Here is a 112,728-nt window from a genome sequence, read left to right as displayed (position 1 = left end):
GGAGCTGATGACGCTGTCCAGTTACGCCCTGGTCGCCTTGCGCCGTGACAATGCCACCGCCACGGAAGCTGCCATGAAGTACTTTGTGCTGGGTGCGCTGGCGTCCGGCTTTCTGTTGTACGGCCTGTCGATGCTGTATGGCGCGACCGGCTCGCTGGACCTCAATGAGGTCTTCAATGCCATCGCCAGCCGGCAGGTGAAGCACCAGGTGCTGGTGTTTGGCCTGGTATTCATCGTGGCTGGCCTGGCGTTCAAACTCGGCGCCGTGCCTTTCCATATGTGGTTGCCCGACGTCTACCACGGCGCGCCGACTGCTATCACCCTGCTGATTGGCGGTGCGCCGCAGCTGGCGGCCTTTGCAATCTGCATTCGCCTTCTGGTGGAAGGTCTGTTGCCCCTGGCGATTGACTGGCAGCAGATGCTGGCGTTGCTGGCCATCGGCTCGCTGCTCATTGGAAACCTGGCTGCCGTGGCGCAATCCAACCTCAAGCGCATGCTGGCGTTCTCAACGATTTCGCAGATGGGGTTCCTTCTGCTCGGCCTGCTGTCCGGCGTGGTCAACGGCAACCAGATGAATACCGAAACGGCCTACAGTGCGGCAATGTTCTATGCGGTGACCTATGTGCTCACCACGCTGGGCGCTTTCGGCATCATCCTGTTGCTGGCCCGTGCCGGGCATGAGTCTGAAGAAATCACCGACCTCGCCGGCCTCAACCAGCGCAGCCCGCTGTATGCCGGGGTCATGGCAATTGCCATGTTCTCGCTGGCCGGGCTGCCGCCGCTGGTCGGGTTTTATGCCAAGCTGGCGGTGCTGCAAGCGCTGATTTCATCGCAGCTGACCAGCTATCTGTTGCTGGCCATTTTTGCGGTGATGATGTCGCTGATCGGCGCGTTCTACTACCTGCGTGTGGTCAAGGTGATGTACTTTGATGCGCCCGAGAGCCACAATGCGCAGCCGATCTCGGCGCCGGCAGACGCCAAGGCCGTGCTGGCTGTCAATGGCGCGCTCATTCTGATCCTGGGCATTGTCCCCGGTGGCCTGATGACCTTGTGCGCACAGTCCGTCAGCAGCATCGTCAAGTCGCTGGGAAGCTAGGCCTTCCCTCATGAGCCAGACCGTTTCAGTCTGGGTGGTTGTGTTGCTGGCTTTGCTGTTGGCCAATCTGCCCTTCGTCAGCAACCGCCTTTTCGGGGTGTTTGCGCTCAAGACACCCAAAAATCTGGCGGTGCGATTGCTGGAACTGCTGGTCTGGTACCTGATCACGGGCGGTGTGGGTCTTTTTCTGGAGCAACGCGCCGGTCAAATCGCGCCGCAGGGCTGGGAGTTTTATGCCATCACGGGCACACTCTTCATTACCTTTGCATTTCCCGGTTTCACCTGGCGTTACCTGTTCAGGCATCGCTCATGAATCGCTCATGAGCCTGCTGTCGCAGGCAAGGAAAGCAGCATGGACTCCAGCAAATTGAGCGAAGTGAGTAAATTGAGCGAATTCAGCCATCTGACCGAGACGCCAGTCGGCTCCGAAGACATCCTCAAGGGGAATTTTCTTCATGTCCGCCGCGATACCGTCCGACTGCCTGATGGCACCCACACTGAGCGCGAGTACGTTATCCACCCTGGCGCTGTGATGATCGTGGCGCAACTCGATGATGGCCGGCTGGTGCTGGAGCGCCAATACCGTTATCCGATGGGCTCCGTCATGATTGAGTTTCCTGCCGGCAAGCTGGATGCCGGCGAGGCATCGCTGGCGTGTGCGCAGCGTGAGCTGCTGGAGGAGACCGGCTATACCGCGCGGCAGTGGGCGCGAGCCGGTGTGCTGCACCCGGTGATTTCCTACTCTACCGAATTCATTGACATCTGGTTTGCCCGCGACCTCACGCTGGGAAGCCGGCAACTGGACAGCGGCGAATTCCTCGAAGTGTTCACCGCGACGCCGGCCGAACTGTTGGCCTGGTGCGGCAATGGGCGGGTGACCGATGCAAAGACCCTCACCGGCGCCTTGTGGTTGCAAAACGTGCTGTCGGGGCTATGGGCATTGGACTGGCAAACCACCGCGCCGTAGCGACCTTGCGATAATCCGCTCATGAAAGTCCTGAATCTCCAGTGTGCGCACCAGCATTCCTTTGAAGGCTGGTTTGCGTCTGAGGACGATTTTCAGACGCAACTGGCGCGTGGATTGGTTGAATGCCCGATGTGTGCCGACAAGGGCATTCACAAGCTGCCCAGCGCACCACGGCTCAATCTCGGCGGGCACCCGGCCCCGGCCGCAGTGGGCCAGGGGCCGCAGGAGGCACAATCCACCGCGCCTGCTCCGCGCGTCCGGGAAGGCGCTGCAGCATCTCGCGGGGACGCCCTGACCAGTGTGGTGGCCGGTGCAAGCCCTGCCGAACAGGCCGCCTTCCTCAAAGCGTTGCGCCATGTAGTGGCTCATACCGAGGACGTTGGTGAACGCTTTGCCGACGAAGCAAGGCGCATGCACTACGGCGAGGCCGAGGCACGCAGCATTCGCGGCCAGGCCAGCGCGCGCGAAGCCGTGGAGCTGGTGGAAGAGGGCATTGATGTCATGCCCTTGCCACTGCCCCTGGCCGTCAAGGAAACCCTGCAGTGAAATTGGCCCCCACGGTCGCTCACTTCGTGTAGCTCCCTGCCCCCCGAGGGGGCCGCTGCGCCTGCGGTCTGGCAAAGCCAGTCCCGCGGCCCCTGCTGGTGAAGAGGGAGTCGCCCACGGTCGCTCACTTTGTGTAGCTCCAGCCCCTCGGGGGCCGCTGCGCCTGCGGCCCGGCTGAGCCGGTTCCGCGGCCCTTGCTTAAAGTGTCGAGCCGCCAAAGTCGTTCATTGCACTCAGCTCTTTGGCGCGATGGGCTCCTCTTGACTCAGCGACTCAGGGGTACAGACCGCGCAGCTGGCGGGTATGCAGGATGCGTTTGCAGGCCACGATAAACGTCGCGGTACGCAGCGTTACCTTGTGGTCCTGCGCGACTTGCCAGACACCTGCGAAAGCCTCTTTCATGATGCGGACCAGGCGTGCGTTGATCTCGCCCTCGTCCCAGAAAAAGCTGGAAAAGTCCTGCACCCATTCAAAATAACTGACGGTCACGCCACCGGCGTTGGCAATCACGTCGGGCAGCACCAGTACATTGCGTTCCTGAAGGATGTCGTCGGCTTCGGGCGTGGTCGGGCCGTTGGCGCCTTCGATGATCATGCGTGCCTTGATGCGGCCGGCGTTGGCGGCCGTGATCTGCTCTTCCAGCGCAGCCGGAATCATGATGTCGCAGTCGACTTCCCAGAACAGATCATTGGCAATCACTTCCGCGTTCGGGAAGCCTCCCACGCTGCCGGTTTCGGCCACATGCCTGATCAGGGCTGGCACGTCCAGACCGGCTTCGCGGTAAATCGTGCCGCCATGATCCTGGACGGCCACGACACGCGCCCCCATTTCATGGAACAGCCTGCCGGCGACGCCGCCCACGTTGCCGAAGCCCTGCACCGCGACCCGCGATTTGCTGACGTCCAGGTCGATGTGCTTGGCCGCTTCCATACCCACCGTGAACACGCCGCGGCCGGTGGCATCGCGGCGCCCCAGTGAGCCCCCCAGATCGACCGGCTTGCCGGTGACCACCCCGGTTGACGTGGAGCCCGTGTTCATCGAGTAGGTGTCCATCATCCACGCCATGACCTGCTCGTTGGTATTCACATCGGGCGCCGGAATGTCCTTGGTGGGGCCGATGATGATGCCGATCTCGCTGGTGTAGCGCCGTGTGATACGCTCCAGCTCGCCCAGCGAGACGGTTTTGGGATCGACGCGTATGCCGCCCTTGGCGCCGCCGAAAGGCACGTTCACCGCCGCGTTCTTGATGGACATCCAGGCCGACAGCGCCATCACTTCCGACAGTGTCACATCCTGGTGGAAGCGCACGCCGCCCTTGCCGGGACCACGCGACACGTTGTGCTGCACCCGGTAGCCCTCAAAGTGCGCAATGGTGCCGTCGTCCATGTTGATGGGCACATCGACAACCAGGATGCGCTTGGGCCGCTTGAGCGTTTCTGCCCACCGACCCAGGCTGCCCAGGTGCGGTATCACGCGATCCACCTGCTGTAGGTAGTTGCCCCAGGGCCCGAGCTTGTCGGCCTGCAGGTAAGAAGGAAGCGAATGGGTGCCTGGTGCGGCGCTTGCGCTGGGGGTGGATGCTCGTGACATGCAAAATCTCCTTGTGGAACAGTCAGGTCGCCAAGCTTAGAAGCCGCGAGTCAAACTGTCCAAGGCATTGTTCGGTCATCGTCATGCAAAAAATGCATAGATGCGATTTTGCGATTCCCGGGCCTGGACAGGCTGCCCAGCCCAGCTCAGACGTTGAACTGCAGCGCCGCCAGCCGTGCATACACGCCGCCACGGTTCACCAGTTCGGCATGCGTTCCTTGCTCGACCAGCCGGCCGTGGTCGAGCACGACGATGCGGTCGGCCTGCTGCACCGTGGCCAGGCGGTGGGCAATCACCAGCGTCGTCCGCCCCTTCATGGCCGACTCCAGTGCGGCCTGCACCATGCGCTCGCTTTCCGCATCCAGTGCGCTGGTGGCTTCATCCAGCAGCAGCAGCGGCGAATTCTTCAGCATGGCCCGCGCAATCGCAATGCGCTGGCGCTGCCCGCCCGACAGCCGCACGCCGCGCTCGCCCAAAAAGGTGTCGTAGCCTTCCGGCAGCGCGCTGATGAATTCATGCGCAAAGGCCGCGCGCGCCGCCGCCCTGGTTTCCTCATCGCTGGCGCCGGGCTTGCCATAGCGGATGTTCTCCAGCGCGCTGGTGGAGAAAATCACCGCGTCCTGCGGCACGATGCCGATGCGCTGGCGCAGGTCCTGCAGTGCCATGTCAGACGTTGCAACACCGTCCAGTTCAATGCGGCCCGAGGCCGGGTCATAAAAGCGCAGCAGCAGCTGGAACACGGTACTTTTGCCGGCGCCGCTGGGCCCCACAATGGCCACGGTCTGGCCGGGCGCCACGCTCAGAGTGAGCTCACTCAAGGCCGCCTGCGCCGGGCGCGACGGGTAATGAAACGTCACGGCTTCAAATTTAATGGCGCTGCCTGAGCGTATCTCGGGGGGCGCGGCTGGTTTCGACGGTGAAACAACCGGCGAGCGGGATGCCAGCAGCTCCATCAGGCGCTCGGTCGCACCGGCCGCGCGCAGCAGGTCCCCATAGACCTCGCCCAGCACCGCCGAGGCGCTGGCCAGGATGATCACATAGACCACGGTCTGGCCCAGGTGGCCGGCGCTGATGTCGCCGCGCATCACCGCCTGGGTGCCCTGGTACAGGCCCCAGAGCAGGGCCGCCGACGTGGCAATGATGATGAACGCCACCAGCACCGAGCGTGCCCTGGTGCGCCGTATGGCGGTGTTGAAGGCGTTGGTGGTGGACAGGTCGAAACGCGCGGCCTCCCGTGACTCGGCGGTATAGCTCTGCACCACGGGAATGGCATTCAGCACCTCCGCTGCGATCGCGCTGGAGTCGGCTACCCGGTCCTGGCTGGCACGCGAGAGTTTGCGCACGCGCCGCCCGAACCACACCGAGGGCGCCACGATCAGCAGCAGGACGCCAAGCACCTGAACCATCAGGTAGGGGTTGGTGTAGACCAGCATGCCCAGCGCGCCGACACCCATCACGGCGTTGCGCAAACCCATGCTCAGCGACGAGCCCACCACGGTCTGCACCAGTGTCGTGTCGCCGGTCAGGCGCGACAGCACCTCGCCGGTTTGCGTGGTTTCAAAGAATTCGGGGCTTTGCCGCACCACATGCGAGTACACCGCATTGCGCAGGTCGGCCGTGACCCGTTCGCCGAGCCAGCTGACCATGTAAAAGCGGCCTGCAGAAAAAAGCCCCAGCGCGGCGGCAACGGCAAACAACTCGAAAAAGTGGGTGCGCAGCGCCATCAGTTGGGAGCCCTTGTCCGTCACGTTCAGGCCGCCATCGATGAGGCTGCGCAGCGCCAGCGGAAAGACCAGCGTGGCCACGGCCGCCATGACGAGAAAAAACAGCGCCAGCGCAATCCGGCCGCGGTAAGGGCGCAGAAAGGGCACGAGGCCCGACAGGGAGCGGGGCGAGCCCTTGGTTGCAGCGGAACGGGTCATCGATGAGGAGGAGGTAGCCATCCTGCAAGTCTAGCCGTTAAAGATGCCATCGCAAACACAGCCTTGACAATATTTGCTTAGGCATGTATTATTTGCCCATGGCTTCAAAAAGCAAATCAACCGACAACTCAAACCCATTCGTCGACGCGCTTTCGTGCCCGCTGGTGGAGTTTTACCGTGCCGAAGGCTACAAGCCGGACGACAGCGTCGGCTACCTGATGCGCCGCATCATTGCCTTGATTGCCCAGGGCGTGGAGCGCGAACTTGAGCCCAAGGGCCTGACCAACGCGCAGTGGGTGCCGCTGCTCAAGCTCTACATGGGCCGGGCTTCGACGGTGGCCGAACTGGCGCGCACGTGCGAGCTGGATGCCGGCTCCATGACGCGCCTGCTGGACCGGCTGGAGGCCAAGCAGCTATGCCGCCGGGTTCGCTCCTCGGACGACCGGCGGGTGGTCAATCTGGAGTTGACAGACGCGGGCCGCACCGCTGCCCAGGAAATCCCCGCCATCCTCAGCCGCGTCCAGAACGCTCATCTTGCCGGCTTCTCGGTCGAGGAATGGCAAACCCTCAAAAGCTATTTGCGCCGCATTCTTGACAACGCGCAAACCATTCAAGCCTCGGTGGAAAAAAATGAGAAGTGAAACAAACGCCCCTTCACCTTCAATAACCGGCCCGGTGACTGCGCCCGAGGGCAGGTCAAAGCGTTTGCCGCTCTGGCATGCGTCCGTGCGCATGGCCCTGGTGACGGCGGCCGGCCTGGTGGCCGCGAGCCTGATGGCCACGGGCCTCACCGGCTGCGCCGACATGTCCGGCATCGCGCCGCAGTCCAGCCTGCGCGATGCGCCTTCGCTGGGCCTGAACGCCGATGCGGCAGCAGGGCAGACAGGCGTCGCCGCCGAGTGGTGGCGCGACTTTGGCGACGAGCAACTCAATGGCCTGATTGCCCAGGCGCTGCAAAGCAGCCCCAGCCTGAAGCTTGCACAGGCCCGCCTGGCACGGGCCCAGGCCGTGATGGAAGTGGCGGATGCCGCCACCTTGCCGCAGCTCAATGGCCAGATCGACCTGACACGCCAGCGCTACACCGCCAACGGCGCGGTGCCCCCACCGCTGGCGGGCGCCATCCGCGACAGCGGCACGGTTCAGCTCAACGCCAGCTGGGAACTTGATTTCTTTGGAAAAAACCGCGCCGCACTGGATGCCGCCCTGGGCAGCGCCCATGCGGCCGAGGCCGACGCACAGGCCGCGCGCGTGCTGCTTGCCAGCAATGTAGCCCGCAGCTACTTTCAGCTGGCTCGCCTCCACGAGCAGGCCTTTGTTGCGCGCCGCACGCTGGCGCAGCGGGAAGAAACCCTCAAGCTGGTGCAGGACCGCGTCGCTGCCGGGCTCGACACCCGGCTCGAGCTGCGCCAGAGCGAGGGCGGCCTGCCGGAGGCGCGCCTGCAACTGGAGACGGTGAAGGAGCAGATCGCCCTGACGCGCAACGCGCTGGCGGCCCTGGTTGGGCAAACCGGCAGCGCCCTGGCCCAGAATCCAACCGCACTGGCAGCTATTAAAACTGTAGCATTGGCGCCGACCATTCCGGCAGACCTGCTAGGCCGCCGGGCCGACATTGCCGCCGCGCGCTGGCGTGTCGAAGCCGCGTCCAAAGACGTGGTGAATGCGAAGACACAGTTCTATCCCAATATCAACCTCGTTGCCTTTGCCGGTTTTTCCAGCATTGGCCTGGGCCGTCTGCTTGACGCCGGCAGCCAGCAGTGGGGCGTAGGCCCGGCGCTGCGCCTGCCGATTTTTGATGCGGGCCGGTTGCGCGCCAACCTGCGCGGCAAGACCGCCGACCTTGATGCCGCCGTCGAAAGCTACAACGCCGCCGTGATTGATGCGGTGCGTGACGTGGCCGACCAGGTGGCCTCATCGCAGGCCATTGGCCGTCAGCAGGCCGAGCAGCGTTCCGCGCAGGAGGCCGCAGAGGGCGCTTATGAAATTGCCGTGCAGCGTTACCAGGCTGGCCTGGGCAACTACCTCAATGTGCTGACGGCCGAAACCAGCGTGCTGACCCAGCGCCGCCTGGCGGTTGACCTGGCCGCCCGCGCGCTGGACACGCAGGTGGCGCTGATGCGCGCACTGGGTGGCGGTTACACGCCAACGTCAGTAATCGCTACCCGAGCGCTATAAAACCCGTAGCTTCTTTCGTCCGTGTTTGTTGGGCCAGAGGCCTGGTTGACCTAGTTGACCTAATAGACCTAATTGACTTAATTGATCAGGAACATCATGACAACTCCAGAATCCTCGCCATCCGCAGCTTCTTCTGACGCACCCTTGCAACCGGCCGCCGGCAACCCCCGGCGCAAGAAAGCGCTGACCGCGCTGGCCAGCGTGGTGCTGGTCGCCGGCCTGGGCTGGGCCGCCTACGAGTACCTCGTGGCCAGCCATTACGAGTCGACCGACAACGCCTACGTGCAAGGCAACGTGATCCAGATCACGCCGCAGATCGGCGGCACCGTCATGGCCATCATGGCCGACGACACCGACTTCGTGAAGGCCGGCCAGACGCTGGTGCAGCTCGATCCGGCCGACGCCAAAGTGGCACTCGACCAGGCCGAAGCCGCGCTGGCCCAGGCGGTGCGCCAGGTGCGCACGCTCTACGCCAACAACGGCACGCTGGCCGCCCAGATTGCGCTGCGTGACGCCGACGTGGCCCGGGCCCGCAGCGATATTGCCCGCGCCACCGATGACCTCAACCGCCGCCAGTCGCTCACCGGCAACGGCGCCGTGTCGAAAGAAGAACTCAACCACGCGCAGACGCAGCTGGCCAACGCCAAAAGCGCGCTGGCAGCAGCGCAAGCCGGCGTGGTGGCCGCGCGCGAGCAGCTCACCAGCAACCAGGCCTTGACCGAGGGGACCAGCATCGAGCAGCACCCCAGCGTGCAGGTGGCCGCCGCCAAGGTGCGCGAGGCCTACCTCGCCACACAGCGCGCCGGCCTGCTCGCTCCGGTGGACGGCTACGTGGCCAAGCGCACAGTGCAGCTCGGCCAGCGCGTGGCGGCCGGCACGCCCATGATGTCCATCATTCCGCTCAACCAGGTCTGGGTGGATGCCAACTTCAAGGAAGTGCAATTGCGGAATATCCGCATCGGCCAGCCGGTGACGCTGGTGGCCGACCTGTATGGCAAAAAAATCCAATACAAAGGCACGGTAGCGGGGCTGGGTGTCGGCACGGGCGCGGCCTTTTCGCTGCTGCCGGCGCAAAACGCCACCGGCAACTGGATCAAGGTGGTGCAGCGCGTGCCGGTGCGCATTGCGCTCGACGCCAGGCAACTGGCCGACAACCCGCTGCGGGTGGGTTTGTCGATGGACGCGGAAGTCGACGTCAGCCACAAGGATGGCAAAACGCTGGCCGACGCGCCGCGCGATGCGGCCCAGGCGCACACGCAGACCTATGGCAGGCAGGACGACGCCGCCAATGCGGATGTGCGGCGCGTGATTGCGGCCAACAGCGGCAAGGCGCTCAAACCGGCCAAGGCCGCCGCCGTCGGCACGTCGGCCCAACCACCGGGCGATGCCCCCACGGCGGATCAGATCGGCAGCGAAGCGCAGGGCCTGCCATTCACGCAGGCGCTGTCGGTTGCCAGCAGCCGCGCGGCGCAGCGGCAGGCGCACTAAGCCCCGTTCGAGCCCCGTTCCCCTGTTATTTCCCGCAGCTCCGCACGGCGCGCAACCTCCACGGCCTGCCTTGTCCTGCTCCTGCTGCTTACTCATTGGGTTTTCATGGCTTCAGCACCTGCCCCTGCCTACATCCAGCCGCCGCCGCTGACGGGCTCTGCCCGCCTGTGGGGCACGCTGGCGCTGTCGGCCGCCACCTTCATGAACGTGCTCGACACGTCGATTGCCAACGTCTCCCTGCCGGCCATTGCCGGCGACCTGGGCGTGAGTCCCAACCAGGGCACCTGGGTCATCACCAGCTTTGGCGTGGCCAACGCGATCGCCGTGCCGCTCACCGGCTGGCTGTCGCAGCGGTTCGGCCAGGTGCGCCTGTTCACGGCCAGCGTCATGCTGTTTGTGCTCACGTCATGGCTGTGCGGCCTGGCCCCCAACATGACCACGCTGATCTTCTTTCGTGTCCTGCAGGGGCTGGTGGCGGGCCCGATGATTCCGTTGTCGCAGTCACTGCTGCTGTCGAGCTACCCCAAGGCGCTGGCGGGGCTGGCCATGGCGCTCTGGTCCATGACCACGCTGGTCGCGCCTGTCATGGGGCCGCTGCTGGGCGGCTGGATCACCGACAACATTTCCTGGCCCTGGATTTTTTACATCAACATTCCCGTGGGCTTTGGCGCGGCCTTCATCACCTGGAGCATCTTCAGGAAGCGCGAAAGCGTGACCCGCAAGCTGCCGATCGACTCGGTCGGCCTGGCGCTGCTGGTGATCTGGGTGGGTGCGCTGCAGATCATGCTCGACAAGGGCAAGGAGCTCGACTGGTTTCACTCCGGTGAAGTGGTGGCCCTGGGCATTGTTTCGCTGGTGGGCCTGATTGCCTTCGTCATCTGGGAACTCACCGAAGAGCATCCGGTGGTTGACCTGACGCTGTTCAAGCGGCGCAACTTCTGGGCAGGCGCGGTGGCGCTGTCGGTGGGGTACGGCCTCTTTTTTGGCAACGTGGTGCTGCTCCCGCTGTGGCTGCAGCAGTACATGGGCTACACCGCCACACAGGCTGGCATGGTGATGGCGCCGGTGGGGGCCATGGCTCTGCTGCTGTCACCGCTGGTCGGCAAAAACATCGCCAGGGTGGACCCGCGCCGCTTCGCGGCTTTTGCCTTCGTGGTCTTCGCGCTGGTGCTGTGGATGCGTTCCAACTTCAACACCCAGGCTGATTTCAACACCATCCTGATACCCACCATCATCCAGGGTGTGGCCATGGCTTTCTTCTTCATCCCGCTGGTCACCATCACGCTGTCGGGCATCTCGCCCGAGAAGATTCCGGCGGCTTCGGGCCTGTCGAACTTCGTGCGCATCACGGCGGGCTCCTTCGGCACCTCAATCGCCACCACGATCTGGCAAGACCGCGCGGCCATGCACCATGCCCAGATCAGCGAATACGTCAACCAGGGCAGCACCGCTACCAACAGTGCACTGACGGGCCTGGCCGGGGCCGGGCTGACGCCCGACCAGGCGCTGGGCACCATCAATCGCCTGGTGGACCAGCAGGCCTACATGCTGGCGGCGAATGATGTGTTCTATGTGTCCGCGCTGATTTTCCTGTTGCTGATTCCGCTGGTGTATTTGACGCGGCACGCCAAGGCCGGGGCAGGGAGTTCGGATGCTGCGGCGGGGGCGCATTGAGGAACGACATGGGCCAACGGCCACTTTTTTCAGGCTTCCCCGGCCTTCCCGACATTTCCCGTTTTTGAAGGCCGGGCCGCCTGCTGGTTGCCCACGGCGCCTTTGGCGGCCTGCCGCAGGCCGGCCAGGGCGGGTTCCAGCACTGCCATGTCTGCGTCTGCCGCATAAACGGCGTAAGCCGGGTACAGGAATTCGGGCGCCCCGGGCACCCGGTGCAGTCGTCCTTCCTTCAGGTGGCTACGCACGACGTTTTGCCGGAAATAGCCCGCCCCGCCGACGGTAAGCAGGTAGCCCAGTCCCAGCGGCCCCAGGCTGGACGACACGCCGACGCTCGAAAGCCCGGGAAAGGCCAGGCTGTGCTGCGCGGCAAACTCGCTGCCCCAGTCCACGTACACATAGTCGGCCGCCTGCGGCGCCTGGGCGCCGGGGGTCGTCGTGACCAGCACCAGCTTTTCCTCGATCAGCAGCTCGATCCGCAGGCCGGGCCGCTGCCGCGGTGCATAGGCGATGACGATGTCCAGCGTACCGTTGGCTACGCGCTCCAGCAAATCCTCCGCGACGCCGACCTCTGCGCGCAGCGCGAGATCCGGCGCGCTGTCGCGCATCCCGAGCAGCCAGTCGAGCATCAGCGGATCCCATAGGCTGATTTCACAGCCCACCGTGACCAGCGCGCGGCGCCCCGGCGGCACCGCCATCTGCTGGCGGGCCCGCTCCCAGACCTGCACCATCGTCATGGCATGGCGAACGAACTGCTCACCGGCCGACGTCAGCGATGCCCCGGCGCGGTTTCTCACGAAGAGCGTGCGCCCCAGCAGCTCCTCCAGCGTTTTCACCCGCGCGCTGATCGCGGTCTGGGTGACATGCAGGCGTTCGGCGGCCTGGGCAAAGCTGTGGCAGGAGACGATCTCGAGGAAAGTGCGGGCGAGGTTGATATCCACAGAGGGGCTCCAGCGCCGGGAAATGGCTATATAAAGCAAATTTTATGCATTGAAAAGCAATATAAGTCATCTTATTTTTTAATGGTAAACCCTATAATTGCGATGTGGCCCCTGTCCGGCAACGCCCCGTTGCCCTCATGCCCACCAGAAAGGAACTTCCATGAACCGTACCGTACTTTTCGCCAGCAATGCCTCGGTCGACCATGCGCCTCTGGGCCAGCCGTCGGCTTCCTTGCTCGTCCACAAGGTCGTGCAACTGATCAATAAGGGCCTGCTTGTTGCATTGGCGCCACGCCAGCGCGATGCCAGCCAGGCCCATCCCTGGCTGTCTGACCGTATCCAGCGCAACATGGGCGCCCGCGCTCGCCGCCTGATGCGCGCAGATTACTGAACGTTTTCCGCCGTTTCTGACCGCGCATGGTGCCGCTGGCCGGCCTTTGCGCACCTTCCTGCCTTCCTTCCCGTTGTAGCTCAAGTGCCGGTGACGGTGTTCGGGCCGGACTCAGGCCGCCTGCGAACGCATCTTGGCGATGCGCGCCGGAATGGGAATAATGCTCGTGATGACCCTCCCCGAGGCGTCATGAACGCGGCTCTTTGAGCCGTTTGTCTTCCCCGACCAGTTTGTGCGGAGGTAGCCATGAGCAAGACAATTGTGCGGACCGACGAGGCGCCAGCCCCTGTAGGCCCTTATTCGCAGGGGTTAGTTCTTGATGGCTGGATCTGGACATCCGGCCAGGTCGCACTGGATCCTTCAACCGGGAAAATCGTTGGGCAGGATGCGGCGACGCAGGCAGACCGCGCTTTAAGCAACATCGAGGCCATTCTGAAGGCCGGCGGGTCCAGTCTCGGGCAAGTCGTCCGTGCCACGGTGTATTTGACGAACATGGACGACTTTGCCGCAGTGAATGCGGTCTATGCCCGGTACTTTCCGAGTGCATTTCCTGCCCGGTCATGTGTTGAAGTGTCCCGTTTGCCGCTGGGCGCGCTGGTGGAGATCGACGTCATAGCCAGAGTCACCGCCTGACCCGTTTTCTGTTTTCTGGCATGCTCCACGCAGTCGGGCGCGGCATTCGATTCTTTTTTCCGGCGACGGTGCTTCCTGCGCTGGTGCGACATGAAGCTGCTGCGACATGAAGCAAGCGCAAAACGTGGCACAGATGTGGCGCAGGTTTCACCTATACGGTCAAATTCCGCAGGTTTTGCGGCAGGCATTGCGGCAGGCCGCAGAAAATCACTCCGTGTTGAAGTATCGAATCCTGCAACTGCCCACTCTCGCCCTCACCCTCGGCCTCGCCGTTGTCCTGCAAGGCTGTGTGTATGTACCCCGAACGACGCAGGTCTTCGACCCCGAGTGCCAGAGGGTGTCCAACCACATGGTCCTGCAGGAGGTCCAGGTGGCGGCCATCCATAGCTGCGCCAACGAAGCTTGCATCGCCCTCGTTGTTGGCGCCGGCATCTTCACTGCAGCCTCGGTGGTGGTTTCCGGGCCCATCGTTGTCGCAGGTAATGTTGCCTACTGGTTCGAAAACAAGGCCCAATGCCAAAGGGCTCAACCCTGATTCGGTGCAACAGCTCGAATCGTCCCCGACTGAGCGGGCATGCCGCGGGAGGGACGTGCCCGATTGTCGATGAGCGCTGAGTAGCACTGAGCCAGTATCAGGTACAGCATTCAACGCAACGGTGTATCAACCCGTGGGCAGCCACGCTGGACAGCCAACCCGGTTTGCCGCACGATGTATGGCCTTCTTTCGGGAGAAAAATCATGTCTGCCTACCTCATTGCCGACACCCACATCACCAACCCTCAGATCTACGACGAATACAAGCGACAAGTGGCGCCTTTGGTTGCAAAGTTTGGCGGGAGGTTTCTGGTGCGCGGCGGTCACCACGAACTTCTCGAGGGGAATCTTCCGGTGCAGCGCCTCGTGGTGATCGAGTTCCCGAGCATGCAGGTATTGAAGGCCTGGTATCACTCGCCGGAGTACGCGCCCCTGCTCGCCATGCGTCAACCGGCAGCAACCGATCATCTCATTGCCGTTGAAGGCTGCTAGCCCGAACCCTCCGTACCGGCCTTGAACGACGTGTAAGCATGTTTAGCGACGTTCAACAAAGCGTGCAGGCTGTGGCCCAAGTGAGCTCCCCAATATCAACGACCAACGACCAACGACCAACGCAAGGTGGAGGTGCCCCGTGACGGCGTACCACCTTGATGTGTGCCTTTCCCGCTTCAGCGAAAGGAGCCCGGAATGCGTGATATCAACGACTTTGACATTCTGATACTGCCTGGCGGGCACAACTCGGGGCCCGATCACTGGCAGACGCACTGGGAAGCGGCGTTCCCCAACATGCACCGTGTCGAGCAGGACGACTGGGAGGCGCCCGTCTACGCGGATTGGTCCCGCCGGCTCACCGAGGCCGTCAGCCGCTGCGAGCGGCCCGTTTTGCTGGTCGCCCACAGTCTTGGGACGGCGCTGGCCACCCGCTGGTCGCAGGAGGCGGACACCGAGGCGGTAGCCGGGGCCTTTCTGGTCGCTACGTCCGACATCGACCGACTCGCCGGAACGCCCGGGCAGTTTATGCGCGGCTTTGACCCCATCATCATGAATCGGCTTCCGTTTCCGTCTGTCGTGCTTGCCAGTCGCAACGATGACCGCGTCACTTTCGAGCGGGCCCAAGCCTTCGCGACCGCCTGGGGTTCGCGCCTCATCGACGTCGGATCCCTGGGCCATATCGGATCGGCGGAAAAGCTCGGTCTCTGGCCGCAAGGGCTGGTCTGGTTCGGCCAGTTCATGGCCTGCGTCGGATGACCTCACCGCCGGCCCGCTACAGCCGAAGCCGCTGTGCGTAACCCGTCATCTCCAGGTAGCCGCGGCCCACGCGTTTGCCGTTGCTGTCGATCAGCTCGCTCAGGCCTTCCCAATACACCGCGCCGGTTGACAGCCGGCTGTCGAGTTCCTGGTTGTCTATCACGGCCCTGACGGTGTAAAAGTCGGCGGGTGTGCGGACTATCCATTCGACCGGGTAGGTCGTTTGCGTCAGCGGGCTCTTCCAGCTGCGCACGGGTTTGAAAATCACTTCACCCCGGCTGAAGGTGTGCAGCCCGGCTTTCGGCGACCTGAACGAGCCGCCGTCCCATAGCGCACTGCCGTCCTTGTGCCGCAGCTGGAAGGCGGTGAGGGCGCTGCCATCGTCCAGGTTCATGCCTATCCAGTCCCAGCCGGTCGCGCCGGGATGCAGCAGTTCCTCGCTCCACTCATGGTCCAGCCAGGCCTTGCCCGTGACGTCAAACACCTGGCCCTTGAGTTCCAATTTCCCGCGGGTGGCCAGCTGCGGCTGGCTGTAGTAGTAACTTGCCTGCTGTTCCTGCGGCCCTTTGCGCGAAAGCCCCTGCCTGCCTTGCAGCAGCACGGCCTGGGTTTCTTCAAATTGCAGCTTCAGGGCAAAGTCTGAAGCCGGCAACTCCGCGCTGTAGCGGCTGGCCTGGCCCTGCAGCGACCAGTCGCGCAGCTTGATGTGCATGTCCGCTTCGCTGGCAAAAGCCACGCCAAAGCCGTCACGCGCAATGCGCTGGTCATGCCAGAGCTTTTTGCCCTGCACGTCGGTGATGGCCGCATGCGCGAAGAGCAGTTGCCTGGCCGCAAACCTTGACGCCATGCCCTGGGTGCCCTCAACCCGTGAGCGGAAAAATGTGAGCTGAAAACCGAACTCCCGCCCGCCGCCTGCGGTCGCGTGCCCGGTGATGTACCACCACTCGGTGCGAAAGTCCGGGTGCGAGCCGAAGTCGCGCGGAAACTGCATTGCTCTCAGCGGTAAGGCGCACGCCGGCCCGGTCCAGGCCAGGCCCGCCAGGCCGGTCGCCAGCAGGAAGCGGCGCCGCGGCATGCCGTGCGTGATGCAGGCGGGCGTCGTGGGAGGGCTCATGTCTTGATTCTCGCAGCAGTGCGCCTGGCGTGGCAGCGGCCGGGCGGCGTAGTTGCATGGAGCCACTGGAAGGTCTATGCTTGAAACTGCACGAGTCACTCTAGTCAGGAGGTGCACCATGTACAAGCGGATTTTGCTGGCGTACGACGGCTCCAAGTCAGGGCAAAAGGCCTTGCTGGACTGTCGGGAAATTGCGCAGTGGAGCCAGGCATCAGTAAACCTGATTGCCGTCACACCGCTCTACATGCAGGTGATGGGCGTCGAAGGCGGCATTTATGACAGCGGCCTTGCCGAGCAGGAGAAAGAAAAGTACCAGGCCATTCTGGACGAAGGCTTGAACCAGCTGGTCAGCGCCGGCTACCAGGCTCGTGGGGAAGTGCTACTCGGTGAAACCGTGGATGAAATCACCAAATATGCCAAAAAGATAGAGGCCGACCTGATCGTGGTGGGCCACAAGCATCTGGACGGGTGGGCTGCCCGCTGGTGGCGCGGCTCGGTTTCAAAATCGCTGATCGAGCACGCACCCTGCAGTGTGCTCGTGGTCATCATTCATTGAGCCGCTGGGTCTGCGGCTCCGCGCCGCCTTATCCCGTTTCCAAATCAAGCGTGAACGCGAAGGCTCGCCGCAGACAGTGCTATAGCACGGCAAGGCGGGCCGACAAAGTGCACGTTTGATTTGGAAATGGAATTAGCGGCCCCGCGCCTGGTGGGGCACCACAGTGTGGCGCTGGCCGGTTTGCGGCCTTGCCGGCTGGTCGTCATGGAGGTGTTTGCGCGATCGCGGTGGCGGCGCCGGCTGGATTCTGGCCACGGCGGCCCGGGTCTGGGGAGGGCCTGAAAAATAGGCATTCAGTTGCGCACTCAGCGCGTCCCAGTTCGGCACCAGCCAGATGACCAGCAGGCACAGCAGGGCCAGAACAATTGCCGCAAACAGGATGTTCATTGCACACCTCCTAAAAGCCAACAGCTTGATCTGCATGCGCTAGCAGATGCCCGCATGCTACCCCTGTTGGCGGTGTTGTGCACCCGAATTTTGCGGTCCGGTCTTTTGGGTTTTACGCGCTCTGGCCCGGCGGCGCAGTCTGGAAAACAATTTCGCCGCTGGGCACATGAATGACCCGGACTTGCTGGCGCGTCGGATCGGCCACGCTTTTGACTGCCACGGCGACCGCCAGCGAGCAGTTCCCGTACAGCGGCTTGAACGACGAACACGGCAGCAGGCTGCCGCTGAGCGGGTCTCTGCTTTCAATGCGGAATTGGGCGGACGACATGACGAAGACCTCCTCAATTAAAACCATCTCAAAACCAGACAAGACTCAAAGGTATGAAAACCTGCGCATCACCGCCATTGTGAAGGCATCAGGCGATGCCATGATGACAATTCAGCGTCAGAACTGTGACGAGCGTAAATAAAAGAAAACGGGCATGCACCTGCAAAGGTGAATTAGCCGTCGCCAGACGGCGAGGGCGCGGCCGGCGCGGCGGCCGCAGGGCTGCCAGGGACGGACTACCCGGCGGGCTACCAGTCTTCCTTGACGGCCAGCACGGCATCCTTGCCAGCCGCCGCCCGCCCCGCCAGCCAGGCGGTCAGCGTGCCCGCCACCACGACCGCCGCGCACAGGGCCAGCAGCCGCAGCCATGGCAGCATCAGGTCCATGGTCCAGTGAAAGCTTTGCGGATTGACCACGTGAACCAGTATGGTGGACACCGCCAGGCCCAGCGCCAGGCCAGCCAGCGCGCCGACCACCGTCCAGGCCGCTCCTTCGCCCGCCACCACCGTCAGGATTTGCCGCCGGGTCAAACCCAGATGCGCCAGCAGGCCAAATTCCTTTCGGCGTGCCAGAACCTGTGCACTGAAGCTCGCGGCCACGCCAAAAAGCCCGATGGCAATCGCCACGGCCTGCAGCCAGTAGGTCACTGCAAAACTGCGGTCAAAGATCCTGAGCGAGATGGCGCGAAGCTGGCTGACGGACGCCAGCTCCAGCAGGGTGCCCGCTCCCGGCTGCTGCTCGGCCAGCCGGCGTACTGCCTGCTGCACCTGGGCCTCGCCCACATCACCGTTCAGCCACAGCGCCACGTCGTTGACGCGCCGGTCGCCGGTCAGGCGCTCAAAGTCCTGCTGCGCCATCACGATCGTGCCAAACTGGCGCGCGTAATCACGCCAGACGCCGGCCACAAAAAATGGCGTGGCAAATGACGTGGCCAATGGCGCGGTAAATGGCGCGGCACCCGGAGCTGCCGGGCGGGTTGAGTTTGCAGGCGAATCGGGAGCTGGTGGTGCCCGGTTTTCCGGGGTGTAAGCGCCAAAAGCCTGTGAAAGTGGAAGAAACACGCTGCCCGGCCGGGCGCCATACAGATCCACCATCGCTTCACTGACATAGATGCCCGCATGCCCGGGTGGCACCGGCAGCGGGCTGCCCACCAGCGGCAGCGTGGTGGCCGCATCGCCGATAGCGCGCGCAATCAGGGTGACGGCTGGTTTTCCCGGGTCCAGCAGCAACTGCCTGGTGCGCAGGGCGCTCACGCGCGCCACGCCGGGCAGGCGGGCCAGCGCCTCGACAAAGCCGGGCGGGAAATAGGCGGTGTCGCTGGCCGGGCCGCCTAGACCCGTGCGCACATACAGGTCGGCGGGCAGCACCACGTCCAGCCAGTGCGTGACCGAGTCGCGGAAACTCGCCACCATCACGGTCAGCGCCACGGCCAGGCTTAGCGACGCCACCACGCCGCTGACGGCCACGGCCGCGCTTTCGCGCACACGGCGCGCGCGCTCGACGGCCAGCAGCGGCAGCAGGCGGTGGGCCACCCAGGGGCTGAGCCTGCCATACAGCAGCGCAATCAGCCAGGGCAGGGCGGTGATGCCGCCCACCAGCAAGGCGCCGACAGACAGGTAAGCCGCCAGCGGAATGCCAAATACCGGCGGCGCCATTGCCAGAAGGGCGCTGGCAGCTATCAACATGACACTCAACCAGCGCGCAGAGCCGGCGCCGGTGGCCAGTCCCAGCCCCTTGAGGGTTTGTGCCGGCGGCAACCGCTGGGCGGTGCGCGCCGGCCACCAGCCGCCCACGCCGGCCGCCGCCACGCCGAGCGCGCCATAGACCAGGGCTGCCCAGCCGTTCCACTGCAGGGTGGGGGCGACACCGGCGAAATAACCGCCACCCAGGTCCCCGCCCAGAAGACGCAGCGCCAGATCGGCCAGCGCGCTGCCCAGCGCAATGCCCGCGGCGCTGCCCACCAAGCCCAGCAGCAGCGATTCAGCCAGCACCAGCCGCAGGCGTTCGCGGCCCGTCAGGCCCAGCACGCCGAGCAGTGCGAAGTGCTGGGCGCGCTTGGCCACGCTGAGCGACAGCACCGAGAACACCAGAAACGCACCGGTGAACAGGGCCACCAGCGCCAGCACGGTCAGGTTGACCCGGTAGGCGCGCGACAGGTTGCTCACGCGTTGCGCGGCGTCCCCGGGGGCGGTCGCGGTGATGTGGGGCGGCAGCTGCAGCGAGGCGGCGAAGCTTGCCGCATCACTGCCGGCTTTCAGGCGCACGTCAATTCGCGACAGCTGGCCGCCCTTGCCAAACAGGTCCTGTGCGGCGGCGATGTCCATCACGCCCAGCGGGCCGCCGCCCGTGCTCACGCTGCCGGTGACCGTGACGCTTTTCCATTGCAGGCCGCTTTGCAGTTGCAACTGGGCGCCTTTGAACACCTGGCGGGCGGCGGGATTGAGAAAAATCGTGTCCGGCGCAAACAGCGCAAAACGGTCCGTCGCCGCGACCGCGGCATCCGAAGCCGGAACCGGCATCAGCGCCGGGGCAATGCCGGCCACCACCAGTGCATCGACGCCGACGATGCGCAGGGCCTGCCGCTCTCCCTTGCCGCCCAGTGCGTAGGTGGCCAGTTCCAGCACCGGGCTGGCGAGTGCCACCTGGGGATGGTTGGCCACCTGCCGGTAAAGCGCTTCATCAAAGCCGCCCTGCACAGCCCGCAGTTCCAGGTCAGGCTGGCCGTTGACGGCGCGCACGGCCTGGGAAAACTCGCTGAGCGCCGAAGCATTGATCAGGTGCACCGAAAACGCCAGGGCCACGCCCAGCATGACGGCGACCACGGCGGCGCCGTTGCGCCATGGGTGGTAGCGCAGTTCCTTCCAGGAGAATGTTTGCAAAAGGGCGAACACAGTTCCTGCATTGTGAGGGATGCCCTTCGATCAAAGCGCCAGGTTGTTAGTTGGCGTCAAAGCGTGTGGCGTTCAACAGGGTGTCCAGGCGTGCTGCGCGTTTGGTCAGTTGGTCCATCACACTGCTGAAATTGCCCGAAGCGCCGGAGCCGCCCACCATGGCCTTGGTCAAGGCATCAAACAGTTCCAGTTCCACAATCGGGCGCAACTGGTGGTTGGAGGAGGCGATAAAGCCCGACAAGCCATTGATGCTCTTGAGCGTGGCCTTTTCCGCCCCGGTTTTCCCGTAGGCGATAAAAAACTTCCTGACGCGCTGTTGTGTGGCGGCGGGCAGGTCCTTGCGGTACATGAGCGGGTCGTTGGGGATCAGGGGCGACTCCCAGATGACCTTGACCTGCTCGAACTTCTCCGGCAGCTCGGCCTGGAACCGGGGCAAATCCTCGGTGTTGTTGGTGCCCAGGTCAGCCCGGCCTTCGGCCACCGCGAGAAAGTTTTCGCGGTGCGTGCCGTAGGTGACGGTTTTGAAATGTTTCGCCGGGTCAATCTTTGCCTTCTGGAACACGTAGTAGTAGGGCACCAGGTAGCCCGACGTGGAATTTTTTGCGCCCAGGCCCAGCGTATACGTGCCGGGTTGGGCGAGCGCATCGCCCATGTTACGCACAGGGCTGTTTTTCGGCACGATCAGTACCGACTTGTAGCCCCGGGTCTTGTCGAGCCTGACCATCTGGGCAAAGATTTGCGCCTGCTCTGTCTCCACCAGCTCGACCGCCAGCTTGTTGTTGATCCACGCCACCTGGATCCGGCCCTCCTTGATGCCGGTGGAAATGTCCGCATAGTTCTTCGAGGCGACTGCGCGCACGGGCGTCTGGAGTTCTTTGGAGAGCGCGTCTGTCAGGGGCTTCCATATCTCCAGTGTCTGCTCCTCGGTGGCGCCTGCTGCGATGATGCCCAAGGTGAGCGGGGCTGGCGCGTCTGCGGCGTAGGCGGTCGGGAGCGAGCCCAGCAGCATGAGGCTCAGCATGACGAGGGCAGGGAGATGGTTTTTCATCCGGGGAAACTCCTGTCGTGAGTGGTGAGTGGTGAGTGGTGAGTGGTGAGTGGGGGGTGAGTGCCGGGATGGGCAAAAGCAAGCGGCCAGCGTTGGCAAACGACCGGGTGTGCGGCTTCAACTGAGCGGCTTCGACTGGAACTGAAACTCCAGCGCTGCCGGAATCAACGGAGCAGCGCCGGGGCGGTGGCTCAGGCTTTGTCCGCCTTGCCGGCTGCCGCGGCGAAGCGCGACAGCATCACGTCGGGCAGAAAGGGACGTCGTCCGCTGTCTTCGGCGGCTTCCTTGCGCCGGATGGCATTGCGCACCATCAGCGAGCCGACGTAGCGGATCGGCTCCGGCGGAAAACGGCCGAGCGGTCCGCGAATGAGCGGGCTGCGCGTCCATTCGTTGTCCAGTCCCAGCGCCAGCGAGGACAGCAGCTCGCCGCCCATGCGGCTGGGGCCGACGCCGTTGCCCGAGTAGCCGAAGCCGTAGAACACGTCGGGGCGGCCGCGCAGGCAGCCGAAGAAGGGCAGGCCGGTGACCGAGCGGTCGGAGGCACCGTTCCAGCTGGCGGCAACCGGCGTGCCGGCCAGTTCCGGGATGAAGCCCCGCAGGCGTCCGGTCAGCTCCTCGCGGTAGGGCGAGGGCTGGTTGAAGACGGGCAGCATGCGCCCGCCGTAGGCAAAGGTGTTGCCGCCCTTGCCGAACATCAGCCGGCCGTCCGGCGTGCTGCGGTAGTAGTGCACAAAGATGCGCGAGTCGAGCACCGAGATGCCGCCGTCCAGGCCCGAGGCGGCCAGCGCGGCCGCGGCCGGCTCGGTGATCACCATGTCGCTGGACACGATGGCAATGCTGCGCTCGAACTCGCGGAAGCTGCTGGCCATCCAGGCGTTGATCGCAATCACCACGCGGTCGGCCGTGACCTTGCCGTGCGGCGTGCGAACCACCGGGGGCGAGCCCTCTTCCAGGCCCTGCATCGGCGTTCCTTCATGCAGCCGCACGCCCAGGCCGAGCGCCACCCTGCGCAGCCCGCGCACCAGCTTGCCGGGCTGCACGCTGGCGGCCACCGGCGAGTACCAGCCCTCGAGGTGGGCGCGGGATCCGGCGCGGCGCTGCAACTCGTGCGGGGGCATCTTCTGCCAGGAATTGATGCCGTGCGCTTCAAGCGCGGCCACCACCGCATCGGAGGCCCCGAGCTGCGCAGCCGATGTGGCGGTGAACAGCGTGCCGTGGCGCCGCCATTCGCAGTCGATGCTGTGCTCGGCGCAAAACGCCTCGATATCCAGCAGCGCCTGCTCGGAAGCGCGCACCAGGCGCACGGCTTCGGCGTCACCGAACAGCCGCTGCAGGGTGAAGAACTTCGTCGACCAGGTCAGTGCGCAGCCGCCATTGCGTCCGCTGGCGCCGCCGCCGCAGACATCGGCCTCCAGCACAACCACATCAAGTTCGGGCCTGGCCTGCTTGGCGAGGATGGCGGTCCACAGGCCGGTGAAGCCGCCGCCGATGATGCACAGCTGGGCGCGTGTGTCGCTCGCCAGCGCCGGGGCCGGGCCGCCATCGTCGGTAGCGAGCGCCTGCGATAGCCAGTAAGGGCGTTGCTCCATCGCTCAGGCCGCCAGCAGGGCCAGCAGGGTTTGCGGGGCATGGTAGGTGTAGCGCAGGTCATTTGCCACCTCCAGGCAGGTGACCTTGCCGTCAGCGACGTTGAGGCCGTTGCGCAGGTGCGCGTCATCGTTCAGCGCTTGCCGCCACCCTTTGTTCGCGAGGGCCAGCACAAAGGGCAGGGTGGCGTTGTTCAGGGCGTAGGTGGAGGTGCGCGGCACGCCGCCCGGCATGTTGGCCACGCAGTAATGCACGACGCCGTCCACCACGTAGGTGGGGTCGGCGTGGGTGGTGGCGTGCGAGGTTTCAAAGCAGCCGCCCTGGTCAATGGCCACATCAACCACCACCGAGCCCGGCTTCATGCGCGACAGCAGCTCGCGCGACACGAGCTTGGGTGCGGCCGCGCCGGGAATCAGCACACCGCCGATCACGGCGTCTGCCGACAGCACCTGCTCCTCGATGTTGTCCCGATTCGAGAACAGCGTGATCACACGCGCGCCCAGCAGGCGGTCCATGCGGCGCAGCGCATCGAGGCTGCGGTCTATCACCACCACCTGGGCACCGGTGCCCACGGCGATCTGTGCAGCATTGGAGCCGACAACGCCCGCGCCGAGGATCACGATTTTGGCCGGCGCCACACCGGGCACGCCTCCCAGCAATATGCCGCGGCCGCCATGGGCCCGCTCCAGGCTGTGCGCGGCCGCCTGCACCGACATGCGGCCGGCGACTTCGGACATCGGCGCCAGCAAAGGCAAGCCGCCCCCGGCCTGGGTCACGGTTTCGTAGGCGATGCAGACCGCGCCGCTGTCAACCAGTTCCTTGCATTGCTGCGGGTCGGGCGCCAGATGCAGGTAAGTGAAGAGCAACTGGCCCGGCCGCAGCTGCGCGCGCTCCGAGGCTTGCGGCTCCTTGACCTTCACCACCATGTCGGCGCGCGCAAACACTTCATCAGCACCCTGGACAATACCGGCACCCGCCTTTTCGTACTCGGCGTCGCTGGCACCGATGCCGGAGCCTGCGTTGCGCTCCACGATCACGCGGTGGCCGGCCGCCGCCAGCTCACGCACGGACGACGGTGTCAGGCCCACGCGGTATTCATGGTTCTTGATTTCCTTGGGAATTCCGATGAGCATGGTGTTTGTCTCCTGGATCGATGAAGTCAATGAAGTAATAAGGCAATAAAAGCAATAAAGCAAGAAGGGGCTAAAAGAAGGGGTAAAGGCAGAGGCACAGATAAGGGCACGGGTAAGGGCAGGGATAAGCGGCGGCTGCGGCTTACCAGGGTAGCGAGTAGGTCTTGGTGTTGCAAAAACTCTTCATCGCTTCAAGCACACCTTCCTTGTAGCCCAGCCCCGAGTCCTTGATGCCGCCGAAGGGCGTCATTTCCAGGCGGTAGCCGGGCACCTCGCGCACGTTGATGCTGCCTACATGCAGCTCCTGCACCACGCGGGTGATGGTGTCGAGCCGGTTGGTGCAGAGCGACGACGACAGGCCATAGGCCGTGCCGTTGACGATGGCAATCGCTTCATCCAGTGTCTTGAAGCGGATCACCGGCGACACCGGGCCGAAGGTTTCCTCCCTGACCACGGTCATGCCGGGTTGCACATGGTCCAGCACGGTGGGGGAATACAGCGCGCCGCGCCGCACATTGCCCACCAGCAGCTTCGCGCCCTGGGCGATGGCCTCGTTGACCACCTTTTCAAAATGGATCGCGGCGGGCTCGTCGATCACGGTGCCCATGTCCATGGCCGGGTCAAAGGGGTCACCGTACTTCAGCGCCCGGGTTTTTTCCACCAGCAGCTCGACAAAGCGGTCGGCCACGCTCTCCTGCACCAGGATGCGCTTGATGGCGGTGCAGCGCTGGCCCGAATTCTTGTACGACCCGCTGGCCGCCAGGGTGGCCGCTTCCTCGATGTCGGCATCGTCCATCACGATGATGGGATCGTTGCCGCCGAGCTCGAGAATCTGGCGCTTGTAGACGGCCTTGCCGGCGATGTACTTGCCAATGGCCACGCCGCCGGTGAATGTCACCAGGTCCACGTCGGGGCTGGTCAGCAGCTCGTCGGCGATCTCGGCCGGATCGCCGGTCACGACCGACAGCATCTGCGGCGGCAGGCCCGCCTCGTACAGGATGTCGGCAATCAGGTAGGCCGCCAGCGGCGTTTTCTCGCTGGGCTTGAGCACCACGCGGTTGTTGGTGGCTACCGCCGGCGCGATCTTGTGGATCACCTGGTTGAGCGGGTGGTTGAACGGGGTGATGGCGGTGATGGCGCCGAGCAGCGGCTCTTTCAGCGTGTAGACCTTGCGACTCTTGCCGTGCGCCGTCAGGTCGCACGAGAACACCTGGCCGTCGTCCACCAGCGCCTGGTTGGCCGCGAACAGCATCACATCGGAAGCGCGGCCGACTTCATACTGCGTGTCCTTCAGGCACAGGCCCGATTCCAGCGTGATCAGGCGCGCAATCTCGTCGCGGCGTTGGGCGACCAGCTCGCCGGCTTTCATCAGGATGCGGTAGCGGTCGTGGCGGGTCAGCGTGGAACGGTAGTCGCGCGCAATGCGCAGCGCACGCCGGACATCGTCCAGCGTGGCCTTGGGCACGGTCGCGACGATCTTGCCGTTGTAAGGGTGTTTCACCTCGATGACGCGGTCGCGCGAAACTTTTTCACCGGCAATGCGCAGCGATTCATACAGCACCCGGGAAGGAAGTGCCTGGGAGGGGGCATCGGCAAGTACGGCAGACATGTTGGTTCCTTGTTTCTGTTTCTGTGGCGGTTCGATGATTTTTTTGGCGGGTTAGCGGGCCAGGTTGAGGCCGAGTTCGAAGGCGTCAAAATTGCGCCAGCGCCGGTCGGGGAAGGCCTGTGGCACCTGGCGGTTGACGACCAGCGGCACCTTTTGTTCAGACAGGCCGCCGTGGGAACGCAGCGGCACGTCCAGCCCGGAGAGGTCATGGCGCGCGGCGTTGGTGCCGATCACCGTGTCCTGGCTGGCCACCACCACGATGTCTCCCACCCGGTCGAACGGCAGCTCGAAATGGTCGCAGGCCTCCAGGCGCGACAGCACCGTCTCAATGCCCGGCAGCGCGGCAATGCGGTCACGCAGTGCGCTGGCGTCCACATCTTCCGGCACATAGACCAGCGCGAACGAGCCGAGCGCGCCGTGGTGCACCACATACGGGTCGGTGATGGGCAGGATTACGCGCGCATGGTCCTGGCCAATCCATTCGTCCAGCGTGTCCTGCAGGTAAATCACATTGGGCTGCCCGTCCGAACCGTGCTTGTCGTTCATGCCATGGTCGGCGGTGAGCACAATGGTGGCGCCCAGCATGTCCAGCCGGGCGAGGTTGCGGTCCATCATGGCGTAGAAGTCGTTCGCCATCGTGGTGCCGGGGGCTGCCTTGTGCTGGATGTAGTCGGTGGTGGACAAATACATCAGGTCAGGCCGCTCGCGCTCCATCAGCTTGACGCCCGCGACAAACACAAACTCCGACAACTCGGCGCTGTAGACCGAAGGCACCGGCATGCCGACCATGCCGAGCACGTCGTCAATGCCGTTTTCCTCGACGCTCACCTGGTCGGCCTTTTCCGAGGAAAAGCAGATGCCGTCCATTTTGTGGCCCAGCAGCTTGCGCAGTTTGTCCTTCGCCGTGATCACGGCTACCTTGGCGCCCGCATCGGCGAAGGCTGCAAGGATGGTGCCCGCGCGCAGGTAGCGGGGGTCGTTCATCATCACCTCTTCACCCCGTTCGCGGTCGAAGAAATAGTTGCCGCAGATGCCGTGCACCGAGGGCGGCGCACCCGTCACGATGGACAAATTGTTCGGATTGGTAAAACTCGGAATGACGCAGTCCGCCATGTAGCAGGTGCCGCGCCCGGCCAGCAGCCTGCCCAGGAAGGGTGCCACGCCGGCCGCCACGGCGGCGGTGATGTATTCGTACTGGCAGCCATCCACGCAGACCACCACCACCGGGTGGTCCATCCATTGGTAGCGCCTGTCGTTCACGGTAATGTCTTTGTTCATGATGTCCTCAGGGGTTGATGGCCATGATGGGCCGTGGTTTTTTCAGGGAAATTGCGGGAAATTGCAGGGGAGGTCGGCTCGCTGGGGCCTCTTCCAAAAGCCTTGTGCATGCGGGCCCGGCTGTCGGCCGCATGGGCGCGCAGCGTCCGGCCGGCGCGCTCAGGGTCGCGTGAGGCAATGGCCAGCACGGCGGCCTTGTGTTCGGCGTTAGAGACCGCAAAGCCGCCCCCGTCCTGCAGGCCGCGCAGGCGGAACAGCAGCAGCTCCTTGGTCAGGCGCCGGTAGGTGTCGCTCAGCCGGGAGTTGCCGACAAAGCCGACCAGCGCATCATGGAACTCCAGGTTCAGTGCGTGGTAACGCTTGATGTCCTGGCGGCTCATGGCGTCGTCCATTTCGGAGAGCAGACTCTTGAGCACCTTCAGCTGCGGCGTCGTGATGTGCACGGCGAGGCGGCGTCCGATCATGTCATCCAGTACCTCGCGCAGGTCGTAGATTTCGTCGGCTTCGGCCAGCGTTATTTCCCGCACGAAGACCCCGCGGTTCTTTTCCGAGCGGACCAGGCCGCATTCTTCCAGCGCGCGCAGTGCCTCGCGCACCGGGCCGCGGCTGGTGCCGAAGCGGGCGGCGAGGTCGCTTTCATTGATGCGCGCGCCTCCGGGCAGCTCGCTGCGCAGGATCATTTGCTCGATTTCGGCCTGCACCAGTGACGGCAGGGTGTTGGCCTGCAGCATTTGCAGGGGGGACAGGGGATAGAGGGGAGAGAAGGCGGAGAGGTCGGGTGAGGTGCTCATGAAGAAGTCCGGTTTCTTTTCTGGTCGATACGGCAATTAAATCCTGCAAATTGAAGATTGTCAACAATTGACATATTACGATCTGCAATTTACTATTCGCCGAAGGTGCTGCAGAAATTCCCGGAAGACCACCGAAACGAACGCAATCACCGGCATGGCCGGCCCATGCTCCACGCCACCGACAACGACACAAGGAGATAGCAGATGGATATGAGACTGCCAGCGGAAATGGCGAGCTTCGCCTCACCGCATCACACGACCGGCATTGCGCTGGGTATCGAGGGCGTGCACAAGCGCTTTGACAAGGTCACGGTGCTCCAGCACATAGACCTGGAAGTCCGGCAGGGCGAGATGCTGTGCCTGCTCGGGCCCTCGGGCTGCGGGAAAACCACGCTGCTGCGCATCATTGCCGGACTGGAAACGCAGACCAGCGGCCGCATCGTGCAGAACGGCCGCGACATCTCCTGGCTGCCGCCGGTCAAGCGTGACTACGGCATCGTGTTCCAGTCCTACGCCCTGTTCCCGAACCTCACCATCGCCGAGAACGTCGCCTATGGCCTGGTGAGCCGGAAAAAACCGCGGGCCGAAATCAGCGCCCGCGTGGTGGAACTGCTCAAACTGGTGGGCCTGCCGACGTCGGGCGAGAAATACCCGGCCCAGCTGTCGGGCGGGCAGCAGCAGCGCGTGGCACTGGCGCGAGCGCTGGCGACCGCCCCGCGCCTGTTGCTGCTGGATGAACCCCTGTCGGCGCTCGATGCGCTGGAGCGCATCCGCCTGCGCGGCGAGATCCGCCGGCTGCAGCAACAGCTGGGCGTGACCGCCATCATGGTCACGCACGACCAGGAGGAGGCGCTGTCCATGGCCGACCGCATTGTGGTGATGAACCATGGGGTGATTGAGCAGATCGGCACGCCGAACGATATTTATGAGCGCCCCGCCACCCCTTTCGTGGCGGACTTTGTCGGCAAGGTCAATGTGTTGCCGGCCATCGCGCTCGGGCAGGGGCGTTTTCGCGCCGGCCGCCTGGAACTGCATTGCAGCGGCGAGCATGGCGACTACACGGCCGGCCAGGCGGTCAGGCTCTACCTGCGCCCGGAAGACCGGGCCGTTGGCCATGAACGCGAAGGGCAGCCGAACCGCGTCCGGGGTGAGGTCCTGAAGGTTGAATTTCTGGGCAGCTCGTGCCTGGCGGAAATGCAGATCGACGAGCTCGAAGGGCAATCGCTGCACCTGTGTTTTTCGCTGAACCAGCTGCACGACCTGGGCGTGCAGGCCGGTGCGCGGATCGACCTGGCGCTGCGCAGCGAACGCATCCGGGTGTTTCCGGCGGTGGCCGGCGGGGCTCAGTTATGAACGCCCGCGCCGCTACGCTGGCCGGGCCGCCGCCTGCAGCGCGCCGCCAAGGCCTGTCGCGAGAGGACATCATTGCGCGCGGCGTGCTGCTCACGGTGATGCTGTTCCTGGTGCTGTTCCTGCTCGCGCCGATGGCGTCAATCTTTGCGCGGGCCGTGCAGGACAACGATGGCAACTTCATCGGCTTCACCCATTTTGTCGAGTACCTGCAGACCCCGGCACTGCTGGGCGCAGCCTGGAACTCAATCTGGGTGGCCGCCACCGTGGTCATGATTTCGGTACCCCTGGCCTTCACCTTCGCCTATGCGCTGGCCCGCAGCTGCGCGCCCTTCAAGGGCACGTTCCGGCTGATCGCGCTGATCCCGCTGCTGGCGCCTTCGCTGCTGTCGGCTATCGCCTTCATCCAGTGGTTTGGCAACCAGGGCGTGCTCAAGCCGGTGCTCGAGCTGATCGGGCTGGGCTCGATCTACGGCGCGCCGGGCATCATCCTGTCGGAGGTCTACAACACCTTTCCGCATGCGCTCATGATCCTGCTGACGGCGCTGTCGCTGGCCGACGGACGGCTGTACGAGGCTGCCGATTCGTTCGGCACCTCGACCGTGCGCAAGTTCTTCACCATAACGCTGCCGTCCTGCAAATACGGGCTGATCAGTGCGTCCACCGTGGTCTTCACTTATGTGATCAGCGACTTCGGCGCACCCAAGGTGATAGGCGGCAACTTCAGCGTGCTGTCGCTGGACGTGTTCAAGCAGGTCGTCGGCCAGCAGAACTTCGGCCGCGGTGCAGTAGTGGGCCTGCTGTTGCTGCTGCCTTCGATCGCCTCCTTTCTGATCGACAGCCGCGTGCGGCGCAAGCTGCGGGCCCAGCTGTCGGCGCGCTCCGTGCCCTACGCGGCCAAGCCGCAGCGGGGCTTCGATACCTTGATGACGGCCTACTGCACGCTGGTGTGCGCGCTGCTGCTGGCCGTGGTGGGCATGGCGATCTGGACGTCCTTCATCAAGCTCTGGCCGTATGACCTCTCCTTGAGCCTGCGCCATTACGAGTTCGCGCTGGTCGATGGCGACCTGGCCTCGGCCTACACCAACAGCCTGAAGATGGCGGTGTGCGTGGCTTTCTTCGGTTCGCTCACGGTGTTCATTGGCGCTTACCTGACCGAGAAGACCCGCGGGCTGGAACTGATACGCCCGCTGATGCACCTGCTGGCCATGCTCTCCATGGCCGTGCCGGGACTGGTGCTAGGCCTGGGCTACATCATGTTCTTCAACCATCCCAACAATCCGCTGGGCTTCCTGTACTCGACCATGACCTTACTCGTGCTGTCGGTCATCGTGCACTACTACACCTCCAGCCATCTGACCGCGGTGACGGCGCTCAAGCAGATCGACAATGAATTCGAGGCCGTGTCGGCTTCGCTGAAGGTGCCGTTCTACAAGACCTTCTTTCGCGTGACCTTGCCGGTGTGCCTGCCAGCGGTGCTGGACATCGCGCGCTACTACTTCGTCGTGTCCATGGCCACGCTGTCGGGTGTCGTCTTCCTGTACTCGCCCGACACCATCCTCGGGGCCGTGGCCATCATGAACCTTGACGAGGCCGGCGACATCGGCCCGGCGGCGGCGCTGGCCAGCCTGACCGTGCTGACTTCTGTCGCGGTGTGCCTGGTGTATGCGGTGGCGACGCGCGTGCTGCTGCGAAAAACCCAGGCGTGGCGAAACGTCGCCCGCCACTGAGGCCTGATCCCTTCCTGCCGTCCACTTTTTTTGTTTTCCATTTTTTCCAAAACACCCAAGGAGCTTTCATGACCACCGACGCCATTCTTCTGACCCCCGGACCGCTGACTACGTCCAGCCGCACCAAGCAAAGCATGCTGCGCGACTGGGGCTCCTGGGACACGGATTTCAATGCCATCACCGTGCGCCTGCGCCAGGGCCTGCTGCGCATCGTGCACGGCGAAGGCACGCATGAGTGCGTTCCCCTGCAGGGCAGCGGTACCTTTTCCGTCGAGGCGGCCATTGGCACGCTGGTGCCGCCGGCCGAAAAAGGGGGCCATGTGCTGGTGCCGGTCAACGGCGCCTATTGCCAGCGCATCGCCAAAATCTGCAAGGTGCTGGGCCGCAAGCTCACCACCTTCGAGTATGCGGAAGATGCGCAAATCCGCCCCGAAGACATTGACCGGCTGCTCAGCAAGGACCCCTCCATCACCCACGTGGCGCTGGTGCACTGCGAAACCAGCACCGGCATTCTGAACCCGTTGCACGAAATTGCACTGGTCGTTCAGCGCCACGGCAAGGGCCTGATCGTCGATGCGATGAGCTCGTTTGGTGCGCTGGAAATCGATGCACGCAAGACGCCGTTCGACGCCGTGGTTGCCGCGTCGGGCAAGTGCCTGGAAGGCGTTCCCGGCATGGGCTTTGTGCTGGCGCGCCGCGCCGCGCTGGAGCGCTGCGAGGGTAACTGCCATTCGCTGGCGATGGACCTGTACGACCAGTGGGCCTACATGAACAAGACCACGCAGTGGCGCTTCACGCCGCCGACCCATGTGGTCGCCGCGCTGGACGCCGCGCTCACGCAGTATTTCGAGCAGGGCGGGCTGGCCGCGCGCGGCGGCGCCTATGTCACAAATTGCCGCGAGCTCATCAGCGGCCTGGCCGGGCTGGGCCTGCGCAGCTTCCTGCGCGCGGCGATCCAGGCGCCCATCATCGTGACCTTTCACGCGCCGGCCAGCCCGGCCTACGAGTTCAAGGCTTTCTACAACGCGGTCAAGCAGCGCGGCTACATTCTTTACCCCGGCAAGCCGACGTCGATGGAGACCTTCCGCGTCGGTTGCATGGGCCAACTCGGCCCGCGCGGCATGGCGGGTGCTGTGGAAGCGGTGCGCGATGCGCTGCAGGAAATGGGGCTGGAGGTCGCGAGCGCCGAGTGATGGGGCGCGGCATCCCGGGGGCGCGTTCAAGTATTTGACGGAACTGGTACGCTGTTGTTTTTTCTTGTGGCCCTTGTGGCTTTTCCCGCCTTATTCGAACGAAAGCGCTTCCTGTCATGCTGCAACTTCCTGTTTACGACGATGTCCTCGCCGCCGCTGCGCGGCTTGAGGGCCACGCACATCGCACCCCGGTACTGAGGTCTGCCACGGCCGATGCCCGCTGGGGTGCGCAGTTTTTCTTCAAGTGCGAGAACTTCCAGCGCATGGGCGCGTTCAAGTTTCGCGGTGCATTCAATGCGCTGTCAAAGTTTGACGCGAGCCAGCGCCGGGCCGGGGCGATCGCGTTTTCATCGGGCAACCATGCGCAGGCGGTGGCGCTGTCGGCGCGGCTGCTCGGCATGCCCGCGCTGATCGTGATGCCGCAGGACGCGCCGGCCGCCAAGCTGGCCGCGACGCGCGGTTACGGCGCCGAGGTGGTGCTGTACGACCGCTTCAGCGAAGACCGCGAGGCGCTCACGCAGCGGCTTGCGGCCGAGCGGGGCATGACCCTGATTCCGCCCTATGACCATCCCGACGTGATTGCCGGCCAGGGCACGGCCGCCAAGGAGTTGCTTGAAGAGACCGGCCCGCTCGACCACCTGTACGTGTGCCTGGGCGGTGGCGGACTGACCAGCGGCTCAGCGCTTTCGGCGCGGGCACTGGCGCCGCAATGCAAGGTGTATGGCGTGGAGCCCGAAGCCGGCAACGATGGCCAGCAGTCGCTGCGTGCGGGCCGGATTGTGCATATCGAGACGCCCAAAACCATTGCCGATGGCGCGCAGACCCAGCACCTGGGCCAGTACACCTTCGGCATCATCCGGCGGGATGTCGATGACATCCTCACGGTGAGCGATGCGCAGCTGGTCGAGGCCATGCGTTTTTTTGCCGAGCGCATGAAGATGGTGGTGGAGCCTACGGGTTGCCTGGCGTTTGCCGGGGCCTGCGCGGCGCTTCAAGCTGATCCGGCCCTCAAAGGCAGGCGTGTCGGCGTCATTGTGAGCGGCGGCAACGTCGACCTGGCGCGCTACGCGGAGCTGCTGACTGCACGCTGATGGATTCCCGGGCCGCCACGCACTGAAAATGTGTTTTTGGTTTTTGATCAGCGCGGCGTCAACATCAACGCAAACCTGTTCAACGTCCTCCCCGGCGGCAATCAGGCCTTGATGCCGCCGGCGCTCAGGTGCAGCCGGCGGTCCGCCCGTGCGGCGGCCGCCTCCGAATGGGTGACAAGGACCAGCGAGGCGCCATGCTGGCGGGTTTGCGCAATCAGCGCGTCCATTACTTTCGCAGCAGTTGTGGGGTCGAGGTTGCCGGTGGGCTCATCGGCCAGCAGCAGGGTGGGGCGGTGCACCAGCGCGCGGGCAATTGCCACGCGCTGAAGTTGCCCGCCGCTCAATTGCTGCGGCAGTCGCTTGCCCAGGCCGGCGAGGCCCACGGCATCCAGCATGGCCTGCACCCGAGCATCATCGGGCTGACCCAGCAGCAGCAGCGGCAGTGCGACGTTTTGCGCCACGTCCAGGTGCGGCAGCACATGAAAGGCCTGGAACACAAAACCCACGTGCTTGCGGCGCAGCAGCGCGCGCTGGTCATCGGTCAGCGTGCCCAGATCCGTGCCATTGAGCCACACCGAGCCCTCATCCCAGGTGTCCAGCCCGGCCATGCAGTTCAGCAGCGTGGACTTGCCCACGCCCGACTCGCCGATGACGGCGACAAACTCACCGGGCGCGACATCGAACGAAACGCCGGTGAACACCGGGGTTTCAACATACCGTTTGGCGAGATTGCGGACCTGCAGCATCGCCCTATGCTACCCGCAGTGAACCGGGGTGAGAGCTCTTCCACCAGCCGGGGCCGCGGAACCGGCTTCGCCGGGCCGCAGGCGCAGCGCCCCCTCGGGGGACAGAGAGCTACACGAAGTGAGCGAACGTGGGGGCTAAGCGCAGTGAACCGGGGTGAGAGCGCTTCCACCAACAGGGGCCGCGGAACCGGCTTCGCCGGGCCGCAGGCGCAGCGCCCCCTCGGGGGACAGAGAGCTACACGAAGTGAGCGAACGTGGGGGCTAAGCGCAGTGAACCGGGGTGAGAGCGCTTCCACCAACAGGGGCCGCGGAACCGGCTTCGCCGGGCCGCAGGCGCAGCGCCCCCTTGGGGGGCAGAGAGCTACACGAAGTGAGCGAACGTGGGGGCTAATCCTTGTGCCAGCGCTCCAGCCAGCGCATTGCCAGCTTGCCTGCGGCCTCGCGGCCGCCCAGCCCGAACGACAGCGCCACGGCAACGGCCACCGCGCCCAGCGTCAGGCCGAAGGCCAGTTGCACGATTTCGTTGGCAAGGCCCATGGCGCGCAGCCCCATGGCGAGCACCAGGCCCAGGATGCCAATGCGGGCAATCTCTGCGAGGCCGGCCGCGTGTTTGCCGCCGGCCTTGTGGATGGCGTCATAGGCCAGGTTGGAAATCCAGAAACCGACGGCCAGGATGGCGCCGCCCAGCAGCACATCCGCAGCAAACCCGATGAAGGAGGACACCATGTTCCGCATCTGGCCGAAACCGAGCTGGCTGGCGGCCTCGGTGGCGGCGAACAGCATGGCAAAGAACATCAGGAGCGCTGACGCCAGGCGCGAGGGCCGGGCGGCACCCGACAGCACATGCTGTATGCCCATTTTTTGCGGCAGGTTGTCGACCCCGGCGCTTTCCATCAGGCTGGCCAGCAGGCGCGAAGCGAAGCGCGCGATGTACCAGGTCAGCAGCAGGATCACGGCCGCCGCCACGATGTGCGGCACTGCGGCAAACATCAGGTCGAGCATTTGCGAGGCCGGACGCGACACGGCATCGATCTTGAGCGCGTCGAGCGCAGCGATCAGCGAGGGCACGAACACGAAGATAAAGACCAGTGTGCCCGCCAGGGCCGACAGGCGAATGGAGCTGTCGAGCCCGACCCGCTGGTTCAGGCTGTCGGCGCCGGCCGCTGCCAGCAGGTTGGTCACCAGGCCGCGCAGCACGCGGGCCACGATGTAGCCCACGCCGCCGATCAGCAAGGCTGCGAACGCGTTGGGCACCATGGCCAGCAGCTTGTTGAGCATGCCGATCACTGGTTCGAGCAGGGCATTGAGCTGGAAGGCGTTCAGGATGGCCGGCAACAGCATGAGAATCACCAGCCAGAACAGCACATTGCCCACGTTCCGGCTCATAGGCGCCATGCCGGCCTCGGTGGAGAGCTTTTCATCGAGTGTCGTGGCGGCAAGCGCCCGGGCAGCCAGCGCGCGCAGCACGGTGGCGAGCAGCCAGGTGACCAATGACAGCACGGCCCCGGCGAGCAGCTTGGGCAGGTAGCCGATGATGTCGCCCATCATGGCGGCGAAGGGGTTGGTCAGGAGCGAGAGGTCCAGCACATTGAGCACGGCGACCAGGGTGGCCAGCAGGATCAGCCAGAACACGCCCACTGCCACCGGCGATTCAGCATCGAGTTGCACGCCCGTGCTTTCCTCGACGCGGGTATTGACCTTGAGCAGCCGCAGCAGCCTGCGCATGCCCGCGCGCGCCGCAACAGCCAGCAGCCAGCCCAGGGCCAGGATGGCGACAGCGCCGAGGACTTTGGGGAGATTCGCGCCCAGGCTGGCTTGCAGCGAGGTGACGAAGGTTGACAGGTCCATGATGCGCTCTCCTTGTTTGTTATTACTTGAGGCAGGCAAGACTCGCGCGCCGGACGCGCGCCCCATTCTGGCACCGGCGGTCACCACAAGCAAGCCGGCTATCGGCTGGACTTTTCGATGTGTTGAGCCACTGCCTGCAGAACCAGCGGCAGCGCCTGGTCGGTATCGCAGGCGATGATGTGGCGCTGCGGCATGGAGCGCAGCCAGGTGATCTGGCGCTTGGCCAGCTGGCGCGTGGCAAAGATGCCCTTGTCGCGCAGCTCGTTCATCGGGAAGCTGCCGCCGGGGCTGCGCGCCTCCTGCGCGTCCAGCAATTCCCAGGCCTGGCGGTAGCCGACGCAGCGCATGGACGGCAAATCCGGCGTCAGGTCGCCGCGCGCGCGCAGGGCTTTGACTTCCTCGAGAAAACCGGCCGCCAGCATGACGTCAAAGCGCTCGGCAATGCGGTGGTGCAGCCAGCTGCGCTCTTGTGGTTCAAGGGAAACAAGGAGTGCAGTCTTCTCGTCCCGGCCGCCATCAACTATGGTTTTTGCGGCGTTTTGCCGATGAAAGAATGACAGCGGCTGCCCGGACACCCGGAACACTTCCAGCGCGCGCGAGATACGCTGTGAGTCATGGGGGGCCAGCCGGGCGGCGGTGACCGGGTCAACGGTTGCGAGCTCGGCATGCAGCGCAGGCCAGCCTTTGGCGGCGGCTTCGCTGGCCAGTTCGGCGCGCACCGCCGGGTCGGCCTTGGGCATGTCGTCCAGGCCGTCAAAGAGTGCCTTGAAATACAGCATGGTGCCGCCCACCAGCAGCGGCAGCTTGCCGCGCGCGGCGATGTCGTTGATCAGGTGCCGGGCATCGGCCACAAACTCGGCGGCGCTGTAGGCCTGCAGGGGGTCGCGGATATTGATCAGGTGATGCGGCACGGCCGCGAGTTCATCGACCGTGGGTTTGGCTGTGCCGATGTCCATGCCGCGGTAGACCAGCGCCGAATCGACGCTGATGATCTCGACGTCATGCTGCCGCGCAATGGCCATGGCGGCGGCCGTTTTGCCGGAGGCTGTTGGCCCGGCGAGAGCAATGTATGTGGCCCCCACGCTTTTCACTTCGTTCATGCGGCGGCCTCATGGGCAGGCTCTCCGTATTTCTGCACCACGGTCCAGGCGCTGGCGGCAATCAGGATGCTCCAGAACCACACGCCGTTGGTCAGCGGCAGGACGGTGCCATCCATGTGTGTGCCCAGCCAGCCGCCCATGCCAAAAGCCACCACCATCATCAGGAAGCCGTTCATGGCCGAGGCTGCGCCTGCCGCATGCGGGAAGGGCCCCACCGCGCCGCTCTGGCCGCAGGGCTGGTGCACGCCGTGGGCCAGCATGAAGAGGTAGTAGGGCAGCATGATGGCCCAGACGTTGTGCAGGCCGGCCCAGGCAAAGACGCCCATCAGCGTGCCGCCCGCCAGGCTCAGGCCTGCCGCAATCGCCACCGACTTGCGCACGCCAAAACGCGGCAGCAGACGGCGGCAGATAAAGGTGCCCGTCAGGTAGCAAAAGCACATGGAAAACATCACCAGGCCGTACTGCGTTTTGCTCAGCCCCAGCACCTTGATGAAAACAAATGAGGACGTGGCGAGAAAGGTGAACAGCCCGCCATACGAGGCGGCGGACAGCGCCGAAAACACCATAAAGGTGGGGTTGCCGAGGATATGCATCCACGTGTGGCGCAGCGCGGCGGGATGCAGCGCCCGTGGGTTTTTCTGCCGCAGGGTTTCTTCAAAGCGCAGGGCGACCAGCGTCAGGGTGCAGGCGCCAAATACGGCCACGGCCATCAGCGCGACGCGCCAGCCCCCAAACTCCGACAGCAGGCCGCCCAGCGGCGCGCTGACGCAGGCCAGCACACCCAGGCCGCTCAGGCCCTTGGACATGATGCGGGCGCCTTCCTGCGGCTGGTACAGGTCCCGGATGATGGCGCGCGCGCACATCACGACAGCGCCCATGGCCGCGCCCTGCACAACACGCCAGACGATCAGCAGCGCCATGGAAGGCGCCAGCGTGCTGCCGATCGAGGCCAGCGTGTAAGTGGCCAGGCCCCACAACAGGATGGGGCGCCGGCCGAAGCGGTCGGACAGCGGGCCCCAGATCAGCTGCGAGACGCCGAAAGCCAGCAGCAGCGCACTCAGCGTGAGCTGCGCCTGCGACATCGGGGCGCCAAAGCCTTCGGTCAGCGCCGGCAGGGCGGGCAGGTACAGGTCGGTGGTGACCGGCTGAATGCCCAGCAGCATCGACAAAATCAGCACGATCAGGCCGGCCGACATGGACGGCGACGCTACAGGGCTGGCGGCAGTGGGCGACGCAGCATCTGAAGACATTTTTCGGGAGGGGGCGGACATCCGTCTGAGGGTATCAGATTGCCCGCCGTACGCTCCACCGTGCACGCGGCCCTACGCTCGGCCCCTATGTGCCGCAGCCATACCGGGGCGGGGGGCACTTTGCGGCCGGCCAGCTTATTGCAGATGGAAAAGCTGTGCCAGCGCCTGCCGGTATTGCGGCTGGCCGACCAGGTTGGTGTTGTGGTGCGAGCCGCCCTCGACCAGCATGAACAGCTTGGGCTCGGCCGCTGCGTCAAACAGCTTGCGCCCCAGGTCGGGCAGGATCAGGCGGTCTTCCCCACCGTGGACCACCAGCAGGGGCGAACCGATCTGCCCCACTTTGCGCACGGCTTCAAAGCGCTGGGTGATCAGCAGGGACAGCGGCATCCAGCCCCATTTGGAACTGCTCACCACGTCGGCAATCGAGGTGAAGGTGCCTTCAACGATCGTGCCGCTTTCATCGGTGACTTCGTTGGCCAGGTTGATGGCAATGGGCCCGCCCAGCGAGTGGCCGAAGATATAGCGGGGCCGGTTCGGGTACTTTTGCGCCAGCCAGTCCCAGGCGGCGCGGGCGTCTTCGTAGGCCGATGCCTCGGAAGGCAGCTCGTGGGTGCTTTTGCCAAAGCCGCGGTAGTCGATGGCCAACACCGAAAAGCCCAGTTCCTGCATGCGCCGCACGCGCGGGGCGGAGCCGGTGACGTTGTAACGCGCGCCGTGCAGGTAAAGCATGACCGGTGCTTCGCCGGCTGCCGGCCTGTCCCTGTCCGTGTCGGCGGGCAGCCACAGCCCATGAAGGCGGATGTTCTGGTCGTTGATCCTGGAGTTGAATTTGATCCAGACGTCCTCCATGCCTTCGGCGGCTGCGGCGCCTCCGCTCCAGGTACGGTCGCTGGGCTGGAAAATCCAGTCGCGCTGCTTTTCGTCGAGCGTGGCGCAGCCGACCATCAACGCCAGCGCCGTGCAGAAGGTAGCGAAGAGGTGCCAGCGTTTCATGAAGGTAACTGATACGTTGGCGGTCGGAAAGTTCAGCGCCCGCGCAGAAACAGGGCGTCCAGCTCCCGGATGCTCACCTGCCGCCAGGTGGGTCGACCGTGGTTGCACTGGTCGGAGCGCTCGGTGGCTTCCATCTGGCGCAGCAGGGCATTCATTTCGTCCGTCGTGAGCTTGCGGTTGGCCCGCACGGCGCCGTGGCAGGCCATGGTGGAGAGCAGCTCATTTTGGGCCCGCTGGATCACGGTGCTGGCGTCGTGCTGGGCCAGCTCGGCCAGCACGCTGCGGGCCAGCTCCACAGCGTCCCCCTGCGCCAGGCTGGTCGGCACCGCACGCACAGCCAGGGTCCTGGGGGAAAACGGCGTGATTTCCAGGCCCAGGGTGGCCAGCGTTTCGATGCAGGCTTCGGCGGTGGCCACTTCCTGTGGGCTGGCGGCAAAGGTGGCCGGAATCAGCAGCGGCTGGCTGGCGATGCGGGCGCCTTCGCTGCTGTCCATCTGGTTTTTCAGCCGCTCGTAGACGATGCGCTCGTGGGCCGCGTGCATGTCCACAATGACCAGGCCCTGCGCGTTCTCGGCCAGCACGTAAATGCCCTGCAGCTGGGCGATGGCGCGGCCCAGCGGCCAGTCGCCGGGCGGCAGGGTATCTACCGGGCCAGCAGAATAGGCGGCAGGGGGGCTGGCCGGCGAGGGTGAAAAGCTGTTGCTTGCCGCTGGGCCGCCCGGCTGCATTGGCGCGGGCCACATGGCTTCGAAGTCCGACGCACGGCTGCCGCCGTTCGCTGCGAAATTGATAGCTGGTTGTGCCCACGATTTCTGGGCAAAACCGGGACTACCGAAGCCTGATGCTGAAGATTCGCCGGAAACCGGCGGGAAGGCCGCTTCGGCCGCAGCGCCGTCGGGGCCGGCCGCAGCAGCCGAGCGTGGCGCGGCCAGCGCGTTTTCGGTCGCGTGGCGCACCGCCTGATGCACCTCGCGGCTGTCGCGAAAGCGCACTTCGATTTTGGTGGGATGCACGTTCACGTCGACGCGGGCCGGGTCCATCTCGACATACAGCGCATACACCGGCTGGCGATGGCCGTGCAGCACGTCTTCATAGGCGCTGCGCGCCGCATGGGTCAGCACCTTGTCGCGTACATAGCGGCCATTGACATAGGCAAACTGCTGGTCGGCCCGCGAGCGCGCGGCATCCGGAATGCCGGCGCGGCCCCACACGCGCACCGCGGGCAGCCCGTCGGCCCGCCGCGCCGCGCTTTCGTAATGGACTGCGACGGATTGCTCGACAAAGTCGCTGCCCAGCACATCGGCCAGACGCTGCGCGTGGGCCGCGGCCGGCTCGCCGTGGCAGGCGCGCCATTGTTCGACCAGCTTGCCCTCGTGCCAGATGGCAAAGCCAACGTCGGGCCGCACCAGCGCATGGCGGCGCACGGCTTCAATGCAATGGGCCAGTTCGGTGGCGTCGGTTTTCAGAAACTTGCGGCGCGCCGGGGTGGCGTAAAAGAGCTCGCGCACCTCCACGCTGGTGCCCCGGGAGCGCGCGGCCGGCTTCAACTCGCCGGTGCGGCCATCGAGCTGCCAGGCATGGGCGGCCTCGCCAGCATTCCCGGTGGCGCCATCGGGCGTTCTCGACAGCAGGCTCATGTCGGCAATCGAATTGATGGCCGCCAGCGCCTCGCCGCGAAAGCCCATGGTGCCGACGGCTTCCAGGTCTTGCAGCGAGGCGATCTTGCTGGTGGCGTGGCGCCTGAGGGCGACCGGCAATTCCTCGCGCGGAATGCCCTGGCCGTCGTCTTCCACCAGAATCAGCCGCACGCCGCCCGCCAGCAGCCGCACCGTCACCTGCGTGGCTCCGGCATCCAGCGCGTTGTCTACCAGCTCGCGCACCACAGAGGCAGGCCGTTCGACCACTTCGCCCGCCGCAATTTGGCTGATCAGCTCGTCGGGGAGTTCGCGAATGGGGCGGCGGGGGGTCGGAGTGCTCATTGCCTGGGATTTTAGAGGGTCACCTTTTTTTCGATGGGAAAGGCTGCAGAGCCTGGTAATAACCAAGGACCGAGGAACCAAGGAACCAAGGAACCAAGGAACCAAGGAACCAAGGGCTGGGCATCAAGGGCTTGTTTGCGCAAGTTGTAATATTCTGTTGCCTGCACCCTAACGCAGTTTGCAGTCCTGCCAAACCTGCCTGCTAACTCCAAGAATCCAAAGGAAGCCATGTTGTCAAAATTACTTGTTCCCACCGCCTTGATCCCCCTGCTCCTGCTTGCCGGCACGGCGGCCCTGGCGCAAAGCGCCCAGGCGCCCGTGTGCGTGCACGACGAAAGTGTTAAGGAGCGTTTTTTGCCCGTGGAGCTGCTCACCGGCAACCCGATGACAGAAACCCGCGAACTGGTTTTTGCGCCGGTCGACCGGGCGTATCCTTTTGTGGACGAGCTGCCGGACGGCTCGCTGGGCAAGGGTGAAGCCGCGCTCAAAGGGCCAATGTCATGGGAGGGCCAGGGCGGCACGGTATATGAAATCTACGAGCGCAAGGTGCCGCGTGCGCACGAGCGCTTTGCGCTGACGCCCGACCGCACGGCCATTGGCCGCGTGTACGACCAGCGTTTTGGCAACGCCGTCAACGAAGGCAAGTTTCCGGTCGGGGTGTGGGCGCAAGGCCAGACGCGCCGCTACAACACCAGCTATTTTTCGCCGCGAGGCGTGCGCAACGAGACCTCGACGGTCGAAATTGAAAAACTCTCATGCACGTATGAGGGCGTGCCTGGCGCCGTGCAGTACGGCTGGAAAACCAGCAGCGGCCTGAGCTATGGCTATATCTATGTACCCGGCAAGGGCCTGACGCATGTCATGACGCGAGCGGGCGGCCGCTGAAGCACGGGTTCCGGCACCAGCCGGCTGCGCCGACCCCCCCCCGTGGGGACGGTTTCATACCTGTCAAAATCCCCGGCATGGAACTAGTTACCTTTCTCATCGATTTCATCCTTCACGTCGACAAGCATCTGGAAGTCTTTGTCACCAGCTACGGTGCATGGGTCTACGCCCTGTTATTCCTGATTATTTTTGTGGAAACCGGCGTAGTGGTCATGCCGTTTTTGCCCGGCGACTCGCTGCTGTTTGTGGTGGGCGCGATGTGCGGCGTGGGCCTGATGAGCTATCCGCTGACGCTGGGGCTGCTGTTTGCGGCAGCGGTGTTGGGCAACCAGTCCAACTACACCATCGGCCATTACTTCGGGCCCAAGGTGTTCCAGTGGGAAGATTCAAAATTCTTCAACAAAAAAGCCTTCAACCAGGCGCACGCCTTCTACGAGCGCTATGGCGGCATCACCATCATTGCAGCGCGCTTCATGCCTTTTCTGCGGACTTTTGCCCCTTTCGTGGCCGGTGTGTCGCAGATGACGCGCAGCAAATTCACGCTGTACGACATCACGGGAGGGGCGCTCTGGGTGGGGGGCATTGTCACAGCGGGTTATTTTTTCGGTAATGTGCCGTTTGTGAAGACGCACCTGGACAAGATCATCTGGGCCATGATTCTGATTCCGGGCTTGTTTGTGTTGTATGGCGCGTGGAAGGCCCGCCGCCAGGCGTCGCAGGCCTGAGGCACCCCGGCTCGGCCCGGCTCAGCCGCCGACCTTGAGAAACAGGTCCGGATCGGGTGCAAAGTTGGCGTGCAATGGCAGCAGGGCGCCGCCCAGCGCGCGGGCGTCCGGGCCCATGTCGCCGGCGATCACCGTGGCTGGCCACAGGCCTTCCCAGTTGTAGCGGCCCAAGGCTTCACGGGTGCGCTCGATCAGCTGCAGCAACAGGGGCCGGCAGAACGAGCCGTCCATCACCACGGCATCAATGTCCAGGAAGGCCGTGGCGCTGACCACGCAGTGGGCCAGCGCATTCGCGGCACTGGCCACCCAGGCGCTGGTCTCCTGGTCAAACGGGGGCAGCAGGGCCCGCTCGTCGTAGGCCGCGGCCGGGTCCAGCCCGTGTGCCACCAGGCGCTGCTCCAGCTCCCACAGCGAGGCCTGGCTGATCAGTTGGGGCGGCGCGTCGGGCCCCTGCGCCACCTGCAGGGGTAGCGAGGCCACGGCACCGGCGTTGCCATGGATACCGGCATGGGGGTGGGAGTTGATGACCAAGCCCCCGCCAACAAAGGTGTCCACAAACAGGTACAGAAAACTCTTCAGGTCGCGTCCGCGGCCGGCCACCAGTTCGGCCACGCAGGCGGCCGATGTGTCCTTGGCAAAGTTCACCGGCAGGTCGGCCATGGCCTGGACTTCAGTGCCCAGGTCGATGCGGTTCCAGGCGTCCGACTGGTCGTCCGACAGCCCCAGCATCCGGTGCCAGCCGCCGAACTGGAACGGTGCGGCGACGCCGACCCCGACCAGGCGCGGGGTCAGCGGACCGAGCTGCTCGCGCAGGGTGCGCAGGTGCTGGCCTATGGTGGGAATCAGCGTACCGGCCTCGGGAAAAGGGTAGGTCACCGACAGCCGCTGCCGGACTTTGCCGGTGAAGTCCACCAGCAGGGAGTCGGTGCTGCGCCGGCCTATCTTGATACCGACAGAAAAGGCGCCGTCCGGATTCAGCGCCAGGGGCACCGACGGCTGGCCGATCCGTCCACGCACGCGGTCCTGACGGATCAACAGGCCGTCTTCCTCGAGCCGGGCCGTGATCAGCCCTATGGTCTGGGCGGTCAGGCCGGTCAGGCGGGCCAGGTCGGCTTTGGGCAGGCTCCCGTGCAGGCGCAGGGCCTGCAGCACCACGCGCTCGTTGAACTGGCGCATGCCCACCTGATTGGAGCCGCGCGGACGCAGCAAGCGCGGCGGCGCAGGGGAAATGGCTCCGGGGGCGGGTGAAGCGCTGGCTCGTGTCATGGCCGCAGATTCTCGCCGATCACGCCCTTGCGCAGGATGAAGTTGCCAAAGGGCTGCAGCTCACCTGTCACCACGATGGCATAGGCCCGGCGCACCCGGTCATAGAAGGCATGGCGTTCGATGGCTTCGGCCTGCTGATGCGCCAGCAGGTTCGGCGCCAGCTGCGCCAGCACCTCGCGCTGCAATCCCGAGCAGTAAGGTGCCTCGGTACCACTGACCTGCATGTAGGCCACCGGGTGGTCCACATCTTCGGCCAGGGGCAGCAGGGAGATCACGGCCTGCGCCGTCCGCGCCATGCCGTGGCCGGGCAGGCGTAGCACGGGCTTGCCTTCTCCCAGGCTCATCGCGGTGAAGTTGGCGTCGGCCAGCACGAGCGCATCGTCGTGGCCCATTTCGGCCAGCAGCTTGAGCAACTCGGGGGTGAGGAGGGGGTCGATGCCTTTAAGCATGGGGCAATCTCATGGTCACGTTGAGTGCGAACAGGCGTTCAGGCCAGCGCGGCCTGCGGTAGTTCTTCGGCCGTCTTGGCGCCGGTCATCACGGCGACGGTATCGCTCATGCTGATGGTTTTGGGGTTGACGACGGCCGCACGCCGGCCCAGGCGCTGGATATGGATGCGGTCCGCCACCTCGAATACATGCGGCATGTTGTGGCTGATCAGGATCACGGGCAGGCCCTTGTCGCGCACGCGGCGAATCAGCTGCAGCACCATGTTGCCTTCCTTCACGCCCAGCGCGGCCGTGGGCTCGTCCATGATCACCACATGCTGCGCGAAGGCAGCGGCGCGCGCCACGGCCACGCACTGGCGCTGGCCGCCGGAGAGTGTCTCGACCGCTTGCGTCATCGAGCGAATTCCGACCTTGAGCTCCTGCATGCGGGCAATGGCCTGCTCCAGCATCTGCTTCTTGTCGAGCAGGTGCAGCAGCTTGCCAAGGCCTTTGGTCTTGATGAGCTCGCGGCCGAGGAACAGGTTTTCGGCAATGCTCATGGCCGGGGCAACGGCCAGGTCCTGGTAGACGGTCTCTATGCCGGCCCGGCGTGCATCGATGGGGGACTTGAAGCGCACCGGTTTGCCGTCCAGCAGCAACTCGCCTTCATCGGGCACGGTCGCCCCCGACAAGGCCTTGATCAGGGAGGACTTGCCGGCGCCGTTGTCGCCGATCACCGCCAGGATTTCACCGGCGCGCAGCTCAAAGTCGGTGCCGTCCAGTGCAGTCACCTGGCCGTAGCGCTTGACCAGTCCCTTGGCCTGCATCACCAGGGGCGCGGAGGCGTCGGGTGAATGGCTGGTGAATTGGTTGGGTGATGTGGTGGTATTCATCAGCGGGGCCCCTTGCGCGACATTTGGTCAGCAGCAACTGCAAGGATCACCAGGATGCCGGTGATCAGCGTTTGATAAACGGAGGCGACGCCCATCAGCGTCAGGCCATTGCGGAACACGCCCACAATCACCGCACCCACCAGCGAGCCCAGGATGATGCCGCGCCCGCCAAACAGGCTGGTGCCGCCCAGCACCACGGCGGTGATGGCATCCAGGTTTTCGGTCTGCCCGGCGTTGGGGTCGCCCACGCCGGTGCGCGCGACCGACAACAGGGCGGCGATGCCGTAAAAAAACCCCGCCAGCGCATACACGGTCACCAGCACGCGGTCGACCCGGATGCCGGTCAGGCGCGCGGCTTCAGCGTTGTTGCCCACGGCGTACAGGTGGCGGCCCGGTGCGGTGTCCCGCAGCACGAACCATGCGAGGGCGTACAGGGCAATCATCGTGACCGTCCCGAGACTGACTTCGGTGCTGCCCAGGCTGAAGGTGTTGCCCAGGGCGGTCATTTCATCCGGGAGATTGGAAATGATTTGCGCGTTGGAGTAAATCTGGGTGATGGCAAACGCGATGTTCAGGGTGCCCAGCGTCACGATGAAAGGGGGCAGCTTGACGCGGGTGACCAGCAGGCCGTTGATGAGTCCAAAGCCGGTGGTGACCGCCAGCCCGCAGACAATGGCCAGATAGGGGTTGATGCCGTAGTTCACCGCGAACTTGGTCATGATCATGCTGCCCAGTGCCATGACCATGCCGCAGGACAAGTCGATGCCGGCAGTCAGGATGATCAGGGTCTGGCCGATGGCCAGGATGCCCACAACCATCACCTGCTGCAGCACCAGGGACAGGTTTTCACCGGTCAGGAAGCGGTCTGACTGGGTGGTAAAAAAGATGCAGGTGGCCAGCAGGGCCAGCCAGGGGCCGAGAGCCCCCCACGGGATGTGGCGTGAAGTTGAATTCATCGGTGAGCCCCTCGAAGTGATGGAAGGAACGGGGGTGCGCTCAGGCGGTCCCGCCAACCCAAGATCTGCTTCGGGCAATTGCCGGGTCATTTGGCGCCCCAGCAAAGGTCCATGCCCGTCTTGATGTCCTTGCTGTCCACGCCGCTGACCGGCCTGGCCGCGATCAGGGTGACGCCGGTGTCGGTGTAGCCCGAGGACTTCTGGCCGCCCTTGGCGTATTTCACGCCCGCCTCCACGCCCAGTGCCGCCATCTTCAGCGGGTATTGCTGCGAGGTGGCGGTGATCATGCCGGCCGCCAGGTCCTTGATGCCCTGGCAGCCGCCGTCAACGGACAGGATCAGCACGCCTTTTTCCTTGCCGGCCTTCTTCAGTGCGTTGAACGCGCCAGCAGCGGCGGGCTCGTTGATGGTGTAGACCACGTTGATGTCGGGATTTTTCTGCAGGCAGTTTTCCATCGCGGTCTGGCTCTTGGCCCGGTCGCCAAAGCTGTCGGCCATGCACACCACGGCAGGGTCCCGCGACAGTTCGTTGGACTTGGCGTCTGCCGCGGGCAGGCCAAAACCCTTCATGAAGCCGTTGTGCCGCTGCGCGCCCACCGGATGGCCGGGCAGCAGGTCGAGCGTGACAATCCGGGCGGGTTTTCCGGCCAGTGCCGCCCTGGCGTACTGACCCACCAGGACGCCGGCCTGGTAGTTGTCGGTGGCAAACAGCGCGTCGGCGCCGGCAAAGGGGCTGTCCAGCGCGATCACCTGCACGCCCTTGGCCTGCAGTTTCTTGACGGTGGGGGCGATGGCATCGCCACTGGCGGTGATCAAAATGGTCTTGGCACCGGCAGCTGCCATGTTTTCAAGGGCGGTGATCTGGCCTGCGGTGTCGCCGTCGGATTTTCCGGCCGCGGTCAGCAGCTTGGCACCGAGTTTTTTGGCCTCGGCCTCGGCCCCTTCTTTCATTTTGACAAAGAAGGGATTGGTTTCGGTTTTGGTGATCAGTCCGATCACCGGCTCGCCCGCAGCGAATGCGGAGGCTGCGACCAGCGCGAGGCTGGACAGCGCGAGACGGGTGGCGGTACGGGCGATGGCTGGTTTCATGCGAGTTGTCTCCGGCTTGATTTGATGTCTATGGTCGGGGTCAGGGCTTGCGACCGGGGGAAAGTACCCATTACCAATGGGCTTGAGGGAACTATAGTGGCGCTGTAGTTACTAAATCAAGTTGTTTTAGTTATGGAAAACCCTCTAATTATGGAAAACCCTGATAAAACTCCGCAGGTGGCCACGGCCGGCGAAGCGCTCATCGATTTGATCCTGCAGCCCGACGGGCGCTACGAGCCCTGCATTGGCGGCGCGGTCTTCAACCTGACGCGGGCGCTGGCCAGACAGGACATTGGCACGCTTTACCTCAACCCCCTGTCGGGAGACCGCTTCGGCCGCCAACTGGCGGCGGCCCTCGTCAGCGACGGCGTGCAGCTGGCCCATCCGCAGCCGGTGATGCAAAGCACCTCGCTGGCGCTGGTGGGGGTGGACGACAAGGGTCACCCCGACTATGCCTTTTACCGTGAGGGTGTGGCGGACCGTGCGATCTCGGCGGAACGGCTGATCCAGTCGTGCCGGCAAGCGCCGGCGCTGCAGATGGTCTGCACCGGGGCGCTGGCGCTGGCGCCGGAGGATGCCCAGCACTACCTGCCTTGGCTGCGCACGCAGCGTGAAGCGGGCACGCTGGTGGTGGTGGATGCCAACCTGCGCCCCTCGGTGATGCCGGACCTGGAGGCGTACCGGCGCCATGTCCAGGCCGTGATGCAGCAGGCCGACGTGCTCAAGGTCAGCGACGAAGACCTTGAGCACCTCGCAACGCCAGGAGGAGATGCGCTGGCGCGCGCCCAGCACCTGCTGGACGCGACGTCGGCCCGCCTGCTGGTGCTGACGCTCGGTGCGCAGGGCGCCTGCCTGCTCACGCGCGACGGCCAGCAGTGGCGGGCGCGCGAATCCCGACCGCTGGAGGTGGTCGATACCGTGGGTGCCGGCGACTGCTTTCTAGCCGGCATGCTGGCCGCATTGCTAACGCCAGATGAGATGGGGCGAGGCTTGGCTGCGGCTGCCGCTGTGCGGGCGCCGCTGGACGACGCGGCGGGCCGCAGGCTGCTCGCGCATGCCCTTGCCAGCGCCAGCCTTTGCGTCATGCGCCGCGGCTGTGTACCGCCGACACGGGTACAAGTGCAGGCCAGGGTCAAGCAGGCGCCCTGCGCGTTTGGCTTACCCGGCGCCTGGTCCTGATGTGCCGCGCCGCGAATTCACGCTGTACGACATCGCGGGAGGGGCGCTCTGCGTGGGCGCCATTGTCACGGCGGGTTATTTTTTCGGTAATGTGCCGTTTGTGAAGACGCACCTGGCAAGATCATCTGGGCCATGATTTTGATTCCGGGCTTGTTTGTGTTGTATGGCGCGTGGAAAGCCAGACGCAACGCCAGTGCGGCAAGCTGAAGTTTCCGGCAATCCTGTGTGAATCCGGCCTTGCCTGCGGGTGAGAAATAACCCGGGCGCGTCAACCCGGGCAATGTCCCTATGACGGGATTTTCATCAATGGGGTGGTTCGCGGGCAGCGCTACGGTCAGATGCCGCGATCCCGTCGTCCGTCGGTGGTCCGTTTAGCGATTGTGACTGTCAATTGCGCCAGGGTGCTTCCGTTGATCTTGCGTTGATCTTTCATTGACAAGAGGTGCCAGCGAGGTGCCAATGCTGTCACAGCAACTTCATCTGCCTGTGTTTTTATCGAATCGGGAATTGTCCCAAAAACACCCCGGAGAGAAACGTATGGAAGACACCATCAATGCGTCGCGTCGCAGTCTTTTGAAGGGCGGCACGGCCGCTGTCGCTATCCCGTTCGTCGCAACGCTGCAGGCCTTTGCAGCACAACGCGCCGACGCCGCGCAGCCAGCGCCATCATCGATCGTCGGCCCTTATGGTCCGATTCGTCCAAGCAGGGACCTGAGTACCGGGTTGGAACTGCTCCAGCTTCCCGCCGGATTCAGCTATCGCAGCCTGTCATGGACGGGTGATCTGATGGCCAACGGGCAGCCGACGCCACGCGGCCATGACGGTATGGCTGTCGTCGCAGAACGTAACGGGCCAAAGGGCCCCGAAATCGTGCTGATCCGTAATCACGAGCTGGGTGAGGGCGCAGAAGTCATCGGTGCGGGCGCGCAGTATGACCGCAGCCAGGTTCAAGGCGGAACCACCAACATCACTTTCCGGCACGGCACCTCGGAACCGGCCCTCACCGTGCCGAGCCTTGGCGGTACGCTGGTCAACTGTGCCGGTGGCGTCACGCCATGGGGCACCTGGCTGACCTGCGAGGAAACCATCGCGGACCGTACTTCAGTGGGCGGAAGAAAGCACGGCTATGTTTTCGAAGTCACAGCCGACCCGTCACAGACAACAGGCCAGCCGATTGTTGAAATGGGCCGTTTCAGCCATGAAGCGGTCGCAGTCGATCCCGCCACCAGCATTGTTTACCTGACGCAGGATGACCGCAACAAGTCGGGCCTGTATCGTTTTATCCCGCGCAATACCAGCATGCAGCCGGGGGCTCTGGCGCAGGGCGGCACTTTGCAGGCGGCGCGCGTCAAAGGCCAACCAAAAACGAGCCTGATTGTTGCAACGCTGGGTGACACGTACGAGCTGGAATGGGTCAACATCCAGTATCCGGACGCCGACCCGCAGGTGTACCTTGTGCCGGATGCGTCCGGCCTCGCTGCCGGCCCCTTTGTGCAGGCCTGGGACCAGGGCGCGCTGCGTATGAGCCGCGGCGAAGGTGCGTGGTACTTCAACCGCAAGATGTATTTCGTCGATACCTCGACGGGCAGGGATGCCGGCGGCCGGCCAGGACGCGGTGAGGGTGCAGTGTGGGAGCTCGATCTGGCGACGATGCGTTTGAAGGCGGTTTTCGTGTCCGGCAGTGCTATTGCGGGCAACAACCCCGACAACATCACCGTCAGCCCTCGCGGCGGCGTGCTGTTGTGCGAAGACGGTGGTGGCGTGGCGGACGAGTTCGGATTCGGCGATCGTCTGATGGGCCTGATGTCAAACGGCGCAAGCTACATTTTTGCGAAAAACAATGTCATCCTGACGCCGCAGGACATCACCAGCTCCGGCAAGAAAGTTGTGCCGGAAGACTACCGCGATCGCGAATTCGCAGGCGCCTGTTTCGATGCCAAGGGACAGACGCTGTTCGTCAACATCCAGACACCGGGTATTACCTTTGCGATCTGGGGACCATGGGCGCGCGGCACGCTGTAAAGCTGGTCGATTGGCAAACAAGAAGAAGGCGACTCGCTGAAATTCAGGAGCCGCCTTTGTGTCTTTGTGTCTTTGGGTCTTGTCTTTGTGTCTTTTGTGTATATGGCAGCGAGAGGATCCTCAACCCGCTGATCCATCCGCTCTGAACTGGCCCGCCCATCTGCCCCGTTCATCAGGTGCTTGCAGGCGGGCCGGCTTACCCCGCAACAGCGCGTCAACAGGGCAACGGCTTGTTATTTAGCGGTTTTTGCCGATCTCGTTACCGATCAACGCACCTGCGGCAGCGCCGCCCACTGTTCCGATCGTGCTTCCGCCGGTCACGGCACTGCCGGCTACGCCGCCAATGACTGCACCCGTGGCGGTACCGATTTGGGCATTGGTGGGATTGGTTCCGCAACCGGTCAGGGCAATCAGGCAAGCCGCTACCGCCGACATCAAGAGTTTCGCATTCATAGAGATACCTTTGTTAAGAGTTTCAGGCTCTTTCACGACCGACATCCATGTCTCTTCACGTTGCTTTGCTTTGCCTTGGCGTTTGCCTGTACCTTCAATGTAGGGCGGCGAAGGGTCTGGAGCTGTAGGAGAGGGGCGTCGCTGGCTGTCGGTTGGGACTGCACAAACCCCCGGCCAGGTCGTCTGTGGGGACGGATTACAGCGCGCGACTCCGCGCCAGTGGCGGGTTCCTGGCAAAGTAGCGGCTGATGCCGCGCATCAGCGCATCCGCGAGCTGGATCTGGTAGTCATCGCTGCGCAGCCGGGCTTCTTCCTCCGGATTGCTGATGAAGGCGGTTTCTACCAGCACGCTGGGAATGTCGGGCGCCTTGAGCACCGCGAAACCGGCTTGCTCGACCCGCGGCTTGTGCAGCCTGCCGACATGGCCGATCTCGCCCAGCATGGCGCTGCCCAGCTTGAGGCTGTCATTGATCTGCGCGGTGGTGCTCATGTCCAGCAGGGCCTTCTGGACCTGCACGTCCCGGGCCTTCACATTGACGCCGCCCACGAGGTCGGCGGAATTTTCCTTCTCGGCCAGCCAGCGCGCGGCGCTGCTGGAGGCGCCCTTGTCACTCAAGGCAAACACGCTGGCGCCTTGCGGGCGGGCGGTAAAGAAGGCGTCCGCATGGATGCTGATGAAAAGATCGGCCTGCACGCGGCGCGCTTTTTGCACGCGGATGTGCAGCGGCACAAAAAAATCGGCATCGCGCGTGAGGTAGGCGCGCATGTTCGGTTGCTGGTTGATGCGGTCGCGCAGGCGATGCGCGATTTGCAGCACCACATCTTTCTCGCGCGTGCCGCCGGGCCCGACCGCGCCGGGGTCCTCGCCGCCATGTCCCGGGTCCAGCGCCACGATGACGAGCCGGTCTGTCTTGCCTTCGGTCCGCCCCTTGCCAGCGGCCGCCATGTCGCCAGGCGGCCGGGCGGCGGGCAAGGGCAAGCGGTCGTCTGCAGAGCCAGCCAGCGGTGGGCTGCCCGATGGCTTGTCGCCACCGGCCACTGCGCCCGATGGGGCTCGTCCGGTCTGACGGGCGATCAACTCGCCCAGCGGGTCGGGGGCTGCGCTCGTGGATGAGCCGGCGCCGGCCTGTTTGTCGGCCAGTCGCTCGGCGATCAGGGCCTCCAGTGGGTCGATGGCCTGCGCCGGGTACAGGTCCAGCACCAGCCGGTGCTGGTAAGCCGCCACGGGCGGCAGCGTGAAGACCTGCGGCAGCATGGCCTGCTTCAGGTCAATCACCAGCCGCACCACGCCTGGTGCGTTTTGTCCGACACGAATTCCTGAAATATTGGGGTCGTCCGATTTCACCTTGGCCACCAGCTCGCGCAGGGCCGGAATCAGGTCTATGCCTTCAATGTCAACGGCCAGGCGCGGCGGCTCGGCCACAAAGAACTGCCGGGCCTTGATTTCACCGTCGGACTCGATGGTGACCCGGGTGTAGTCTTTGGCCGGCCAGACGCGCACGGCGACGATGGTGGCGCCGCGGGCGATGTGCTGCGCGCCCAGCAACAAAACCACGCCGCCCAGCTGCAAGGCGCTGCGCCGGTTGAAGTGGCGACCGCTTTTATTCATCATGCCAGCAGTTTTGCGCCGATGGCGCTGTGAGCTGTCGCTGTGACTGAACGGGACGTGTCACTCAGCACCTCCATCTTGAGCAGCAGGTCGGGCGGCGGCAAATGGACGCCCGCTTTCTCGGGCCACTCGACCAGCTTGAGCCCGGGGCTGGCAAAGATGTCGCGGAAACCGGCTTCTTCCCATTCCCGCGGATCATTGAAGCGGTAAAAGTCAAAGTGCCAGATCGACAGGCCCGAGGGATTCATGCCGGAAGAGGGCAAGGTGTAGGGCTCCACCACGGCATAGGTGGGGCTTTTGATGCGGCCCTTGACACCGAGGGCCCCCAGCAGGTGGCGCACAAACGTGGTTTTGCCTGCCCCGAGGTCGCCTTGCAGCTCAATCAGCGCCTGCCCGATCGCCGGTTGCCGCGCCAATGCCTGCGCAAAGACAAGGGTTGCGGCCTCGTCCTGCCAGACAATGTTTTTTACAATCAGCGGGTGGACCTGAACAGTCATCAATTCAATCATCAATTTGTAAATCAAATTCAGACTTGGGCGCGCGAGCTTGGATTTTCGCAAATTGGCGTGGCCGGTGTCGATTTGTCATCAGCGGAACCTGGATTATCAGCCTGGCTGGCCGCAGGCTTTCATGGTGACATGCATTACATGCAAGCGCACGGGCTGAAACGGGCGCGGCCGGCTGAACTGATTCCCGGTACCGTGAGCGTCATCACGGCACGCATGGATTATTTACCGGCCGCCACGTCGGCGGTGCCGGGTGAATGGCAGGCCATCGAGTTCAGCCGGCTCGGGCGGCCCACCGAAGGTATCGTCTCGGTGTATGCCCGGGGCCGCGACTACCACAAGATCATGCGTGCCCGCCTGCAAAAACTCGGCGAGCGGATTGCCGCGCACGTCGAAAAACTCGGCCACCGCGCCTTCACTGACTCGGCGCCGGTACTGGAGGCTGAGCTGGCTGCCCGCAGCGGCCAGGGCTGGCGCGGCAAGCACACACTGCTGCTCAACCGCGAGGCGGGCTCGATGTTTTTTCTTGGCGAAATCTATGTGGACCTGGCACTGCCGCCCAGCGCACCGGTCGCACCGCATTGCGGCACCTGCAGCGCCTGCATCGACATCTGCCCCACGCGGGCCATCATTGCGCCGTACAAGCTCGACGCCCGGCGCTGCATTTCCTACCTGACCATAGAACACGCCGGATCCATTCCGCTGGAACTGCGCCCCTTGATGGGTAACCGCATCTACGGCTGCGACGATTGCCAGCTGATTTGCCCCTGGAACAAGTTCGCGCAACGCAGCGCCCTGCCTGATTTTGACGAGCGCCAGGGTTTGACGGGGCAGCAGCTTGTGACCCTGTTTTCCTGGACCGAGGAAGAATTCTTGCGCTTTACCGAAGGCAGCGTCATCCGGCGGATCGGGCACGAGCGCTGGCTGCGCAATGTGGCGGTGGCCATGGGCAATGCGCTGCATGCGAATGCGGGCGCCACAGCCATTCGGAGCGGTCTCCAAAGCCGTGTAGACCATCCCAGCGCGTTGGTGCGTGAACATGTGGCCTGGGCGCTCGCCCCGCTATGACGCCAGCGTGATGTGCAACTGGATGGGCTCTGCAAGAGGTGTTAGCCCGTAGCGGGGACGTATGAACAAGGTGGCTTGATACGAGCCGGGATGGCCCGGCATGTCGGTCAGCACAATGCGCGCCTCTTGCAAGGGTATGCTGGCCCAGACCTGCTGTGGCGCGTCGTCGTCCAGCAGCACGTATTGCGAAAGCCAGGTTTGCAAAAACGCTTCGACGTTGCTGCGGGTCAGAAAGCTGCCGATTTTGTGCCGCAGGATGGCCTGAACATGCCGGGCAAAACATGTTGCAGCCAGCAGGTGCGGCAGCGAGGCTCCCGGCGGCAGCTGCGTGGGTTGTGTCTCCAGAAGGTTGAGCTGGGAGGTTTCCTGGAGTGCCACAGGCCAGCCATGCACCGAAAAGGCATTGGCAACAAGCGCGGTCAGCCAGCAAGCTGCGTGGCCGTCCGCCGGTCTTGGCCTCACCAGGGCAATGAAGCGCGTTTCTTCGCAGCCCAGCCGAACGGGTTCTTTGGCCAGCGCGGACGGTGACTGCGCAATCAGCGGTGTGTGGGTTTGTGCCGCCAGCCGGGCCAGGCGCGACAGCAGCACAAGGTCGTCCGCACCGTTGCCGAATTCATGCAGGCTGACCAACAGGCTGGCGGGTTGGCCCCCGTACGTGCCCGACTGGGTTTGGTGAATCCGCTTGAATAAAAGGCTGTCACCGATGAATCCCGTGCGGCCCAGATCCTGCAAAAGTTCCGGTTTGCTGGTGTCCAGCAGCAGAAGCGACAACGCGGGGCTGGTCTTTACGTTGAGCACCAGATTGGCCAGCGCCTTCCATGTGATGCCCGAACGCGCAAGCCGTGGTGCCTTGTCGCGCATGAACTCGCAAAAGCTGTCCCGGTCGATGCCTGCCATGGACCGTGATGCGTAGTCGACGGTTGCCGTCGTGTCCGAGTGGCCCTCTGACAGGTCGGCAAGGAGCACCACCACGAAAGGCAGCTCCAGTGGCCGTAGCGTACCGGCCGTTTCCATGTCCGGCGTGATTTTGACGCGCGGTGGTGGCAGGGGGGCATTCATGGACTGCATTGTCTGAAGGGGTGTTACGCCTAGCGCAGCACGCCCAGCGCAAACGGCAAACTCACGACGCCCAGCATGGTCGACAAGGTCACCAGGCCGGCCACATAACCGCCGTTGTAGCCCATGCGCGCCGCCAGCACGTAGGCGCTGGAGGCCGTCGGCAGCGCGGAAAACGCGAGCAGGACGGTGCTCTGCGCGGCCGACAGCCCCCAGGCTTTCGTCAGGCCCAGGGCTACCAGCGGCAGCAGCAGATGGCGTATCGACAGCACCGCGACCGCCAGTGTCTTGGCTTGCGACAGGTGGGCAAACTGCATGCCCGCGCCGGCCGCCAGCAGGCCCAGGGCCAGTGATGCGGCGCCAATGCGCGTGACCGTGGGCTCCAGCCAGATGGGCAGGGTGAAGCCCAGCAGGTTGGCCACGAGGGCGGTGGCAGTGGCCACGATCAGGGGATTGCGCACCAGCTCGCGCAGGAAGCCGCGCCGGGCGTGCCTCACCATGGGCCAGACCGCGGCCACGTTGAATAGCGGCACGCAAACGCCAATCAGCACGGCGATGAGCTGCTGGCCCTCACTACCGGCCAGCCGGTCTGCCAGGGCCAGGCCAATAAAGGAATTGAAGCGAAAGGCAACCTGGGCGCTGCCCGCGTGCTCGCGCGGGTCTATACGCCGGCCCAGCCAGGGGAGGTAAGGCAGGCTGTAGGCCATTGCAATGCCGGACAGCCCCAGCAGCAGGCCCGCGCCGATCAGGCTGGAGGCGGCTCCCAGATCCAGCGGGCTTTTGACGATCGACTGGAACAGCAACACCGGAAACAGAAAGTAATAGACCAGGCTCTCCACCTGCTCCCACACCTTGCGGTTGAGCGCGGTGTAGCGGCAGACCAGGTAACCACAAACAATCAGGGAAAAGTCGGGAAAAAGAAGTTGCGCGTAGTTCACCCGCCGAGAATAACCGCAAAGCCTGCGGTGTTCGGGTTTGCCCTTATGCGTAATCCACAGCAGGCAGGCACGTGGCTTGCGTATACCATTCCAGCTGTTTTGATTTTGAAGGACTTCACCATGCAACGTCGTTATCTGTTTGCCTTGTCTGCTGTTTATGCGCTTACCCTGGCCGTCACGGCAGGCCCCGCATGGTCGCAGGCGTATCCCAACAAGGTCATCAAGCTGCAGGTGCCGTTTGCACCGGGCGGCACCACCGACATCGTGGGGCGTGTGATTGCCGAGCCACTGGGCAAGGCGCTGGGCCAGACCGTCATCGTCGAGAACAAGGCGGGCGGCGGCGGCGTGATCGGCGCCACTGAAACAGCCCGCGCCGTGCCCGATGGCTATTCGCTCGGCGTGGCCACGGTGTCCACCACCGCAGCCAACCCGGCCATCAACCCCAAAGTCCCCTACAACCCGCTGACGGACTTCACGCCCATCATCAACATCGCCGCCACCCCCAACATCATTGCGGTGCACCCCAGCTTTCCCGCGAAGAACTACAAGGAATTTATAGCGGAACTCAAGAAGAACCCCGGAAAATACTCGTTTGCATCATCCGGTACGGGCGGCATTGGCCACCTGCAGATGGAGCTGTACAAAAGCCTGAGCGGCACGTTTGTGACGCACATTCCGTACCGCGGCGCGGGGCCGGCTTTGAACGATACGGTGGCGGGCCAGGTGCCCATCATTTTTGACAACATTCCTTCGGCCTTGCCATTCATCCAGCAAAAGCGCCTGATTCCGATCGTGGTGGCCGCACCGCAGCGCCTGGCCGTGTTGCCCGATGTGCCGACCTTCAAGGAGGTGGGGCTGGAGCCGGTGAACCGCATGGCCTACTACGGCATTGTGGGACCCAAGGGCCTGCCGAAAGAAGTGATTGACAAGGTCAGCGCCGGCGTGAAGAAGGCGCTGGAAGATCCGGCCGTTCGCAAGCGCATTGAAGACACCGGCTCGCTGGTCATTGCCAACACACCCGAGCAGTTTGCGGCGCAAATCAAGGCCGAGTACGAGGTGTATAAAAAAGTGGTCGATACGGCCAAGCTCAAGCTGGACTGAGCCGGCCCTTGAGCCATCAACCGCAAGCCGCCTCCGGGCGGCTTTTTCATTTTGGCATTTTGGCGCCCCCCAGCCCGCAGGAAATCCATTTCCAGCCTGTGCGCCCAGCCGCAGCGGCGGCTTCATAAACCGGGAAATCCGGGCCTGGTTGATGGGGCTGATCAAGCTGGCGGAATCGACGCTCGCGGCAATCGCAAAGAGAGGCGTACTATGGCGATCCGTGGTATTTACACCATTTACACCTCATGATCCCCGATCACCGCATTCTCCAGGGAATCGGTCGATTGAACTCGTTGAGCGCGATGCCGTATTGCAGGCGCTTGAAGACCGTATGCATTCCGTCGCGCGCGGCACCGGCCACACCGCCCTGATCGCCGGCGAGGCTGGCATAGGCAAGACCAGCCTGCTCAATGCGCTGGCCGAAAGACGCGGAGAAGCCAATTTGTGGTGGGGCGCCTGCGACGCGCTGCAGACCCCGCATCCGCTTGCCCCGCTGCAGGATATTGCGCGCTCCTCGGAGGTCAGGTTTCGCCCGCTGCTGGGTGGCGACGGCAGCCGCGCAGCGCTGTTCGAAGCCGTGCTCACGGAGCTCCAGCAGAGCCGTCGCCCGACATTGGTCGTGATCGAGGACGCGCATTGGGCGGACGACGCCACGCTGGATCTCCTCAAGTTCCTCGGCCGGCGGGTCGATCGTGCCGCCTGCCTGCTGGTCATCTCCTATCGAGACGACGAGTTGACCCCAGCGCACCCGCTGCGGCGCTTGCTGGGCGAGTTGCCGGGCAGCCTCGTGACCCGGGTGGATTTGCCCAGGCTTTCGCCAGCGGCGGTCGAACTCCTCGCCCGCTGCGCCTTGCGGTCGCCGGACGGCATCTACTCAGCGACGCACGGCAACCCGTTTTTCGTGACCGAGCTGCTCAGGCATGGCATCGACGGCGTGCCGCGCAGCGTGCAGGATCTGGTTCTGGCAAGGTTCGCGCGACTCAGTCCGGGCGCACAGGCTGTCGTCAAGCTCGCGTCCGTCGTTCCTGCGAAGATCGAGCAATGGCTGGTCGAGGCACTGCTCGGAACGAACGTCGCCCTGATCGAAGAGTGCTTGAATTCCGGATTGCTGACGACCGCTGCCTCGGCACTGTGCTTTCGTCATGAACTGGCGCGGGTTGCGATCGAAACATCGCTGTCCGAGCCCGTTGCACATGCACTGCATGCGGACGTCCTGGATGCGCTGGTGCGAGAGGACAAGCAGCTTGTCTCGCTGGCGCGCCTGGTACACCACGCCACGCAGTGCAGCGACAGCGCCGCCGTGCTGCGCTATGCGCCTGAAGCGGCACGTCAGGCGCAGCAGCGCGGGGCGCACCGAGAGGCGGCCGCCCACTACCGCACGGCGCTGCAGTACGCGAAAGGCGCAGGGGAAGCCGGCGAGGCCCAACGCGCCGCCTGGCTCGATGCTTACGCGCATGAATGCCAGCTGACCGACCAGTTGAACGAAGCCATAGCCGCGCGTTTGCGCCTGGGCGAGTTGCACCGACGCGCAGCCAACACCCTGGGCGAGGCGGAAAATCTGAGCCAGCTTGCCCTGGTCTATGTGCTGGCCTTGAGGAACACCGACGCCGACACCGCAAGCCGCAAGGCGATTGAGCTGCTCGAGCCGCTGCCGCCCGGTGTACAGCTGGCCGGCGCCTACCGCGTGGAAGCCCAATTGCGCATGCTCAATCGGGACTGCGAGGTTTCGGTTGCCTGGGGCCGTAAAGCTCTCCGTCTTGCCGAGCAGTTCGGGCATCGCGAAATTCTTGGCGCTGCCGTCGGCACGCTCGGGACTGCCACGATGTTCATCGATTACGACGCCGGCTGCGCGCACCTGCAACGCGCGCTGGACCTGGCGCTTGCCGACGGACTGCACTACATCGCGGCCAACACCTACAGCAATCTCGGCTCGGGATCCGGTGAAGTCTTCCGGCTGCGTGAGGCGCAGCGCTACCTCACCCAGGCCATCTCCTTTGCGCAACAGCACGAGATCGACTTCTACCGCAACTACTCGACGGCCTGGCTGGCGTTGTGCGAGATGTATCTGGGCCGCTGGGACGACGCGGCTGAACATGCGCAGGACATCGTCCAACAGACGACCCACCGCACCACCAGCCGCATCATGGCCCTCGTCGCGCTGGGGCGTTTGCGAGCGCGACGCGGTGACCCCGGTGTGGCTGAGACCCTTGATGAGGCATTGGAACTGGCCCTTGCCAGCGACACGCTCCAGCGCATCGCCCCGGTACGCGCGGCCCGCGCCGAAGCGGCCTGTCTGCGCGGCGACTTGCGCGCAGTGGCTGAGGAGGCGCAGCCAGCGTTGACTCTCGCCACCCACCATCGGCATCCATGGTTCACCGGCGAATTGGCCTATTGGATGAAACGAGCGGGCGCACTCGACGTCACGCCGGTGCCCTGTGCTGAGCCCTTTTCCCTTCAGATCGCTGGCCACTGGCGTGAGGCAGCGACTGCCTGGGCGGACTTGGGCTGTCCCTATGAGCAAGCGCGCGCCCTGAGCGAAGGTGACGCCGCTGCCCAACTCGAGGCGTTGACCCTGTTCGAGCAACTGGGTGCACGCCCGGCAGCGGACGGGTTGCGCCGGCAGTTGCGCGCTGCGGGGCTGCGGGGCCTTCCAAGAGGAATGCGACCCTCAACACAGACGAATCCGCACCAACTCACCGCACGCGAAATCGAGGTCCTGCGGCTGTTGTGCGAAGGGTTGAAGAACTCGGAAATCGCCGAGCGGCTGTGCCGCTCGGTACGGACCGTCGATCACCATCTGGCGGCTGTCTTCACAAAGCTCGGCGTTGCGTCGCGCACCGAAGCCGTGGCTGCGGCGCTGCGTGCGGGGATCGCGTCCCAATATGGGCAAGGCAAGACGGCAATCTAGGCAAGTCCGCCGTGGGCGCTGACGATGCGGACACCTAAGCTGAATTCGACGGTGAATTTCCGCCGTTTCAATTCAAGGAGCAGCTATGCCACGCTACATGGTCGAACGAACTTTTCCCGACGGCTTGCGGATCCCGGTCAATGATCAGGGCGCACAAGCCTGCGGTACCGTGGTCGAGAACAACGCCAAGAGTGGCGTGACCTGGATCCACTCCTACGTGAGCCAGGACTTGCGCAAGTCGTTTTGCGTCTACGATGGGCCGACGCCCGAAGCAATCCGCGAAACGGCGGGTAAAAACAACCTGCCAGTCGGCAGCATCACAGCGGTCAGCGTGCTCGATCCGTATTTCTACCGGAGCTGAAGGCCGTGCATGCTGACAATCCAGCCGCTCACACCTGCCCGTACTGCATCATCGGATCGCCGACGCCGGCCGGAATTGTCACGACAAGCCGCCTTCGGGCGGCTTTTTCGTTTTTCCTTTTTGTTATCGTCGGAGCATGCAATCTCAGAGCCAGTCCAGCATTGATGGGTTTATCGACGCCTTGTGGCTGGAAGACGGCTTGTCGAAAAATACGCTGGCGGCCTACCGGCGTGACCTGTCGCTGTATGCGGCCTGGCTGGCCGCCCCTGCGCAAAAGGGGCGCAAGCTCGACGACACGGTTGAGACTGACCTGAACCGCTACTTTTCCACCAGGCACGCCACCACCAAGGCCACATCGGCCAACCGGCGCCTGACGGTGTTCAAGCGCTACTTTCGCTGGGCGCTGCGTGAGCGCCTGATCACGGTGGACCCCACGCTGAAACTGCAATCCGCCAAACAGGCCTTGCGGGTACCCAAAGTCATGAGCGAAGCCCAGGTGGAGGCCCTGCTGGCCGCGCCCAGTGACAGCACGCCACTCGGGCAGCGCGACCGGGCCATGCTGGAGCTGATGTACGCCAGCGGACTGCGCGTCAGCGAACTGGTCGGGCTCAAGACCTTTCACGTGGGCTTGAATGAAGGCGTGTTGCGCGTCATGGGCAAGGGCAGCAAGGAGCGACTGGTACCTTTCGGGCAGGTGGCGCGCGAATGGATCGTGCTGTACCTGGCCGAGGCGCGACCGGCCATTCTGGGCGGTCAGCAGACCGATGACCTGTTTGTCACCAACCGTGGCTCTGGCATGAGCCGGGTGATGTTCTGGATGCTGGTCAAGAAGTACGCGCAGTTGGCGGGCATCCATTCGCCCTTGTCGCCGCACACCTTGCGCCACGCATTTGCAACGCACTTGCTGAACCACGGCGCTGACCTGCGCGCCGTGCAGATGCTGTTGGGCCACGCAGACATTTCCACCACCACGATTTATACCCATGTGGCCCGGGAACGCCTGAAGACGCTGCATGCGCAGCACCATCCACGGGGTTGAAAGAAAAGAAGGGTGACGGTGGGTTGGGAGTCAGCGCCACATCAGCGGTACATGTAGTCGCGGCTGAAGGGGTAAACCGACTGGGCGCCCTTGACCCCCGCTTCACGCATGTCGCCCGTGGGGCGCGTGGCCAGCATCTGGTGCAGCGATATCCAGCCCTGCTCGAAACTCATGGCGCTGCCGGCCAGGTACAGGCGGTAGGCGCGCAGGGTTTTTTCGGCACGTTCGGCGCCGCCGTCTTCGGCGAGCACCTGGCGCGCTTCGTCCAGCCGGGACTCCAGGGCGTCTGACCAGTCCCACAATGTTCGGCCATAGTGCGGGCGCAGGTTTTCAGTGTCCACCATTTCCAGTCCGGCGCGGGACATGTGCTCCAGCACGGCGCTGACGTGCAGCAACTCGCCGCCGGGAAAGATGTATTTTTCAATGAAGTCGCCCATGCCGGCGCCGAGCTGATGGTTTTCCAGCCCGCCGGCCGTGATACCGTGGTTCATGACCAGCCCGCCAGGTGCCAGCAGACGCATGATTTTCCTGAAGTAGGCGTGCATGTTGGCCTGCCCCACATGCTCAAACATGCCCACCGATGAAATTTTGTCGAAGGGCTGGTCTTCGGGCATTTCACGGTAGTCGCGCAGTTCCATGCGAACGCGCCCGCCCAGGCCTTTTTGCTCAATCAGGTGCTGCACGTAGGCGTGCTGGTTTTTCGATAGCGTGATGCCGGTGGCATCCACGCCGTAATGCTCGGCTGCCCACAGCAGCAGCGCTCCCCAGCCCGCACCTATATCCAGGAAACGCTCGCCGGGCCGGAGCATCAGCTTGCGGCAGATATGGTCGAGCTTGGCCTCCTGGGCTTGCGCCAGCGTCATGGCGGTATCGCGGTAGTAGGCGCACGAATACACCCGGCGCGGGTCCAGCCAGAGCGCGTAGAAGGCATCCGAAACGTCGTAATGAAACTGGATTTGCGCTGCATCCCTGGCCGGCGTGTGGGCCGCCAGGGACTTGGCCCGCCGCAGCAGGCCGGACCACCAGCCCATGTCGCTTTCCACCGGGTTGCCCGGCAGGAGTTTGGTTACCGCGCGCATGACATCGCGCATGGCGCCTTCAAGCTGCAGTTTGCCCTCGACATACTCTTCTGCCAGGGCGCCGATCTGGCCGGCTTTCAGGCGGGCGATGCTGGACCAGTTGGAAAACGACAGCTTGACAGGCGCGTTGGCTGAACCCAGGCGCTGGCCCTGAGGCAATTCGAGGGCGACGTCCGCGGGCAGGCTCGTCATTTGCGATTGGATGTCTGGAACCAGGTGCCGGATCATGCGCAAACTCCTTTCGGTGCGTTTACAGTCTAGCGTGCTTTAGCTCTTTTTGCACATATAAACCTGTTAACTTCATGCATTTGCGCTCAGTAGGGCCAATTCAGCAGCGTCAAATCCGGCGTCGCGACGAGCTTCCAGATTGAGTGGGCCCTTCAGCCGGGGGGCGCCGTATTGTTTTGCGAGGACCGCATAGGTGGCGACCGGGTCCAGACCGCGCTCGGCGCAGAGGAACCGGTACCAGTGGTTGCCGATGGCCACATGTCCGATTTCATCGCGCAGGATGATGTCCAGGATGTCGACGGCTCGCAAGGCATCGGGCGTGCCGACCCGGCGCAGCTTGGCCTGCATGGGCGGCGTGGCGTCCAGCCCGCGTGCCTCCAGCGTGCGCGGCACCAGCGCCATGCGCGCCAGTACGTCGCCTTCGGTTTTTTCGGTCATGTCCCACAAGCCGGTGTGGGCGGGGAAGTCGCCGTAGCGGTAGCCCATGGCTTGCAGGTGGTCGCTCAGCAGGCTGAAGTGCTGCGCTTCCTCCCCGGCCACTTTTAGCCAGTCCAGGTAATAGGCAGGCGGCAGCCCGCCGAAGCGCCAGGCCGCGTCCAGGGCCAGATTGATGGCGTTGAATTCGATGTGGGTCACCGCATGGAGTAGCGCAGCCAAGCCTTCATGGGTGAAGGGGGAGCGCTTCGGCACATCCAGGTGGGAGCGCAATTCCGGCCGTGCCGGGCGCCCGGGCAGGCCGGCGGGGGCCTGTAAATCTGCCTCATTTGCTACCAAAAGTGAAGCTGAAAACGCTTGTATGGCAAGGGTAAGCTTCACTTTTTCCTGTGGATCAGGCTCCAGCAGCGCCTGCAGGGCTTGCTGGCGCAGGTCTGCGGAGGGTGGCGGCTTGGCAATCATGGCTGGATTGTCGGCGATAGCGCCGTTTGCGGCCGCAGACGGCGCAGACAGTAGGGCGAGTGGTTACTTACAATCGGGGCAATCCCTTTCCGACGATCACCTGTTCAAGGACTTTCATGGCCATTTACCAGCTGGGCGATTCAGCCCCTACCATTCACGAGTCAGCCTGGGTGGCCGAGAACGCGCAGGTCATCGGCCGGGTGACGCTGGGTGAGGGTAGCAGCGCCTGGTTTGGCGTGGTGATCCGTGGCGACACGGAAAACATCACGATTGGCCGGGGCACCAACATCCAGGACAACAGCGTCCTGCACGCTGACGAGGGTGTGCCCTTGACGATTGGCGACCACGTCTCGGTCGGTCATCAGGTCATGCTGCATGGCTGCACCGTCGGCGATGGTACGCTGATCGGCATCCAGGCGGTGGTACTGAATGGCGCGAAAATCGGCAAAAACTGCCTGGTCGGCGCGGGTTCGCTGGTGACCGAGGGCAAGGAGTTCCCCGATGGCTCCCTGATCCTGGGCAGCCCGGCCAAAGCGGTGAGGCAACTCTCGCCGGAGCAGATCGAGGGTTTAAAAAGGATCGCGCAGCACTATGTAGACAATGCCCGGCGTTACAAGGCCGGACTCAAGAAACTGGCCTGAACGGTACCTAAAGCATGACTACCCCAAATACCCGACCCTCCCAAACCACGCGTGGGGGCTCTTCAGCCCAGCAGGGGCCGCGGGACTGGCTTTGCCAGACCGCAGGCGCAGCGGCCCCCTCGGGGGGCAGCGCATTACACGAAGTGAAAAGCGTGGGGGCCTAATGTCCGAACTTCATAAATTCCTCTTTGACGGCCTGCCGGTTCGCGGCATGCTGGTACGCCTGACCGACTCCTGGCAGGAAATCCTCACGCGCCGGAAGGCCGCCGGGGGCTATCCGGTCGAGGTGATGCACCTGCTGGGCGAAATGACGGCGGCAGGCGCCCTGATGCAGAGCAATATCAAGTTCAATGGTGCGCTGATTTTGCAGATTTTTGGCGATGGCCCCGTCAAGCTGGCGGTGGCGGAAGTGCAGCCCGACCTGAGCCTGCGCGCTACCGCAACAGTGACGGGCAGCGTGGATGCCGGGAGTTCCTTGAGCCAACTGGTCAATGTGAACAACCAGGGGCGTTGCGCCATCACGCTGGACCCCAAGGACAAGTTGCCGGGGCAGCAGCCTTACCAGGGCGTGGTGCCGCTGTTTGGCGACCGGCGTGAAAAGATTGAAAGCCTGGGCGAGGTGCTGGAGCATTACATGCTGCAGAGCGAGCAGCTGGACACCAAGCTCATTCTGGCAGCTGACGGCAAGGTTGCTGCCGGCTTGCTGATCCAGCGTTTGCCGGTGAAAGGGCAGGGCAACCTGGAGGGCCGGGGCCGGACTGACAGGGACGCTAATGAAGACCAGATCGGTCTCAATGAAGATTACAACCGGATCGCCATGCTGGCCGGAACGTTGAAACGCGAAGAACTGCTTGGCCTGGATGCCGACACCATCTTGCGCCGCCTGTTCTGGGAGGAGCAGGTGACCCGCTTTGAGCCGGCAACGCCCAGCTTTTCCTGCAGTTGCTCGCGCGATCGTGTGGGGAACATGCTGCGCAGCCTGGGTACGGAAGAGATCGAGAGCATTATTGAAGAGCGCGGCAAGGTAGCCGTCGGCTGCGAGTTTTGTGGTGCCCAGTACGACTTTGACCCCGTGGATGCGGCGCAAATCTTCCTGAGCCAGAGCAAGCAGCAACCACCCACCCAGACAGTGCAGTAACGCAACCCCGGGATGCGCTCCTGGCGTTGAGCAGCCCCTAAACCGGGCGTGCGCGCCCGGCCAGCAGATCGCTCAGCAGCCGGTGCTCGCACTGCGGGTCGCTGCATTTGTCGCACACCCATACCCAGGGCCTGGTTTTGCCGGCGTTGTCCGGTCCGCCCGCTGCACCGTGGCTTTGTCGCAGGCGCTGGCCGGCCGTTTTCAGCAGGGGCTCCAGAGCGGCGAGTGCATGGGCGAGGCGTTCCTCCGCTGAGCCGTAGATCACCCGGTAAGGCACGCCGGCCTGGAGCAGTGCGGTGCGAATCGACTGGTCTGCAGCTTCCCTCATTTCATTCATCTGGGCGTTGAGGGCTGGCAAATCACCCATGTCGGGCCCGCGTACCGGGGGCTCCAGCCCCATCAGCAGAACCAGGGCGTAGCCGGCCAGGCTGGCGGCAGGCAGGGGCGCGGGGACGATCACAACACAGGCAGAGGCGGCGCAGGCCGAGGTCTTCAGCGCCTCGTCCAGGGCGGTCGCGAGGGCGGATTTACCGGTGTGTGGTGCCCCGACCAGCGCAAGTTTCAGCACGGTGACGCCTGATGATGGGGGAAATGGGATAAGCGGGGCAGCAAGTGGGACAGAGGGACAAGTGGGGCAATCGGGGCAACCTCAACCCGGCCCGGGCTACCGAAGGGCGTTGCGCCCGCGCTCGCAGAAGGCGTTGACGGGTGATTATTTTGTGATCTGCACAAAGATCTCATTGGGCTTGACCATGCCCAGTTCCACGCGTGCTTTTTCCTCGACCATTTCCAGGCCTTCCCGCAGATCCCTGACTTCGGCCGCCAGTTGATCGTTGCTGACCTGCGCTTGCGCATTTTTGGCGAGTTGCTCGTCCAGCCGCTGCTGCATCTCGCGCACACTTGGAACGCTACCCCGACCAATCCAGAGTTGCGCATGGAGCAACACCAGCAGCGCAATCAGGATGGCAGGGATGAAGCGATTAGCCAAGGTTTAGCCACAAGCCGTGGAAGTGGACGTGGAAGTGGTCAGGTCAACGCAGGTTGTAGAACGCAGCGCGGCCTGGATAAGACGCGATGTCACCCAGGTCTTCCTCGATGCGCAGCAATTGGTTGTACTTGGCCATGCGGTCAGAGCGGGAGAGCGAGCCGGTCTTGATCTGGCCGGCATTGGTGCCGACCGCGATATCGGCAATGGTGGAGTCTTCAGTTTCGCCCGAGCGGTGGCTGATGACGGCGGTGTAGCCGGCGCGCTTGGCCATCTCGATGGCGGCAAAGGTTTCCGTCAGCGTACCGATCTGGTTGATCTTGATCAGGATCGAGTTGGCGATGTGCTTGTCGATGCCTTCCTTGAGGATCTTGGTATTGGTCACAAACAGGTCGTCGCCGACGAGTTGCACCTGTTTTCCCAGGCGTTCGGTCAGAATTTTCCAGCCATCCCAGTCGCCTTCGGCCATGCCATCTTCAATGCTGATGATGGGGTACTTGTCGACCCAGGTGGCCAGGATGTTGGTCCATTCGGTGGCGTCCAGGCTCAGGCCTTCGCCGGCCAGCACGTACTTGCCATCCTTGTAAAACTCGGAGGCCGCGCAATCCAGGCCCAGCGCAATCTGTTCACCCGCGACATAGCCGGCCTTGTCGATAGCCTCCAGAATCATCTGGATGGCCGCTTCGTGGCTGGGCACGTTGGGCGCAAAGCCGCCTTCGTCGCCGACGGCCACGCTCATGCCCTTGTCGTGCAGGATTTTCTTGAGCGCATGAAACACCTCGGCACCGTAACGCACGGCTTCGCGAAAGCTCGGCGCGCCGATGGGGATGATCATGAGCTCCTGCAGGTCAAGGTTGTTGTTGGCGTGCGCGCCGCCGTTGACCACGTTCATCATCGGAACGGGCATCTGCATCGCGCCGCTGCCGCCGAAGTAGCGGTACAGCGGCAGGCCGGCTTCTTCAGCCGCTGCACGCGCAACTGCCATGCTGACGGCCAGCGTCGCATTGGCGCCCAGGCGGGACTTGTTGTCCGTTCCGTCCAGGTCAATCAGCGTACGGTCGAGAAAGGCCTGTTCGCTGGCATCGAGGCCCAGCACGGCTTCGGAGATTTCCGTGTTGATGTGCTCGACGGCCTTGAGCACGCCCTTGCCAAGGTAGCGCGATTTGTCGCCGTCGCGCAGCTCGATGGCTTCGCGCGAACCGGTGGATGCGCCCGAGGGGACTGCGGCGCGGCCCATGACGCCGGACTCCAGCAGCACGTCGCATTCAACGGTGGGATTGCCACGGCTGTCGAGAATTTCACGGCCAACGATATCAACAATTGCGCTCATTTATGTTCTTTCAAAATCAGAAAACAAAAATCAGAAGACTAAAACTACACACCTTCAACCAGCACCATGCGCATGACGGCGATGCCCTGGCGCGACTGACGGGCGGCCTCGTACTCGGCCGACGTATTGAAGGCCCGGGCTTGCTCCATGTCGGGAAATTTCAGCACGACAAGGCGGCTTGGCGACCAATCGCCTTCAATCACCTCGACCTTGCCGCCACGCACGCAAACTTCGGCGCCGTGCACTTGCATGGCAATGCTAGAGAGTTTTTTATAGGTTTCGTATTGTTCGGGGTTCGTAACTGTAACGTTGGCGATAATGTAGGCACTGGTCATATGGCCCCCACGCTTGTCACTCCGTGTACTACGCTGCCCCCCAAGGGGGCCTTCGCAACTTGGGGCGGCCCGGCGTTGCTCATGTTCAAGCCTCAAAACTGTTTTCAAGGTAGCCGTTTTTCTTGGTCACGCGGTCCAGTTCCAGCAGGGTCTCGAGCAGGGCTTTCATGTGCTTGAGCGGCACGGCATTGGGGCCGTCGCTCAGGGCCTTGGCCGGGTCGGGATGTGTTTCCATGAAGAGGCCGGCCACACCGACGGCGACTGCGGCGCGCGCCAGCACTGGCACCATTTCCCGCTGGCCGCCGCTGCTGGTGCCCTGGCCGCCGGGCAGTTGCACCGAGTGGGTGGCATCAAACACCACGGGCGCGCCGGTCTCGCGCATGATGGCCAGGCTGCGCATGTCGGACACCAGGTTGTTGTAGCCAAAACTGGCCCCGCGCTCGCAGGTCATGAAGTTGTCTTCGTTGAGGCCTTTTTCACGTGCCGCAGCCCGCGCCTTGTCGATGACGTTTTTCATGTCACCCGGCGCGAGGAACTGGCCTTTTTTGATGTTGACCGGCTTGCCCGATTGCGCCACCGCATGAATGAAATCGGTCTGGCGACACAAAAACGCCGGGGTTTGCAGCACATCGACCACAGCGGCGACGGTAGCGATGTCGGCTTCGGAGTGCACGTCGGTCAGGATGGGCAGGTTCAGCTCACGCTTGACCTTGGCGAGAATTTCCAGGCCTTTCAACATGCCGGGGCCGCGAAAACTGGTGCCGCTGGAGCGGTTGGCCTTGTCGTAACTGGACTTGAAGATGAAGGGGATGCCCAGTGACGAAGTGATTTCTTTCAGTGCGCCGGCTGTGTCCATCTGAAGCTGCTCGGACTCCACCACGCAGGGTCCGGCAATCAGGAAAAACGGTTGGTTCAGACCAATGTCAAATCCGCATAGTTTCATGGTCAGGCCACCGCCTTCAGGGGCTTGGCCGCGGCCTTGCCATCCTGGCCGGCCTTGACGCGGTGCTCAAGCACCGCCGCAATGTAGGCATTGAACAGCGGATGTCCAGCCCAGGGGGTTGATTTGAATTCGGGGTGAAACTGCACGCCCACGAACCACGGGTGTATATCCTGCGGCAATTCCACGATTTCAGTCAGCTGCTCGCGCTGCGTCAGCGCCGAAATGACCAGGCCTGATTTGCGCAAGGCGTCGAGGTAGTTGACGTTGGCTTCATAGCGATGGCGGTGCCGCTCGGTCACCACATCGCCGTAGATGTTGTAGGCCAGCGAGCCTTTGGCAACATCCGAGCTTTGGGCGCCAAGCCGCATGGTGCCACCGAGGTCGGACTTGGCGTCGCGCGTCTTGATGGTGCCGTCGGCGTCTTTCCACTCGGTGATGAGCGCGATGACGGGATTGGGGGTGGCCGGGTCGAACTCGGTGCTGTTCGCGTCTTTCAGGCCTGCGACGTGGCGCGCAAACTCGATGGTGGCCACCTGCATGCCCAGGCAGATACCGAGGTAGGGCATTTTGTTTTCACGGGCAAAGCGGGCGGCGCAGATTTTACCTTCGACACCGCGCACGCCGAAGCCGCCGGGCACCAGAATGCCGTCGAAGCGCGCCAGGCGCGACACGTTATCGGGTGCGATGGTTTCGGAGTCGACATACTCGATGACCACCTTGGCATGGTTTTTCATGCCGGCATGGCGCAAGGCCTCGTTGAGCGACTTGTAGCTGTCGGAGAGGTCCACATACTTGCCGACCATGGCAATGTTGACCTCGGTCTTGGGATGCTCGGTTTCATACACCAGATCGTCCCAGCGCTTGAGATTGGCCGGGGGCGTGTTCAGGCGCAGCTTGTCGCAGATCAGGCCATCCAGCCCCTGCTCGTGGAGCATGCGCGGGACCTTGTAAATCGTGTCCACGTCCCACATGGAAATGACACCCCACTCGGGCACGTTGGAGAAGAGGGAGATTTTTTCACGCTCTTCCGCCGGAATGCGACGGTCTGCGCGGCACAGCAGCACGTCGGCCTGAATGCCGATTTCACGCAGCTGCTTGGCGGTGTGCTGCGTCGGCTTGGTTTTAAGTTCACCGGCGGCCGCAATCCACGGCACATAGCTCAGATGAACAAAGGCGGTGTTGTTGGGGCCCAGCCGCAGACTCATCTGCCGCACGGCCTCCAGAAAGGGCAGGGATTCAATATCGCCGACGGTGCCGCCTACTTCGACAATCGCCACATCGACAGCATCAGCGGTTTCATAGCCGGCGCCCCGTTTGATGAACTCCTGAATCTCGTTGGTGACATGTGGGATGACCTGTACGGTTTTTCCCAGGTAGTCGCCACGACGTTCTTTCTCAAGCACGCTTTTGTAAATTTGACCCGTGGTGAAATTGTTGGCCTTGCGCATGCGCGTTTCAATGAAGCGCTCATAGTGGCCAAGGTCCAGATCGGTTTCTGCACCGTCGTCGGTGACAAAGACTTCACCGTGCTGAAAGGGCGACATGGTGCCGGGATCCACGTTGAGGTAGGGATCCAGCTTGATAAGAGTGACTTTGAGGCCTCGCGATTCAAGGATCGCAGCTAAGGAGGCTGAGGCGATTCCCTTGCCCAGGGAAGACACCACACCGCCGGTGACGAAGACAAATTTGGTCATGTCAGGTACGAACCGCAAGTTCGCAGAGGTGGTAAACGGAGATTATACGGGTTGGCCGTACAACGGCCGCCAGCCGAGGCGCTAAAACCCGGGCTTTCCTGTGATGGGCGCATCGCAAGGCAGTGAAAAGCGTGGGGGCTCTTCATCCCAGCAGGGGCCGCGGGACTGGCTTTGCCAGACCGCAGGCGCAGCGACCCCTCGGGGGGGCAGGGAGCTACACGCAGTGAGCAACCGTGGGGGCCTAATAGCTCTCCAGCCAGCAGGGGCCGCGGAACCGGCTTTGCCGGGCCGCAGGCGCAGCGGCCCCCTCGGGGGGCAGCGCATTACACGCAGTGAAAAGCGTGGGGGCCCATCTAGCTGCTACATTGCGAAACATGACAAATCAAGCCAATCCCGTGGAAAACGGCGTGCCCGGCGGTGAAGCACTGGACCTGGCCGGCAGGCATCTGGTGCTGGGCCTGTCGGGCGGTATCGCCTGCTACAAGTCGGCCGAGCTGTGCCGTGCGCTGATCAAGGCGGGCGCCACCGTGCAGGTGGTCATGACGGAAGCCGCCGAGCAGTTCATCACACCTGTCACCATGCAGGCGTTGAGCGGCCGGCCGGTTTACACCAGCCAGTGGGACAGTCGCGAAGCCAACAACATGGCGCATATCAACCTGTCGCGCGAGGCCGATGCGATTTTGATTGCACCCATGAGCGCTGACTTCATGGCCAAGCTGCTCCATGGCCGTGCCGATGATTTGCTGAGCCTGATGTGCCTGGCCCGGCCCATCGACAAGGTGCCGCTGCTGGTGGCGCCGGCGATGAACCGCGAGATGTATGCGCACCCGGCGACGCAACGCAACTTTGTTCAGCTTGAGGCCGACGGCGCCAGGGTGCTGGGCGTGGGCAACGGCTTTCAGGCGTGCGGGGAAACGGGTGATGGCCGCATGCTGGAGCCCGAGCAGCTGCTGGAGGACATCATTGCCTTCTTTGCGCCCAAGGTGCTGGCCGGCCAGCGCGTGCTGGTTACGGCGGGACCCACTTATGAGGCTATTGACCCGGTGCGCGGCATCACCAACCTGTCCAGCGGGAAGATGGGTTTTGCCATTGCGCGCGCTGCGCGCGAGGCGGGTGCCGAGGTCACGCTGGTCGCCGGCCCGGTGGGCCTGCCCACACCACGGGGCGTCACGCGCATTGACGTGAGATCTGCACAGAATATGCTCGATACCGTGATGGACCGGGTGCAGGGTGCTACTGTTTTCATAGCTACCGCGGCTGTGGCCGACTGGCGGCCTGCGGCACCATCAGCCCAAAAGATCAAGAAAGACGGATCGGGCCACGCGCCGCAACTGGGATTCACGGAAAACGCGGACATCCTCGCCACCGTTGCCAAGTCTGCCGCCGCCCGGGCGGGCAAGCTGTTTTGCGTGGGCTTTGCCGCAGAAAGCCATGACCTGGCCGAGAACGCCCAAGCCAAGCGCCTGCGCAAAAACGTACCACTGCTGGTAGGTAACATCGGGCCCGATACTTTTGGACAGGACCATAACGCGCTGCTGCTGGTTGACGAGCAAGGCAGCACCGAGGTGGCCCGGGCGCCCAAGCTGTCGCTGGCACGCCGGCTGGTTCAGGAAATCGCTGCCAGGCTGGCGGCGCCGGTCGCTTCGACCCGGAAAGGGTGAGCTGCTTGATACACCCCTCCGATACCCCTCCTGACGGCGATTTCGCGCGGTACGTCGAGCGTTTGACCAGCGGCAATATTTCAGTCTGCGTGCGCCCGGACATGTTCCAGCCGGAACAGGGCGGACAGGCGAATGCGCCATTTTCTGCGAGTTCCGGGATGCCCTCTGTCAAGGCTGCCCTCGAACCCTTTGCAGGAATTTCTTTCCTCACTCATGTGAAGTGGGTGCTGGTGGCGTGGATAGGAACCCAGATGCTGGCCAGGTTGCTGCCCGGAGCAGGCTTTCTGTTTATTCCCTTCCTGCTGGCTTATGCTGCGTGGGTTGTGTTCAGGGTTGGCGCTCCCTCGCTGCGTGCCTCGGCCAGACGCCTTGCAGACCTGGCAGATACCGCCGCAAGAACCGCCACCGCAAGAACCACCGCAGCAGGCACCACCGAAATATCCCCCCATTCCCAACAAGCCGAACGCAAACACAAGTCATGAAAATAGACGTCAAGATTCTGGATCCCCGCCTTCAGGGCAATCTTCCTCACTACGCCACGCCCGGCAGCGCAGGCCTGGACTTGCGCGCCTGCCTGGATGCGCCGCTGACGCTGGGCGCCAATGCCTGGCAATTGGTGCCGACGGGCGTCGCGATCCACCTGTGTGATCCGGGCTATGCGGCGCTCATTCTGCCGCGCTCCGGACTGGGCCATAAACACGGCATCGTGCTGGGTAATCTGGTGGGCCTGATCGACAGTGACTACCAGGGTCAGTTGATGGTCAGTGCATGGAATCGCAGCGATGTGCCCTTCACCATCGAGCCCATGGAGCGTATCGCGCAATTGGTGATCGTGCCGGTTGTGCAAGCGAAGTTCAATGTAGTCACCGAATTCCCCGCCAGCGAACGCGGTGAAGGTGGTTACGGGTCCACCGGTAAAAACTGAGGACCGAACTGAAGGCCTACCGTCCTGGGTTCGTCCAGCGTCAGGCTTTTCTTACGCTGCCGGGCAGCCCTCTCCCACGCCGAATCAGCCTGGGGCCCCACCCCCGGCTTTGGCGATTGCGCATGTAATCAGTTAGAGACTCAAGCAATCCGCACGTTAACTGCACGCCATTGGCGCAAGGTGACGCCGGCTGATTGCATAAGGTCCTCAACTTTCTTAACAGGAGACTTCCATGCGTCAACCTTCCCGATATATTTCAACCACTGCTTCGGTGCTTGTGCTGGCGGCTCTGGCTGCCTGCGCGGCTCCGCCCATGAGTTCATCGGAACCGGTGTCGACCTATCCCAGTTCGTCCTACCCGACCTCGTCCTATCCTGCCCAGTATCCGCAGGGTAACTACACCGAGTTTGGGCGTGTCACCAATGTGGAGGTCCTGCGGACCTCGGAGCCAGGCAGGGGCTCCGGCGTCGGTGCGGTCATCGGCGGTGTGGCCGGTGCGGTGGTCGGCTCTCAGATCGGCGGCGGTAGTGGTCGCACTGCCGCCACGGTGGTCGGCGCTGTAGGTGGCGCTGTGGCCGGCAATGCCATTGAGAAAAGCCAAAGCACGACTGTTCGTGAAACCTATCGTATCTCGATCCGGCTGGACAACGGCAGCACCCGCGCCTACGACGTGCCTGCATCCGGAGACCTGCGCGTCGGTGATCGCGTCAGGATAGAGAATGGACAGATTTACCGTCTTTAAACCGGCTCCAAGCCGTCTTCAGGGCGGGTCAAGGTAAGAATAAGAGCGGTGGCAGCATTTGCTGCGCCGCTCCGCAACCCGCGCTCACTCTGAGTGGATCAATGCAATGTGTCGTTGCCGCTCGTCAGCGATTCCAGTTTGAAAAAACCGGTGCCGAGAGAACCCCGTCCAATTTCCTGTGCGGTGGCCTCGCGCACAGACTCTACTTTCATCGCCAGCCGGATCGCAATGCCGGCCAGGGGATGATTGCCATCCAGTACCACATGCTCCGGGTAGATTTCCGTCACGGTGTAAATGTGGTTGTGCGGAATTTGTCCGTTGGCGCCGGCCGGTAGCGCTGCGCCATCAAAGGTCATGCCTTCTTCCAGTTCTGCGGGGAAGATGTTGCGGGCTTCCAGAAAAACCAGGTTTTCGTCATAGTCGCCGAAGGTGTTTTCGGGCTCCAGATGCAGCTCCAGCTTGTCGCCGGCCTCGTGGCCTTGCAGGGCCTCTTCAATTTTGATCAGCAGGTCATTGCCGCCCAGTAAAAACTCGACCGGCTCGTCCAGTTCATCGAGCATATCGCCCAGGGTGTCTTTCAGCGTCCATGTCAGGGCTACGACGCATTGCGGGGTGATTTTCATCCGACAATTGTCCCATGGATGTAAATCAAGCCCTAGACCTTCTCGCCGGTTTGAGTCCGGCCCGATTCATGCGCCAGTACTGGCAAAAAAAGCCGCTTCTTGTGCGTCAGGCCATTCCCGGATTTCAGCCTTTGCTCAGTCGCGCAGACCTGTTTACGCTGGCCGGGCAGGAGCATGTCGAATCCCGCCTGATTGCCCGCCAGACCCAGGGGTGGCGCATGAAGCAGGGGCCGTTTGCGAGGCGAAGCCTGCCGCCATTGAGCCGGGATGCCTGGACGCTTCTGGTGCAGGGGGTGGACCTGCATGATGCGCGCGCGCATGCGCTGTTGCAGAAGTTTCGTTTTGTGCCGGATGCGCGGCTGGATGACCTGATGATCTCGTTTGCAACGCCGGGTGGGGGCGTGGGGCCGCACTTTGACAGTTACGATGTTTTTTTGCTCCAGGCCAGCGGGCGCCGGCGCTGGAAAATTGGACAGCAAAAAGATCTGACCTTGCAGCAAGGGGTGCCGTTGAAAATACTGCAGAACTTTGAACCTGATGAGGAGTTTGTCCTTGAGGCGGGCGACATGCTCTACCTGCCGCCATGCTATGCACATGATGGTATTGCCGAAGCCGCGGCAGGCGGAGATGGCGAGGCTGCAGACTGCATGACCTATTCCATCGGTTTTCGGGCACCGGCGCGGAACGAGCTGGCTGCGGAGCTGCTGCATCGCCTGGCGGAGTTCAGCGAAGACGAGTCCGAGCCGTCCTCCGGCGAGGGGCGTCGGCGTGCCGGTCCTTCACCGAAAATTTATCGCGACCCGCGCCAGGCCGCAACCGCGACGCCTGCGGCGCTGCCTGAGGGGCTTGCGAAATTCGCCGGGCAAGCGGTCCTCGAGGCGCTCAAGGATCCGCTCGCCCTGGCTTGCGCACTGGGGGAGTACATGACCGAACCCAAACCTTCAGTCTGGTTTGAGGCTCCCCTGCAGGCTTGGGAGCAGGACGCTGTCAAAGCGGGCAAAGCCGGCATTTGCCTTGATGCGCGCAGCCGGATGATGTATGACAGCGACCATGTGTTCATCAATGGAGAAAGCTACCGTGCCAAAGGCACCGATGCCGCCCTCATGCGCCGGCTGGCCGACCAGCGCGGTCTGTCGGCCAGTGAGTTGCGCAAGGCCAGCAAGCCTGCTCTTGCGTTGCTGGGGGACTGGCATGAGGCCGGTTGGCTGCGGCAGGAACTGCCGATGGGAGGCGGCGCCTGAAGGGCGTCTCATCAATTCGAAGGAGGAAGTCTCATGGATTCTCAAACAACACCCACCGAGCCACCCGTGTTGCTGGAGGGGCGCTTCAGTGGCCGCGCCGAGTTCACCAGCCTGGTTCGGCAGGCCTTTGCAGCGGCCGCTGCGGAGGGCTGGCGTGAAATCATCGTGTGCGACCCCAGCTTTGAAGACTGGCCTCTGGGTGAGCGCGTGGTGGTTCAGGCGCTGAATGACTGGTCCAGAGCGGGCCGCAGGTTCACGATGCTTGCTAAAAATTACGATGAGGTGCTCCGGCGTCATGCGCGTTTTGCGGCGTGGCGACGGACCTGGGCGCACATTGTGGACTGCCGTGGAAGTGCTTCCACGCCGGCTGATGACATGCCCAGTGCGCTATGGGCACCCAGTTGGGTGTTTGAAAGGGTGGAGTTGGCGCGCTGCACAGGGACAGCAGGCTCTGAAGTGGTCAGACGGGTTGCGCTGAGGGAACGCCTGAATGAGCGGTTGCTAAAAAGTTCGCCAGCCTTTCCGGCGACCACGCTGGGACTGTAGGTGTGTGCGGGTGTGTGTGGTTTTTACGGTTTTCGGCTTGATTCCGTAGGGCGTTTTGCCGCCTAAGGGTTTTCAGGCTTGCAATAACCGGCATATAATTTATAGCTGGGTAGAAAGAGCTCGAGTCCTTTCCCCAGTCAAACATGACCTGAATTTTTGATTCAGGTTGCCTTTGACAGTTTCCGGAAATTGTTTTCTAAATTCATCAAGGATCGTAAAAATGAACAAGTCACTCGTTTTGGCAGCTATTGTTGCCGCTGTTGCTCTGGCTGCTTGCGGCAAAAAAGAAGAAGCTGCAGCACCTGCGCCTGCACCAGTTGCCGCACCTGCGCCTGCACCTGCTGCTGCTCCCGCTGCTGATGCCGCTGCTGGTGCCGCTTCGGCTGCCGCTGGCGCCGCTACGGCTGCTGCTGGTGCCGCTTCGGCTGCCGCTGGCGCCGCAGACGCAGCGAAGAAGTAATTCTCTTCAGCGAGTCGAAAAAAGCCGCCGCAAGGCGGCTTTTTTTATGGTTCATACAGTTCATGATTTCCCGGCAGCTTGCCCAGACCCCGGGAATGATTGCTTCGTCATGTTGCGTTGTCAGATCTGCAGCCAGCAGCTCCCGTCATCGGGTTTCGCAACGATGATGTCGTCTGGCGCGCAGGACAAAGCCTGCGCCATGACGTCTTGAACCAGGGCGGGCCGGTTGTTTTGCGCGCTCAGATGGGCTGCCACCAGATGCTTGAGGCCCTGGTGGCGCACCGCGCGGGCGATATCTGCCGCTGCGGTGTTGGCCAGGTGGCCGTACTGGCCGCCGACCCGCCGCTTCAGAAATGCGGGATAGGCTGATTGAGCCAGCATCTCGGTGTCGTGGTTGCACTCCAGCAGCAGCGCATCGCAGGCCTTCAGGTGCCCCAAGACGTGTGCCGTCGCATGGCCCAGGTCCGTCAAAATCCCCAGCTTCGCCGAGCCATCCGTGCAGGTGAGCTGCAGGGGCTCCCTGGCGTCGTGCGGCACGGTAAAAGGCGTGAGCTGCAGTCCCCCGAGGTCAATGGCTTCACCATCTCGTGCCGTGCGGAGCAGGCCATCAAAATCCGGCGAGCCGGTAGCGGCATGGGTGCCATGGCTCATCCAGACCGGGATGCGGTAGCGCAGGGACAGTGAGCGCGCGCAACCAATGTGGTCGCCATGTTCATGGGTAATGAAGACCGCGTTGATGTCTTCCGGTCGAAGCCCGGCCTGGCCAAGCCGGTACACGAGGTGCTTGAGCCCCAGCCCGCAATCAATGAGCACCCGAAACGGCAGCAGGCCCAGGGCTTCAACCAGTGTGGCGTTGCCCGAACTGCCGCTGCCCAGGCTTTTGAATCTCAGCACCGGTGCAGCGGGCAGTGATGGGGCTGCAAACCGCGGCCTTATTTCAGGTCGTCGGCAATCACCTGAACAATGCGTTGCGCATTGGCTGACGATTCAGGCGCGCCCTGGGCATTGAGTACCGATACCGTGGTGCTTTCGCCCTGGCTCTTGACCGCAATGCGGTACTTCAGTGGCGCTGGCGCAGCCGGAGAGCCACTGAACAGCTTGCTGAAGAAGCCGGGTTCGCTCTTGTTGGCGACGGGTTCGATATAGCGTACAAAATAGACGCCCTGGCTGCGGTCGCGGTCTTCCACGGTGAAGCCGGTGCGGTCCAGTGCCAGGCCCACGCGACGCCAGGCGCGCTCGAAACCTTCGTCGATCTGCACGACTGGAAGATTGTTCACGACGGTGGAGCGGGATGTCTGTTTCGTGGCGCCTGCTGCAACGAGGGCCCTGGACTGTTCCTGCGCCACGCCCAGCTTCACCATCAGGCGGCGCAGAAACTCGGCTTCGAGTTCGGGATCGGCAGGGCGCGGTTGCCAGACCGTGCTGTCGCCTGTCACGGCATTGCCGCTCTTGGCGCCGGTGATCACCTCCACCATGCCGCGATGGCTGATGAAAATCTCGGTGCCGCCGTCTGGCCGGCGTTCCAGCCGGGTGCGGAACTTGTCGCGTTCGCCGGTGGAATAGGCGCCATCGAGAATTTTGCCCAGTGCGCTGCGAATGAAGTCCTGAGGCAGCTTCGCGCGATTTTCGGCAAAGTCCGTTTCCATGATGCCCAGATTTTCCTGGTCTTGAGCCAGCAAAAAGCCGCTTTCCAGCCAGAAGTCACGCACGGGTCCCCAGAGCTTGTCGGCAGGCCGGTTGATGACCAGCCAGCGCTGGGTGCCCGCTCGCTCTACCCGGACGTCACCTACCGCAACAGCTGCCGTCGGCGCGGTCTGGGGCGCGGCCTGGCCTACCTGGTAGCTGCTGGCGGTCACGGCTGTGCCGGGCACCACATAACGGCTTTCACGGTTGAGCTGGGTCAGGTCGGGAGGAATATCCAGCGAGGGCGCTTTGGTAGCGCTCGATTTGTAATCGATGCGTTCGCCTTCCATGACATCCCTGATGGTGGAGCAGCCCGCAAGCAGGCTCACGGCAACCAGTGCGGACACGGTTAGCGCATTTTGGGTGGTTGCAAAGGCAGGGCGTTTTGGCAAGTTCTTCACTGGGGTTCCCTTAAAAATCAGATCAGGCCGCTGGCGCGCAGGGCGCCTTCCACGGCAGCTTCGTTGGATGGGTCAAGCGGCGTCATGGGTAGTCGTAGCGCTCCACCGCACAGTCCCATCCGGGCCATGGCCCATTTGACAGGAATCGGGTTGGCTTCGACAAAAAGGTTTCTGTGCAGGGGCAGCAGTTTGAACTGCAACTCCATGGCCCGTCTGGCGTCTCCCGCCACGGCAGCCACGCACAGCTCGTGCATCAGGCGTGGCGCGATGTTGGCTGTCACGCTGACGTTGCCCTGTCCGCCGCAAAGCATCAGCGCCACGGCGGTCGGATCATCACCGGAGTACACGGCAAACCCTTGGGGGACTTCCTTGATCAGCCACTGTGCGCGCTCGATGTTGCCGGTGGCCTCCTTGATGCCGACAATGCCGGGCACTTGGGCCAGGCGCAGCACGGTGGCATGCGCCATATCGGCTACGGTGCGGCCGGGCACGTTGTACAGCACGGTGGGCAGGTCGCCGACAGCCTCGGCGATCGCCTTGAAATGCCGGTACTGGCCTTCCTGGGTGGGCTTGTTGTAATAGGGGACGACTTGCAGCTGGCAGTCGGCGCCCACCTGCTTGGCGAACCTGGCGAGCTCGATCGCCTCGGCCGTGGAATTGGCGCCGCAGCCGGCCATGATGGGCACGCGTTTTTTCGCCTGCTCCACCGAGACGCGGATGATTTCGCAGTGCTCTTCGACGTTGACGGTCGGGGATTCGCCGGTGGTGCCGACCACGCCTATGCAGTCGGTCCCTTCGGCGATGTGCCAGTCCACCAGTTTGCGCAGGGTGGGGTAATCTACGCTGCCGTCATCATGCAAGGGCGTTGCCAGTGCAACGATGCTGCCAGTAATGGGTTTCATGTCTTGGTCTGTAGGTTCGCGGCCCTGGGGGTGGTCTGGAAACAATCATAAAAAGGAGATTGCCGACCCGAAGAGCCAATCCCGCATTCTACCCAGAGGCTAGACCAGTCTATAGCGTGGGGGGACTGGGGATTGGGGTTGCAGGCCCCCGGGCAAACCCGGATGGCTTTCGGGTTCGCGGATCGCGGCAATGCGCTGGACGAAGCGTGGCTGCAGTCCCTGTGGGCCTTCCTCAAAGCCGTCCTCGAAAGCCACTACCCGCAAGCCGCGGCAGATCTCCAGCAATTCACCGGGACGCAACAGAAAATCGGGACGGGAGGGTTTTCCCACCGTTTCATTGCCTTGCGTAAAAGTTTCGTAAATCAGGACACCGCCCGGCGCCAAGCCGCCAAGCAAGGTGGGCATCAGCGGGCGCCAGAGGTAGTTGGTGACCACCACCGCGTCAAATTGCCGGCCAGCAAAGGGCCAGGGGCCATTTTCAATATCTGCCACCACCGCTTCGCGGGCCTGCGCCGGAATTGCGATGGATTCAATAGCCTCCTGTGACCTGTCTACAAGGACGACGGGGTGATTTTGTTGATAAAACCAGCAGGCGTGGCGACCGCGGCCGCAAGCCACATCCAGCACCACACCGCCGTCTGCCACCAGGTGCGACCAGCGCTGTACCCAGGCCGAAGCCGGCTCTGTGCCGTGCAGGGTGCTTTGCTTTTGCAATGAGGTCATGGGGTTATTGGGTTAATTGGGTTAATGCGGTTAATAGGATTAACGGAGGTGTTAATAAAGTTAATGAGGCTTGACCTCATCCTTGAGGGCGGCCAGCGCCATCGACTCGACCCGGGCTGGCGCCACCAGTTTGAGCCAGCGGCCCAGCCTGCCTTTGGCTGTCATCACCACCTCGCGGTCCCGTCGCGCCATGCCCTGCAGAATCAGTCCTGCGCATTCTTCAACGCTCATGGCCTGATCTTCCTTCAGGCCACTGGAGCCGGCAGGGGCCCCCGCGGCATTGAAACCGCGATACCGGGTCTGCGTAGCGACCACGCCGGGATAGACGGTCGTCACGCTGACGCCGGCACCCTTCAATTCCGCGCGCAGGGCCTCGAAGAAACCCGTCATGGCAAATTTGGTGGCGCTGTAGGCGGTCCGGCCCGGCACGCCAATCAGCCCCGCGAGGCTGGAGACGGCCACGATGGCGCCGTGGCTTTGCTTTAAATGAGGCAGGGCCGCATGGGTGCACCAGACGCTGCCCCAGAAGTTGATGCGCATCAGTTGCTCGTACCAGGCCAGGTCTTCGGCTTTGACGTCTTCAAAGAGCGCCTGCGCCGACCGGCCAGCGTTATTGATCAACGCGTCGATGCGGCCAAAGCGGCTGACGGCGGCGGCGATCAGCTGCCGGCATTGGGCCTCGATCGAGACATCGGTTTTCACCACCAGCGTTTGGGCGCCGTGCGCCGCACATTGCGCGGCGACTTCCGCGAGCAAGGCTTCGTTGCGCGCAGCCAGCACCAATGCCACGCCGGTGCGGTGCGTTTGCGCGAGTTGCCGCGCCATCTCCGCGCCTATGCCATCGGACGCCCCGGTAATTACGATAGTTTTCATGGCTGCTTGTCCCCGTCGTGATTGGGCTTCAGGTCTCAATGGCCTGTACAAAACTGCGGGCAAGCCTGAAGTCGGCCTGAGGCAATCCTAGAAACAGGCCCAGACCTGATTGGCCAGCGTGAAGAGGAAATCAGGCCGCGTGTAAAGGGAAAACACGCCCAGCGATGCGAGGATCGCGAGCGCCCACCAGCTGATCTTTTTGGCCACCTTACGCTCCCTGCGGCAGGCCGGCACGCGAAATCGGGGTTTCGCGCACCGGCAGGTTTACCAGTGCTGCAAACACACCCAGCGCAATGGCGATGTACCAGACAATGTTGTAGCTGCCGGTGCGGTCATACAGGTAGCCGCCCAGCCAGACCCCCAGGAAGGAACCGATCTGGTGGCTGAAGAAAATAAAGCCGCCCAGCATGGACATATGCTGGATGCCGAAAATTTGCGCCACCACGGCGTTGGTCGGTGGAATGGTCGACAGCCACAGCAAGCCCATCACGCTGGCAAAGATATAAACGCTCATGGGGCTCAACGGGGCGGCCAGGAACACGGCGATGACGATGGCTCGCGACAGGTAAATCGTCGCCAGGATTTTTCGTTTGGCAATTCTCTGGCCCAGCGAACCGGCAACGTAGGTGCCGAACACATTGAAGAGGCCGATCAGGGCCAGCGCATAACTGGCCACCTGGGGCGACAGGCCCTTGTCTTTCAGATAGCTGGGCATGTGCACGCCAATGAATACCACCTGGAAGCCGCAGACGAAGTAGCCGGCCATCAGCAATTGAAAGCTCGGGTACTTGAAGGCTTCCCGCAGTGCCTGCCCGATGGTTTGCTCGCGTTTGGCCGGCTTGCCGCTCGCAAACCCGCTCTCATGCAGCCCCAGCGCCAGGGGCACGATCATCAAAACTGCAATGCTCAGGGCCAGCAGGGCTTCTTTCCAGCCCAGGCTGCTGATCAGGAAACCCTCGACGGGCACCATCAAAAACTGGCCAAACGAGCCTGCGGCCGCTGCCACACCCATGGCCCAGGAGCGCTTGTCCGAGGAAATATTGCGCCCGATGACGCCGTAAATCACCGCGTAGGTGGTGCCTGCCTGCGCCGCGCCAATCAGCACCCCGGCGGTCAGCGTGAACAGCAGGCCCGTGGGCGACAGCGCCATGCCAACGAGGCCCAGGGCGTACAGCAACGCACCACCCACAATCACCCGGAAGGCGCCAAAGCGGTCAGCCGCCATGCCGGCAAAGATGCCAAAAACACCCCAGGCCAGGTTCTGCACGGCAATGGCAAAAGCAAAGGTCTCGCGCGTCCAGCCCTGCGCCTGGGTGATGGGTTGAAGCCAGAGGCCGAAGCCATGGCGTATACCCATGGACAGCGTGACAATCGCCGCGCCGCAGGCCAGCACCTGAAGCATCGACAGGGTTTGGGAAGAAGAGGAAGAGGATGACGCGTCGGGAGTAGGGGCGGTGTTGGAAGCCATGGGCAGACTGTAACGAAAATGTCCACAAGGTGCTGGCGGCCGGGCGGTGCGCCGCGTGGCGGAACCGTCCGGCCCGGCGGGTTCGGTTAGCATGGCTGTATATTTGTACAGTTACTTTTGCGGCCCGGTCTACAATTGCCGCAATTTCCTCATCAGCCATGGCCGACAAACTATCTACCGCAAGCAACGAATATTCCGAAGGCTCGATCCGCGTGCTCAAGGGTCTGGAGCCCGTCAAGCAGCGGCCGGGCATGTATACGCGCACCGACAACCCGCTGCACATCATTCAGGAGGTTCTGGACAACTCGGCCGACGAGGCGCTGGCCGGGTATGGCAAAAAGATCAAGGTCACGCTGCACACCGACGGCTCGGTGAGCGTGGAGGACGACGGGCGCGGCATCCCGTTTGGCCTGCACCCGGAAGAAAAAGCACCGGTGGTCGAGCTGGTGTTCACCCGCCTGCATGCCGGTGGCAAGTTCGACAAGGGCAAGGGCGGCGCCTACAGCTTCTCGGGTGGCCTGCACGGCGTGGGGGTGAGCGTCACCAACGCCTTGTCAAAACGGCTTGAAGTGATGTCTTACCGCGAAGGCATGGTCGCCCGGCTGGTGTTTTCAGGTGGCGATGTCATTGAAAAACTGCAGTTGCGCAAGGCTGTTGAAGGCGACCGAAAATGCGGTACCTCCGTGCGCGCCTGGCCGGACGCCAAATACTTCGAGTCTGCCGCGCTGCCCATGACCGAGTTGACGCATTTGCTGCGCAGCAAGGCCGTGCTGATGCCTGGTGTGACCGTCACGCTGACCAACGAGAAGACCAAAGAAACGCAGACCTGGGCCTACAAGGGCGGCCTGCGCGACTACCTGATGCAGACCCTCACTGCCGATCCGGTGATTCCGATGTTTGAGGGCGAGGGCTTTGCCGATGCCTCGCACGACAGTTTTGCCGAGGGTGAGGGCGCCCAGTGGTGTGTGGCCTTTACCGAAGACGGTCAGCCCATGCGCGAAAGCTACGTCAACCTGATCCCGACCAGTGCCGGCGGTACGCACGAAAGCGGACTGCGCGATGGCTTGTTCACTGCCGTCAAGAGCTTTATCGATTTGCATTCGCTGCTGCCCAAGGGCGTCAAGTTGCTGCCTGAGGATGTGTTTGCCCGGGCCAGTTATGTGCTTTCCGCCAAGGTGCTGGACCCGCAGTTTCAGGGTCAGATCAAGGAACGCCTGAACTCGCGCGATGCGGTGCGGCTGGTGTCGAGCTTTGTGCGCCCCACGCTGGAGCTGTGGCTGAACCAGCATGTCGACTACGGGAGAAAACTGGCCGAACTCGCCATCAAGGCCGCGCAAACCCGCCAGAAGGCCGGCCAGAAGGTTGAAAAACGCAAGGGCTCCGGCGTGGCCGTGCTGCCGGGCAAGCTGACCGATTGTGAAAGCAAGGACCTGGCACACAACGAGGTCTTCCTGGTCGAGGGCGACTCGGCGGGCGGTAGTGCCAAGATGGGGCGCGACAAGGAAAGTCAGGCCATCTTGCCGCTGCGCGGCAAGGTGCTCAATACCTGGGAGGTCGAGCGTGACAGGCTGTTCGCCAATACGGAAATCCACGATATTGCCGTGGCCATCGGCGTCGATCCGCATGGCCCCCATGACACGCCGGACCTGAGCGGCCTGCGCTACGGCAAGGTCTGCATCCTCAGCGACGCCGACGTAGACGGCTCGCACATCCAGGTGCTGTTGCTGACCCTCTTTTTCCGGCACTTCCCCAAACTGATTGAAGCTGGTAATGTGTATGTGGCGCGTCCGCCGCTGTTTCGGGTGGATGCTCCTGCGCGAGGTAAAAAGCCGGCGTCCAAGGTGTATGCCCTGGACGAAGGCGAATTGACCGCCATATTGGACAAGTTGCGCAAGGACGGCGTGCGTGAGAACGCCTGGAGCATCAGCCGCTTCAAGGGGCTGGGCGAAATGAGTGCGGAACAGTTGTGGGAAACCACGCTCAACCCGGACACCCGGCGCCTGCTACCCGTGCAGTTGGGCAATTTTGATTTTCTGCAAACTGAAAATCTGATCACCAAGCTGATGGGTAAAGGCGAGGCTGCGGCGCGACGCGAACTGATGGAGTTGCACGGCGATGCCGTGGAGATCGATATTTGATGAATTTCCCCCTGAAGTTGTTTTCGCTTTTGCACCTGGCATCGGCATCCCGCGTGTTGGCGGGGACGCCGGCGCCGCGTAGCCCTGTCCGCTGGCGCGCGCTGCTGTTGCCCATGCTGGTCATGCTGCTTGCGGGTTTGCACGTCACTCCGGCCCGTGCCGATATCTGGGGCTATGTAGATGCCGGGGGCGTTGCCCACTTTTCGGCGATACGGCTGGATGAGCGCTATGAGCTTTTCTTTCGCGGGGCTGAAAGCTTCAGCGCAGGCAACAATGTTGCCAAAAGCGGCAAGGCAGTCGGCAACGATGCCAACCGGGCCACCGGCGTGGCCGCTGCGCCGCCCAAGCTGCTTGCCTACTTTGATGTGTCTCCCAACTACAAGGCCGTCAAGCACCTGCTGCGCGAAGCTTCCGTCAAGCATGGCATTGACTACGAACTGCTGCAGGCCCTGATCGCCACCGAATCTGGCTTTGACACCCAGGCTGTCTCGCCCAAAGGCGCGGTGGGGCTGATGCAGCTGATCCCGCCGACGGCGGAACGCTATGGCGTCAGGGCTGACAAAAATTCCCCGATCCAGAAAAAGCTGACTGACCCCAAGACGAACATTCGAGCGGGTTCCAGCTACCTGAGCGACCTGATTGCCATGTTCCCCGGCCAACTGGAGCTGGCAGTTGCCGCCTATAACGCCGGCGAGGGTGCGGTGCAGCGAGCCGGTAACAAGATTCCCAATTACCCTGAAACCAAAAACTACGTCAAGACCGTGATGCAGCTCTATAACCACCTTAAGCCGCCCAGCATGATGGCGTCGCCCGGCCGGGTTCGCATGGAAATGATGGGCGGCGCAACCGGCCGCAGCAACATGGTGCCGCCCACAGTGGTGTCCACTGCCACGCCAGAGGTTCAACTCGAGCAGAACTGACCTCACAATGCGCCTTGTGTTCAGCCCGGGAATGTTTGCGCGGGATGTGCCAACCACCAGCCCGGCGGCCTGAAAACCGGCTCCCCCTGCATTTCTTTGTAGCCCTGTGTCGGTCGCACCAGTGTGTACCGGCATGCGTAACTCCACCTTACCAGCCAAGTCAAATTCAAGATGGATCTCTTTACACCGGACGCAGTAGCCCCGATCCCCGAACCTGCTGACCAGGACTCGCTCGCCGCCTATGCGCAGCGCGCCTACCTCGAATACGCGCTGAGCGTCGTCAAGGGCAGGGCGCTGCCCGACGTGTGCGATGGCCAGAAGCCGGTTCAGCGCCGCATTTTGTACAGCATGGCGCGCATGGGCCTGGGCTTTGGCGGCGCCAATGGTGCAAGCGGCGCCAAGCCGGTCAAAAGCGCCCGTGTGGTCGGTGACGTGCTGGGCAAATACCACCCGCACGGCGACCAGGCGGCTTACGACGCGATGGTGCGCATGGCCCAGGACTTCAGCCAGCGTTACCCGCTGGTCGACGGTCAGGGCAATTTCGGCTCGCGCGACGGCGATGGCGCGGCGGCCATGCGCTATACCGAGGCCCGGTTGGCACGCATCACGACGCTGTTGCTTGACGAACTCGATGAAGGCACGGTCGATTTCGTGCCGAATTACGATGGCTCGTTCGAAGAGCCACGCCAGTTGCCGGCGCGCTTGCCGTTCACGCTGCTTAACGGCGCCAGCGGCATTGCCGTGGGGCTGGCTACCGAAATTCCCAGCCACAACCTGCGCGAGGTGGCTGACGCTTGCGTGGCCCTGATCAAGACACCCAAGCTCAGCGACGACGAGTTGTACACGCTGATCGCCGGTCCCGATTACCCTGGCGGCGGGCAGATCATCTCGAGCGGCGCGGAAATTGCGGCGGCCTACAGCACCGGACGTGGTTCGCTCAAGGTGCGCGCCCGCTGGAAGATTGAGGACCTGGCCCGCGGCCAGTGGCAGCTCGTGGTGCAGGAGTTGCCGCCTGGCGTCAGCACGCAGCGCGTGCTCGAAGAGATCGAAGAGCTCACTAACCCCAAGATCAAGGCCGGCAAGAAAGCGCTGAGCCAGGAGCAGGTGCAGCTCAAGCAGACCGTGCTGTCGGTGCTCGACGTGGTGCGCGACGAGTCCAGCAAGGACGCCGCGGTGCGCCTGGTGTTCGAGCCCAAGACCAGCAGGATCGAGCAGTCCGAACTCATCAACACGCTGCTGGCGCACACCAGCCTGGAGAGTTCTGCCTCGATCAACCTGACCATGGTGGGGCTCGATGGCAAGCCGACGCAAAAAACGTTGCGGCAAATGCTGAGCGAGTGGATCGAGTTCCGCCAGGCCACGGTACAACGACGTTCGCAGCACCGGCTCGATAAGGTCCTCGACCGCATCCACATCCTCGAGGGGCGGCAGCTGGTGCTGCTCAACATCGATGAGGTGATTGCCATCATCCGCCAGTCGGACGAGCCCAAGGCCGCGCTGATAGAGCGCTTCAAGCTGAGCGACCGGCAGGCCGAAGACATCCTCGAGATTCGCCTGCGCCAGCTGGCGCGGCTGGAAGCCATCAAGATCGAGCAGGAGCTCAAAACCCTGCGGGAAGAGCAGGGCAAGCTCGAGGAAATCCTGGGCAGCCCGGCGGCGCTTCGCCGCCTGCTGGTCAAGGAAATTGAAGCGGACGCCAAACAGTTTGCCGACCAGCGCCGCACGCTGATCCAGGCCGAGAAAAAAGCCGTACTCGAAGTCAAGGTGCTGGACGAGCCGGTCACGGTGGTGGTGAGCGCCAAGGGCTGGGTGCGCGCCCGCTCGGGCCACGGCCACGATGCGGCAAGCTTTGCCTTCAAGGCGGGCGACGGCCTGTACGCGACGTTTGAATGCCGTACCGTCGATACCCTGCTGGCCTTTGGCTCACGCGGCCGTATTTACTCTGTCCCGGTGGCGTCCCTGCCGGGCGCACGCGGTGACGGGCAGCCGCTGACGACCCTGATCGACCTCGAGTCGGGAACGCAATTGGTGCATTACTTTGCGGGTCCGGCCAGTGCCACTTTGCTGCTCAGCGGCAGCGGTGGTTATGGTTTCCTCGCGACTGTGGAAAACATGAGTTCGCGTCTCAAAGCCGGCAAGACGTTCATCAGCTGCGGCGAGGGCGAATCGGTATGCAGGCCTTCGCATGTATCGGGCAGCACCGGCGCCGTGCCGCTGAGTCCGGCCACGCATGTCGCCTGCGCCTCCACCGGTGGCCGCATCCTCACATTCGAAATCACCGACCTTAAACTCCAGGCAGCCGGTGGACGTGGGCTGATGCTGCTGGACCTGGACGCCAAGGACACGCTGGCCGGCGCCGCGGCTTACACCCGCAGCGTGCAGATTGAAGGCATTGGGCGCGGCGGCAAAGTGCGTGAAGAAACGCTCGAAATCCGCAGCCTGAACAATGCCCGTGCGGCACGTGCCCGCAAAGGCAAGGCCGCCGACCTGGGCTTCAAACCCACCGGAATCGCTCGCCTTGAATAGAACATACGCCCATTGCCAATAATCGATGGGCGTAAGTAATACGCGATGGGCGCAAGTTGCTATCTATTTAATAGCAACTCGGGCGGCGGATCCGGGGGGCCGGTGTCAGGCCGCGAGCAGTGACTCAAGCCTTTTCAGCCCTGCCACTGTCTCCAGGCAGGCCTGCGCCACTTCCTTGCCTTTGGTCAGAAAATGCGCGGTGAAGAACTTGCGGTGTTCTTCATGCTCATGAAAATTCTGCGGCGTCAGCACCGCCGAAAACACCGGCACGCCGGTTTCCAGCTGGATGCCCATTAGCGCGTTGATCACCGCGTCGGCGACGAACTCATGGCGGTAGATGCCGCCGTCCACCACCAGCCCACAGGTGATGATGGCGGCATAGCGTCCCGATTTCGCCAGCTTTTTGGCGTGCAGCGGAATCTCGAATGCGCCCGGCACCGCGAAGAAGTCGATGTCGTCCGCGCCTATGCCGTGCCTCGCCATCTCTGCCGTGAAACCGAGGCGGCCCTGGTCCACGATGTCCTCGTGCCAGGACGACTGGATAAACGCAAAACGTGCCGTCTCCGGCGGGGGAAGATTTTTTTGACTCATGAAGGCCTCTGACAATCCAAAACAGCCAGGGCGCACGAGCCTGCATACGCCCGCGCACAAGGCTGCAGGCATGCATGGCATCGCGCTCTCTTTTTATCCGGACTATGACCGTCGACCCCGGAATCGCACCGGATCTGCTGACCCCGAACCTGCACAGGTGCAGGCCGGGCGCTCGCGGGTTGATGCATCGCTGCAATCACCGCCGGTGGGGACTTTCACCCCGCCCTGAGAACGCTGCCCCGGAGGATGCCGGGGCGAGTGTGATTCTAAATCTAGTGAAGTAAGGGGCGGTGTCGCGCGATTGCCTCCCCGTCAGCGTCAGGGGCAAATGTCCGCGGTAAACCTGGTCGCTAAAAAAAAGCTAGCGGGCAGCCATGCCGGGAAGGCGTCCGTGCTCGCCCGCGAAAGACCTGACTGCGTCAGGCCCAGCTGCGTGGCGGCACGCGAGAGGTTGCCGCAATCCGCGACGGCAAGCACAACTTCCAGATGCCGGATTTTCAGCTTGCCCTGAAACGATGTCATGCTGGCTGCCGGCGGTTTGTCGTAGCGGCGGTGCTGTCAGCCCACCTCGGCAATCAGGTCGATCTCGACACAAGCACCCATGGGGTTCTGCGCCACGCCAAACGCGCTGCGCGCGTGCTTGCCGGCTTCGCCGAAGATTTCACCGAAGAGTTCGCTGGCGCCGTTGGTTACCAGATGCTGCTCGGTGAAGTCGCCGGTTGAGTTGACCAGGCTCATGAGCTTGACGATGCGTTTGACCTTGCCCAGGCCGACGGCGGCTTCGAGCGTGCCCATCAGGTCGATGGCGACTGAACGCGCCGCGGCCTTGCCTTCTTCGGTCGTCATGTTCTTGCCCAACTGGCCGGCGAGGACCTTGCCGTCTTTCTTGGCGATGTGGCCGCTCAGGAACACCAGGTTGCCGGTCTGCACGAAAGGCAGGTAGGCGGCCACCGGGGCTGCCACGGCGGGCAGCGTGATGTTCAGGGCTTTGAGCTTGTCGTAGACGTTTTGCGGGCTGGTACTCATGGTGTTCTCCTGGAGGGTGAAGTCTGTCGGGGATGAAATGTGCCGGGGGTACCAAAAGGGCGGGCGTTCCCGGCTACTACAGCTACTAATAAGATAGCAATACAGTCTGTCGCTGATTTTTTATCTTAGCGCAGGATGCCGATGAAGCCGGCTAATCCACTGTCAATCCGCCTGATGGAGGGCGCCGCCAAAAGCGGTCAATTCAGCGGGCTCAAGGGGTTTCACCGTCACCGCAACATCCAGGATGTGCTGCTCGCCACCGCGGATCACGCCGCGCATGGGCGATACGTCCAGAAAATCGCGGCCCGTGGCCAGCGTCACGTAGTCCTCACCCGGCGCCCGGTTGTTGGTGGGATCAAAGTCCAGCCACTGGCCCACGCCGGGGCAGTAGACCGAGGCCCAGGCATGCGAGGCGTCACTGCCGATCAGGCGCGGCTGGCCGGGGGGCGGGGTGGTGAGCAGGTAGCCGCTGACATAACGCGCCGGCAAACCAATGGCGCGGCAGCAGGCCACCATGATGTGTGCAAAATCCTGGCAAACCCCTTTGCGCTGCTCGAGTGCGTCCAGAGCGGGTGTGTTGACCTCGGTGCTTTCGCTCTCATAGGTCATGGTGGTGTGAATGCGTGTCATGAGGTCGTGCGTGGCCTCCGGCAGGGGCCTGCCCGGTATGAAACTCGGCCGGGCAAATTCGGCAAACGCCTCGTCCAGCGGGACATAAGGCGAGGCAAACAGGAATTCCGAGGCGCTGTCGTAGGCGGCGCCGGCCCGGTAGCGGAACTGGTCGCGAACCTGCTCCCAGGGCATAGCCGCCCGCGCACCGGGCGCCGAGGGCAGGTCAGCCTGCAGCGGATTGGCGGAGGAGGTGGAGACGACGCTGTCGGCGACGACCGTCAGCCGGTCGTGTGCAGCCTGCAACGAAAAATAACTGCGGGTATTGCCATAGACATCGACTGTCTCGCGCAGTTGCGCGGGGGCCGGATCGATGCGCAATGCATAGTGCAGCAGCGTCTGCCCGCCGCGGCTGGCCGGCTTGAGGTGCACGACGTGGTGTGCGTTTTCAACCGCCGGCGTATAGCGGTAGCTGGTTTCATGGATGACGTGGAGCAGCACGGGGTCAGGGCTTGTTCTGGGTAGGGATGGGCCTACGCGCCCAGACTCTGGCTGCCCGATGCCGCATGGCTGAAGTAGCGCCGGCTGATGGTGTCCGAGAGTTCGAGCGCTTGTGTGCAGCACTGTTCCAGCAAGCCGATCAGTGGCTCGCAACCCGGGACTTCACCGCCGGTTTGAAGGGGCGCACCATTTGCACCGTCAGCGCTGACGCTGCCACACAGCTCGGCCAGCACCCAGCTGCCCGGGTCGGGCAAGTCCACCGCCAGATCGGGCAACTCAACCGGTGTGCTGCTGGCCAATTTGTCCAGGCGCCCGCACAGGGCTTGCACTACCCAGCCCAGCGAGCGCGGATTGTCGCGGTCCAGCACCAGCAGGTCGAGCAGGGCGGGAATGTCGCGTCGCTGCTGGTATTGCGCATGAAAGCTGATGGTGCTGTCAAACAGGGAGACGATGGCGCCAAAGCCGCCTTCCTCGAAAACGGCCCGGGTTTCAAAGCCGTGCACCAGCGCAGCGGCCAGCGTGTAGAGCCGCTCCAGCATCCGGCCTATGCTGAGCAGCCGCCAACCGTCGTCGCGTGTCATGCGGTCGGTCTGCGCGCCCGTCATGGCCGCCAGGAAACCGCTGAGGGATTCAAGGGCCCTGAGCGCTTCGACCGATGAATACTCCAGCGCGTGGTGGCCCGCATGCCCATGGCCTTGCTGCTGGCTCTGCGAACTGGCGCCGCTGAATGCCTTGCAGTGATGGAAGAAGTCCGCTTCTGTGCGCACGATGACGTGCCACTGTTCCTGCGACAGGCGCTCGCGCACGGCCGATGCTGCACTCTTGAGGGCTCGCAGGTTGTAGCCCACGCTGGCGACTTGCCCGGTGTCGGCCAGGCCGGCAATCAGGGCGCGTTCAAAGACGCGCCGCGCCTGCGTCGCGGGCGGCACGGTATCGAGCACCAGGGCATTGGTCACCGCCATGCGGGTCAGCCAGTCCAGCAGTGGCTGCGAGGTCTGGTCTTCGCCGCCCAGGCACTGCAGGGTTAGCTGGGCCAGCCGCGTGGAGTTCTCGGCGCGCTCGGTATAACGGCCCAGCCAGAACAGGTTCTCGGCCGCCCGGCTGGTCACGGGCGGGCGGTGGCGCAGCGGGGCTGTGGCCCAGGCGGGTGCGGGGTGCTCTGCGCGCTGCCCCGCCGTGCTGTCGGCAGGGGGGGGGGAGGTGGTGGTGGTGGCTGCGCCGGAGGGCTCGCCCAGCACCCACACATCGGCGCTGCTGCCACCGTGCTGCATCGAAGCCATGTTTTCGTTTTTGCCGGCGAGCCGCGCCAGTCCACCGGGCAGTACCTGCCAGGAGCCCGCGCCGTCGGCGACCGCAAACACGCGCAGCATCGCCGAACGTGGCGCCACGCGTTCACCCTGCCAGGTGGGTGTTTGCGACAGCGGCAGGTAGGCCTGCACGGTGTAATCCTCGCCGCGCCGGACAATGCGGCCGGCCCATTCGTCGAGTTCGCGGCGAGACAGGGTGTGCCCGATGACGGATGCCATGCCAGAGCCGGCATGGGTGGGCTTGATCACGCAATCCTTGAGCTGGCTCAGCACGTCCCGCATGACGGCCTGCTCGCCACACCACCAGGTGGCCAGCGAAGGCAGGGCCAGTGTTTCACCGAGCAGGTGCTGCGAGAGTGCGGGCAGGAAACCGAGCAGGGCGCTGGACTCCAGAAAGGCCGAGCCCGGGGTGTTGACCACCAGCACGTTGCCTGCACGAATGACCTGCAGCAAGCCGGGCACGCCCAGGGTGGAGTCGGAACGCAGCTCCAGCGGATCCAGGAATTCGTCATCGAGCCGCTTGAGCAGGCCATGCACAGGCTCCAGGCCGCGCAGGGTTTTGAGGTACAGCTTGTCATCGCGTACCAGCAGGTCGTTGCCCTCCACCAGCGTCAGCCCCAGAAAGCGGGCCAGGTAGGCGTGCTCAAAATAGGTTTCGTTGTAGGGGCCCGGCGTCAGCAGAACCACCCGGCTTTCCTCGTTGCCCTCATTGGCGGGGCTCATCGCCTTGAGCCCGTCCACCAGTGCCTTGTACGAGGCGGCCAGCCGCTGCACCTTCATCTCCCGAAAGGCTTCCGGAAACAGCAGGGAGATGGTCAGCCGGTTTTCCAGCAGGTAGCCCAGGCCCGAGGGCGCCTGCGTGCGTTGGGACACTACCGACCAACGCCCATCCGGGCCGTGGCCGATGTCGAAGGCCGCGATGTGCAGGTGGGTACCACCAGCGGGCTTGACGCCCTGCATGCCGCGCAGGTAGCCGGGGTTGCCGTGCACCAGCGCGCTGGGCAGCAAGCCCTTTGAAAGCAGTTCCTGCGGGCCGTAGATGTCGGCCATCACGCGGTCCAGCAATCGGGCGCGTTGCTGGATGCCAGCTTCAATCACGGCCCAGTCCGCAGCCGACACCATCATCGGAAAAAGGTCCAGCGACCAGGGCCGCTGCGGCCCGTTGGCATCGGCGTAAACGTTGTAGGTCACGCCGTTGTCGCGGATCTGGCGCCGCAGATTGGCGGTGCGGTGGTTCAGGTCGTAGAAACCGTCAGTGCCCAGGAAGTCGAAGAAGTTTGCCCATTCGGCTGACAAGGGCCCCTCACTCGAACTCGAACCCGGGCGGGCCGCTGCCGGGCTGGTCTCGTTGGTCGCGTGGGTCTCTGGCGCAGTGTCTCGGCCGCCCCGGGAGCCGGCAGCAAGCTGCAAAGGCGGGACGCTCGCCAAAGGCGGCTCCGCAGCCGCCGGGCCGCGCGAGACGCTCCCGCGCAACTCGTCAAAGTGGCCGGGCGCAGCCGCGGGCGCCAGCGCAGCAGCCAGCGTACGGGGCTCTTCGAGCGCCTGGGCGGCAAAAAGTGACGGAGTGTTATTTTCCACGTTCCCCAAGTATGCCTTCGGCCCATCCCCCCAAGGGCTCAAAGCGGCAGCAAGCCGCCGTTAAACCGCTGATTTTTGAGCCGAATCGTGCAATTGTTGCACTCATAAGACAGCGATCTCCCGGCGCTCAACCCCGGAAAATTGCCTAACGCAGATCCATCGTGAAGGGAAATTCCCGGCTCGGCTGAACTGGCCTGACCTGCATCTTGCCAGGGGTATGGCCCATGCGGAAAAACCGGGTCAGGCGGCGGCTTTCGGCCTCATAGGAGTTGACTGGCAGCGTGTCGTAGCTGAGCCCGCCGGGATGGGCGACATGGTACTGGCAACCCCCCAGCGAGCGCTCCATCCAGGTGTCGACGATGTCGAAAGTCAGCGGCGCATGCACGCCGATCGACGGGTGCAGGGCCGACGGTGGATTCCAGGCCTTGTAGCGCACACCGGCCACGTATTCGCCGACCCGCCCGGTGCTCTGGAGCGGCAGGGCACGGCCGTTGACGGTGATGACGTGGCGGTTATCGTTCAGGCCCGTCACATGGACTTCCACGCGTTCGAGCGAGGAGTCGACATAGCGCACGGTGCCGCCCGCCGAACCTTCCTCGCCCATCACATGCCAGGGCTCCAGCGCACTGCGCAGCGTCAGCTCGATGCTGTTTGCCGCCACCTGGCCAATCAGCGGGAAGCGGAATTCGAAATGTGGTTCGAACCAGGCCATGTCAAAGGGGTAGCCGGCCTCCACCAGCTCGGTCAGCACGTCGGCAAAATCCATGCGGATAAAACTGGGCAGCAGGAAGCGGTCGTGCAGTTCGGTGCCCCAGCGCGTGACGCGGCCGTGGTAGGGGGTTTTCCAGAAGCGTGCCACGAGGGCGCGCAGCAGCAACTGCTGGGCGATGCTCATGCGGGCATGGGGCGGCATTTCAAAGGCGCGCAGTTCCAGCAGGCCCAGCCGTCCGGTCGAGGAATCCGGCGAGTACATCTTGTCGATACAGAACTCGCTGCGGTGCGTGTTGCCCGTCACATCCACCAGGATATTGCGCAGCGTCCGGTCGACCAGCCAGGGCGGCATGTTGGCGCCGTATTTCTGTCGGTTGTTGCGGATTTCACGCAGGGCGATTTCAAGCTCGTACAACTGGTCGTTGCGTGCCTCATCCACGCGCGGTGCCTGGCTGGTGGGGCCGATGAACATGCCCGAAAACAGGTAGCTCAACGAGGGGTGGTTGTGCCAGTAGGCGATCAGGCTGCCCAGCACTTCCGGTTTGCGCAGGAAGGGGCTGTCAGCGGGGGTGGCGCCACCCAGCACAAAGTGGTTGCCGCCGCCGGTGCCGGTGTGCCGGCCATCGGTCATGAATTTTTCGGCCGACAGCCGGGTTTCATGGGCAATCTTGTAGAGGAATTCGGTGTGCTCCACCAGCTCGCCCCAGTGGTAGGCGGGGTGGATGTTGACTTCGATCACGCCCGGGTCGGGTGTGACCTGCAGCATTTTCAGGCGTGGGTCGCGCGGCGGCGGGTAGCCCTCCAGCACGATGCTGACGCCCAGCGTTTGCGCGGTCGCTTCCACGGCTGCGAGCAGGTCCAGGTAGTCCTCCAGCCGCTCCATGGGGGGCATGAACACGTAGAGGGCACCGGTTTCGCCGCTCTTGCTTTTGTTGGCCTTGCTGTCAGGGTCGGCCCTGGGTTTGTCTTTTGCCTTATCCGGATCTTTCGGGTCCTTCGGGCCATTGGCCCGAGCGGGGTCGCGGACCTCGACGCACAGCGCGGTGCGCGTCAGCCAGCCGGCAGACTCGAAGGCTTTGGGCGCACGCTGCTCGTTGGCAGGAGGTGGCACGTGGCTTGACGGAGCGGCCGTGCTGGTGCCGCCGGTGCCACCACCCATGCTGCTGTCGCCGGTGGGGCGAAACTGCAGGATGCGACTGGCCTGCGTCAGTGCCGCATTGCCCGTCATGTAGCGCGCCATGTACTGCGCCAGTGCGCTTGCACTGCTGCCAGCAGGAGGGGGCGAGGCCTGCGAGACAGCCGCAGGCGCCGGCTGCGGAGCGCCCCGCGCCACCGCTGCCGCTGCGTTGTAGCGTGCGGCCAGCACCGATGTCGATGGTAAGTCCTGGCGCGGCGCAAACGGGTCGGCCTCGATCATGTAGGGGTAGTCGGTTTTGGAAACCCAGGGCACCGAATCAAGCGGCAGGCGGTAACCCATGGGTGAGTCGCCCGGCATCAGGTACATGCGCTCATCGCGGAAGAACCATGGACCGGTGGACCATTTGGGCCCGGCCAGGGCTGGCGAGGCAGCCTCCTTCGCCTTCAGCGGCAGCACATAACCCACCACGGAGTCCAGCCCCTGCATGAAGACGCGACGCAAACGCTCCCGTTCCATGGCGTCATCCAGGCGGGAGTCAAAGGGGTCGACGTTGACCGGCAGGCGCCGCTCGCGCCACAGGTAGTACCAGGTGTCTTCATAGCCCGGCGTGATGTAGTTCGTGGCCAGGCCCAGCTTGCCCGCCAGGGTCTTGATGAAACGCTGCGCATCTGCGCTCGTGTATTGGCAGGGTTTGCGTTCATCGGCAAACAGGGCCGGGTTTTGCCAGATCGGCTGACCGTCCCTGCGCCAGAAAATACTCAGCGCCCAGCGTGGCAATTGCTCGCCGGGATACCACTTGCCCTGCCCGAAATGCAGAAAACCGCCCTCGCCATATTCGGCACGCAGCTTTTGCACCAGCTCGGTGGCATAGCCGCGCTTGGTGGGGCCCAGGGCGTCGATGTTCCATTCCGCAGCATCGCGGTCCGTGGTGGCCACAAAGGTGGGCTCGCCGCCCATCGTGAGCCGCACGTCGCCGGCCACCAGGTCTTTGTCCACCGCCTCGCCCAGCGCCAGCACGTCGGCCCATTGCGCTTCGGTGTAGGGCTGGGTGACGCGCGGTGATTCGTAAATCCGCTGCACCGCCATGTGATGCTCAAACTCCACCTCGCATTTGTCCACGCCGCCTTCCACGGGGGCGGCACTGGACGGTTCTGGCGTGCAGGCCAGCGGGATGTGGCCTTCGCCCGCCATCAGGCCCGACGTTGGGTCCAGCCCCACCCAGCCGGCACCGGGCAGGAATACTTCGCACCAGGCGTGCAGATCGGTGAAGTCGGTCTCCGCGCCGCTGGGACCGTCAATCGCCTTGACGTCGGCCTTGAGCTGGATCAGGTAGCCCGACACAAAGCGCGCGGCCAGACCCATGTGCCGCAGCAGCTGCACCAGCAACCAGCCGGTGTCGCGGCAGGAGCCGCAGGCCAGCTGCAGGGTTTCTTCAGGCGTTTGCACGCCGGGCTCCATGCGGATGGAGTACTGGATGTCGGACTGCAGGCGCTGGTTGAGGCCGACCAGGAAGTCGATGGTCCGCTTGGGACTCAGGTCGGTCTGCTCAAGATAGCGCTTGAACAGCGGCGTGGCGGTCTGGGTCGCCAGGTAGGGCGCCAGTTCCTGCTTCTGGCTGGCGCTGTAGTTAAAAGGAAATTCCTCGGCGCTGGGCTCCAGAAAGAAATCAAAGGGGTTGAACACCGCCATCTCGACGACCAGGTCCACCGTGACCTTGAATTCACGGGTGGGATCCGGAAACACCAGCCGGGCCTGGTAATTGGCAAACGGGTCCTGTTGCCAGTTGATGAAATGTTTGGCCGGCTCGATGTTGAGGGAGTAGGACAGTACGCGGGGCCGGCTGTGCGGCGCAGGCCGCAGGCGCACGACCTGGGGGCCCAGTTTCACCGGGCGGTCGTATTTGTAATGGGTGATGTGGCTCAGTGCAACGTGGATCGACAAGGCAGCCTCGCTTTTTTAAATTAGGGCATCGGTGCGCAACAGCGCCAATCAAAACACAAAATGAGCGGGTCGCCACATCGGGCGACCCCTCGGGACAGCTTACTCCGCTTCGGCTACATTTCTGCAAGCAAGAGCTGCGCCAAACAGGCTTTGTCGGCTTTTTGCCTCGCCCGGCCGTTGAGCACGCAGCCATTGCATCGAATAAATCGAGCAATAACAAGTAACAAGTGGGGAGGGCGGCTGTGGGCGACCGCATTTTGGCCGGGCCATGGGCAGCTTCCATGGGGCCTGGCCTTGTTTTTGGCGGGTTCATCATCGGGGTTGCCCTGCAATTGCAGCAGCCCGGTTTGTGGACGGGTGGCGTGTATGCCGCGTCGGCGGCGCTGGCGGCGTTCGCTGGGCTGGTGATGGGCGGCTTGTGGCGCAGGGCCGGTCGCGCCTCGACTCTGAACAGGAGGGGTTGGCGCGGCGCCGGCCTGGCTGCGCTGGTGCTCGCTGCCTTGCTGGGCTTTACCCTGACGGGATGGCGGGCCACCGTGTTTCAGTCAACGGCACTCGACCCCGCGCTGGAGGGACGTGATATTGCCGTGACAGGCGTGGTCCTGGCCATGCCGCAACCCGCCGAAGACGGCTTGCGCTTTCGTCTGGGTATTGAATCGGCCCGCCTGAACGGGCAAACCGTCACCCTCCCGCCGCAAATTTTGCTCGGCTGGTATACCGGCTTCGGGATACGGGAGGCCAGGGCACTCCCGGCCGAAAGTGCTGATCCGTCTGAAATTGCGCTGGAGTTGCAGCGCCAGCCGCCCACCGGCTTGCATGGCCTGCGCGCCGGCGAGCGCTGGCAAATGACGGTGCGGCTCAAGGCGCCGCACGGCAACAGCAACCCGCACGGGTTCGACTACGAGCTCTGGCTCTGGGAGCAGGGCATTCAGGCCACCGGCTATGTGCGGGCCGGGCCGCACGATGCGCCGCCTCTGCGGCTTTCCGGTAGTTGGGAGCATCCGGTGGAGCGCGCCCGACAGGCGGCGCGTGAAGCGATTTTCCAGCGCATCGACAACCGGCAGCTGGCCGGTGTCGTGGCCGCCCTGGTGGTGGGTGACCAAAATGCCATCGAGCGCGCTGACTGGGATGTCTTTCGCGCCACGGGTGTTGCCCATTTGATGAGCATTTCGGGCCTGCATATCACCATGTTCGCCTGGCTTGCCTCCCTGCTCCTGAGCGGCCTCTGGCGGCGCTCCGTCGGGCTGACGCCCCGGCTCTGCCTGGCGTTGCCGGCCATCAGCGCCGGGGCCTGGGGCGGCCTTTTTCTGGCGGCCCTGTACGCACTGTTTTCAGGCTGGGGCGTGCCGGCACAACGAACCATTTGGATGCTGGCGACGGTGGTGTTGCTGCGGCAAAGCGGCAGGCAGTGGCCCTGGCTGCAAACCTGGCTGCTGGCCATGGCCGTAGTGGTGGCGCTGGACCCCTGGGCGCTGATGCAGGCCGGTTTCTGGCTGTCGTTTGTGGCGGTGGGCGTGCTGTTTGCTACAACCCCAGGCACATCTGGTAGCCGTGATCCAACGGGCGACAGCCAGTTTCTTTCCGGAAAGGTGGCGCAGGGCGGGCGGGTGCCGCGGCTGCTGGCAAAACCGGCGGCCGGGCTGCTGCGTGCCGCCCGGGAGCAATGGGTGGTCACGCTGGCGCTCACGCCCTTGTCGCTGCTGCTGTTCAACCAGGTGTCACTGGTGGGCCTGCTGGCCAACGCGGTGGCTATTCCCTGGGTGACGCTGGTCGTGACGCCGCTGGCCATGCTGGGCGTGCTGTGGGCACCCCTGTGGGATGCGGCGGCGTGGGCGGTGGGCCTGCTGACGGTGTTTTTGCAATGGCTGGCCGGCTGGTCGCTGGCATCCGTCAGCGTGGCTGCCGCGCCGCTATGGTGCGCCGCCTTCGGCGTACTAGGGGGCATTTTGCTGGCACTGCGTCTGCCGTGGCACTGGCGCGTGCTGGGCATTCCCCTGATGCTGCCAGTCCTGTTATGGCAACCGGCGCGGGTTGCACCGGGACAGTTTGAATTGCTGGCGGCGGACATCGGACAGGGCAATGCGGTGCTGGTGCGCACGGCCACCCATTCCCTGCTGTATGACACCGGCCCGCGTTTTTCGCGTGAGAGCGATGCCGGGCACCGCGTGCTGGTTCCGCTGCTGCGGGCCCTCGGCGAGCGGCTGGACATGCTGATGCTCAGCCACCGCGACATCGACCACATTGGCGGTGCACCGGCCGTGCTGGCCATGCAGCCGCAGGCGAACCTGCTCAGCTCCATTGAAGACAGCCATGAGTTGCAGGCGCTGCGCAAATCGGCCCGCTGTACGGCGGGCCAGCGCTGGGTCTGGGACGCGGTGACTTTCGAGGTGCTGCACCCGGTGGCCGCCGACTACGAGGCGGCAAACAAATCCAATGCCATGAGCTGCGTGTTGCGCGTGTCCAATGGCGCGCAGACCGCCTTGCTGGCGGGCGATATCGAGTCCGCCCAGGAGTTCAGGCTGGCCGGCAGCGCCAGCCCGCTCAACCCCGCCAGCCTGAAGGCCGACTTTTTGCTGGTACCGCATCATGGCAGCAAGACATCGTCGAGCGCCCCCTTCCTCGACGCTGTCCAGCCCCGGCTTGCGGTGGCGCAGGCGGGTTACCGCAACCGCTTTGGCCATCCGGTGGAGTCGGTGGTGGCGCGCTACAGCGAGCGCGGCATCAGGTTGCTCAGGTCGCCGCAGTGCGGCGCCGCCACCTGGCAGAGCCTGAAACCGGCGGACATCGCGTGCCAGCGGCAAGAAGGCCGGCACTACTGGCATCATGTGCCTGAGCCATAAAGAAAAAGAGGAAGGAAAAAAGGAGGAGAAAAGGAGAGGAAAGAAGTGGAAAGAAGAGAAAAAAGAAAAGTGCGATGTGGCACCTGATTCACCAATCTGGCGCATAACTTGCTAAGCTAGTCATCACTACGCCATGCGTAAACCTTGCTGGAGACCAAGCCAATGAGCCGACCCATGTTTGACGAGATGAACACAACGGAGTCCAGCGTCCGTGATCATTACCAGGGCTACCAGCGTTGGCTGGCCAAACAGCCCCCCGAAGTGATGGAGGCGCGCCGCGCCGAAGCCGAGATGATTTTTCGCCGCGTCGGCATCACCTTTGCCGTGTATGGCGCCAAGGACGAGGACGGCGCGGGTACCGAGCGGTTGATTCCGTTTGACCTGATTCCCCGGATCATTCCGGCCCACGAATGGGCCAGCATGGAAAAGGGGCTGGTGCAGCGCGTCACGGCGCTGAACCGCTTCATCCACGACGTCTATCACGGCCAGGAAATCATCAAGGCCGGCGTGATTCCGTCCGAGCAGATTTTCCAGAATGCCCAGTTTCGCCCCGAGATGATGGGTGTCGATGTGCCCGGCAACATTTACTCCCACATCAGCGGCATCGACATCGTGCGCGCACCCAATGCGCAAGGCGAAGGCGAGTACTACGTGCTCGAGGACAACCTGCGGGTTCCCAGCGGTGTGAGCTACATGCTGGAAGACCGCAAGATGATGATGCGGCTTTTCCCCGAACTCTTCAGCGAGAACCGCGTGGCGCCGGTGGCCCACTACCCCGATCTCTTGCTGGAGACGCTCCGGGCGATGGCTCCGCCCGCCACGGCCGAGCCGACGGTCGTGGTGCTCACGCCCGGCATGTACAACTCGGCCTATTTTGAACACGCCTTTCTGGCGCAGCAAATGGGCGTGGAACTGGTCGAAGGCCAGGACCTGTTTGTCAGGGACAACTTTGTCTACATGCGCACCACGCGCGGACCCCGGCGGGTGGACGTGATCTACCGCCGCGTCGATGACGATTTCCTGGACCCGCTGGCTTTTCGCCCCAACTCCACGCTGGGCTGCGCGGGGCTGCTCAATGTCTACCGCAGCGGCAATGTGTCGCTGTGCAACGCCATCGGCACCGGCGTGGCAGACGACAAGTCGATCTATCCGTATGTGCCGAAAATGATCGAGTTCTACCTGGGCGAAAAGCCCATCCTCAAGAACGTGCCGACCTATATGTGCCGCAATGCCGAAGACCTGCAGTACACCCTGGCCAACCTCAAGGACCTGGTCGTCAAGGAAGTTCATGGCGCGGGAGGCTACGGCATGCTGGTGGGGCCGGCCGCCACCCAGGCCGAAATCGAGGACTTCCGCCAGGCGCTGCTGGCCAATCCCTCGGGCTATATTGCCCAGCCGACGCTGAGCCTGTCGACCTGTCCCACTTATGTGGAAAGCGGCGTGGCGCCGCGACACATTGACCTGCGGCCCTTTGTGCTGAGCGGCAAGGAGGTGCAGATGGTGCCAGGCGGCCTCACCCGTGTGGCGCTGAAAGACGGCTCGCTGGTGGTGAACTCCTCGCAGGGAGGCGGCACGAAGGACACCTGGATATTGCAGGAAGGCCATGGCATGCCCATGCAGACGCAATCACAGTCACAGTCACAGATTGGAGGGACCTGATCATGCTATCGAGAACTGCAGATCACCTTTTCTGGATGTCGCGCTACACCGAGCGCGCCGGCGACATGCCGCAGGCATTCGCGGGGATGACTCATCAATTGCGCGAAGCGCTTGTGACGGCATCCCCAAAACACGCCAAGCGCGCCAGCGCTTTCGGTGTTTGAGGTTTAGGGAGGAGAAAAAATGTTATCTCGCACTGCTGATCACCTTTTCTGGATGTCGCGCTACACAGAGCGCGCCGAAAACACCGCGCGCATGCTTGACGTGAACTACCAGACCTCGCTGTTGCCCCAGTCCGCGGCTGTGGCGCAAGGCGGCTGGCAGAGCCTGCTGAGCATCAGCGAACTCAAGCCGGCCTATGCCGCCAGGTACGGCGACGGCATCAATCCGCGCGAAGTGATGGACTTCATGGTGCGTGATGAAAAAAACTCGTCAAGCATCATCTCGTGCCTGAAGAATGCCCGCGAAAACGCCCGCGCCGTGCGGGGCACGCTGACCACCGAGGTGTGGGAGACGCAAAACCAGACTTACCTGGAAGTCATCCGCATGCTGCGCAACAGCGATTTTGAGCGTGACCCCGGCCAGTTTTTTGAATGGGTCAAGTTCCGTTCGCACCTCTCGCGCGGTGTGACCGCGGGCACCATGCTCCAGGACGAGGCGTTTCATTTTCTGCGTCTGGGGACGTTTCTGGAGCGTGCCGACAACACGGCCCGGCTGGTGGATGTGAAGTTCCATGCCGTGGAAAATGATTTTCTCGGCGCAACCGGCGAGAAAGACCAAGAGTACGATTTTTACCACTGGAGCGCGATTTTGCGCAGTGTGTCCGGCTTTGAGGTGTACCGCAAGGTGTACCGCGACGTCATCAAGCCCGAGCGCGTGGCCGAGCTGCTGATTTTGCGGGCCGACATGCCGCGCTCCCTGCTGGCCTGCCTGAATGAGCTCATGAGCAATCTCGCCATGGTGACCAGCGACACGTCCAGCGAAACGCAGCGCCGCGCTGGCAAACTGCGGGCCGATTTGCAGTACGCCCGCATTGACGAAATCCTCGCGACCGGCTTGCATGCTTTCCTGACCCAGTTCCTGGACCGGGTCAACGAAATCGGCGCGCACATCAGCCGCGAATTCCTCGTTCCGGCGACTAATTGAAACAGCATGAGATTACGGCGGCCGCAGCGCCGGGCCGCCCCAAGCAAGGCCAGCCCCCGAGGGGCTGGAGCCTGCGGCTCCAAACCTGCTTGAGCCGGTTTGGACAGGCGACAGAGGCGCAGCGTCTCGCAAGCCGCGGCCTGCAAGGCCTCGAGAGTTACGCGAAGCGAGCGAACGTGGGGGCGATGGCCGCAGCGCCGGGCCGCCCCAAGCAAGGCCAGCCCCCTCGGGGGGCAGAGAGTTACGCGAAGCGAACGAACGTGGGGGCTCTTATTCCATGAAGCTGCACGTGAGGCATACGACCGACTACCGCTACACCGAGCCCCTGCGTTATGCGTTGCAGACGCTCTGGCTCACGCCGCAGTCCGGCCCGGCGCAAACGGTGTATTTCTGGAGTCTGGGCGCGCCTGAAAAGCTTTTTTCCCAGCTCGACGCCTTCGGCAACCCCATCCATTCCTACACCTTCGTCGGCAAAGAGTCTGACAACGTGCGCTGGAGCCTGGTCAATGCGGCCGGTGACGTTGAAACCCTGGGGGTGGCCGAGTTCACCGATGCCGCGAGCCTGCCGCATCCGGACTTCTTTTTGCGGGCCACGCATCTGGCCCAGCCGGATCCGGTGCTGGCTGAGTTCGGTCGCCGTTTTATCACGCCGTCTGCCACCCGCGGCAAGGCCGAGTTGGGCATGCTGTTGGCCTTGAGCCAGGGTGTTGCTGAGGCGGTAAGTTATCAAAAAAATAGCACCAGCGTGACCACCACGGCGCTGGAAGCATTCAGGGCCGGTGCGGGCGTGTGCCAGGACCAGGCGCACGTGATGGTGGCGATCTGCCGCAGCCTGGGCATTCCTGCGCGCTATGTGAGCGGTTATTTCTACGCCGCCAACGAGCCTGACCTGGCCAGCCATGCCTGGGTGGATGTGTGCCTGGACGTTGCCAGCCGGCGCTGGGTCAGCATCGATGTAACCCACAGCTGCCTGATTGACGAGCGCCATGTTCGGCTGGCCATGGGAACCGACTACAACGCCTGCCCGCCGGCCAAGGGTGTGCGGCAGGGTGGTGGCAAGGAAACCATGACGGTGGACATCACGATCCAACCCGTTTGAACGGCGCTGCGCTGGCCGTCGCCATCAGGGCGCAGAACATCGCAGACAAGGGGCCGTCAACGCTTGAGCGCCTCCAGCGACACATGGAGCGTGATTTCGTCCCTGATCAGCGGCACGAATCGGCCCAGATTGAACTCACTGCGCTTGACCTTGCCGGTGGCGTTGAGCCCGCAGGCCGGTTTGCGCAGCATCGGGTGCATCATGCATTTGAAGTGCGTGACCGTCAGGGTCACAGGCCGGGTGATGCCCTTGACCGTCAGATCGCCCTCGACGGCGGTGACGTCATCGAACTTGCCGAAACTCAGACGGCTCGACTTGAAGGTGATGACGGGAAACCGCTCGGCATCAAAGAACATGTCGCTGCGCAGGACCTGATCGAACAGCAGCGAGCCGGTGCTGATCGACTGGACGTCGATGCTCACCACCACGCTGCCCACCTGGTTGTCAAGGTCCAGGGTGATGGTCGCATCGACTTTGTCGAAACGGTCGCGCTGCGTGCTGTAGCCCAGGTGGTTGAACTCGAACCAGGCGAAGGTGTGATCCGGGTCGCGCTCATACACATCGACGACGGCGAATGCCGAAGCCAGGAACAGACTGCCCAGCAGCGCTACAGCAAGTTTTTTCATTTTTTTCATGAGTAACTCCTGAGTCCTGAGGGTGGCCGCTACGGTTCAAGGACCAGGTGAAACTGCACGGTCACTTCGTTGGCCACCACGCGAACATCGCTCCAGGGGCCTCCGCCGATGCCGAAATCCAGGCGTTTCATCACAAAAGAGCCTTCCATGACGGCCTGCTTGCCACTGGCCTTGAGCACCGCGTTGACCACCACGGGCTGGCTGACGCCCTTGATGCTCAGGACCCCGCTGACCTGGAACCGGCCGGCGCCCTGCGACTGGATCTGGCGCATCTCGAAGCGCGCCTCGGGATGGCGGCTGGCATCGAACCACTGCGCGCTCACCACCTCTTCATTGACCTCCCGCAGGCCGGTGTCGACGCTGGACAGGTCGATGCGCAGCTGTCCGCGGGCCGCGGCGGGCGCCTCGGGGTCGAAGGCCAGGCTGGCGTCGAATTTGCGAAAGGCCCCATCCACCGGCACGCCCATTTGCCGCGAGGTAAAGCGGATATGGCTGCTCGCCAGGTCCAGCCGCCGGTATTCTGCGGCCTGGACACAGGCGCATGACAGGAGCAGGGCCGCAGCCACAGCGGAGATTTTCATTCACGAGCCCCCTTGAACCGGAACATCCGGCCCAGCAAGCCGTCCCGGTCGATGAAATGGTGCTTGAGCGCCGCTGCGACATGCAGGCTTACCAGACCCAGCAGCGCGTAATTGAGGATGCGGTGCAGCGCTTGCAGAAACAGCCCCAGCGCCTCGTTGCGGGCCACCATATCCGGCAGCGGCCACAGGCCCAGGTAGACCGTCGTCACGCCTTTGGCCGAACTCATCAGCCAGCCCGACAGCGGCACGCAGGCCATCAGCAGATACAGCAGCAGATGGTTTGCATGCGCCGCGCTCAGCTCCCATGCCGGCATCGCAGCGGGCAGCGGCGGCGGCGCGTGCCGGATGCGCCAGACGATGCGGGGCAACAGCAGCGCTGCCACCGTGACGCCGATCCACTTGTGATACGAATAGAGCTGCAGCTTGAGCGGACTGAGCGGCAGGCCGACCATGTACAGCCCGACGGAAAAGCTCGCCACCATGAGCAGGGCCATGGCTGCGTGCAGGGCGACTGCGGTGCGGGTGTAGGAGGCGGGCTGCAAACGGCTCTCCGGTGGCAGGTGTTTCACAGTCATTGTGATGCCATCGCCGTAGCCAGCGCAAGCGCGCCGCCGCCCGCTGGTCGCTGGTCGCTGGTCGCTGGTCGCTGGTCGCTCTATTGGCGCCGCCAGGTTCCGCCTGGCCCGCGTGGCTTTCGTGGAGCGCACGCAGCTTGGGCAAGGCCCGGCGTGTGCAGGACCAACGGCTCAAATAGCGACCCGTATCCGGGAAACCACCAATGCCTTGCCAGCTGATTGACAGCTGCGCCCCTTATCGTTGGGCGCACCACTGATCACAAGGACTCGACATGAACCGCCGCCACCTCCTGCAAGCCACTTCGCTAGCCATCGCTTTGCCCTCGCTGGCCTGGGCCCAGGACAAATACCCCGGCAAACCCATCACCCTGATCTGCCCCTACGCTGCCGGCGGCAATGCCGACCAGCGCTCGCGCCAGATCGGCAGGTTCATCTCCACCGCGCTGGGCCAGCCGGTGATCGTGGACAACAAGCCCGGTGCGGGCGGCAACATCGGCACGGAAGCCATCGCCCGGGCCAAGCCGGACGGCTACACCATCGGCATGGGCAATTTCGCGCCGCTGGCGGTCAATCCGACCATGTTCAAGAAAATGAATTTCGACCCGGCCAAGGACCTGGTGCCAGTCTGCCTGATCGAAAAGGGCCCGCTGGTGCTGATGGTTCCCGCGAACTCGCCGTTCAAGAGCGTCAAGGACATCATCGCCGCCGCCAAGGCCAGTCCCGGCAAGCTGTCGTTTGCCTCGGGCGGGCTGGGCGGGTCGCACCACCTGTCGGGCGAGATGTTCAAGTCGCTGGCCGGCCTGTCCATCACGCACATTCCCTACAAGGGCGGAGCGCCCGCCACGACCGACCTGATGGGCGGCCAGGTGGACATGATGTTCGAGCAGATGTATTCGGCCGCGCCCTCGATCCGCGCCGGCAAGCTGCGTGCGCTGGCCATCACCAGCAAGACGCGTTCGCCGCTGTTTTCTGAACTGCCCACCATGGCCGAGTCCGGTGTGCCGGGCTTTGAGGTGCAGAACTGGCAGGGGCTGGTGGCGCCGGCCGGCACGCCCGCGGCCCTCATCAAGCTGCTCAATGAAACCGTCAACAAGGCGCTGGCCGACCCGACCATCAAGGAACAGATGCTGGGTCAGGGCAATGAACTCGGTGGCGGCACGCCCGAGCAGTTCGCCACCCTGATCAAGTCGGAGGCCGATCGCTGGGGCAAGCTGGTCAAGAGCGCGAACATCAAACCCGAATAGCGCTGCCTGCGCGCTATGCGCTCGGCCAGCAGGTCGATGAAGCTGGCCTCGCCCATGTGGATGTGTGATCCCGATGCCTGCCGATGCCTGACCCCGGGTAATCGCGGCACGGGTGCGAGAGATATCAGGGCCAAATCCGACTTGTACTTGCGCGTAGATTTGCAAAATGGGAGACTTGACCTTCGACTTCATAGTCGCAATATAAAGATAAAGACCTTTTCCTCAAGGCTTGCCGCCATGATGTGAACCGCCCCAACCGGACACCGAACATGGAAATTCTCGACCCCACAACGCTTCATGAGCACCTGGCCGCCGACGCCTTCGAGGAAATGTCGGCATTCGGCGCGCTGTCGCAGAGTTTTGTCGCGAAGCTGCTGGCCGACGGTGAAGTGCTGAAGTTGACAGCCAACGAGATCCTCTACCGCAAGGGCGATACCGCCGATAGCTTCTTCGTGTTGCTAAAAGGTCAAATCACCGTTTATGAGGATACCGATGCCGGCAAGGACATCATCCGAACCATGAATGCGGGAGAAAGTGTTGGCTTTCCGGCAATGATCGCGCTGCGCCCGCGCCGCTTCAGCGGCTATGCCGCCGGTGACTGCATCGTGGTGAAAGTCTCGAGTCAGGTGTTTGCCGACCTTTACGTATGGGACCCGCAGCAATTCGCCATTTTTTTCATGAGCCTGTCGCGCGATATGAGCCGTTTTCTGAGCGACACCGCGGGCAGACCGGGAACGCCCCAGGATTAGTGAAGCACGGACCGCGCTTCGCCGCATCGCTCCACTTTTGCTAGCTCTTGATGCCCTTCTTGCAAGGGCCAACGGCAGTCCGTTACGGCGTGACTGACTTGACCCGCGCTGCCACTTCGCGCCCCAGCTCAATCACCGCCATGGCGTAGTAGCTGCTCCAGTTGTAGCGCGTGATGGCGTAGAAATTCTCGGTGCCCGCCACGTAGCTCGGTGCGTCCGGCCCGTTGAGCAGTTCGATCAGCGCCAGCGGGCCGGCGTGTTGCAGCGCAGCGCCTTCCAGTACCGCGCCCTTGGCGGTAAAGCTGGCCACGCTAAAGGTTGGCAGGATGTCGGGCGCCATCAGGGCGTCCATGTCCAGGCGGCTCGTGTCAAAGCTCACCGGGTAGTGGGTGGGCATGCCCGGCTGCCAGCTGAAGGCCTTGAAGTAGTTCGCGACTGAGCCGATCACGTCGGCCGGGCTGTTCCACAGGTCAACGGTGCCGTCGCCGTCGAAGTCCACCGCGTACTTGATCCAGCTGGAGGGCATGAACTGCGGCATGCCCATGGCGCCGGCGTAGCTGCCTTTTGCCTCGAAAGGATCGACGCCGCGGCGGCTTTGCAGGGTCAGAAACTGCTCAATCTCGTCCTTGAAAAACGCGCTGCGCTCCGCGGCTCGTGGGTGGCTCGCCGGAAAGTCGAAGGCCAGTGTGGTCAGGGCGTCCATCACGCGGAAGCTGCCGGTGTTGCGGCCGTAAATGGTTTCTACGCCAATGATGCCGACGATGATGTCGGCCGGCACGCCGTACTCTTTTTCGGCGCGCTCGAGTGCAGCCTGGTTGGCCAGCCAGAAGCGCGCGCCGGCCTCAATGCGAATGGGATCGATGAAACGACTGCGGTAGACCCGCCAGTTCTTGATGAATGGCTTCTCTGACGGCTGCATCAACCGCGAGACGGTGGGGATATAACGCGAATTCCCGATGGCATCGCGCACCCAGTTCGCGTCCAGGTCGCGCCGGCTGGCCAGGTCGTCGGCAAACTGCATGGCATCGGGGCGCGTGGCATAGAGCGGGCCCTGCGCCGGCTCCGCTTTGCTGGTCACCGTTTTCTTCAGAGGTTTTGCGCCGGCAAGCCCTGCCGTGCCGGCGAGGATAGCTATCAAAACCAGCGCAAAACTGAACTTGTAAAGAGGCATCGGAAGTGTCATGAGGAGAAGAAGGGGCGAAGCTTCAATTCTAAGCAGACCATGCGAGCGCGCGCCATTGCTGCCGCAGCCGCCTGATGTCCCGGAGCTGGCTGTGCTGGCCGGAAGAGGTCGCCGCATAGCGTTGCAACTCCAGCTGCATTAGCCAGTCATGCAGCGCCTGCCCGCGGCTGCCGCTGCCACCGCCGTACCGTGCCAGCACCTGCAGCGCCAACTGGCGCGGCGAGGTGGCCGGCGTGCTCTCGATGCCGGCTTTGGCGAGCTGCCTGCGTGCGCGGGCCAGCAGGCGAAGCCACGGGTCGTGCTGGGTTCGCTCCCACAGTGCCCAGGCGGCGCCCAGCAGTGCCGCCAGCACGATGATGCCCAGCAATACGTAGCTCAGGTCCTCCCAGCTCGGGGATTCAAAGCCGATGTCCCTGAGCAGGTTGAGCTGCTTGCCCTGGGTGTAGTTGAGTACCCACTGGTTCCAGCCGTTGTTCACCGCTTCCCAGGTGGCGCGCAGCTGCGCCGCCAGGGTGGGGCTGATGTTTCCCAATGTCTGCGCCATCACGCCCTGGGGCGCAGCGAGCCGCTGGAAAGCGCCGGTGCGCCCCGGCGCGACTGCCGAGGTCGGGTCGACCCGCACCCAGCCCCGGTCCGCTTGCCAGACTTCTGCCCAGGCATGCGCATCGCTTTGCCGCACTACCCAGAAGCCGTCCACCCCGTTCAGCTCGCCGCCCTGGTAGCCGGTGACGATGCGCGCGGGAACGTCCATCGCCCGCATCAGGATCACAAAGGCCGACGCGATGTGTTCACAAAAACCTTCCTTGCGGTCAAACCAGAATTCATCTGCCGTGTGCTGGCCATACACGCCGGGCTCCAGCGTATAGGTGTAGCCGGTGCGCAGACGGTCCAGCGCGCGCTGAACCAGTTGGGCATTGCTGGCGTTCCGGTTGCGCGGGTCGCCGCGTATCTCCCTGGCCAGCGCCAGGGTGCGCGGATTGAAGCCGGGGGGCAACGCCACAAATTCCCGCAACCCGAAGACCGGCCGCGTGGGCCCATGCCTGAAGGTGGGGTAGCTCTGCGCCTTGTAGCGCACAAGATCGGTGATCGGGCGATTCACTGTCCATTGCAGGTCGGCCTGCATCACGCTTTGGTAGCCCGGCAGCACCGGGCTTTGCGTTGCGGCTTCCATCACAAAAAGCCATGGACGGCTGGTGGGCTCCAGCGTGACTTCGTAGCTGACAGGCGCACCTGCCACGGCCAGATTCGCGCCGGCCCTGCCCTGGCTGTTGCGCGGGGAGAAGCTGAACAGCGGCGGCCGCCACTCGCGGCCATCAAAGCTGGACATCACGGGGCCGCGAAAATACAAATCCTGCTGGGGCGGCGGGCGGCCTTCAAACCGGATGCGCATGGCCACGCTGTCGTCAAGCGCCAGGGTGGCGATGTTGCCCACCTCCATGCTCGCGCTCAGGCCGCTGCGGCCAGCCATGGCATCGCTGGGCACGCCCCACAGGGGGGCCAGCCGCGGAAACAGCAGAAACAGCACCACCATGATGGGAGCGCCGAGCAGTGCCATCCCACCGGCGGTCCGCGCGGCCAGCAGCAGCGGCGGTTTGCCGACCGGCAAATGGGCGTTGACGAGCACCGTCAGCAGGCCCAGCAGCCCCAGCAACATGCTGGATGCGGTGAGCAGCGATTGCGAGTAAAAGAAGTTGCTCAGCATGCAGAAAAAGCCGAGGAAGAACACCACAAACGCATCGCGCCGCGCCCGCAGTTCCAGGGTTTTTAGCGTCAGCAACACGACCAGCATGGTGACGCCTGCGTCCCGTCCCAGCAGGGTACGGTGCGTCATCAGTGTGGCGGTAATGGTCAGGGCCAGCAGGCTGATCAGCCACCATTTACCCGGCAGCGGCCTAGACTGCAGCGCCAGCCAGCCGCGCCAGAGCAGCACGGCGCCCGTCAGCGCGCTGCACCACAGTGGCAGCTTGCCCACTTGCGGCAGCAGCACCCAGGCGATGACGAGCAGCAGGAACAGTGTGTCGCGGGCTTCGCGGGGGAGGGTGTTGAGGCGGGTCAGCATTGCTGCTCCTGCTGGCTGCCCGAGCCGCTGATCAGGTATGGTCTTTGCCGCTGGGTTTTTGGGTTCTCTGCTGAGGGTTGCTGGCCGGGGGTAGCCCGGCGGCTACTCACTTTCTTTTGCTTCGCCAAAAGAACGTAAGCAAAGAAAAGGCGACCCTGCTGTCTGCGTCCCCTGCGCTGCGCTACGGGGCAACCTGCGGTGCTCGGTCCAGGCGGGGTCTCGCTCAACTCGCTGCGCTCAGACAATCGCGATCCCTGATCCGCCTGGCCCTGCGCTCCTCGGCGCAGACAGAAGGGATTTATGGCAAACAGCCCAATACCAAATACTGGAATCCGAACGCCACAAGGACACGCCATGGCGTGTCCTTGTTGGTCTTGGTATTTTCTTTGTGTATTCGGTATTGCTGTCTGCTCCCCACCCGTGTGGCTGGGCCGAGCAGCGCAGATGGAGGCGGGATCAGGGCCGCAGTTGTTTGAGCCGAAGGCGAGTTCTGCGGACCCCCGCCGGAGTCGAGCAGCGCAGGTTGCCCGTAGCGAAGCGCAGGGACCCAGACTGCGGGTCGCCTTTCTTTTCCTTAGGTTTCTTTGGCGAAGTGTATGGACAGGAGACATGGGAAACAGGTGTTCGGAGACATAGGAAACACTTTGCCCGGTTAGTTGGAATCGAGGATGGTGTTCATGTTGATGCGCATGAAGTGATGATGGCAGAAGAAAGCATCGAAGCAACCATCGGCCCGGGGATCTGCCCTGAACGCGGATCTGCCCTGAACGCG

102 protein-coding genes and 1 riboswitch (1 of these 103 only partly in view) are annotated in these 112,728 nt (G+C 63.6%); of the genes, 47 read left to right on the top strand and 55 right to left on the bottom strand.

The features are described 5' to 3' along the window. The 4 genes in view from nuoN to AC1DUR_RS08835 are tightly spaced (at most 39 nt apart) and all read left to right on the top strand, a layout consistent with a single transcriptional unit that may run on beyond the window. Window positions 1–1,096 carry the 3' portion of an NADH-quinone oxidoreductase subunit NuoN gene (gene nuoN / locus AC1DUR_RS08850; RefSeq protein ID WP_477718530.1) on the top strand. Its footprint begins 407 nt before the window's first position, so 1,096 of the gene's 1,503 nt are visible here — the last part of the coding sequence; its start codon lies off the left edge, out of view; its stop codon occupies window positions 1,094–1,096. Between the two features lie 10 nt (window positions 1,097–1,106). Continuing rightward, window positions 1,107–1,409, top strand: coding sequence for a DUF2818 family protein (locus AC1DUR_RS08845; protein WP_477718529.1), 303 nt, complete (start codon window positions 1,107–1,109; stop codon window positions 1,407–1,409). 39 nt (window positions 1,410–1,448) lie between these two features. Beyond that, window positions 1,449–2,063 carry an NUDIX domain-containing protein gene (locus tag AC1DUR_RS08840; RefSeq protein ID WP_477718528.1) on the top strand — a complete coding sequence of 205 codons (615 nt, stop codon included), beginning with the start codon at window positions 1,449–1,451 and terminating at the stop codon, window positions 2,061–2,063. 21 nt (window positions 2,064–2,084) lie between these two features. After that, window positions 2,085–2,609, top strand: a complete 525-nt coding sequence (locus tag AC1DUR_RS08835) for a DUF1178 family protein (RefSeq protein WP_477718527.1) — start codon at window positions 2,085–2,087, stop codon at window positions 2,607–2,609. A 273-nt stretch (window positions 2,610–2,882) separates the two neighbouring features. Here the strand turns inward: AC1DUR_RS08835 and AC1DUR_RS08830 are convergent, their stop codons facing one another. Then, on the bottom strand, window positions 2,883–4,199 hold the full coding sequence (locus AC1DUR_RS08830) for a Glu/Leu/Phe/Val family dehydrogenase (RefSeq protein ID WP_477718526.1): 1,317 nt from the start codon (window positions 4,197–4,199) through the stop codon (window positions 2,883–2,885). 146 nt (window positions 4,200–4,345) lie between these two features. Then, on the bottom strand, window positions 4,346–6,142 hold the full coding sequence (locus AC1DUR_RS08825; RefSeq protein ID WP_477718525.1) for an ABC transporter transmembrane domain-containing protein: 1,797 nt from the start codon (window positions 6,140–6,142) through the stop codon (window positions 4,346–4,348). Window positions 6,143–6,219: 77 nt separating this feature from the next. On the opposite strand from AC1DUR_RS08825, the gene AC1DUR_RS08820 reads away from it, so the two are divergent. From AC1DUR_RS08820 to AC1DUR_RS08805, 4 genes are all read left to right on the top strand, one after another. Further along, entirely contained in the window at window positions 6,220–6,762 is a 543-nt protein-coding gene (locus tag AC1DUR_RS08820) for a MarR family winged helix-turn-helix transcriptional regulator (protein WP_477718524.1), read from the top strand. A 91-nt stretch (window positions 6,763–6,853) separates the two neighbouring features. After that, window positions 6,854–8,293, top strand: coding sequence for an efflux transporter outer membrane subunit (locus tag AC1DUR_RS08815; RefSeq protein WP_477718627.1), 1,440 nt, complete (start codon window positions 6,854–6,856; stop codon window positions 8,291–8,293). 96 nt (window positions 8,294–8,389) lie between these two features. Continuing rightward, window positions 8,390–9,781, top strand: a complete 1,392-nt coding sequence (locus AC1DUR_RS08810; RefSeq protein ID WP_477718523.1) for an EmrA/EmrK family multidrug efflux transporter periplasmic adaptor subunit — start codon at window positions 8,390–8,392, stop codon at window positions 9,779–9,781. Between the two features lie 105 nt (window positions 9,782–9,886). Then, window positions 9,887–11,455: a DHA2 family efflux MFS transporter permease subunit gene (locus AC1DUR_RS08805; RefSeq protein ID WP_477718522.1), complete on the top strand. Its 1,569-nt coding sequence runs from the start codon at window positions 9,887–9,889 to the stop codon at window positions 11,453–11,455. Window positions 11,456–11,484: 29 nt separating this feature from the next. On the opposite strand, the gene AC1DUR_RS08800 is transcribed toward AC1DUR_RS08805, so the two are convergent. Then, window positions 11,485–12,393, bottom strand: coding sequence for a LysR family transcriptional regulator (locus tag AC1DUR_RS08800; RefSeq protein WP_477718521.1), 909 nt, complete (start codon window positions 12,391–12,393; stop codon window positions 11,485–11,487). A 160-nt stretch (window positions 12,394–12,553) separates the two neighbouring features. Between AC1DUR_RS08800 and AC1DUR_RS08795 the strand changes: the two genes are divergently transcribed. From AC1DUR_RS08795 to AC1DUR_RS08775, 5 genes are all read left to right on the top strand, one after another. Further along, the gene (locus AC1DUR_RS08795) at window positions 12,554–12,784 is read left to right on the top strand and encodes a hypothetical protein (RefSeq protein ID WP_477718520.1); all 231 of its coding nucleotides are present in this window, start codon (window positions 12,554–12,556) and stop codon (window positions 12,782–12,784) included. A 246-nt stretch (window positions 12,785–13,030) separates the two neighbouring features. Beyond that, window positions 13,031–13,417: a RidA family protein gene (locus AC1DUR_RS08790; protein ID WP_477718519.1), complete on the top strand. Its 387-nt coding sequence runs from the start codon at window positions 13,031–13,033 to the stop codon at window positions 13,415–13,417. A gap of 106 nt (window positions 13,418–13,523) precedes the next feature. Further along, window positions 13,524–13,952 (top strand): hypothetical protein, encoded by a 429-nt coding sequence (locus AC1DUR_RS08785; RefSeq protein ID WP_477718518.1) that lies wholly within the window; start codon window positions 13,524–13,526, stop codon window positions 13,950–13,952. 203 nt (window positions 13,953–14,155) lie between these two features. Beyond that, window positions 14,156–14,443, top strand: a complete 288-nt coding sequence (locus tag AC1DUR_RS08780) for a DUF1330 domain-containing protein (RefSeq protein ID WP_477718517.1) — start codon at window positions 14,156–14,158, stop codon at window positions 14,441–14,443. A gap of 195 nt (window positions 14,444–14,638) precedes the next feature. Then, window positions 14,639–15,199 carry an RBBP9/YdeN family alpha/beta hydrolase gene (locus AC1DUR_RS08775; protein WP_477718516.1) on the top strand — a complete coding sequence of 187 codons (561 nt, stop codon included), beginning with the start codon at window positions 14,639–14,641 and terminating at the stop codon, window positions 15,197–15,199. A gap of 16 nt (window positions 15,200–15,215) precedes the next feature. Here the strand turns inward: AC1DUR_RS08775 and AC1DUR_RS08770 are convergent, their stop codons facing one another. Next, complete coding sequence (locus AC1DUR_RS08770; protein WP_477718515.1) at window positions 15,216–16,313, bottom strand: lipocalin-like domain-containing protein; 1,098 nt, start codon at window positions 16,311–16,313, stop codon at window positions 15,216–15,218. Between the two features lie 118 nt (window positions 16,314–16,431). On the opposite strand from AC1DUR_RS08770, the gene AC1DUR_RS08765 reads away from it, so the two are divergent. Then, on the top strand, window positions 16,432–16,869 hold the full coding sequence (locus tag AC1DUR_RS08765) for a universal stress protein (protein WP_477718514.1): 438 nt from the start codon (window positions 16,432–16,434) through the stop codon (window positions 16,867–16,869). Between the two features lie 132 nt (window positions 16,870–17,001). Here AC1DUR_RS08765 and AC1DUR_RS08760 read toward each other — a convergent pair whose 3' ends face one another. Then, window positions 17,002–17,256 carry a hypothetical protein gene (locus AC1DUR_RS08760; RefSeq protein WP_477718513.1) on the bottom strand — a complete coding sequence of 85 codons (255 nt, stop codon included), beginning with the start codon at window positions 17,254–17,256 and terminating at the stop codon, window positions 17,002–17,004. A 112-nt stretch (window positions 17,257–17,368) separates the two neighbouring features. Next, the gene (locus tag AC1DUR_RS08755) at window positions 17,369–17,584 is read right to left on the bottom strand and encodes a hypothetical protein (protein WP_477718512.1); all 216 of its coding nucleotides are present in this window, start codon (window positions 17,582–17,584) and stop codon (window positions 17,369–17,371) included. Between AC1DUR_RS08755 and AC1DUR_RS08750 the strand changes: the two genes are divergently transcribed. Further along, a complete protein-coding gene (locus AC1DUR_RS08750) occupies window positions 17,583–17,726 on the top strand; it encodes a hypothetical protein (protein WP_477718511.1) in 144 nt (47 codons plus the stop codon). The two genes, AC1DUR_RS08755 and AC1DUR_RS08750, sit on opposite strands and share 2 nt — an antisense overlap. A 106-nt stretch (window positions 17,727–17,832) precedes the next feature. Here the strand turns inward: AC1DUR_RS08750 and AC1DUR_RS08745 are convergent, their stop codons facing one another. The 7 genes from AC1DUR_RS08745 to AC1DUR_RS08715 form a co-directional block, all read right to left on the bottom strand. Beyond that, the gene (locus tag AC1DUR_RS08745) at window positions 17,833–20,475 is read right to left on the bottom strand and encodes an ABC transporter permease (RefSeq protein ID WP_477718510.1); all 2,643 of its coding nucleotides are present in this window, start codon (window positions 20,473–20,475) and stop codon (window positions 17,833–17,835) included. Between the two features lie 46 nt (window positions 20,476–20,521). Next, window positions 20,522–21,523, bottom strand: a complete 1,002-nt coding sequence (phnD, locus tag AC1DUR_RS08740; protein WP_477721525.1) for a phosphate/phosphite/phosphonate ABC transporter substrate-binding protein — start codon at window positions 21,521–21,523, stop codon at window positions 20,522–20,524. Window positions 21,524–21,714: 191 nt separating this feature from the next. Continuing rightward, window positions 21,715–23,112 carry an FAD-dependent oxidoreductase gene (locus AC1DUR_RS08735; protein WP_477718508.1) on the bottom strand — a complete coding sequence of 466 codons (1,398 nt, stop codon included), beginning with the start codon at window positions 23,110–23,112 and terminating at the stop codon, window positions 21,715–21,717. A 3-nt stretch (window positions 23,113–23,115) separates the two neighbouring features. Continuing rightward, complete coding sequence (gene ald / locus AC1DUR_RS08730) at window positions 23,116–24,243, bottom strand: alanine dehydrogenase (protein ID WP_477718507.1); 1,128 nt, start codon at window positions 24,241–24,243, stop codon at window positions 23,116–23,118. A gap of 142 nt (window positions 24,244–24,385) precedes the next feature. Next, window positions 24,386–25,852, bottom strand: a complete 1,467-nt coding sequence (phnY, locus tag AC1DUR_RS08725; RefSeq protein WP_477718506.1) for a phosphonoacetaldehyde dehydrogenase — start codon at window positions 25,850–25,852, stop codon at window positions 24,386–24,388. A 51-nt stretch (window positions 25,853–25,903) separates the two neighbouring features. Continuing rightward, window positions 25,904–27,130: a phosphonoacetate hydrolase gene (gene phnA, locus AC1DUR_RS08720; RefSeq protein ID WP_477718505.1), complete on the bottom strand. Its 1,227-nt coding sequence runs from the start codon at window positions 27,128–27,130 to the stop codon at window positions 25,904–25,906. Beyond that, window positions 27,127–27,921 (bottom strand): phosphonate utilization associated transcriptional regulator, encoded by a 795-nt coding sequence (locus AC1DUR_RS08715; RefSeq protein ID WP_477718504.1) that lies wholly within the window; start codon window positions 27,919–27,921, stop codon window positions 27,127–27,129. The genes phnA and AC1DUR_RS08715 overlap by 4 nt, the downstream gene beginning before the upstream one ends. A 210-nt stretch (window positions 27,922–28,131) precedes the next feature. On the opposite strand from AC1DUR_RS08715, the gene AC1DUR_RS08710 reads away from it, so the two are divergent. The 4 genes from AC1DUR_RS08710 to AC1DUR_RS08695 all read left to right on the top strand — a co-directional run bounded on the left by AC1DUR_RS08710 (window position 28,132) and on the right by AC1DUR_RS08695 (window position 33,285). Next, window positions 28,132–29,274 carry a putative 2-aminoethylphosphonate ABC transporter ATP-binding protein gene (locus tag AC1DUR_RS08710; protein WP_477718626.1) on the top strand — a complete coding sequence of 381 codons (1,143 nt, stop codon included), beginning with the start codon at window positions 28,132–28,134 and terminating at the stop codon, window positions 29,272–29,274. Next, a complete protein-coding gene (locus AC1DUR_RS08705) occupies window positions 29,271–31,001 on the top strand; it encodes a putative 2-aminoethylphosphonate ABC transporter permease subunit (RefSeq protein ID WP_477718503.1) in 1,731 nt (576 codons plus the stop codon). The genes AC1DUR_RS08710 and AC1DUR_RS08705 overlap by 4 nt, the downstream gene beginning before the upstream one ends. A 68-nt stretch (window positions 31,002–31,069) precedes the next feature. After that, on the top strand, window positions 31,070–32,194 hold the full coding sequence (locus tag AC1DUR_RS08700; RefSeq protein ID WP_477718502.1) for a 2-aminoethylphosphonate--pyruvate transaminase: 1,125 nt from the start codon (window positions 31,070–31,072) through the stop codon (window positions 32,192–32,194). 116 nt (window positions 32,195–32,310) lie between these two features. Then, entirely contained in the window at window positions 32,311–33,285 is a 975-nt protein-coding gene (locus AC1DUR_RS08695) for a threo-3-hydroxy-L-aspartate ammonia-lyase (RefSeq protein WP_477718501.1), read from the top strand. A 101-nt stretch (window positions 33,286–33,386) separates the two neighbouring features. Here AC1DUR_RS08695 and AC1DUR_RS08690 read toward each other — a convergent pair whose 3' ends face one another. From AC1DUR_RS08690 to mutL, 6 genes are all read right to left on the bottom strand, one after another. Then, window positions 33,387–34,031, bottom strand: a complete 645-nt coding sequence (locus AC1DUR_RS08690; protein ID WP_477718500.1) for an ABC transporter ATP-binding protein — start codon at window positions 34,029–34,031, stop codon at window positions 33,387–33,389. 387 nt (window positions 34,032–34,418) lie between these two features. After that, the gene (locus tag AC1DUR_RS08685) at window positions 34,419–35,879 is read right to left on the bottom strand and encodes a mechanosensitive ion channel (RefSeq protein ID WP_477718499.1); all 1,461 of its coding nucleotides are present in this window, start codon (window positions 35,877–35,879) and stop codon (window positions 34,419–34,421) included. Window positions 35,880–35,977: 98 nt separating this feature from the next. After that, entirely contained in the window at window positions 35,978–36,979 is a 1,002-nt protein-coding gene (gene miaA / locus AC1DUR_RS08680) for a tRNA (adenosine(37)-N6)-dimethylallyltransferase MiaA (protein ID WP_477718498.1), read from the bottom strand. After that, window positions 36,976–38,229: a multidrug effflux MFS transporter gene (locus AC1DUR_RS08675; protein ID WP_477718497.1), complete on the bottom strand. Its 1,254-nt coding sequence runs from the start codon at window positions 38,227–38,229 to the stop codon at window positions 36,976–36,978. Before AC1DUR_RS08675 ends, miaA begins: the two co-directional genes overlap by 4 nt. 135 nt (window positions 38,230–38,364) lie before the next feature. Next, window positions 38,365–39,222 carry an alpha/beta hydrolase gene (locus AC1DUR_RS08670; protein ID WP_477718496.1) on the bottom strand — a complete coding sequence of 286 codons (858 nt, stop codon included), beginning with the start codon at window positions 39,220–39,222 and terminating at the stop codon, window positions 38,365–38,367. 32 nt (window positions 39,223–39,254) lie between these two features. Continuing rightward, window positions 39,255–41,201 carry a DNA mismatch repair endonuclease MutL gene (gene mutL / locus AC1DUR_RS08665; RefSeq protein WP_477718495.1) on the bottom strand — a complete coding sequence of 649 codons (1,947 nt, stop codon included), beginning with the start codon at window positions 41,199–41,201 and terminating at the stop codon, window positions 39,255–39,257. A gap of 228 nt (window positions 41,202–41,429) precedes the next feature. On the opposite strand from mutL, the gene AC1DUR_RS08660 reads away from it, so the two are divergent. Continuing rightward, on the top strand, window positions 41,430–42,086 hold the full coding sequence (locus tag AC1DUR_RS08660) for a hypothetical protein (protein WP_477718494.1): 657 nt from the start codon (window positions 41,430–41,432) through the stop codon (window positions 42,084–42,086). Between the two features lie 77 nt (window positions 42,087–42,163). Then, window positions 42,164–42,811, top strand: coding sequence for a VTT domain-containing protein (locus AC1DUR_RS08655; protein WP_477718493.1), 648 nt, complete (start codon window positions 42,164–42,166; stop codon window positions 42,809–42,811). Between the two features lie 21 nt (window positions 42,812–42,832). On the opposite strand, the gene AC1DUR_RS08650 is transcribed toward AC1DUR_RS08655, so the two are convergent. From AC1DUR_RS08650 to AC1DUR_RS08630, 5 genes are all read right to left on the bottom strand, one after another. Continuing rightward, window positions 42,833–44,077, bottom strand: coding sequence for an ROK family transcriptional regulator (locus AC1DUR_RS08650; RefSeq protein ID WP_477718492.1), 1,245 nt, complete (start codon window positions 44,075–44,077; stop codon window positions 42,833–42,835). After that, window positions 44,074–44,526, bottom strand: coding sequence for an RbsD/FucU family protein (locus AC1DUR_RS08645; protein ID WP_477718491.1), 453 nt, complete (start codon window positions 44,524–44,526; stop codon window positions 44,074–44,076). Before AC1DUR_RS08645 ends, AC1DUR_RS08650 begins: the two co-directional genes overlap by 4 nt. A 38-nt stretch (window positions 44,527–44,564) precedes the next feature. Next, complete coding sequence (locus AC1DUR_RS08640) at window positions 44,565–45,398, bottom strand: ATP-binding cassette domain-containing protein (protein WP_477718490.1); 834 nt, start codon at window positions 45,396–45,398, stop codon at window positions 44,565–44,567. Further along, on the bottom strand, window positions 45,398–46,354 hold the full coding sequence (locus AC1DUR_RS08635) for an ABC transporter permease (RefSeq protein WP_477718489.1): 957 nt from the start codon (window positions 46,352–46,354) through the stop codon (window positions 45,398–45,400). The genes AC1DUR_RS08640 and AC1DUR_RS08635 overlap by 1 nt, the downstream gene beginning before the upstream one ends. 86 nt (window positions 46,355–46,440) lie before the next feature. Next, entirely contained in the window at window positions 46,441–47,442 is a 1,002-nt protein-coding gene (locus AC1DUR_RS08630) for a substrate-binding domain-containing protein (RefSeq protein WP_477718488.1), read from the bottom strand. Window positions 47,443–47,592: 150 nt separating this feature from the next. Between AC1DUR_RS08630 and AC1DUR_RS08625 the strand changes: the two genes are divergently transcribed. Both AC1DUR_RS08625 and AC1DUR_RS08620 read left to right on the top strand, forming a co-directional pair. Further along, complete coding sequence (locus AC1DUR_RS08625) at window positions 47,593–48,621, top strand: PfkB family carbohydrate kinase (RefSeq protein WP_477721524.1); 1,029 nt, start codon at window positions 47,593–47,595, stop codon at window positions 48,619–48,621. A gap of 537 nt (window positions 48,622–49,158) precedes the next feature. Next, window positions 49,159–50,643 (top strand): PhoX family protein, encoded by a 1,485-nt coding sequence (locus AC1DUR_RS08620; RefSeq protein WP_477718486.1) that lies wholly within the window; start codon window positions 49,159–49,161, stop codon window positions 50,641–50,643. Window positions 50,644–50,880: 237 nt separating this feature from the next. Here the strand turns inward: AC1DUR_RS08620 and AC1DUR_RS08615 are convergent, their stop codons facing one another. From AC1DUR_RS08615 to tsaE, 3 genes are all read right to left on the bottom strand, one after another. Then, window positions 50,881–51,096, bottom strand: a complete 216-nt coding sequence (locus tag AC1DUR_RS08615; RefSeq protein WP_477718485.1) for a glycine zipper 2TM domain-containing protein — start codon at window positions 51,094–51,096, stop codon at window positions 50,881–50,883. 196 nt (window positions 51,097–51,292) lie between these two features. Then, entirely contained in the window at window positions 51,293–52,708 is a 1,416-nt protein-coding gene (locus tag AC1DUR_RS08610; RefSeq protein ID WP_477718484.1) for an N-acetylmuramoyl-L-alanine amidase, read from the bottom strand. Continuing rightward, window positions 52,705–53,202 carry a tRNA (adenosine(37)-N6)-threonylcarbamoyltransferase complex ATPase subunit type 1 TsaE gene (tsaE, locus tag AC1DUR_RS08605; RefSeq protein ID WP_477718483.1) on the bottom strand — a complete coding sequence of 166 codons (498 nt, stop codon included), beginning with the start codon at window positions 53,200–53,202 and terminating at the stop codon, window positions 52,705–52,707. The genes AC1DUR_RS08610 and tsaE overlap by 4 nt, the downstream gene beginning before the upstream one ends. A 27-nt stretch (window positions 53,203–53,229) precedes the next feature. Here tsaE and queG point away from each other — a divergent pair, with 27 nt between their 5' ends. After that, complete coding sequence (gene queG, locus AC1DUR_RS08600) at window positions 53,230–54,279, top strand: tRNA epoxyqueuosine(34) reductase QueG (protein WP_477718625.1); 1,050 nt, start codon at window positions 53,230–53,232, stop codon at window positions 54,277–54,279. On the opposite strand, the gene AC1DUR_RS08595 is transcribed toward queG, so the two are convergent. Both AC1DUR_RS08595 and AC1DUR_RS08590 read right to left on the bottom strand, forming a co-directional pair. Next, complete coding sequence (locus AC1DUR_RS08595; protein WP_477718482.1) at window positions 54,274–55,338, bottom strand: type VI secretion system contractile sheath domain-containing protein; 1,065 nt, start codon at window positions 55,336–55,338, stop codon at window positions 54,274–54,276. The two genes, queG and AC1DUR_RS08595, sit on opposite strands and share 6 nt — an antisense overlap. Before the next feature lie 29 nt (window positions 55,339–55,367). Further along, the gene (locus AC1DUR_RS08590; RefSeq protein ID WP_477718481.1) at window positions 55,368–56,273 is read right to left on the bottom strand and encodes an AEC family transporter; all 906 of its coding nucleotides are present in this window, start codon (window positions 56,271–56,273) and stop codon (window positions 55,368–55,370) included. Between the two features lie 120 nt (window positions 56,274–56,393). On the opposite strand from AC1DUR_RS08590, the gene AC1DUR_RS08585 reads away from it, so the two are divergent. From AC1DUR_RS08585 to xerD, 4 genes are all read left to right on the top strand, one after another. Beyond that, the gene (locus tag AC1DUR_RS08585) at window positions 56,394–57,374 is read left to right on the top strand and encodes a tripartite tricarboxylate transporter substrate binding protein BugE (protein WP_477718480.1); all 981 of its coding nucleotides are present in this window, start codon (window positions 56,394–56,396) and stop codon (window positions 57,372–57,374) included. A gap of 151 nt (window positions 57,375–57,525) precedes the next feature. Then, window positions 57,526–60,282 (top strand): helix-turn-helix transcriptional regulator, encoded by a 2,757-nt coding sequence (locus AC1DUR_RS08580; RefSeq protein ID WP_477718479.1) that lies wholly within the window; start codon window positions 57,526–57,528, stop codon window positions 60,280–60,282. An 85-nt stretch (window positions 60,283–60,367) separates the two neighbouring features. Next, window positions 60,368–60,643: a DUF4242 domain-containing protein gene (locus tag AC1DUR_RS08575; RefSeq protein WP_477718478.1), complete on the top strand. Its 276-nt coding sequence runs from the start codon at window positions 60,368–60,370 to the stop codon at window positions 60,641–60,643. Window positions 60,644–60,779: 136 nt separating this feature from the next. Then, window positions 60,780–61,682, top strand: a complete 903-nt coding sequence (xerD, locus tag AC1DUR_RS08570) for a site-specific tyrosine recombinase XerD (RefSeq protein WP_477718477.1) — start codon at window positions 60,780–60,782, stop codon at window positions 61,680–61,682. A gap of 41 nt (window positions 61,683–61,723) precedes the next feature. Here the strand turns inward: xerD and AC1DUR_RS08565 are convergent, their stop codons facing one another. Together AC1DUR_RS08565 and AC1DUR_RS08560 are read right to left on the bottom strand one after the other, a co-directional pair. Then, window positions 61,724–62,989: a class I SAM-dependent methyltransferase gene (locus AC1DUR_RS08565; protein ID WP_477718476.1), complete on the bottom strand. Its 1,266-nt coding sequence runs from the start codon at window positions 62,987–62,989 to the stop codon at window positions 61,724–61,726. Window positions 62,990–63,061: 72 nt separating this feature from the next. Continuing rightward, window positions 63,062–63,886, bottom strand: a complete 825-nt coding sequence (locus AC1DUR_RS08560) for a ferritin-like domain-containing protein (protein WP_477718475.1) — start codon at window positions 63,884–63,886, stop codon at window positions 63,062–63,064. 116 nt (window positions 63,887–64,002) lie between these two features. On the opposite strand from AC1DUR_RS08560, the gene AC1DUR_RS08555 reads away from it, so the two are divergent. Together AC1DUR_RS08555 and hslO are read left to right on the top strand one after the other, a co-directional pair. Then, window positions 64,003–64,527, top strand: a complete 525-nt coding sequence (locus AC1DUR_RS08555; protein WP_477718474.1) for a gamma carbonic anhydrase family protein — start codon at window positions 64,003–64,005, stop codon at window positions 64,525–64,527. A gap of 163 nt (window positions 64,528–64,690) precedes the next feature. After that, entirely contained in the window at window positions 64,691–65,665 is a 975-nt protein-coding gene (hslO, locus tag AC1DUR_RS08550; protein ID WP_477718473.1) for an Hsp33 family molecular chaperone HslO, read from the top strand. 37 nt (window positions 65,666–65,702) lie between these two features. Here the strand turns inward: hslO and AC1DUR_RS08545 are convergent, their stop codons facing one another. The 6 genes from AC1DUR_RS08545 to AC1DUR_RS08520 all read right to left on the bottom strand — a co-directional run bounded on the left by AC1DUR_RS08545 (window position 65,703) and on the right by AC1DUR_RS08520 (window position 70,952). Continuing rightward, window positions 65,703–66,233: a hypothetical protein gene (locus AC1DUR_RS08545; protein WP_477718472.1), complete on the bottom strand. Its 531-nt coding sequence runs from the start codon at window positions 66,231–66,233 to the stop codon at window positions 65,703–65,705. A gap of 144 nt (window positions 66,234–66,377) precedes the next feature. Continuing rightward, on the bottom strand, window positions 66,378–66,653 hold the full coding sequence (locus AC1DUR_RS08540; RefSeq protein WP_477718471.1) for a septum formation initiator family protein: 276 nt from the start codon (window positions 66,651–66,653) through the stop codon (window positions 66,378–66,380). A gap of 43 nt (window positions 66,654–66,696) precedes the next feature. Continuing rightward, complete coding sequence (eno, locus tag AC1DUR_RS08535) at window positions 66,697–67,980, bottom strand: phosphopyruvate hydratase (RefSeq protein ID WP_477718470.1); 1,284 nt, start codon at window positions 67,978–67,980, stop codon at window positions 66,697–66,699. A 44-nt stretch (window positions 67,981–68,024) separates the two neighbouring features. Next, a complete protein-coding gene (locus AC1DUR_RS08530) occupies window positions 68,025–68,315 on the bottom strand; it encodes a DUF1330 domain-containing protein (RefSeq protein ID WP_477718469.1) in 291 nt (96 codons plus the stop codon). A gap of 85 nt (window positions 68,316–68,400) precedes the next feature. Next, window positions 68,401–69,258 (bottom strand): 3-deoxy-8-phosphooctulonate synthase, encoded by an 858-nt coding sequence (gene kdsA, locus AC1DUR_RS08525; protein ID WP_477718468.1) that lies wholly within the window; start codon window positions 69,256–69,258, stop codon window positions 68,401–68,403. A gap of 2 nt (window positions 69,259–69,260) precedes the next feature. After that, window positions 69,261–70,952: a CTP synthase gene (locus AC1DUR_RS08520; protein ID WP_477718467.1), complete on the bottom strand. Its 1,692-nt coding sequence runs from the start codon at window positions 70,950–70,952 to the stop codon at window positions 69,261–69,263. A 374-nt stretch (window positions 70,953–71,326) separates the two neighbouring features. On the opposite strand from AC1DUR_RS08520, the gene coaBC reads away from it, so the two are divergent. The 4 genes from coaBC (at window position 71,327) to AC1DUR_RS08500 (ending at window position 74,280) form a co-directional block, all read left to right on the top strand. After that, the gene (coaBC, locus tag AC1DUR_RS08515; RefSeq protein ID WP_477718466.1) at window positions 71,327–72,613 is read left to right on the top strand and encodes a bifunctional phosphopantothenoylcysteine decarboxylase/phosphopantothenate--cysteine ligase CoaBC; all 1,287 of its coding nucleotides are present in this window, start codon (window positions 71,327–71,329) and stop codon (window positions 72,611–72,613) included. 5 nt (window positions 72,614–72,618) lie between these two features. Next, the gene (locus AC1DUR_RS08510) at window positions 72,619–73,095 is read left to right on the top strand and encodes a hypothetical protein (RefSeq protein WP_477718465.1); all 477 of its coding nucleotides are present in this window, start codon (window positions 72,619–72,621) and stop codon (window positions 73,093–73,095) included. Continuing rightward, on the top strand, window positions 73,092–73,538 hold the full coding sequence (gene dut / locus AC1DUR_RS08505; protein WP_477718464.1) for a dUTP diphosphatase: 447 nt from the start codon (window positions 73,092–73,094) through the stop codon (window positions 73,536–73,538). Before AC1DUR_RS08510 ends, dut begins: the two co-directional genes overlap by 4 nt. Before the next feature lie 232 nt (window positions 73,539–73,770). Then, window positions 73,771–74,280 carry an outer membrane lipoprotein gene (locus AC1DUR_RS08500; protein WP_477718463.1) on the top strand — a complete coding sequence of 170 codons (510 nt, stop codon included), beginning with the start codon at window positions 73,771–73,773 and terminating at the stop codon, window positions 74,278–74,280. A 98-nt stretch (window positions 74,281–74,378) separates the two neighbouring features. Here the strand turns inward: AC1DUR_RS08500 and AC1DUR_RS08495 are convergent, their stop codons facing one another. Continuing rightward, a complete protein-coding gene (locus tag AC1DUR_RS08495; RefSeq protein ID WP_477718462.1) occupies window positions 74,379–74,903 on the bottom strand; it encodes an FKBP-type peptidyl-prolyl cis-trans isomerase in 525 nt (174 codons plus the stop codon). A gap of 14 nt (window positions 74,904–74,917) precedes the next feature. On the opposite strand from AC1DUR_RS08495, the gene AC1DUR_RS08490 reads away from it, so the two are divergent. The 3 genes from AC1DUR_RS08490 (at window position 74,918) to AC1DUR_RS08480 (ending at window position 77,361) form a co-directional block, all read left to right on the top strand. Then, the gene (locus AC1DUR_RS08490; protein WP_477718461.1) at window positions 74,918–76,144 is read left to right on the top strand and encodes a JmjC domain-containing protein; all 1,227 of its coding nucleotides are present in this window, start codon (window positions 74,918–74,920) and stop codon (window positions 76,142–76,144) included. A 33-nt stretch (window positions 76,145–76,177) separates the two neighbouring features. After that, complete coding sequence (locus tag AC1DUR_RS08485) at window positions 76,178–76,690, top strand: hypothetical protein (RefSeq protein ID WP_477718460.1); 513 nt, start codon at window positions 76,178–76,180, stop codon at window positions 76,688–76,690. 251 nt (window positions 76,691–76,941) lie between these two features. Further along, window positions 76,942–77,361 carry a hypothetical protein gene (locus AC1DUR_RS08480; protein ID WP_477718459.1) on the top strand — a complete coding sequence of 140 codons (420 nt, stop codon included), beginning with the start codon at window positions 76,942–76,944 and terminating at the stop codon, window positions 77,359–77,361. Here the strand turns inward: AC1DUR_RS08480 and AC1DUR_RS08475 are convergent. The 6 genes from AC1DUR_RS08475 to AC1DUR_RS08450 all read right to left on the bottom strand — a co-directional run bounded on the left by AC1DUR_RS08475 (window position 77,271) and on the right by AC1DUR_RS08450 (window position 83,200). Beyond that, window positions 77,271–78,044 (bottom strand): MBL fold metallo-hydrolase, encoded by a 774-nt coding sequence (locus AC1DUR_RS08475; protein WP_477718458.1) that lies wholly within the window; start codon window positions 78,042–78,044, stop codon window positions 77,271–77,273. The genes AC1DUR_RS08480 and AC1DUR_RS08475 overlap by 91 nt on opposite strands. 38 nt (window positions 78,045–78,082) lie before the next feature. Beyond that, a complete protein-coding gene (bamC, locus tag AC1DUR_RS08470; RefSeq protein WP_477718457.1) occupies window positions 78,083–79,180 on the bottom strand; it encodes an outer membrane protein assembly factor BamC in 1,098 nt (365 codons plus the stop codon). A gap of 71 nt (window positions 79,181–79,251) precedes the next feature. Continuing rightward, the gene (dapA, locus tag AC1DUR_RS08465) at window positions 79,252–80,136 is read right to left on the bottom strand and encodes a 4-hydroxy-tetrahydrodipicolinate synthase (RefSeq protein ID WP_477718456.1); all 885 of its coding nucleotides are present in this window, start codon (window positions 80,134–80,136) and stop codon (window positions 79,252–79,254) included. Window positions 80,137–80,235: 99 nt separating this feature from the next. Beyond that, window positions 80,236–80,859: a class I SAM-dependent methyltransferase gene (locus tag AC1DUR_RS08460; RefSeq protein WP_477718455.1), complete on the bottom strand. Its 624-nt coding sequence runs from the start codon at window positions 80,857–80,859 to the stop codon at window positions 80,236–80,238. Window positions 80,860–80,919: 60 nt separating this feature from the next. Then, window positions 80,920–81,732, bottom strand: a complete 813-nt coding sequence (locus AC1DUR_RS08455; RefSeq protein WP_477718454.1) for an SDR family oxidoreductase — start codon at window positions 81,730–81,732, stop codon at window positions 80,920–80,922. A gap of 208 nt (window positions 81,733–81,940) precedes the next feature. Further along, window positions 81,941–83,200 (bottom strand): MFS transporter, encoded by a 1,260-nt coding sequence (locus tag AC1DUR_RS08450; protein ID WP_477718453.1) that lies wholly within the window; start codon window positions 83,198–83,200, stop codon window positions 81,941–81,943. 158 nt (window positions 83,201–83,358) lie between these two features. Between AC1DUR_RS08450 and AC1DUR_RS08445 the strand changes: the two genes are divergently transcribed. From AC1DUR_RS08445 to parC, 3 genes are all read left to right on the top strand, one after another. After that, entirely contained in the window at window positions 83,359–85,338 is a 1,980-nt protein-coding gene (locus AC1DUR_RS08445) for a DNA topoisomerase IV subunit B (RefSeq protein ID WP_477718452.1), read from the top strand. Window positions 85,339–85,451: 113 nt separating this feature from the next. Next, window positions 85,452–86,258: a lytic transglycosylase domain-containing protein gene (locus AC1DUR_RS08440; protein ID WP_477718624.1), complete on the top strand. Its 807-nt coding sequence runs from the start codon at window positions 85,452–85,454 to the stop codon at window positions 86,256–86,258. Between the two features lie 171 nt (window positions 86,259–86,429). Next, window positions 86,430–88,784 (top strand): DNA topoisomerase IV subunit A, encoded by a 2,355-nt coding sequence (gene parC / locus AC1DUR_RS08435; protein ID WP_477718451.1) that lies wholly within the window; start codon window positions 86,430–86,432, stop codon window positions 88,782–88,784. A gap of 105 nt (window positions 88,785–88,889) precedes the next feature. Here the strand turns inward: parC and AC1DUR_RS08430 are convergent, their stop codons facing one another. The 6 genes from AC1DUR_RS08430 to AC1DUR_RS08405 all read right to left on the bottom strand — a co-directional run bounded on the left by AC1DUR_RS08430 (window position 88,890) and on the right by AC1DUR_RS08405 (window position 98,186). Then, window positions 88,890–89,375, bottom strand: coding sequence for a 6,7-dimethyl-8-ribityllumazine synthase (locus tag AC1DUR_RS08430; RefSeq protein WP_477718450.1), 486 nt, complete (start codon window positions 89,373–89,375; stop codon window positions 88,890–88,892). 80 nt (window positions 89,376–89,455) lie between these two features. After that, window positions 89,456–89,612: riboswitch (FMN riboswitch) on the bottom strand. A gap of 81 nt (window positions 89,613–89,693) precedes the next feature. Next, the gene (locus AC1DUR_RS08425; RefSeq protein WP_477718449.1) at window positions 89,694–89,897 is read right to left on the bottom strand and encodes a LysR family transcriptional regulator; all 204 of its coding nucleotides are present in this window, start codon (window positions 89,895–89,897) and stop codon (window positions 89,694–89,696) included. Between the two features lie 36 nt (window positions 89,898–89,933). After that, window positions 89,934–90,401 (bottom strand): RidA family protein, encoded by a 468-nt coding sequence (locus AC1DUR_RS08420; RefSeq protein ID WP_305639814.1) that lies wholly within the window; start codon window positions 90,399–90,401, stop codon window positions 89,934–89,936. 162 nt (window positions 90,402–90,563) lie between these two features. Beyond that, the gene (locus AC1DUR_RS08415) at window positions 90,564–91,511 is read right to left on the bottom strand and encodes a transglutaminase family protein (protein ID WP_477718448.1); all 948 of its coding nucleotides are present in this window, start codon (window positions 91,509–91,511) and stop codon (window positions 90,564–90,566) included. 32 nt (window positions 91,512–91,543) lie between these two features. Further along, window positions 91,544–94,396 carry a circularly permuted type 2 ATP-grasp protein gene (locus tag AC1DUR_RS08410; RefSeq protein ID WP_477718447.1) on the bottom strand — a complete coding sequence of 951 codons (2,853 nt, stop codon included), beginning with the start codon at window positions 94,394–94,396 and terminating at the stop codon, window positions 91,544–91,546. Window positions 94,397–94,541: 145 nt separating this feature from the next. Further along, a complete protein-coding gene (locus AC1DUR_RS08405; RefSeq protein WP_477718446.1) occupies window positions 94,542–98,186 on the bottom strand; it encodes a transglutaminase family protein in 3,645 nt (1,214 codons plus the stop codon). A 281-nt stretch (window positions 98,187–98,467) separates the two neighbouring features. Between AC1DUR_RS08405 and AC1DUR_RS08400 the strand changes: the two genes are divergently transcribed. From AC1DUR_RS08400 to AC1DUR_RS08380, 5 genes are all read left to right on the top strand, one after another. Continuing rightward, complete coding sequence (locus tag AC1DUR_RS08400; RefSeq protein ID WP_477718445.1) at window positions 98,468–101,026, top strand: DNA internalization-related competence protein ComEC/Rec2; 2,559 nt, start codon at window positions 98,468–98,470, stop codon at window positions 101,024–101,026. 162 nt (window positions 101,027–101,188) lie between these two features. Next, a complete protein-coding gene (locus AC1DUR_RS08395; RefSeq protein WP_477718444.1) occupies window positions 101,189–102,685 on the top strand; it encodes a circularly permuted type 2 ATP-grasp protein in 1,497 nt (498 codons plus the stop codon). Between the two features lie 2 nt (window positions 102,686–102,687). Next, the gene (locus AC1DUR_RS08390) at window positions 102,688–102,849 is read left to right on the top strand and encodes an alpha-E domain-containing protein (RefSeq protein ID WP_477718443.1); all 162 of its coding nucleotides are present in this window, start codon (window positions 102,688–102,690) and stop codon (window positions 102,847–102,849) included. 19 nt (window positions 102,850–102,868) lie between these two features. Next, window positions 102,869–103,831, top strand: a complete 963-nt coding sequence (locus AC1DUR_RS08385) for an alpha-E domain-containing protein (RefSeq protein WP_477718442.1) — start codon at window positions 102,869–102,871, stop codon at window positions 103,829–103,831. A gap of 277 nt (window positions 103,832–104,108) precedes the next feature. Further along, window positions 104,109–104,930 (top strand): transglutaminase family protein, encoded by an 822-nt coding sequence (locus AC1DUR_RS08380; RefSeq protein ID WP_477718441.1) that lies wholly within the window; start codon window positions 104,109–104,111, stop codon window positions 104,928–104,930. 56 nt (window positions 104,931–104,986) lie between these two features. On the opposite strand, the gene AC1DUR_RS08375 is transcribed toward AC1DUR_RS08380, so the two are convergent. The 3 genes from AC1DUR_RS08375 to AC1DUR_RS08365 are packed head-to-tail and all read right to left on the bottom strand — an operon-like array spanning window position 104,987 to window position 106,721. Next, on the bottom strand, window positions 104,987–105,565 hold the full coding sequence (locus tag AC1DUR_RS08375) for a YceI family protein (protein WP_477718440.1): 579 nt from the start codon (window positions 105,563–105,565) through the stop codon (window positions 104,987–104,989). Between the two features lie 29 nt (window positions 105,566–105,594). Further along, window positions 105,595–106,146, bottom strand: coding sequence for a YceI family protein (locus AC1DUR_RS08370; RefSeq protein ID WP_477718439.1), 552 nt, complete (start codon window positions 106,144–106,146; stop codon window positions 105,595–105,597). Further along, the gene (locus AC1DUR_RS08365) at window positions 106,143–106,721 is read right to left on the bottom strand and encodes a cytochrome b (RefSeq protein ID WP_477718438.1); all 579 of its coding nucleotides are present in this window, start codon (window positions 106,719–106,721) and stop codon (window positions 106,143–106,145) included. The genes AC1DUR_RS08370 and AC1DUR_RS08365 overlap by 4 nt, the downstream gene beginning before the upstream one ends. Window positions 106,722–106,993: 272 nt before the next feature. On the opposite strand from AC1DUR_RS08365, the gene AC1DUR_RS08360 reads away from it, so the two are divergent. Both AC1DUR_RS08360 and AC1DUR_RS08355 read left to right on the top strand, forming a co-directional pair. Next, window positions 106,994–107,965, top strand: coding sequence for a Bug family tripartite tricarboxylate transporter substrate binding protein (locus tag AC1DUR_RS08360; protein ID WP_477718437.1), 972 nt, complete (start codon window positions 106,994–106,996; stop codon window positions 107,963–107,965). 269 nt (window positions 107,966–108,234) lie between these two features. After that, on the top strand, window positions 108,235–108,714 hold the full coding sequence (locus AC1DUR_RS08355; protein ID WP_477718436.1) for a cyclic nucleotide-binding domain-containing protein: 480 nt from the start codon (window positions 108,235–108,237) through the stop codon (window positions 108,712–108,714). Between the two features lie 82 nt (window positions 108,715–108,796). On the opposite strand, the gene mltB is transcribed toward AC1DUR_RS08355, so the two are convergent. Further along, window positions 108,797–109,885, bottom strand: a complete 1,089-nt coding sequence (gene mltB / locus AC1DUR_RS08350; RefSeq protein WP_477718435.1) for a lytic murein transglycosylase B — start codon at window positions 109,883–109,885, stop codon at window positions 108,797–108,799. 40 nt (window positions 109,886–109,925) lie between these two features. Continuing rightward, complete coding sequence (locus AC1DUR_RS08345; RefSeq protein ID WP_477718434.1) at window positions 109,926–111,956, bottom strand: transglutaminase TgpA family protein; 2,031 nt, start codon at window positions 111,954–111,956, stop codon at window positions 109,926–109,928. Window positions 111,957–112,728 lie beyond the last annotated feature (772 nt).

The organism is Polaromonas sp. P4_F4 (assembly GCF_056401355.1).
The sequence above is the reverse complement of the archived record's forward strand: the minus strand, read 5'-3'. Positions and strand labels throughout refer to the sequence as shown.

Excerpts from the sequence above, each read along its gene's own strand:
- AC1DUR_RS08355 (WP_477718436.1), top strand. The coding sequence starts at position 108,235 with ATGGAAATTCTCGACCCCACAACGCTTCATGAGCACCTGGCCGCCGAC.
- AC1DUR_RS08830 (WP_477718526.1), bottom strand. The coding sequence starts at position 4,199 with ATGTCACGAGCATCCACCCCCAGCGCAAGCGCCGCACCAGGCACCCAT.
- AC1DUR_RS08530 (WP_477718469.1), bottom strand. The coding sequence starts at position 68,315 with ATGACCAGTGCCTACATTATCGCCAACGTTACAGTTACGAACCCCGAA.
- AC1DUR_RS08780 (WP_477718517.1), top strand. The coding sequence starts at position 14,156 with ATGTCTGCCTACCTCATTGCCGACACCCACATCACCAACCCTCAGATC.
- kdsA (WP_477718468.1), bottom strand. The coding sequence starts at position 69,258 with ATGAAACTATGCGGATTTGACATTGGTCTGAACCAACCGTTTTTCCTG.
- AC1DUR_RS08370 (WP_477718439.1), bottom strand. The coding sequence starts at position 106,146 with ATGAAAATCTCCGCTGTGGCTGCGGCCCTGCTCCTGTCATGCGCCTGT.
- AC1DUR_RS08365 (WP_477718438.1), bottom strand. The coding sequence starts at position 106,721 with ATGACTGTGAAACACCTGCCACCGGAGAGCCGTTTGCAGCCCGCCTCC.
- AC1DUR_RS08670 (WP_477718496.1), bottom strand. The coding sequence starts at position 39,222 with ATGAAACGCTGGCACCTCTTCGCTACCTTCTGCACGGCGCTGGCGTTG.
- AC1DUR_RS08705 (WP_477718503.1), top strand. The coding sequence starts at position 29,271 with ATGAACGCCCGCGCCGCTACGCTGGCCGGGCCGCCGCCTGCAGCGCGC.
- AC1DUR_RS08485 (WP_477718460.1), top strand. The coding sequence starts at position 76,178 with ATGGATTCTCAAACAACACCCACCGAGCCACCCGTGTTGCTGGAGGGG.
- AC1DUR_RS08495 (WP_477718462.1), bottom strand. The coding sequence starts at position 74,903 with ATGAAAATCACCCCGCAATGCGTCGTAGCCCTGACATGGACGCTGAAA.
- AC1DUR_RS08675 (WP_477718497.1), bottom strand. The coding sequence starts at position 38,229 with ATGTCTTCAGATGCTGCGTCGCCCACTGCCGCCAGCCCTGTAGCGTCG.
- AC1DUR_RS08645 (WP_477718491.1), bottom strand. The coding sequence starts at position 44,526 with ATGCTTAAAGGCATCGACCCCCTCCTCACCCCCGAGTTGCTCAAGCTG.
- AC1DUR_RS08610 (WP_477718484.1), bottom strand. The coding sequence starts at position 52,708 with ATGATGAATAAAAGCGGTCGCCACTTCAACCGGCGCAGCGCCTTGCAG.
- ald (WP_477718507.1), bottom strand. The coding sequence starts at position 24,243 with ATGCTCATCGGAATTCCCAAGGAAATCAAGAACCATGAATACCGCGTG.
- mltB (WP_477718435.1), bottom strand. The coding sequence starts at position 109,885 with ATGCCTCTTTACAAGTTCAGTTTTGCGCTGGTTTTGATAGCTATCCTC.
- AC1DUR_RS08625 (WP_477721524.1), top strand. The coding sequence starts at position 47,593 with ATGGAAAACCCTGATAAAACTCCGCAGGTGGCCACGGCCGGCGAAGCG.
- AC1DUR_RS08785 (WP_477718518.1), top strand. The coding sequence starts at position 13,524 with ATGAAGCAAGCGCAAAACGTGGCACAGATGTGGCGCAGGTTTCACCTA.
- AC1DUR_RS08630 (WP_477718488.1), bottom strand. The coding sequence starts at position 47,442 with ATGAAACCAGCCATCGCCCGTACCGCCACCCGTCTCGCGCTGTCCAGC.
- AC1DUR_RS08345 (WP_477718434.1), bottom strand. The coding sequence starts at position 111,956 with ATGCTGACCCGCCTCAACACCCTCCCCCGCGAAGCCCGCGACACACTG.
- mutL (WP_477718495.1), bottom strand. The coding sequence starts at position 41,201 with ATGAGCACTCCGACCCCCCGCCGCCCCATTCGCGAACTCCCCGACGAG.
- xerD (WP_477718477.1), top strand. The coding sequence starts at position 60,780 with ATGCAATCTCAGAGCCAGTCCAGCATTGATGGGTTTATCGACGCCTTG.
- AC1DUR_RS08765 (WP_477718514.1), top strand. The coding sequence starts at position 16,432 with ATGTACAAGCGGATTTTGCTGGCGTACGACGGCTCCAAGTCAGGGCAA.
- AC1DUR_RS08820 (WP_477718524.1), top strand. The coding sequence starts at position 6,220 with ATGGCTTCAAAAAGCAAATCAACCGACAACTCAAACCCATTCGTCGAC.
- AC1DUR_RS08380 (WP_477718441.1), top strand. The coding sequence starts at position 104,109 with ATGAAGCTGCACGTGAGGCATACGACCGACTACCGCTACACCGAGCCC.
- AC1DUR_RS08395 (WP_477718444.1), top strand. The coding sequence starts at position 101,189 with ATGAGCCGACCCATGTTTGACGAGATGAACACAACGGAGTCCAGCGTC.
- AC1DUR_RS08715 (WP_477718504.1), bottom strand. The coding sequence starts at position 27,921 with ATGAGCACCTCACCCGACCTCTCCGCCTTCTCTCCCCTCTATCCCCTG.
- AC1DUR_RS08640 (WP_477718490.1), bottom strand. The coding sequence starts at position 45,398 with ATGAATACCACCACATCACCCAACCAATTCACCAGCCATTCACCCGAC.
- AC1DUR_RS08815 (WP_477718627.1), top strand. The coding sequence starts at position 6,854 with ATGGCCCTGGTGACGGCGGCCGGCCTGGTGGCCGCGAGCCTGATGGCC.
- phnY (WP_477718506.1), bottom strand. The coding sequence starts at position 25,852 with ATGTCTGCCGTACTTGCCGATGCCCCCTCCCAGGCACTTCCTTCCCGG.
- AC1DUR_RS08490 (WP_477718461.1), top strand. The coding sequence starts at position 74,918 with ATGGATGTAAATCAAGCCCTAGACCTTCTCGCCGGTTTGAGTCCGGCC.
- AC1DUR_RS08385 (WP_477718442.1), top strand. The coding sequence starts at position 102,869 with ATGTTATCTCGCACTGCTGATCACCTTTTCTGGATGTCGCGCTACACA.
- AC1DUR_RS08440 (WP_477718624.1), top strand. The coding sequence starts at position 85,452 with ATGCTGGTCATGCTGCTTGCGGGTTTGCACGTCACTCCGGCCCGTGCC.
- AC1DUR_RS08755 (WP_477718512.1), bottom strand. The coding sequence starts at position 17,584 with ATGTCGTCCGCCCAATTCCGCATTGAAAGCAGAGACCCGCTCAGCGGC.
- AC1DUR_RS08360 (WP_477718437.1), top strand. The coding sequence starts at position 106,994 with ATGAACCGCCGCCACCTCCTGCAAGCCACTTCGCTAGCCATCGCTTTG.
- AC1DUR_RS08685 (WP_477718499.1), bottom strand. The coding sequence starts at position 35,879 with ATGGACCTGTCAACCTTCGTCACCTCGCTGCAAGCCAGCCTGGGCGCG.
- AC1DUR_RS08400 (WP_477718445.1), top strand. The coding sequence starts at position 98,468 with ATGGGGCCTGGCCTTGTTTTTGGCGGGTTCATCATCGGGGTTGCCCTG.
- AC1DUR_RS08840 (WP_477718528.1), top strand. The coding sequence starts at position 1,449 with ATGGACTCCAGCAAATTGAGCGAAGTGAGTAAATTGAGCGAATTCAGC.
- AC1DUR_RS08615 (WP_477718485.1), bottom strand. The coding sequence starts at position 51,096 with ATGAATGCGAAACTCTTGATGTCGGCGGTAGCGGCTTGCCTGATTGCC.
- AC1DUR_RS08580 (WP_477718479.1), top strand. The coding sequence starts at position 57,526 with ATGGGGCTGATCAAGCTGGCGGAATCGACGCTCGCGGCAATCGCAAAG.
- AC1DUR_RS08390 (WP_477718443.1), top strand. The coding sequence starts at position 102,688 with ATGCTATCGAGAACTGCAGATCACCTTTTCTGGATGTCGCGCTACACC.
- AC1DUR_RS08445 (WP_477718452.1), top strand. The coding sequence starts at position 83,359 with ATGGCCGACAAACTATCTACCGCAAGCAACGAATATTCCGAAGGCTCG.
- AC1DUR_RS08575 (WP_477718478.1), top strand. The coding sequence starts at position 60,368 with ATGCCACGCTACATGGTCGAACGAACTTTTCCCGACGGCTTGCGGATC.
- hslO (WP_477718473.1), top strand. The coding sequence starts at position 64,691 with ATGTCCGAACTTCATAAATTCCTCTTTGACGGCCTGCCGGTTCGCGGC.
- tsaE (WP_477718483.1), bottom strand. The coding sequence starts at position 53,202 with ATGACTGTTCAGGTCCACCCGCTGATTGTAAAAAACATTGTCTGGCAG.
- AC1DUR_RS08565 (WP_477718476.1), bottom strand. The coding sequence starts at position 62,989 with ATGATCCGGCACCTGGTTCCAGACATCCAATCGCAAATGACGAGCCTG.
- AC1DUR_RS08500 (WP_477718463.1), top strand. The coding sequence starts at position 73,771 with ATGCGTCAACCTTCCCGATATATTTCAACCACTGCTTCGGTGCTTGTG.
- AC1DUR_RS08690 (WP_477718500.1), bottom strand. The coding sequence starts at position 34,031 with ATGCTGCAGGTCCGCAATCTCGCCAAACGGTATGTTGAAACCCCGGTG.
- AC1DUR_RS08735 (WP_477718508.1), bottom strand. The coding sequence starts at position 23,112 with ATGGAGCAACGCCCTTACTGGCTATCGCAGGCGCTCGCTACCGACGAT.
- eno (WP_477718470.1), bottom strand. The coding sequence starts at position 67,980 with ATGAGCGCAATTGTTGATATCGTTGGCCGTGAAATTCTCGACAGCCGT.
- AC1DUR_RS08835 (WP_477718527.1), top strand. The coding sequence starts at position 2,085 with ATGAAAGTCCTGAATCTCCAGTGTGCGCACCAGCATTCCTTTGAAGGC.
- AC1DUR_RS08620 (WP_477718486.1), top strand. The coding sequence starts at position 49,159 with ATGGAAGACACCATCAATGCGTCGCGTCGCAGTCTTTTGAAGGGCGGC.
- AC1DUR_RS08635 (WP_477718489.1), bottom strand. The coding sequence starts at position 46,354 with ATGAATTCAACTTCACGCCACATCCCGTGGGGGGCTCTCGGCCCCTGG.
- AC1DUR_RS08430 (WP_477718450.1), bottom strand. The coding sequence starts at position 89,375 with ATGAGTCAAAAAAATCTTCCCCCGCCGGAGACGGCACGTTTTGCGTTT.
- dapA (WP_477718456.1), bottom strand. The coding sequence starts at position 80,136 with ATGAAACCCATTACTGGCAGCATCGTTGCACTGGCAACGCCCTTGCAT.
- miaA (WP_477718498.1), bottom strand. The coding sequence starts at position 36,979 with ATGAACGAAGTGAAAAGCGTGGGGGCCACATACATTGCTCTCGCCGGG.
- AC1DUR_RS08750 (WP_477718511.1), top strand. The coding sequence starts at position 17,583 with ATGACGAAGACCTCCTCAATTAAAACCATCTCAAAACCAGACAAGACT.
- AC1DUR_RS08695 (WP_477718501.1), top strand. The coding sequence starts at position 32,311 with ATGCTGCAACTTCCTGTTTACGACGATGTCCTCGCCGCCGCTGCGCGG.
- AC1DUR_RS08585 (WP_477718480.1), top strand. The coding sequence starts at position 56,394 with ATGCAACGTCGTTATCTGTTTGCCTTGTCTGCTGTTTATGCGCTTACC.
- AC1DUR_RS08655 (WP_477718493.1), top strand. The coding sequence starts at position 42,164 with ATGGAACTAGTTACCTTTCTCATCGATTTCATCCTTCACGTCGACAAG.
- AC1DUR_RS08520 (WP_477718467.1), bottom strand. The coding sequence starts at position 70,952 with ATGACCAAATTTGTCTTCGTCACCGGCGGTGTGGTGTCTTCCCTGGGC.
- dut (WP_477718464.1), top strand. The coding sequence starts at position 73,092 with ATGAAAATAGACGTCAAGATTCTGGATCCCCGCCTTCAGGGCAATCTT.
- AC1DUR_RS08450 (WP_477718453.1), bottom strand. The coding sequence starts at position 83,200 with ATGGCTTCCAACACCGCCCCTACTCCCGACGCGTCATCCTCTTCCTCT.
- AC1DUR_RS08775 (WP_477718516.1), top strand. The coding sequence starts at position 14,639 with ATGCGTGATATCAACGACTTTGACATTCTGATACTGCCTGGCGGGCAC.
- parC (WP_477718451.1), top strand. The coding sequence starts at position 86,430 with ATGGATCTCTTTACACCGGACGCAGTAGCCCCGATCCCCGAACCTGCT.
- AC1DUR_RS08555 (WP_477718474.1), top strand. The coding sequence starts at position 64,003 with ATGGCCATTTACCAGCTGGGCGATTCAGCCCCTACCATTCACGAGTCA.
- AC1DUR_RS08420 (WP_305639814.1), bottom strand. The coding sequence starts at position 90,401 with ATGAGTACCAGCCCGCAAAACGTCTACGACAAGCTCAAAGCCCTGAAC.
- AC1DUR_RS08710 (WP_477718626.1), top strand. The coding sequence starts at position 28,132 with ATGAGACTGCCAGCGGAAATGGCGAGCTTCGCCTCACCGCATCACACG.
- phnA (WP_477718505.1), bottom strand. The coding sequence starts at position 27,130 with ATGAACAAAGACATTACCGTGAACGACAGGCGCTACCAATGGATGGAC.
- AC1DUR_RS08560 (WP_477718475.1), bottom strand. The coding sequence starts at position 63,886 with ATGATTGCCAAGCCGCCACCCTCCGCAGACCTGCGCCAGCAAGCCCTG.
- coaBC (WP_477718466.1), top strand. The coding sequence starts at position 71,327 with ATGACAAATCAAGCCAATCCCGTGGAAAACGGCGTGCCCGGCGGTGAA.
- AC1DUR_RS08770 (WP_477718515.1), bottom strand. The coding sequence starts at position 16,313 with ATGAGCCCTCCCACGACGCCCGCCTGCATCACGCACGGCATGCCGCGG.
- AC1DUR_RS08455 (WP_477718454.1), bottom strand. The coding sequence starts at position 81,732 with ATGAAAACTATCGTAATTACCGGGGCGTCCGATGGCATAGGCGCGGAG.
- AC1DUR_RS08845 (WP_477718529.1), top strand. The coding sequence starts at position 1,107 with ATGAGCCAGACCGTTTCAGTCTGGGTGGTTGTGTTGCTGGCTTTGCTG.
- AC1DUR_RS08760 (WP_477718513.1), bottom strand. The coding sequence starts at position 17,256 with ATGAACATCCTGTTTGCGGCAATTGTTCTGGCCCTGCTGTGCCTGCTG.
- AC1DUR_RS08825 (WP_477718525.1), bottom strand. The coding sequence starts at position 6,142 with ATGGCTACCTCCTCCTCATCGATGACCCGTTCCGCTGCAACCAAGGGC.
- phnD (WP_477721525.1), bottom strand. The coding sequence starts at position 21,523 with ATGAAAAACCATCTCCCTGCCCTCGTCATGCTGAGCCTCATGCTGCTG.
- AC1DUR_RS08810 (WP_477718523.1), top strand. The coding sequence starts at position 8,390 with ATGACAACTCCAGAATCCTCGCCATCCGCAGCTTCTTCTGACGCACCC.
- AC1DUR_RS08790 (WP_477718519.1), top strand. The coding sequence starts at position 13,031 with ATGAGCAAGACAATTGTGCGGACCGACGAGGCGCCAGCCCCTGTAGGC.
- AC1DUR_RS08795 (WP_477718520.1), top strand. The coding sequence starts at position 12,554 with ATGAACCGTACCGTACTTTTCGCCAGCAATGCCTCGGTCGACCATGCG.
- AC1DUR_RS08700 (WP_477718502.1), top strand. The coding sequence starts at position 31,070 with ATGACCACCGACGCCATTCTTCTGACCCCCGGACCGCTGACTACGTCC.
- AC1DUR_RS08660 (WP_477718494.1), top strand. The coding sequence starts at position 41,430 with ATGTTGTCAAAATTACTTGTTCCCACCGCCTTGATCCCCCTGCTCCTG.
- AC1DUR_RS08805 (WP_477718522.1), top strand. The coding sequence starts at position 9,887 with ATGGCTTCAGCACCTGCCCCTGCCTACATCCAGCCGCCGCCGCTGACG.
- AC1DUR_RS08650 (WP_477718492.1), bottom strand. The coding sequence starts at position 44,077 with ATGACACGAGCCAGCGCTTCACCCGCCCCCGGAGCCATTTCCCCTGCG.
- AC1DUR_RS08460 (WP_477718455.1), bottom strand. The coding sequence starts at position 80,859 with ATGACCTCATTGCAAAAGCAAAGCACCCTGCACGGCACAGAGCCGGCT.
- AC1DUR_RS08425 (WP_477718449.1), bottom strand. The coding sequence starts at position 89,897 with ATGACATCGTTTCAGGGCAAGCTGAAAATCCGGCATCTGGAAGTTGTG.
- AC1DUR_RS08595 (WP_477718482.1), bottom strand. The coding sequence starts at position 55,338 with ATGAATGCCCCCCTGCCACCACCGCGCGTCAAAATCACGCCGGACATG.
- AC1DUR_RS08375 (WP_477718440.1), bottom strand. The coding sequence starts at position 105,565 with ATGAAAAAAATGAAAAAACTTGCTGTAGCGCTGCTGGGCAGTCTGTTC.